This is a genomic window from Mesorhizobium sp. BR1-1-16 (assembly GCF_020165495.1).
Lineage (GTDB): Bacteria > Pseudomonadota > Alphaproteobacteria > Rhizobiales > Kaistiaceae > Kaistia.
In genome coordinates, this window is the sequence record NZ_JAIUIE010000006.1 from 111,534 (window position 1) to 226,876 (window position 115,343).

The window sequence follows — 115,343 nt, forward strand, 5'->3', positions numbered from 1 at the left end:
CGCGTGAAGGAATTCAACCTGAAGGAAATGTGGAAGTCGCCGAACGGCACCATCCGCAACATCCTCGGCGGCGTGATCTTCCGCGAACCGATCATCTGCCAGAACGTGCCCCGCCTCGTTCCGGGCTGGACGCAGCCGATCATCGTCGGCCGCCACGCCTTCGGCGACCAGTACAAGGCGACCGACTTCCTCGTTCCCGGCAAGGGCCGCCTGACCGTCAAGTTTGAAGGTGAAGACGGCACGGTGATCGAGAAGGAAGTCTTCAAGTTCCCGGGCGCCGGCGTCGCGATGGCGATGTACAACCTCGACGAGTCGATCCGCGAATTCGCGCGCGCCTCGCTGAACTATGGCCTGCTGCGCAAATACCCCGTCTATCTCTCGACCAAGAACACAATCCTCAAGGCGTATGACGGCCGCTTCAAGGATCTGTTCCAGGAAGTCTACGAGAACGAGTTTGCCAGCGCCTTCAAGGAAGCCGGCATCACCTACGAGCACCGCCTGATCGACGACATGGTCGCGTCGGCGCTGAAGTGGTCGGGCGGTTATGTCTGGGCGTGCAAGAACTATGACGGCGACGTGCAGTCCGACACCGTCGCGCAGGGCTTCGGCTCGCTTGGCCTTATGACCTCCGTTCTGCTCACCCCCGACGGCAAGACCGTCGAGGCAGAGGCAGCGCATGGCACGGTAACGCGCCATTATCGCGAGCATCAGAAGGGCAAGGAGACCTCGACCAACTCCATCGCCTCGATCTTCGCCTGGACGCGCGGCCTCGCCCATCGCGCCAAGCTCGACGACAATGCCGAACTCGCCAAGTTCTCCGCGACCCTCGAAAAGGTCTGCGTCGATACCGTCGAGTCCGGCTTCATGACCAAGGATCTCGCGCTGCTCGTCGGGCCGGACCAGAAGTGGCTCTCGACCACCGGCTTCCTCGACAAGGTCAGCGACAACCTGACGAAGGCGATGGCAACAGCCTGAGTCTACGCCAATAGCAGCCACGAAGCGGCGCGGCTTGCCCCGCGCCGCTTTGCACTCGGGGGTATCGGATGGCCGAAGCCACAAGCCTCGCTGCGCTCAACAACGCCGAATGGTGCGATGCGATTTCGGTGGCCCATGGCGCCCCCGGCCGGTTCGAGGCCAGCTTCTGGATCAATCCCGGCTCCGCACCACCCTTTTATCCCAATCTCGTCACGCTTGATCCCGACAGGGGTGTCGTTCAACGCGAGGCGGTCCGCCTGCTGAAGCATTCGGGGCTCCCGTCATTCGGCGTCAAGGACAGCTTCTCCAATCTGGATCCTGCTGATCTCGGCCTTGCCGTCGCTTTCGAGGCCGACTGGCTGCGGCTGGAATCAGATCGCGCCCCGGCTTTCCGCGATCCGCGCTATCCGGTCGTCGCGGTCACCAGCGCTTCGGACCTCGCCCGCTGGGAGGCGGCGTGGTCAGACGGCGCCGCGCCCCAGACTATTTTTCCACCTGCCATTCTTCTCGATGCGCGCGTTGCGTTCCTCGCTCTTGTCATCAACAGCACCATTTGTGCCGGGGCCGCGATCAATCGCTCCGCACGGACCGTGGGCCTATCGAATGTTTTCTTCGCCCCCGGCATGGACGCCGCAGCGGGACTCGCGGCGCTGCTTTCGGCCGCGCGAGAGCATCATCCAGACATGGCTTTGACCGGCTATGAGGATGGAGAGAGCCTCGCGCTTTTTCGTGATGCCGGCTTCTCGTCCGTCGGCAGGCTTCGCGTCTGGATCGGCCATTCGTGACCCTGCCGCGTTGCGGCAAAATCAACTCGACGGTGGTCGGGAAGAATGGCAGAAAATCCGTCTCGTCAGCGAGGCGGCATTCCCCCTGGATGCGGTTTGACTGTCACACGTGGTTTGAAAGGCGAGTGACGCAATTGAACTCCCGGCCGAAGATCTCTCGGGAACTCCTCGCCGAGGCGATGTCGGCCCTGTTCGAGTTTTCGCCGGTCGCCTTCTGCATTTCGACGACGGATGAACCTTCCTACTATGTGCAGGTCAATTCGGCCTATCTCCGACTTTTCGGGCGCGAATGGTCAGAGTTGGAAGGGCAGCCGATCTCCCTGCACATGTCAGGCAGCCCCGACTCGCCCTCCCGTATGCGCCGCATGCATCAACTGGCGACCGTGGGCTTCTATGAACTCGAAGAAGTCGACCTGCGCCACACCTCGGGCCGGATTGTTCCCACGCTGATCAGTGCACATCGATGCGTCATCGGCGGCGCCGGCGTCGATATCGAAATCATCGTCGACAACACCGATCGCAAGGCACTTGAAAATGCGATCCGTCAGGCCGCGAACACCGATACTCTGACGGAAGTGGCCAATCGGGCCGGGTTCGAGCGGCTGCTGGCGCGCGCGGTCGAATCACTGTCTGGCGACGAGGCGGTCGGACTGGCCTATATCGATCTGAACGGCTTCAAAGCCATCAACGACCGGCATGGACATGCGGTCGGGGACGCCGTGCTTCGCGTCATCGGACACCGGTTGAGCGAGGCTGCTTCCCCGGGCGATCATGTCGGACGTATCGGCGGTGACGAGTTCGCGATCCTGTTCACCTGCCCAAACGTAGCGCTGCCGACACCCCAGCGATTTGAAGAGCTTGCGGCCGCCGTCTGCCAGCCAATCCTTATCGGCGGGAGCTTGTTCAATATCGGCCTGTCCATGGGCGTCGCCGTCATGGAGGCACCCAGGAGCTCCGACCATTTGCTCGATCAGGCAGATAGGCTGATGTATGAGGCCAAAGCGAGCGGCGCGCCGATTGCCATTCGCCTGATGCACTTTCAGGCGCCGGACGATGCGAGCAAAGCCGGCGGCAGTCGAGGATGATGACAATCAACCTCCTGCCCACAACCGCCGCGAAGCCCATGAGCTGACGACGCGGCTCGGCGGTGCGCCTTCCGAGCCGGCCGCGGCCGTGTTGGCTTCCAGATCGCCGAACAGCTGCTGCGCGAACAGTTCGGCAATGTATCGATGACGATGCATCCGGCGCGTCTTCGCGTCACGGAACCTGAGGATCTGATCCTGACGATGACGTCCTTCCACCCGGCAACAGGGCAGACAAAAGTCAGATACTGGCCTTCCGCTATGCGGTAGCGCCAGCCTTCGAGGCCGGTGGCGGGGTGCTCGAAACGTCCAAGGAAAGTGGGCTGTTCATCAGTCAGAAGGCCGTCTGACAGCCGACGCGCCGTCGTGGTTCATACAGGCGCGCCGATGCGTTCGGGATCGACCGCCGCAAGGCCCCGCAGCCGGGCCGCATCGCGCGAAGGCGGCGCGCCGAACAGGCGAGCATATTCGCGGCTGAACTGGGACTGGCTCTCATAGCCGACGGAGAAGGCGATCATGCCGGCGTCGAGATTTTCGGCAACGAGCCGCCGCCGCGCCTCGATCAGCCGGATCTGCTTCTGGAATTGCAACGGGCTCATCGCCGTGACAGCCTTGAAATGGCGATGCAGCGAGGCCGGGCTCATGCCGGCGATTTCAGCGAGACTGTCGATGCGCATCGGCTGGTTGAAGTGGCTCTTGATCCAGTCGATGGCGCGGTCGACCCGCGCGAGGCGGCTGTTCTGCGCCACCATCTGGCGGAGTACAACGCCTGCCGGCCCGGTCAGCAGCCGGTAGAGGATTTCCCGTTCGGCAAGGGGCGCCAGGACAGCGGCATCGCCCGGCTGCTCGACCAGCCTCACGAGCCGAAGGACAGGATCGAGCAAATCCGCCTCAAGAGGTCCGATCGCCATGCCGACGCCCTGGTCAGCGCCCTCCGCCGCTGCCGGTAGACCGGCCAGCATCTCGATGATCGCCAGCCGGTCGAGCCGAAGCGTCGCGCAGAGATAGGGCGTGGCCGGAGTCGCGTCGACGATGCAGGCCATCACGGGCAGGTCGACGGCAACGAGCAGAAACCGGGATGGGTCGTAGACCACCGCCTGTTCGCCCACCATCAGCCGTTTCGAACCCTGGACCGCGATACAGAGCACCGGCTCGTAGAAAGAGGGCGCGGGCAAGGTCGCCGCTTCAGCCCTGATCAACCGCAAACGCGGGATCGCTGTTTCGGCGCGGCCAAGCACCGCCCTGCGTCGCAGGATGTCACGTAGTTCTTCGAGCTGGTTCATGCGTATTCCTATCGCCCGCGACGTGGCGAGCCGCAACAGCATGCGCATCAAGCATGGCCACTCTGCGAGGATCAGGCAAGAAGGCGCAAGCAATTGGCTAACGCCGGAGCCGCTGGCGCATCATCTTCGGGAGGCTGATGCAAGGAGATTTCCATGAGCAAAGTCTGGTTCGTGACGGGCGCCACGCGCGGTATCGGCGCCGAGATCGTGAGGGCGGCGCTCGCCGCCGGCGACACCGTCGTGGCGACGGGCCGCAAGCCCGAGACAATCGAGGGCGCGTTTGCCGATGCAGGGGATGCCCTGCTCGCCCTGCCGCTGGACGTCACCGATGCGGATCAGATCGCGGCTGCCGTCGATGCTGCCGTCGCCCGCTTCGGCCGGATCGACATCCTCGTCAACAATGCCGGCTACGGGCAGCTCGGACTTTTCGAGGAAACCGCGCTCGGCGATGCCGAGCGTCAATTCGCGACCAACGTCTTCGGCCTGTTCAACATGACGCGTGCCGTCCTGCCGGTGATGCGACGCCAGCGCGCCGGCCATATCTTCAACCTCTCGTCGATCGCGGGCCTGCGGGGCGGCCTCGGCGGCTCGATCTATTGTTCCAGCAAGTTCGCCGTCGAAGGATTCTCCGAATCGCTCGCCCAGGAAGTTGAGCCGTTCGGCATCCATGTGACGGTTGTCGAGCCCGGCTTCTTCCGGACGGATTTCCTCGACGAGACCTCCGTCAGCTTCGGCAGCAAGGCGATCGACGATTATGCCGAAGTCTCGGCCCAGATCCGCAACGGCTACCGTGATCGCAACCATCGCCAGGCAGGCGATCCAGCCAAGCTCGGAGCCGTGATCGTCGAACTCGCAGGCGAGGACAAGCCGCCCTTCCGCTATGCCGCCGGCTCCGACTCGGCCGAGGTGTTTGCCGCCAAGATCGCCCGCCTGCAAGGCGAACTCGAAGCGACCAAAGCACTTTCCATCAGGACCGACGGCTCCTTCTAGCGGCGCCGCCGGTGAGCCGGGCCTGACCCCGCCCCCCTCTCCCAGGCGCCGTACGGCGCCTCCAACCAGCCAGAACGGATCGATCCCATGCGCTACAACAAACTCGGAGGCACCGGCCTCCTCGTCTCGGAACTCACCCTCGGCACCATGACCTTCGGCGGCAATGGCGGCATCTGGTCCGCGATCGGCGAACTCGACCAGTCGGCCGCCGACCGGATCGTCGCCCGCGCGCTGGATGCCGGCGTCAATTTCATTGATACGGCCGATGTCTACGCGTCGGGCCTGTCGGAGGAGATCACCGGCCGAGCGATGGTGAACTCCGGCCGCAAGCGCAGCGACATCGTGCTGGCCACCAAGGCACTCGGCCAGGTCGGCCCCGGCCCGAACGATCGCGGCGCCTCGCGCGGCCATATCATGGATGCCGTCAAGGCGAGCCTCGCCCGCCTCGGCACCGACTATATCGACCTCTATCAGATTCACGGGTTCGATCCGCTGACGCCGGTCGAGGAAACCGTCCGGGCGCTCGATGACCTCGTGCGCCACGGCCATGTCCGCTATGTCGGCGTCTCGAATTGGGCAGCCTGGCAGATCATGAAGGCGCTCGGCATCGCCGATGCCAATGGCTGGACGCGCTTCGCTTCGCTGCAGGCCTATTACACCATAGCCGGCCGCGATCTGGAGCGCGAGATCGCCCCGCTCCTCCTCGACCAGAAGGTCGGCCTCATGGTCTGGAGCCCGCTCGCCGGAGGCCTTCTGTCGGGCAAATATGATCGCGACGGTACATCGGCGGAGGGTGGCCGCAGGGCGAATTTCGACTTCCCGCCGGTGGACAAGGACCGCGCCTTCGATGCCGTCGAGGTGATGCGCGAGATCGCCGGTGCCAAGGGCGTAACGGTGGCGCAGGTCGCGCTCGCCTATCTGCTGAAGAAACCCTTCGTCACCACCGTGATCATCGGCGCCAAGACCGTCGAACAGCTCGACGACAATCTCGCCGCCGTCGCGGTAACCCTCAGCGACGACGACATGAGCAAGCTCGATGCCGTCAGCGCCCTGCCGCCAGAATATCCGGGCTGGATGCTTGAGCGTCAGAGCGAAAACCGCAAGGCCGGCTGAATGCGCACGGCCGCCCGCATCCGATGCGGGCGGCCAACTTGCTACCTTAGCCGTCGATAGGCGCCGCTTTTCCGTCCGCCGCGGCCTGATCGCGCATGCGGCTCCGCGCGACCTCGCGGGCGACGGCCAGACGCTGCTCCACAGCCTCATCCGGCAGACCGATCCCGGCGAGAAGATTGCCGGCAAGCTGCAGGCTGCCTTCCAATGCCTCCGGAACGACATCCGTCGCGCCGCACTCCAGCAGCCGGCGCGCATGCGTCAACGAGCGCGCGCGGGCGTGGATGATCGCATTCGGCCAGTGTTCGCGGATCGTCTGGACCATTCGCTCGGCAACGCCGGTCTCATCCAGCGTGACGACAAAGGCACGGGCCTTGTCGGCGCCGAGCTTTGCGAGGATTTCGGGGCGCGTCGCATCACCGAAGAAAATGGCATGCCCCTCCTTCGAAGCGCGGCGGACATGCTCGGAATTCAGATCGAGCGCGACATGCGGAATGTCCTCGGCCGCGAGCAAGGCCGCGACCGTGGCGCCAAACCGGCCGAAGCCTCCGATGATGACATGGTCCGAAAAGCTCTCCTGCCCGGTCACGCCCTGGCTTGCCTGAGCGTCGCGCGCCTTGAACCGGGCGGCGAGCTTCCCCCCGACGATGCCGAGCAGCGGCGACAGGACCATTGAAAGGGCCGCGATCGTCGTGGCGAGGCGGGCGATGTCGGGTGCGATGACATTGTCGCGGGCAGCGAGCGTGAACACCACGAAGGCGAATTCGCCGGCGCCAGCCAGGATGAACGCCGTCTCGACCGCGCCCGGCCGCGGCAGCCGCGCCATGCGGAACGCGAGATAGCCAACCGCAAGCTTGACGGCGAAAAGCATGGCGAGCGCGCCGAGGATCAACGGCAACTGGCCAATGACGGCAACGACGTCGATCGTCATGCCGACGGTCATGAAGAAGAGACCGAGCAGCAGATCCTTGAACGGCTCGACCTCGACATCGATCTGATGGCGATATTCGGTCTCGCTGAGCAGAAGCCCGGCCAGAAATGCGCCGAGCGCCGCTGAAAGCCCGGCGCGGGATGTGATCGCGCCGGCCGCAACGATGATCAGGAGCGTGATCGAAATCAGCAGCGTGCGATTGCCGGTCGCGCCGGCAAAGCGCATCAGCGGCTTCACGATCGTGCGGCCAAGCAGCACGACCGCGATGACCACCACGACGGCCAGCGCAATGCCCTTGACCAGCGACGGGCCGACACTGGCGCCCTTCTGGCCGAGAATGCCGACGATGATGACGATCGGCACCACCATCAAATCCTGCAGGATCAACACGCCGAGCGCGATGCGCCCCGTCGGCGTCCCGAGCCGCCGCCGCTCCGCCAGCGATTGCGTCACGATCGCGGTCGAGGACAGGGCGAATGCCATGCCGAAAACCAGCGAATCGTCAAACTCGAAGCCAGAAAGCGCTCCGGCGCCATAGATCGCGGCGGTGACCAGCGCCACCTGCAGCCCGCCGGCGCCGAGCATCAACCGGCCGATGGCCCCGACGCGCGCGAAGGAGAGCTCCAACCCGATGGTGAACAGCAGGAACAGGATCCCGAGATCGCCGAGGGCCTGCAATTGGCCGACATTGGTGATCGTCGCGTAGCCGAACAGCGAATTGATCGGCACGAGATGGCCGAAGCCGCCCGGTCCAACAATGATGCCGGCGATCAGGAAGCCCATGACGACGCCGAGCTTCAGATGCTGGAAGAGCGGGACGACGATCCCGGCGGCAACAAGGAACACCAGTAGCTGACGGAAGTCGGCTACCTGGTCCATCTGTTTCCCGCTCCACCGAAAGCTGCGTTTCTATCGCGTCCGTCTATCTCATCCTGCCCTCTAGACGCGGATCAGCCGGCAAGCCGCGCCTCGATCGCGCCGAGCGCCTCGCCGGCGCGCGCGCCATCGGGGCCGCCCGCCTGCGCCATGTCCGGGCGCCCGCCGCCGCCCTTGCCGCCGAGGACCTCGGCACCCACCCGAACCAGGTCGACGGCGCTGAACCGCGCGACGAGGTCTTCGCTGACGCCGACGACGATCGCCGCCTTGCCGTCTTCCGCGACGCCGACAAACGCGACAACGCCCGAGCCGACCGATTTCCTGGCTTCGTCGACGAGACCCTTCAGGTCCTTCGGCGCGATGCCCTCGACCACGCGGCCGAGATAGCGGACGTCGCCGACATCGCGCACGCCATCGCCCGACGCCTGCCCGCCGCCGCCGAGCGCCAGCTTGCGCCGCGCATCGGCGAGCTCGCGCTCGAGCCGCCGCCGCTCTTCGACGAGGATCGTCACGCGCTCGACGGCCTCGTCCGGACGGACCTTCAGCGCCTGGGCGACTTCCTTCAGCCGCTTGTCCTGCAATTCGAGGTGATCGCGCGCGGCCTTGCCGGTCAGCGCCTCGACGCGGCGGACACCCGACGCGACCGCACCCTCGCCGACGATCGTGACGAGCCCGATCTCGCCCGTGCGGCCGACATGCGTTCCGCCGCACAGCTCGACCGAATAGGCCTTACCATCCCGCTCGCCCATCGAGACGACGCGGACCTCGTCGCCATATTTCTCACCGAACAGCGCCATGGCGCCAGCGGCAATCGCTTCGTCGCGCTCCATCAGGCGCGTCGATACGGCGCTGTCCTGCAGCACCACCTCATTGGCGATGTCCTCGACCGCCGCCAGCTCTGCCGCATCGATCGGCTTCGGATGGCTGAAATCGAAGCGCAGCCGATCCGGCGCCACCAGCGAACCCTTCTGCGCGACATGCTCGCCGAGCACCTTGCGCAGCGCCGCATGCAGGAGATGCGTCGCCGAATGATGCGAGCGGATCGACGCGCGGCGGCCATGATCGACCAGCAGCCGGGCCGAGTCGCCGACCTTCACGCTGCCGCTCTCGACGACACCGTTATGGACGAACAGCCCGTCGCCGCGCTTCTGCGTGTCCTCGATGCGCACCCGGCCGCCGCCTTCAGTCTCGATCGTGCCGGCATCGCCGACCTGACCGCCCGATTCGCCATAGAACGGCGTCTGGTTGACGATGATCTGCACGCGTTCGCCAGTCTCGGCAGCGGCGATCTCGGCGCCGTCGCGGACAAGCGCCAGCACCTTGCCTTCGGAAGCCTCGGAGGAATAGCCGAGGAATTCGGTCGGACCGAGCCGATCGCGCAATGTCAGCCAGATCGTCTCGGCTGCGGTATCGCCCGAGCCGGCCCAGCTGGCGCGCGCCTCCGTCTTCTGGCGCTCCATCGCGGTCTGGAACACGTCAGTATCGACGCCAATGCCGCGGGCGCGGAGCGCGTCCTGCGTCAGATCGAGCGGAAAGCCGTAGGTGTCATAGAGGCGGAACGCCGTCTCGCCATCAAGCGTGGCGCCGGAAACAAAACCTGTCGTCGCCTCGTCGAGCAGCACGAGGCCGCGGGCCAACGTGCGGCGGAAGCGGATTTCCTCCAGCCGCATCGTCTCGGTGATCAGCGCTTCGCCACGCACAAGTTCGGGATAGGCCTGGCCCATCTCGCGCACCAAAGCCGGCACCAGCCGCCACAGCAGCGGATCGGCAGCGCCGAGAATATGCGCATGGCGCATGGCGCGGCGCATGATCCGGCGCAGCACATAGCCGCGACCCTCGTTCGAAGGCAGCACACCGTCAGCGATCAGGAAGGAAGAGGCGCGCAGGTGATCGGCGATGATGCGATGGCTGGCGCGCTGCGCGCCCTCGGCCGGCACGCCTGTCGCCTCGACGGAGGCGCGGATCAGCGCCTTGAAGAGATCGATGTCGTAATTGTCGTGGACGCCCTGAAGCACGGCGGCGATGCGCTCGAGCCCCATGCCAGTATCGATCGACGGGCGCGGCAGCGGCAGCCGGTTGCCCGGCGCGATCTGCTCGAACTGCATGAAGACGAGATTCCAGATCTCGATGAAGCGGTCGCCATCCTCATCCGGGCTGCCCGGCGGGCCACCCGGAATGCCCTCGCCATGATCGAAGAAGATCTCGGAGCACGGGCCGCAGGGGCCGGTGTCGCCCATCTGCCAGAAATTGTCGGACGTCGCGATACGGATGATCCGCTCTTCGGGCAGGCCGGCGATCTTCTTCCAGAGATCAAACGCCTCGTCGTCCTCGTGATAGACGGTGACGAGGAGCTTGTCCTTGGCAAGGCCGAACTCGCGCGTCACCAGCGTCCAGGCCAGCTCGATCGCCCGTTCCTTGAAATAGTCGCCGAACGAGAAATTGCCGAGCATCTCGAAGAAGGTGTGATGCCGGGCGGTGTAGCCGACATTGTCGAGATCATTGTGCTTGCCGCCGGCGCGCACGCATTTCTGCGACGTCGTCGCCCGCGGCCAGGGCGCCGCGGCCCGGCCGGTGAAATAGTCCTTGAACTGGACCATGCCGGCATTGGTGAACATCAGCGTCGGATCGTTCTGCGGCACGAGCGAGCTCGAGGCGACGATCTCATGGCCGTTCTGCTGATAGAATCCGAGATAGGCCGACCGGATGTCGTTGACGCTGCTCATGGAATGATCCGCTTGAAGACCGGGAGGCCGCGTCGCGGATGCCCGGTGAGAAACCTGGCCGCGTTTGTAGCGGCCGGCCGCGGGACTGTCCAGAAAGCAGCATTGCCGACACAGCACCGGCGAGGCGCCGCCGCCGCTTTGTCATGCCTCAGTGGCCGCGACCGTCATAGGCGTTGACGGTGACCGATGCGAGGTCGATGCCATCGATGCACCGCACATTGACCGCAACCATGTTGCTGCCATCGGGCCCCTTCGCTCGCGCAAAGGCTTCGATGCCGCAATCCTGGCAGAAGAGATGATGGATGATGTGACGGTTGAATTGATAGTCGGTGAGGTTGTCTTCCCCCGCCGTCACGCTGAAGTTGCTCGCCGGGACGAAGGCGAGCCAATGTCCGCGCTTCTGGCAGATCGAGCAATTGCAGGAGATCGCGCTGGTGAAATCGCCATGCGCCTCGAAACGAACCTTGCCGCAGTGGCAGCCGCCTGTCTCGTCCGTCGCTTCAGCCATCCTCAACCTCCCTCAAAGCGAAGGCGCAGCTCGCCGCGCCTCCGCTGGTCACGCCTCCAGGTGATTACGCTTCCAGGGCGTCGTCGCCATCCGCTTCGGCTTCGCCATCCTTCGAAAGCAAGGCCTCGGCAAGCAGGCCGGCATTCTGCCGGATGGCCTGTTCTACCGTGTTGGCGATCTCAGGATTGTCGCGGAAGAACGCCTTGGCATTCTCGCGGCCCTGACCGAGACGCTGGCTGTCATAGGAGAACCACGCGCCCGACTTTTCGACGATGCCGGCCTTGACGCCGAGATCGATCAATTCGCCGACCTTCGACACGCCCTCGCCATACATGATGTCGAATTCGACCTGCTTGAACGGCGGCGCCAGCTTGTTCTTCACCACCTTGACGCGGGTCTGGTTGCCGACGACCTCGTCGCGATCCTTGATCGCGCCGATGCGGCGGATGTCGAGACGGACCGACGCGTAGAATTTCAGCGCATTGCCGCCGGTCGTCGTCTCGGGATTGCCGAACATGACGCCGATCTTCATGCGGATCTGATTGATGAAGATCACCATCGTCTTCGACTTCGAGATCGAAGCGGTGAGCTTCCTGAGCGCCTGGCTCATCAAGCGCGCCTGCAGGCCGGGCAGGCTGTCGCCCATCTCGCCCTCGATCTCGGCGCGCGGCGTCAGGGCGGCAACCGAATCAACCACCAGCACGTCGATGGCGCCGGAGCGCACCAGCGTATCGGTGATCTCGAGCGCCTGCTCGCCGGTGTCCGGCTGCGAGATCAGGAGGTCATCGAGATTGACGCCGAGCTTGCGGGCATAGACGGGGTCAAGCGCATGCTCGGCATCGACGAAGGCGCAAATGCCGCCATTCTTCTGCGCTTCGGCGATGGTGTGCAGCGCCAGCGTCGTCTTGCCCGAGGATTCCGGCCCATAGATCTCGACGATGCGGCCGCGCGGCAGACCGCCGATCCCGAGCGCGATGTCGAGCCCGAGCGATCCGGTCGGGACAGTACCGATCTCGACGACCTTGTCGTTCTTGCCGAGCCGCATGATCGAGCCCTTGCCGAACGCCCGCTCGATCTGGCTGAGAGCGGCATCCAGCGCCTTCGACTTGTCCATTGTGGCCCCTTCGACGAGACGGAGAGAAGTTTGCGACATACGTGCGATCCTTATTCCATACTGCGAGGAGTCGATCAAACTGAGAACATTGTACATGTTTTGTTCTCATCCGCAAGCTGCATCCACGCCTTGCCGCCCGCATATGTGAGTCCTGCCATGCAGCGCGGCCGGGTGGTGCGACATGCCCCTCTGTGATGCTATGCAGCGGGAAATCCGCACTGTTTCATCAAGTAGAGAGAGCGACCTCAACGTGCAGCGCCCTGCCCTCCTCGTGACACTTCTCGCCATGCTGGCGCTCAGCGCCTGCCAGGCCCCGACCAACCAACAGCTGGGCGGGATCGCCGGCTCGGCCGTCGGCGCCATGATCGGCAGCCAGTTCGGCTCCGGTGCAGGCAAGCTCGGCGCGACGATCGTCGGTGGCGGGATCGGCGGCATCATCGGCAGCCAGATCGGCAGGAGCATGGATCAGAACGCGCAGCGCCAGGCCTCGGAGGCGGAGACGCGCGCGATCACCACCGGCCAGCCCGGCGTGCCAGTCAGTTGGAACGCCGGATCGAGCCACGGTCAGGTCATTCCCGGGCCGATCCGCAAGCAGAGCGGCCGCGAGTGCCGCCCCTACACGCACCAGATCGTCGTCGACGGACGCGGCGAAGCCCTGCGCGGCACCGCATGCCGCATGCCCGACGGCTCGTGGCAGACGATCTCCTGACCAAGGTTTCAACAACATGGTATCCGCAATGAGCCTTTCCGATCGCATCCGCCTTTCCGACGAAGTCGCCGCGGCGCGGGCAGACGGGCGCCCGCTCGTCGCACTGGAGACGACGATCGTCACCCATGGCATGCCCTATCCGGAAAATGTCGGGACCGCCCTTGCCGTCGAAGAGGTCGTGCGCGGCGCGGGCGCGGTGCCGGCGACGATCGCGATCATCGATGGCGCGATCCGCGTCGGACTGACCGCCGCCGAGCTCGAAGATCTGGCCGGCATGAAGAACGTCATGAAGCTGTCGCGGGCCGATCTCGCCTTCGCGCTTGCGACCGGCCGGCCGGGCGCCACCACGGTAGCCGCGACCATGATCTCGGCGGCGCTTGCGGGCATCCGGGTCTTCGCGACAGGCGGAATCGGCGGCGTCCATCGCGGCGCCGAAACCAGCTTCGACGTCTCGGCCGATCTCTATGAGCTCGCCGAGACGCCTGTCACGGTGGTCTCCGCCGGCGCCAAGGCGCTGCTCGATATCCCGAAAACGCTCGAAGTGCTGGAGACGCTCGGCGTGCCCGTAGTGACGGTCGGCCAGGATATGCTGCCGGCCTTCTGGTCGCGCGACAGTGGCCTGCCCTCGCCGCTCCGCCTCGACGATCCAGCTGATATCGCGAGCTTCCTTGCAACGCGCACCGAGCTCGGTCTCAAGGGCGGCCTGCTGGTCGCCAATCCCGTCCCGCTCGCCGACGAGATCCCGGCCGCCGAGATGCGCGCCCATATCGAGGAGGCGATCCGCGACGCCGAGCGCGACGGCATCCGCGCCAAGGCGGTCACGCCCTATGTGCTCGGCCGCATCCTGACGCTGACCGGCGGGCGCAGCCTCGTGACCAATATCGCGCTGGTCAAGAACAATGCTCGCCTCGCCGGCGAGATCGCCGTGGCGCTTCAGGCCGTGGCGGGGTGACGCGCATGGAGGACGTGGCCGACCTCCGCTTCATCGAGCGGCGACGGCCCCGTCACATAGAGACTGCCAAGATCCGGGCCTGACAGATTGGCCGTCACTTCGAAGCCGAGGGCGGCGAGATGCCGCTCCATTTCGTCGGGCCGGAAATAGCTGACGAAAGGCTCGCCAAGCTGGGCCGCGCGGCCGGCAAGCGTCAGGAAGGCCAGCCGCTGCAACACGCCGACCCGGTCCGGAGGCTCGGCATAATCGAGCACCAGCTCGGCGCCGCCCTTGCGGGCAGCGATGATGCCGAGCGTCGTGAGAATGGCAATCTCCGACAGATAAGGCACCACGCCAAGCCAGGAAAAGAACACCGGCGCATCCGGCTCAAGCCCCGCGGCCTCAAGCTTGCCGTCCAGCCGATCGATGGAGAAATCGACCGGCACGAAGCGCGTGCTTTCAGGCACGGGAATGAGTGTCTGCTCGAGGCGTTGGCGCTTCCAGGCCTGGGTTGCCGGATGGTCGACCTCATAGACGACGACGCCCTGGTCGGCGAAGGGGTTGCGATAGGCGAACGTGTCGAGCCCTGCGCCAAGCACGACCACGCGGCGAACACCGCCCGCGACGGCCGCCGCAAGCTTGTCCTCGGCAAAGCGGCTGCGGGCGGCCAGGAAGGTGCGCAGCGCAGCGCCGCCCGATGAATCGGCGCGGCTGATTTCATCGCGCGCAACCGGCGAGCCCCGATCGCCGCCGATGATGGTCAGCGCAAGCGGGTCCTCGAAGATCAGCGGCTTGTCGAGCAACTGGTGCGCCGCCCGGCGCATCGCGGCTCGAAACGCCGTGGCGCTCGGCTTTCCCTCGATCACGTCCGTATAGCTCCCTTGTCCATGAGCCTGCCGGACAATGCTGACGACTGGTCTTGGATGCAAGCGGCGAGCCCGTCGAAGCTCAACGCAGGCATCCGAGATCGGTGAGGAGATGCACTGCGTCGGCGCGGGCAAGTCCCGGTGGATCGCCGCTCGCCGGCAGGATGAGCACGGCGAAGCTGCCGTCATCATCGGCGATGATGTGAAACGGCTGGAAGGCCGCCGTCGCGTCGGCGCTGGCCTTGCCGCAATAGCCGCGGCCGTTGCGGGCAAGCGATGGAGCGAGATCGCGGATACGGGCAGCTGCCGGATCGGGCAGCCGCGCCGCGACCGCGCCGATAATGGCCGCCTGCAGCGCGGGCGTCGCAAGCGGCGTCCCGACATAGCTCTGCGCATCTGCCGGCAAGCTTGCCACGACCATCGCGCCTGCCGCGATGATCAAACCGCCATGACGCATCGTCATTCCTCCACGCATCATCCGCCAGCCGCGGGCGATTGATGACAATTCGGGCGCGAGATGCAAGGTCTACCCGGTCGAGGGCGGCTGATGATGTAGGCCACATGGCCCTTCAGGCGAGTGCCGATAGGACATCCATAAGCGCTACAGGCACCTCTTGATCCGCCTCAACGGTGGGGCTGATGATCCATGGTCCGCCGCCAGGTGCAGGTCCGGTGCCAACGGCGGCCGGTCACCAGGCGAGGCGCAAGGCCTCGAGCCCGTGAAAATGATAGCTGTCGCGATAGCGTGGCGGCGCCGCGATCCTGAGGCCCGGCAGCCGGGCGAAGAGGATCGGCAGCGCGACCTGCAGTTCAAGCCGCGCCAACGGCGCGCCGATGCAGAAATGGATGCCGCCGCCGAAGCCGAAATGCGCCAGCGCCGGGCGCGCCGGATCAAGGAGGGCCGCATCGACATAACGCGTGGGATCGCGGTTGGCGGCGCCGAGCACCAGACCGACGCTTTCGCCCTTCTTCAGCGCGATGCCGGCATAATCGAGATCTTCAAGCGCATAGCGCGAGAAGAAGTGCAGCGGCGGATCGAAGCGGAGGCATTCCTCTGCCGTCGCCTCGACAGCCTCGTCGGTCGCGAAGACGACGGCAGGATCGAGCCCGGTCTCGAGGATCGCCTTCGCGCCATTGCCGATGGCATGCACAGTCGCCTCATGGCCGGCGTTCAGAAGCAGGATGATGGTCGCGATCAACTCGTCTTCCGAGAGGCGGTCGCCCTTTTCCTCGGCGGCGATCAGCGTCGAGACGAGATCGTCAGCCGGCGCCTTGCGCCGCTCGGCGATCACCTCTTTCAGATAGGCGACGAAATCCTGAACCGCCGCGACGGCCGCATCCTCGATCGCCCGCGTGCGGCCGAACTGATACATCGCCACCATCTTGTGCGACCAGTCGAGCAGGTCGTCCGCGCGGCTCGTCGGCACGCCGAGCATCTCGGCGATGACGATGACCGGGATCGGCGTCGCGAAAGCCGCGATGAGATCGACCTCCCCGGCATCTTCGAAGCGATCGATCAGTTCATTGGCGAGCGCCGCGATGCGCGGCCGCAGCCGCTCGACCTGCCGCGAGACGAAGGCCCGATTGACGAGGGTTCTGAGCCGCGTATGCGTCGGCGGCTCGCGATCGAGCATCGAGAGCGTGTCGATGTCGGTGAAGGGTCGGAGCCGCTCCGGCACCTCGGGAATGCCCAGTTCTTCTCGCGTCGCGACATGCAGGATCTCGCGACCGAAGCGCTTGTCGCGGAAAAGCGCATGCACGTCCGCCGCATCGAGGAAGCACCAGAGGCCGTACTGCTCCCAGAAAAACACCGGCGCGACCGCCCGGATCGCCTCAAAGACCGGATAGGGATCCTGGAAAAAGGCCGGATCGCGGGCGTCGATGGAGACGCGGCGCGTCGCGGGGTCGATGCGAAAGGGAGCGGAGGTCTGCGGCGCGAGGCCTGTGGCAGTCGGCTGTTGGATGATCACGCTGTCCCGTCTCGATCCGTGGTGCACCGCGCAAGGTTCGGATGCGGACGGACGGGATGCAAGCGGCCATTGCATCAGCGGCCATGCAGCGAGCGCAAACGCTACTCTCCCAGCGCTTCCTTCACGGCCGTCGCGAGCTGCTTCAGCGAGAACGGCTTCGGCAGGAAGCTGAAGCTCTCGCCGTCGGGGAGGTTGCGGGCAAAGGCATCCTCGGCGTAGCCCGAGACAAAGATGATCTTGAGGTTCGGCCGCGTCTTGCGCAGTTCGCGCAGCAGCGAGGGGCCATCGAGTTCAGGCATCACCACGTCGGAGACGACGAGATCGATCGATCCGCCGGTACGTTCCATGACTTCGAGAGCTTCCGCGCCTGATGAGGCCTCGTGCACCGTATAGCCGCGCGACGCGAGCGCACGGGCGGCGAAGGCACGCACCGCCTCCTCATCCTCGACCAGCAGGATATTGGCGCTGCCGGTGAGATCCGTTTTCGCCTGCGGCTTCTCGGGCGCGAGCTCGGCTTTCGGCTGCTCCACGGTGACATATCGCGGGACAAAGATCCGGAAGATCGTGCCCTTCTCCATGACGCTGTCGAAGAAGATATGTGCGCCCGTCTGGCGCACGATGCCATAGACGGTCGAAAGGCCGAGCCCAGTGCCCTTGCCGACGTCCTTCGTCGAGAAGAACGGCTCGAAGATCTTCGACTGGACTTCGAGCGGAATGCCTGTGCCGGTGTCCTCGACCTCGATCAGCACATACTCGGCCGCCGGCAACGCCTTGTAGCCGAACCCGGCACAATCGGCCGGCAGGATGTTGCGGGTGCGGATGGTGAGCTGTCCGCCCGCAGGCATCGCGTCGCGCGCATTGACCGCGAGATTGATGACAACCTGCTCGAACTGATTGAGATCGGCCTTGATCGGCCAGACGTCGCGGCCATGCACCACCTGGAGCTTCACCTTCTCGCCGAGCAGCCGCTCGAGCAGGATGGAGAGATCCGAGAGCACGTCTCCGATAGCGAGAATCTGCGGGCGCAATGTCTGGCGGCGCGAGAAGGCCAGCAGCTGCCGCACGAGGCCGGCGGCCCGGTTGGCATTCTGCTTGATGTTCATGATGTCCTGGAAGGACGGGTCGGACGGCCGGTGATTGGCGAGGAGCAGGTCCGAGAAGCCGATGATCGCTGTCAGCACATTGTTGAAGTCATGCGCGACGCCGCCGGCGAGTTGGCCGATCGACTCCATCTTCTGGCTCTGCTGGAACTGCTGTTCCAGCGCCCGCTGCTCGGTCGTGTCGAGCGCATAGATCGTCGCGATCTCGTGTTCATCGGCGCCTTCGTCAACGGCGCTGACATAGAAACGGGCGCTGCGGTCGCCGGGACCGGCGATGCTCGCATCGACGAACGGAATGTCGCCATGCCCGGCCGCGGCCGCTTCGAGGGCGCGTTCGACGGCCGCTCGCCCGCCCTCGGCGACGATATCGGCAAGGCGAAGCCGACCGCCGCCATCGCCCTGCACCGAGCCGAACAGCCGCGCAAAGGCGGCATTGGTCCGCCCGATGCGGCCGCTGCGATCAACGGAAGCGATGGCGAAGGGCGTATGGTTGAAGAAGCGCGTGAAGCGAACCTCAGCGGCCCGCAGCGCCTCGGACACATCCTCGCCCGGGCCACGGTTGAGCACGATGGTCCGCGTCGCGCCCGGCGCCCCGTCATGCGCATAGGGCACGCGATGCAGGAAGCGCACGGGCAGGCTCTGTCCGTTCTGCTTGACGAGGTCGAGGTCGAAAATTTCGGTTTCGCTGCCGCCCGGCCGCGCATTGCCAGCTGCGAGCAGGGCGGCGCCATCGCCGCGCACGATGTCGGCGAGCGCGATCGAGCCGGGCTTGAAGAAGGCGAGATCGATGCCGAGCCATTCCGCCAGCGTGGCATTGAGATAGACGATCCGGCCATCCGGCTCGGCCGAGAGGAAGCCCGCCGGCGCATGGTCGAGATAGTCGATCGCGTGTTGCAGGTCCTGGAACACCGTCTCCTGCTGCTCGCGATCGCCGGTGATGTCGGCGAGCCGCCATGCGGTCAGGAACTGATCCCCCGCCTGGATTGGCCGGGCATGGACACGATACCAGCGTGGCCCGATCGGTCCGGTGCCGGAGAGCGGCGCCGGCATGCGGATTTCCTCGACCGCCGCGCGCTGGTGACGAACTGATTGCGACAGGCGGTAGAGCGCCTCACTGGCTGCCTGATCCCCGGAAAAGACGCGCTCGATGACGCGGACATCGCTCTCGTCGTCTGCGCCGATCAGGTCCGCATAGGCACCGTTGGCATAGAGAATGCGCCCCTCGCGATCGCTGATGACGAGGCCTTCCGTCATCGAATCGATGAAGCCGCGCGCCAGGTCATCACGCGGGATCTGGCCACCGAAGCGCACCAACCCGATCGCGGCAGCAAAAAGCGTGAAGACGCCGAGCACGGCGAGAATGCCGAGGACGGCAAAGATGAAGGGCTGCGCCGAAGACGGCGGCAGCATCGCGCCAGCCACCGCAACGGCAACAAGCACAACCGCCAGCACCACCAGCCGACCGATGCCGCCCGTCCGGCCGCCACGATCGATGACCGGTGGGCGCCCCTCCGCGCCGCCGAATCGCGACGTCATGGCACACCGCCCGCCACAGCGGCGCCCACTGCACGGCATATATCAACGGCCCCCCGGTTTGTGGCCGGGCTGGCTGTAAAGGAGACGGCACTGATGCGGTGCGGCTGCGGGAGCACGATCGCGGACTTTCGGAAGACGGCTCGAACAGGCGATTCGCGCAGAAATCGAGCCAGCTTGTTCAGGTGATGGTTAGTGAATTGCTAACGGCTTTTCGGCATTGATAAGCCGATTCGTCGTCGCGGCCCTTGCCAACTGCGAGCCGGCGCACGAAAACCCCTTCTAATACCACGCGCTCGTCGCGTATGGACCTTGACGATGGCGGGCGCCCTTGCCGGTGCCGGCGCACCAGGAGAGCGGGATGCGTGACTATCTCGAACCGATGCTCGGCACGACCGGCGCCACGATCGCCCAATTTGCGATCACGCTGGTTATTGTCGCCATCATCATATTGATCGTGTTCTGGCTGATCAGGACGTTCACGGGCAACCGGATCGGCACGACGGCGATCCGCGGCCGCCAGCCGCGCCTCAGCGTCCTCGACGCCCTGCCCGTCGACCAGAAGCGCCGGCTGGTCCTGGTGAGGCGCGACAATGTCGAGCATCTCATCCTGATCGGCGGCCCCACGGACCTCGTCGTCGAAGCCGCGATCCATCGCCCCTCGGCAGCCCAGCGCCGCGCCGAAGCCGCTGCACGGACTGCGGGCCAGACGCAGCGCTACCAGTCGGCACCGCCGATCGGCGAGCCGATGCGCGGCCCCGCCGAGGAGGCTATTGCAGAGGCGCCGCCGCCCACACCCGCCACCTGGAGCGAGCCGCCTCGTGCAGAGCCGAGCCGCGCAGAGCCGGCTCGCACCGGCTTCGTCGCGCCCGCGGCTGAGCCGGCCGCCATTGATGACGAGCCCGAACGGGTAGACCCGGTCCGCGCCGAAGCGGAAGAGGCGGCACCCGTCGCCGAGACCGTCGCGATTGCAGAGACCGTCGAGGTTGTCGAAGTCGCGGCGGAGCCCGCCATCCCGACCGTCCGCGCACCCAAGGCGCCAACAGGGCCGACCCGCGCCATGGCATCCTTCCTTGGTGCGGTCGGTCGCGGCCGGACGGCATCGGAGCCTGCCGCGACGGAGCCGCAGGCCGAACCACGTCGACCTGAGCCGCCGATGCGTCCGCTCGGCCGCGCAACGCCTCTGGCGCCCAAGTCGCCCGAGCCGCCGGCCGAGGAAACCATCGACGTCGCGCCGTCCGTCGAACCGCAGCGCGCGGAGCCGCCCCGCGTCGAGCCGGTCCGGCCGCAGCCGCGCCCGGCGATGCCGCCGGCGCCGCCCGTCGCGCCGCCGGTCATGGGTGATGAGCCTTACGGCGCGCCGACCGCCGATCCCGACCACAGCCCGCGGTTCGAGCCGATCTTCGACATCAATCCCGATGATGTCCGCGATCCCGGCCGACCGATGCGGCCGATGCGCGAGCCGGCCACCTCCGCGCCGTTCGTCGAGCCGCCGCGCGAGCCGCGCCTTGCCGAAGAGACGCTTGACGAGGCTCCGGCCATCGAGCCTGAGGATCGCAGCCGCCCGAGCTCGGTCGGCGATCTCGAAAAGGAAATGGCACGCCTTCTCGGCGAAATCTCCGGCAGCCGCCGCAGCTAGGCTCTGCGAGGTCACAGAACTGGATAAACGAAAGAGGCGCGGTCATCGACCGCGCCTCTTTCAGATGATCACCCCATCGAGCCAGCCAGTACCGCGCCGTCTAGTCGTCGCGATAGACCCTTTCGCGGCGCTCATGCCGCTCCTGGGCCTCGATCGACAGCGTTGCGATCGGGCGTGCGTCGAGACGCTTCAGGCTGATCTGCTCGCCGGTCTCCTCGCAGAAGCCGTAGCTGCCGTCGTCGATCCGCTGCAGCGCCGCGTCGATCTTGGAGATCAGCTTGCGCTGCCGGTCACGTGCGCGAAGCTCGATCGCGCGATCCGTCTCGGAAGAGGCGCGATCGGCGAGATCGGGATGGTTCTGGTTTTCGTCCTGCAGATGCTGAAGGGTCTCGCGCGACTCCTTCAGGATGTCCTCTTTCCAGGCGAGGAGCTTCTTGCGGAAATACTCTCTCTGCCGCTCGTTCATGAAGGGCTCGGTCTCAGAAGGCCGATACTCTTCAAGACTGTCTAGCGTCATGAACAACCCCTGGCTCGGTGGCTTTGCGGCGCGGAATATAGCGATGCACTCGCCCGAGGACAACAGCCGTGGAATCTGTTTGTCATACGTTGGATTTTCCCGAGAAGGCCTCTCATAAACGCCGGCTAACCACCATATAAGACCGAGGTTTTCGGGCATCGCGCCAAAAGCGTCGACGCGCATGCCACCGCAGGCGCGGTCACGCCGCAAACCGCTCCGGGCCGGCGATTCGATCGCGGCATGTCTCGCTTGGGAGAGGGTTTGTTAAGGATGACGAACGCTTAATGGCCGCTTGAGCCGCCGCCACGATTGCTCCGCCGAAAAGGACGCGCCCATGCCCACGCATGCCATCCAGCCGATCTCAGCCGACCTTGCGATGGTTTCGACCCGCGAGGCAGCCGTTGCCGTCTGTGCCGCGATCGAGACGACCATGGAATCCTTGTTGCAGCTCATCGAAGCCGAGAGCGTGCTGCTGCGGGCCGGCAAGACGGTCGCCGCTGCGGCGCTCGACGCACGCAAGAACGACTTCGCCGCCGCCTATCTCAATGATCTCGCAGTGCTGCGCGAGGTCGGGCCGGAACTCGAAGCCTTAGCCCCCGACGCTGTCGATCGTCTCCGGCGGCTGCATGAGGAGTTCGTTTCGGTGCTGCAGATCGACATGGCGGCGCTCGCCACGGCCCGCGCGGCAGCCGAGCCGCTTCCGACGCGCCTTCCGAACGGCCGCGGTCCTATCGCCGACGGACGGCCCCTGCCGCGCCTCGACCGGATCGGCCGCCACATCCCACAGCGTCTCGCCTCCAGCAGCCGCCGCTGACCGTCGGCGTTAGCTCGCCTTCGCCAGCGCCGTATCAACATCGTGCAGGATGAGCCGCTGCGCCTCCCGCATCGCGCGATAGAGCTGCCCGCTGTGAAGCTGCCGCTCGATCGCCTCGACGAGCGGCCGGCACGCTGGTTCGGCAGCGACGATCTCGCGGGTCAACCGCGTGATTTCAGGCAGGAAGCGGCTCGCGTCACGCGAGAGATACATCGACTGCATCGCGAGATAGAGCCGTTTGGGCAGGGAATTGGCCGCCTCGGGCGCCATCATGTCGCGTTCGCGCAGAACCGGCGCATCGCCCTCGATGCAGAGGCGGGTTCGGCCGCCCTGATTGACGATCACGAGGTCGCCGAGCAACACCCGTTCGCCTGCCTTGAGCTCCAGTTTAAGCGCCATCGGTCGTTCTCCTGACAGCAGCGCCTCGGCGCCGGAATCGGGCACGAATCGCGTCCCGACGGCACAAACGCTAAGTCCATATTCCTTAATCACGGGTCAGCGGAAATGGTGGCTTTTGAATGAACGAAGCCAACACGCCGCCTCGTCGGACGCTTCATTCGAGCCCATACGGCCGCGCGATCGTCGTCGCGATCAACCATTCGCCGCCGCTCCGGGGGCGATGCCATGTCGACAGCATGGCCGGCGGCGGCGTGCGCACGCTCGGCTACTCAGCGGCCGTTCGACCGCGGCCGGGTTTCGTGCTAGGAGCGCCGCTCGGCCGCAAGGTCGGCGGCACATTGCCGGGACGAAACAAGTGCGGTCACGATAAATGCGCCTTTTGCTCCTCCGCCACGCGAAGTCGGCCTGGGATGTTCCGGGCGCTCCCGATTTCGACCGGCCGCTCGCGCCCCGCGGCCGGCGCGCCGCGACGATGATCGGCGAACATCTGGCGGCGCATCGGCTTCTGCCGGACCGCATTCTCTGTTCCTCGTCGCGCCGCACGCGTGAGACCTTGATCGGGCTTCTGCCTGTCATTGCGAGCGACCTCGAAATCCGCATCACGCGCGATCTCTATGAAGTAACGGCTGCCGCCTATGCCGATTGCATCGCGGCGCTCGGCGGATCGGCGCGGACTCTGCTGGTCATCGGCCATAATCCCTCGGTCCAGGAATGCGCGCTCGAATTGATCGGCAGCGGCAATCCGGCATTGCGGGACGAGATCGGCGAGAAGTTCCCGACCGCCGGCCTCGCCGTGATCGATTTCGAGCACCACAAATGGTCGGAACTGCGCCCGCGCACCGGCCGCGTCGTCGCCTTCTTCCGGCCGCGCGAGCTTGAGATCGTCGGATCGGAGCCGCCTTCCGACGACGAATAGCCCTTCCGCCAGCCCGGCGCGGTTCCTACATCCTCGCTGGCCCGCGGCCGCGCGATGCTGTGGCGTGACGTCAATTCTGGCAACGGATGGACTGCGATTGAACCTCTCGAGCCTTGCCGACGAAGCCCGCCTCGCCTTCACGACGCTGGGAGACCGCGCAACCGACATCGTCAATCCAACAGTCCGCCTCGGCGTCACCGGCCTCGCGCGGGCCGGCAAGACAGTGTTCATCACGGCGCTGGTGCACAATCTCGTCCATGGCGGCCGCCTGCCGGTCTTTCGCGCCTATGCGACCGGGCGCGTCACTGGCGCCCGGCTCGAGCCGCAGCCTGACGACGACGTTCCGCGCTTCGACTACGAGGATCACGTTCGCGCGCTGGTCGAAGAGCGCATCTGGCCCGAATCGACGCGCCGGATCAGCGAGCTCCGCCTGTCGATCGCCTATGAATCGGCGTCCTTCCTGCGCCAGCGTCTCGGCTCGGGCACGCTGAACCTCGACATCGTCGACTATCCCGGCGAGTGGCTGCTCGATCTGCCGCTGCTCGCCAAGGACTACGCAGCATGGTCGCGCGAGGCGATCGCCCTGGCTCGCCGCCCCGGCCGGCCGCCGGCGGCCGCGGCCTTCCTGGCGCGGGCCGAAACCGTTGATCCCGCAGGCGCCGAGGATGAAACGGTGGCGCGCGAACTCGCGGCGCTGTTCACGGACTATCTGCGCGCCTGCCGGGCCGACGAGCATGCGCTCTCGACGCTGCCGCCTGGCCGCTTCCTGATGCCCGGCGATCTCGACGGCTCCCCGGCGCTGACTTTCTGTCCCCTGCCCGGCGAGGTCGCCGATCCACCAGCGGGATCACTCGGACGGATGATGGCCCGGCGCTACGAGGCCTATAAGTCGGTCGTCGTGAAGCCGTTCTTCCGTGATCACTTTGCCCGCCTCGACCGCCAGATCGTGCTGGTCGATGCGCTCAACGCGCTGAATGCCGGCCCTGCCGCCGTCGCCGACCTATCCACGGCCATGACGGAAATCCTCGGCAGCTATCGTCCCGGCGCCACGTCCTGGCTCGGCAGCCTATTCACACGCCGCATCGATCGCATCCTGATCGGCGCGACCAAGGCTGACCATCTCCATCACGCGGATCACGACCGGCTCGAACGCATCCTCGGCCATTTGCTGGCACCTGCCATCGGCCGGGCGGAAGAGGCCGGCGCGCGGGTCGAGATCGCGGCGCTCGCCTCTGTCCGGGCCACCCGCGAAGGCGTCGTCACCGCCGGCACCCAGAAACTGCCCTCGATCATCGGCACGCCGCTCGCCGGCGAGTTCTTCGAAGGTGAGACCTTCGACGGCAGAACGGAAATCGCGTTCTTTCCCGGGGACTTGCCGCGAAATCCGGGTGAAACGCTGGAAGGCGTTGATTCAATCTCTCAGCGAACGTCACCGCTTCGCTTCGTACGTTTCCGGCCACCCGCACTTGAACGGACCGCCGAAGGCATGAAGCTGTCGCTTCCGCATATCCGCCTCGACCGCGCGCTCGAATTCCTGATCGGAGACCGCCTGGCATGACCGTCGAGTACCCACGCCGGCCGGCCGCCTTCCGTCTTGACCGCGTCCGCGTCACCGATGATCCCGACGCGGCGCTGCGTCCCTCGGACCAGCCTGTGGTACTGACAGAGCCCGACGACGAGCCGGTTCCCGTCGTACTGCCGAAGCTGCGCCGCCGCATGCGCTGGTCGGATATCCTTTTCTCGGCGTTGGGCGTGCTCGTGTCGCTCGGTATCGGGCTCGCCATCGACCGCCTGATCCGCGATCTGTTCGAGCGCGCGGATTGGCTGGGCTGGATCGCCGTCGGCGCCGCGGCGCTGGCCGCAGTTGCCGTTGCGGCGATCTCCATTCGCGAAATCGCCGGCTTGATGCGGCTCCGGCGCATCAACCGCATCCGCGATGATGCCGAAGCCGCGTCGCGGCGCGACGATCGCAAGGCCGCCCGGGCGGTGGTGCGCGACCTCGCCGATCTCTACGGCGAACGTCCGGAAACCGCGAAAGGTCGCTCCAATCTTGCCGGCCACGCCGACGAGATCATCGACGGGCGCGACCTGATCGGGCTCGCCGAACGCGAACTGCTCGCCAACTTCGATACTGCCGCCAAGAGCCTCGTCCTCGCGAGCGCGAAGCGCGTCACGGTGGTGACGGCAATCTCACCGCGCGCTGCCGTCGATGTACTGTTCGTGCTCGTCTCGGCGCTGCGGTTGATCCGCCAGCTCGGCCAGCTCTATGGCGGCAGGCCCGGTACGCTCGGCTTCCTGCGCCTGGCACGGCTCGTGGTCGGCCATCTCGCGGTGACCGGCGGCATGGCGGCCGGCGATTCGCTGGTGCAGCAGGTGCTCGGACACGGATTGGCGGCGCGCCTCTCGGCGCGGCTCGGCGAGGGCGTCATCAACGGCATCCTGACCGCACGCGTCGGGATCGCGGCGATCGAGGTCTGCCGCCCGCTGCCATTCCAATCGGAAAAGCCGCCGGCGATGGCGGATTTCATGGCGGAACTCGCCCGCATCAATCCGGGCAAAAGCCGGCCGGCGGAAGAGTGAGGCGCGTCAGCGCGGCTTGTTGTCGGCCGCGAGGTGACGTCCATACTCGCGATCGCGCTCGTCGCGCTTCTGGACGAGCTCCTCATAGGCCCGCTTCGCATCTTCGGAGAGCGAAACGCGCTTCACCGGCGCCTTCTTGCGCGGCGGCTGCTTCTGGAAAGTCTCGTTGGCCATGCTCTGCTGTGCTCCGGGGCTGTCCGCCGGCAGACTAGAGGACACGCCCCGACGAAGCGAGCGACTGCGGAGACATCGCGCGATCTCTCCGGAGGTGCGGCAACGATGCCACGCCTTTTCGCCTCAGGCGACGCCGAGCTTCTTCTGAAGGCTCGTCGAGGAGGTCGTGTACTGGAACAGCACCTTCTTGTCGGGATTGACGACGCGGCTCGCCGCCTGGGCCATCAGCGCCGCCTCATGGAAGCCGGAAAGGATCAGCTTCAGCTTGCCCGGATACCAGTTGATGTCGCCGATCGAGAAGATGCCGGGCTCGGAGGTCTCGAACTTCTCGGTGTCGACCTTGATCAGGTTCTCATGCAGGTTGAGGCCCCATTCGGCGATCGGACCGAGCTTCATTGTAAGCCCGAAGAAGGGCAGCATCCGCGTCGCCGGCAGGCGATGTTCCTGGTTGTCGTTGTCGACGATCACGGCATGCGTCATGTGGCCGTCATCGCCTTCAAGGCCCGTGACCTGACCGAAGACCAGCTTCAGCTGACCGGCCTCGGCAAGAGCGCGCATCTTGTTGACGCTGTCTGGCGCGGCGCGGAAGGCGTCGCGGCGATGCATCAGCGTAACGCTCCTGGCCAGCGGCTGCAGGTTGAGCGTCCAGTCGAGCGCAGAATCGCCGCCGCCGACGATGAGGATGTCATGGTCGCGGAAGGCCTCCATCTTGCGGACGGAGTAATGCACCGACTTGCCCTCATAGGCATCGATGCCCGGTACCGGCGGCCGCTTCGGCTGGAACGAGCCACCTCCGGCGGCGATGACGATGGCCTTGGCGATGAAAGCCTTGTCATTGTCGGTCACGACGCGGAAGCGATTGTCCTCGAGCCGCTCGATGCCCGCCACCATCTCGCCGAGATGGAAGGTCGGTGCGAAGGGCTTGGCCTGCGCGAGCAGATTGTCAGTGAGGCCCTGGCCGGTGATGATCGGGAAACCGGGAATGTCGTAGATCGGCTTCTCCGGATAGAGTTCGGCGCACTGGCCGCCCGGCTTGTCCAGGATGTCGATCAGGTGACAGCGGATATCCAGCAGGCCGAGTTCGAAGACGGCGAACAGGCCGACCGGACCTGCGCCGATGATGACGACATCGGTTTCGATGATTTCGCTCATGATAGACCGCTGGACTTCCGTAAACATGAAGAGGCCGGCGTGGTTTAGCCCCTCGCTTGTGGCCTGCAAAGCATGTTTGTGCTCGCGAAGGGCGCTTCGGGAGAAATCGCTGCCTGAAAACGGCGGCAGATCAGCCCTGGCTCTCCGGAATGCGCACGATCAGGCCATCGAGCGCCGCCGTGACGCGGATCTGGCACGACAGCCGCGAGTTCGGCTGCACATCCTGGGCAAAGTCCAGCATGTCCTCTTCCATCGGCTGTGGCTCGCCTGTCGCCGCGACCCAGTCCGGATCGACATAGACATGGCACGTGGCGCAGGCGCAGGCGCCCCCGCATTCGGCCTCGATCCCGGGCACGGAATTGCGAACGGCATTTTCCATGACTGTCGTGCCCTCGCGGGCTTCGATGTCGTAGACCGTGCCGTTGAAGGCGATATAAGTGATCTTGGCCATGAGAACCGGTGCGAGATCGAGGGGAATGGCGATGTTGCGCCGCGACGCAGTCTCTTAGGCGATTTTTGATCCTCGTGCCAAGCGACGGGACGCCTCAGGCCGGCGGTTCGGCAAGAGCGGCGCGAAGACGCCGCAGTGCCTCGACGAGCCGATCGGCGGACGAACCGTCCTCTACCTCTGCCGCAAGAGCCGCAACCTCGGCAGCGCCGATCCCCAATGCCGCGCCGCGCAGCCTGTGCGCGGCGGCGCGCTGCTCCGCAGCATCCGCAAGGCCCGCAATCTGCTCACCGCCCGGCAGGATTTCCCGCCCGAAAAGGGCCAGCAACTCGGTGGCGAGAACCCTGTCACCACCAGCGTTTGCCAACAAAGCAAGGTGATCGAGGACTGGCAAACCCTTGTCCGGCACGATCTTGTTCATGGACGGACCTTTGGGCTGCGAGCCGCCCGCGACGAGGTGAGCGCGCCCTCCAGCCTGTTGAAAGCCCGCGTCAGGCGGCCCGGCTTCCTTGTATGCACTGCACGAATGTGCCAAAAGGTGAAGTGGTGGGCAAGGGTGTGGAGGCCACTCCATCCTGCAGTATGCAGGGGGAGAACGGCGGATCCACGGCGCGGACGGCGAGACCCTTTGGGGCTTCCAACCGTCAGCACCTGGACATCCTCGTGCTTTCGGCGAATCACAGCTCGCCGAAGCGGCCGGTGCAGTATCGAGTACGGACGCGAGGCTTAAAGAATGGTGAATACTCCGAAGTCCAAGGACCCGGCGGACGCAGTTCTCTCCGCCGTGGAGGAGGCGCTCCGGATCGATCCCGCCGCTTCGGCCGCCGAACCCGGCCGAGAGGCCGCCCAGGGCGGACCGCGCGATCGGCGGCTCGAAATGCCCCGTATCAACGAGCCGCTCCGCGCGACCGGACAGGCGCCGAACCAGGCGCCCCGCAGGGCCGATTCACCTCGTAAGGCCGACAGCCCGGCAGCGCCCCGCGGCGGCGCACCTAAGGTCGACGCCCAGTCGCGCGACGGCTCGGAAGAAGGCGCCCAGCGCCCCCGCCGCGTCGACCGCAAGGGCCGCGCACCGGCCAATGATGACCGCCGCGTCGCCGGCGCCAGCCTGCCTGCCCGCCGCCCGTCCCGCGTGATCTATCCCGTCGCAGCCGCGCTTTCCCTCCTCTGGATCGCCGCGATGTTCGTGTTCCTGACCTCTTCGGGCGTTGATCCGCTCGCCGGGGCCAGCGGCCTTGGCGCCGCCCAGTTTGCCAATGTCGTGCTCGCCTTCGTGCTGCCGCTTGGCATCATCTGGGGCATCGCGATGATGGTCGCCCGCGCCCAGGAAATGCGCATTGCCGCGCGTTCGATCTCCGAAGTCGCCGCCCGGCTCGCCGAGCCCGAAGACGCAGCGACCGATTCCGTCGTCATGGTCAGCCAGGCCATCCGCCGCGAAGTCGCCGCCATGGGCGACGGCATCGAGCGGGCCCTCGCCCGCGCCAGCGAACTCGAACTGCTCGTCCACAGCGAAGTGGCGGCGCTCGAGCGCTCCTATTCCGACAACGAGCTGCGCATGCGCGGTCTCATCGACGACCTCGCCAATCAGCGCGAGGCAATCGTCGTCAATTCCGAGCGGGTACGCTCCTCGATCGTTTCCGCGCAGGAGACGCTCGGCAAGGATCTCCGCGAGGCTGGCGAACAGATCGCCAGCCATGTCATCGAATCTGGCACGCGCGTGACAACCGCCCTCGCCGATCGCGGCCAGCAGATCACCGTCACCCTTTCCGCGGCCGGCGACGACATGATCGACAAGCTGTCCGTGCGCGGCGACGATCTCGTCAGCCGCCTCACGGGCGCCGTAGGCGAAGTGACCGAAACGCTGTCGCGTACCGGTGCTGACGTGACCGACGCCCTGCTCGTCCGCTCGACCGACATCAACGAGACCCTCGAGATGACCGGCCGTGCCATGGCCGAGACAGTTGCCGAGCGCGGTCGCGAGGTTAACGACACCCTCGCCCGCATCACCGAGGAATTGGCGTCCGGTCTCGACCGTCGCACGATCGACATCACGCGCTCGATCGCCCTCACCGGCAATCAGGTCGCCGAAACGATCTCGCATCACACCCGCGAAGTGAATGCGGCGCTGAAGTCCAACGCCGATAGCCTCATCGTCGACCTCGCCTTGCGCGGGCAGGAAATCAACGAGAAGCTCGACGAGACCGGCACGCGCATCGCCGATACGATCAGCGCCAGCGGCGACGACCTGGCCGGCCGGCTCGCCTCGACGGGCGACCGCATCCAGGATGCGATCTCGATCGATGGCGGCGGCCTCGCCGACCGGCTGAATGCCGCCGGCGACATGATGGCGAACCTGCTCGAGGCACGCACCGTCGCGCTCCGCGAGACGATCGATGCCGCTTCCCACAGCGTCAACGAGACCTTCGACGCGCGCTCGAGCGAACTGACCGAGCGCCTCGCCCAGGTTGGCGGCGAGGTGGCGAAGGCGATCACCATGCGTGGTCTCAAGATCAACGAGACCATCGTCACGTCGGGCTCGGAGATCGCCGACACGATGGCCTCGCGCGCAGAGATGCTGCACGAGCGCTTCGTCACGGTGAGCCGTGAGGCCACCGAGACCATGGAGAGCCGTGGGACCGCGGTCTATGACCTCGTGATCACGACCAGCCAGCAGCTCAGCGAGACGATCGAGTCGCGCGGCACCGCCATCCATCAGCAGATCCTCGCATCCGGCAACCAGATCGCCGAGACGATCGAGACCCGCGGCGTCGACGTGCACGAGCGCATCATCGCCTCCGGCTCGCGCCTGGCGGATGAGATCGCAAACCGCGCCGACGAAGCCCATGGCCGCATCGTCGCCTCGGGTTCGAGCCTCGCCGATGAGATTGCCGCCCGCGCCGACGAGGCGCATGGCCGCATCGTCACGTCCGGATCGGGCCTTGCCGAGGAAATTGGAGCGCGCGCCGAAGAAGTGCATGCCCGCATTATCGAATCGGGCTCCAGCCTCGCCAGCGCGATCGAGAACCGTGCCGACGCGGCGCACAACCGGATCGTCACCTCCGGCACCAATCTCGTCAACGAGATCGAGAGCCGCGCAGGCGCCGTGCATGAGCGCATCGTCGCTTCCGGCTCGGGCCTCGTGAATGAGATCGCCAGTCAGGCGAGCGCCGTGCACGAGCATATCGTCGCCACCGGATCGACCCTCGCCGACGAAATCGAGAACCGCGCCAACACCGTGCATCAGCGCATCCTCGCAACCGGCGAGACGCTGGTCAGCGACATCGCCGGCCAGATCGGTGCCGTCCATGCGCAGGTCGTCACGTCCGGTTACAACGTCGCCAACGAGATCGAAAACCGCGCCAGCGCGGTGCATGAGCGCATCGTTTCGTCGGGCTCGGCCTTTGTCGGCGAGATCACCGGCCAGGTCGAGGCGGTGCACGAGCGCATCGTCAACACCGGCGGCAACATCGTCGGCCAGATCGAGAGCCGCGCGACCGCGCTGCATGAGCAGATCCTTGCTTCGGGCGAGGCCCTTGCGGCCGATATCGCCGGCCAGGTCGGTGCCGTGCATGAGCAGATCGTAACGGCAGGCGGCAGCGTCGCCGAGGAGATCGCCCGCCGCGGCGGAGCCGTTCATGCCGAGATCGTCGCCTCGGGCGAGCACCTCGCGGGCGAGATCGTCCTTCGCGCCAATACGGCGCATGAGCAGATCATCAGTTCGGGCTATCGCCTTGCCGATGAGATCGAGGGCCGCGGCACGGCGGTGCATGAGCGCATTCTCGGTTCCGGCAATGCGCTGATCGGTCAGCTGACCACCCAGTCGACCGCTGCACATGACGAGATCAACCGATCGGGCAACCAGCTCGCCCAGGCGATCGAGGAGCGCGGCAATGCCGTGCACCAGCAGATCCTCGCCTCCGGCAATGCGCTGTCCGGCGAGATCACGGCGCGCGCCAACGCCGCCCACGCGCAGATCGTCGCCGCCGGCACCAACATTGCCGAGGAGATCGAGACTCGTGCCAACCTCGTGCAGGACCGGATCATCGCTTCCGGTTCGACCGTGGCCGAAGAGATCGACGGCCGCGGCATCGCCATCCACGACCGCATCGTCACCGCCGGTTCGTCGCTGATCGACGAGATTGCCGGCCAGGCCAGCGCGACCCATGCGCGGATCGTCACCACCGGCGTCGAGCTCGCCGAGGATATCCAGACCCGTGCCGACGCCGCCCACGACCGGATCGTCGAGACCTCGACGCAGTTCAGCGAGCTGATCGGCGATCGCGGCCAGGCCATCGCGACGGGGCTCGACGAGCGTTTCGCGGCGCTGCGCGACATTATCGAGGTGCGCGGCCCTGAACTGATCAGCCGCTTCTCCGATCGCGCCAACCTGATGGATGGAACGCTCAGCGAGCGCATCGCCCGCTTCGGCGACACGATGGAGGCCAAGCTCGCCGCCGCCTCCAACATGCTCGACGAGCAGGCGCGCACCATCGATTCGACCATCGAGAGCCGCGCACTGCAGATCAACCAGACCCTGGTCGAGCGGACCCGCGAAATCGCCGATACCTTTGCCGGCGGCCAAGGCGAGATCAACGCGATCATCGAGGAACGGCTTTCGGACCTCACCGGCCGCCTCGCCGATCGCACCGAAGCGTTGGCCGAGATGCTGGCCGAGCGCACCGACGCGATCAACGAGACGCTGGGCCGCCGCGCCGCCGAGGCAACGGAGGGCTTCGACGCCCGCGCTGCCGCGATGGACGAGGTTCTTTCAAGCCGCCTCGCCGATATCTCTGCGACACTCGGCCGTGAATCGGTGCGTGCCGCCGAAGAGATCTCCACCTCGCTCGCCGACGCCACAAATCGGCTCGTCGACCTTTCTTCGACGTCGAGCGGCGCCGTCCGCGCGGCTGCGGAAGAGGCTTCCGACCGGGTCTCGCGATCGGCCGAAACCGCAGCCGAAGCTCTCGGCCGCTCGGTCGAGGATGCGTCGCAGCTCATCAACCGCTTTAGCGACCTTGCTTCCGAGACGGTCATCCGCTCGGCCGGCGAGGCTTCGACGACGCTGTCGCGCAGCCTCGACGGCGTCGCGGACCTGCTGTCGCGCTCGGTTGGCGACGCCTCCGAGACGCTCGGCCAATCGGTCGAAGGCGCTGCGGATCGCCTGCTGCGCACGGCTGACGAGGCCTCGCAGTCGCTGACCGCCGCCGCCGCGACCTCCGCCGGCCGGCTCTCGACCTCGGCTGGCGAGGCGAGCGAGCAGCTCCGCCGTGCGTCGGCCGATACGAGCGAGGCCTTCGCCCGCCTCTCCGGCGATGTCGTCGGCCATCTCGGCCGCATCTCGACCGAAGTCGAAGAGACGCTTTCGGTCCGCGCGGCTGCCGCCGCCGACGCGATCGAGGAGCGGACGCGCGCGCTGAACGAGGTTCTCGGCAGCCGCAGCGCCGAGTTGTCGCGCCTGCTCGATGGCGAAGGCAACCGCCTCGTCACCGCGATGGACCAGCACGGCAACGACCTGACGCAGCGTGTGACCTCGGTCGGCGACGCCGTCGTGGAACTGCTCGCCTCGAAGGGCAATGAAGTTGTCTCGATGGTGCTCGCCAGCACCGACCGAGCGACCCGGACGCTCATCGAAAGCGGCGAAACCGTCTCGCAGAGCTTCGGCGAAGCGAATAGCCGCCTGACGACCGATGTCGCCGGCGTCGTCGAACGGCTCGGCCAGTCGAACGAGCTGCTCGATACGCTTCTCAGCCGCAGCGCCGACAATCTCAACCGGATCGAGATCGGCCTTGCCAACCGCACCGGCGAACTCGCGCAGACGATCGACCGTGCCGTCACCAGCACGGAAGGCTCGGCCAGCCTCCTGGCGAGCCAGGTCGAGACGCTGCGTGATGTTTCGCATGACGTGCTCGAGAATGTCGGCAATGTCGCCGGCCGCTTCGAGGAGCAGGGCCGTGCCCTGCGCGAGGCTGCCCGGGCTCTGCTCGATGCCAACAGCCAGCTTGAAGGTTCGGTCGACCATCGCCGGGCCGCGATCGAGGAGCTCGCCACCAGCCTTGCGGCGCGCGCCAACGATCTCGAAAGCCGGATGAAGAACTTCGCCGAAAGCGTGTCTGCCAGTGTCAAGGATGCCGAGACACGCGCTGCCGAAGTCGCCCAGTTGCTGTCCCAGTCGAGCGCCGACGCTGCCAAGGGCGTCGTCGACAATCTCGAGGGCCTGCATCAGACGGCAACCACCGTCGGCCGCAAGGCGCTCGACGAAGTGCGCCAGGTCAATCGCACACTGCTCGAAGAGATGAACACGGCGGTCAGCCAGGCGACCGGCCAGTTCGCTTCGGCGACCGATGGCATGCGCGAAGTCGCGCGCGCCATTCATGATGATCTCGAAACCACGCGCGCCGAACTGAAGCGCGGCGTGCTGGAACTGCCGGAAGAGACCCGTGCCAGCGCCGATGCGATGCGCCGTGTCGTCTCGGATCAGCTGCAAGCGCTCAGCGAATTGTCGGCGATCATCAATAAGCACGGCCGGGCGCTCGACATCTCCGTCGCGACCCCCGGCCAGATGGCAACGCGTGCCCGCTTCGTCGAGCCCGCGCCGAGCGCTCCCCGCGCCCCGTCGCAGGCTTTCGCCCCGCGCGCATCCCAGCCGGCCCCGGCCCCGCAGCCCGTTCAGGCTGCACCAGCGCCGCAGCCGGCCCGCCAGGCCGCTCCGGCTCCGCAGACGGCTGCCAGGACCAATGACGAAGAGAGATCCTCCGCGGCGGTCGCTGCCGCGCGTGTTGTCGAAGCTACGCGTCCTTCGGCTCCGGCGGCCAGCGCTCCGAAGCCCGCCCAGCCGCAGGCAAAGCCCGCGGCGGAAGCCGAGCCGCGTGGTTGGGTGTCCGACCTGCTCCGCCGCGCGTCACGCGAGGATGAGCAGCCCGCGCCTGAGGACAAGCCTGCCGCTCGCGCCGCCGGCTCGCAGGAGTCGCTCGGTAATCTCTCCAGCGAGATCGCGAAGGCGATTGATCCGCGCGCTGCGGCCGAGTTGTGGGCGCGTCACCACAATGGCGAGAAGAACGTTTTCACCCGCCGCCTCTACACGTTGCAGGGCCAGCAGACCTTCGACGAAATCCGCCGCCGCTATCAGCAGGAGCAGGATTTCCGCACGGCCGTCGACCGCTATGTCGGAGATTTCGAACGGTTGCTCGGCGAGGTGACGCGTCAGGATCCCTCGACCGCCAGCGCCTATCTCGTCTCGGATACGGGCAAGGTCTACACCATGCTCGCCCATGCGAGCGGCCGCTTCGACTGAGCGTCGGCTATCACTCGAATTCCGGGGGGCGTGGCGTTAGCCTCGCCCCTCGCATTTTGCGGCCGGTGTCGACGCGATATGCGATCCGTTGCGGTATCAGCGATGATGTGGTTTCCCTCGGCGACAATGCGCGCTAGATGAGAGGGCGCATCCCTCGACGCGCCACCCCGCCTCCGGAACCTCCGCACGCCATGTCCGCCCCTGACCACGCAACGCCCCGCTCGAGCTGGGGGGCGTTCCGCCATCGCGGCTTCGCCTTCTATTGGGTGGCGCGGCTCTTCGCGAACTTCTCCGTCAATATCGTCAGCGTCGCCGTCGGGTGGCAGGTCTATGACCTCACCAAGAACCCGCTCGATCTCGGCATCATCGGCCTGGTGCAGTTCCTGCCCGCCCTCGCCCTGGTTCTGGTAACCGGCTCCGTCGCCGATCGCTACAATCGGCGCGTCATCATGGCGATCTGCATGGTGGGCGAGGCCTTGTGCATGGCGGGGCTGCTGGCCTTCACCATCTCTGGCAGCAGCAACGTCAATATCGTCTTCGCCGTCCTGCTCGGCTTTGGCGTCGCCAGGGCGTTTCTCGGCCCGGCCTCAGGTTCGCTGGCCCCCAATCTCGTGCCGCCGGAAGAGCTCGGCAACGCCATTGCCTGGAATTCGAGTGCATGGCAGATCGCGACCATCGTCGGTCCCGTTGCCGGCGGCCTGCTCTATGGGCTCGCGCCGCAGGCACCCTATCTGGTCGCCCTCTCGATGATCGCAATCGGCGTCGTCCTCGTCGTGCTGATGCCGCACACCGTTCAGAACACATCCGCGGCCAAGGCGAGCTGGGAGACGGTCATCGCGGGCTTCCGCTATGTCTGGAAGGAGAAGATCGTGCTCGGCGCGATCTCGCTCGACCTCTTTGCCGTGCTGCTCGGCGGCGCCAATGCGCTGCTGCCGATCTATGCGCGCGACGTGCTCGCGGTCGGGCCGTGGGGTCTCGGCCTCCTGCGCGCAGCGCCCGCCGTCGGCGCGATCAGCGTCGCCGCCTGGCTCGCCTTCCATCCCGTGCGCGACCACGCCGGAATCATCCTGTTCGTGTTCGTGGCGCTGTTCGGTGCGTTTACCGTCGTCTTCGGATTGTCGACCGTCACCTGGGTCTCGGTTGTGGCGCTGGCGCTGATGGGCGCAACCGACATGGTGAGCGTCTATATCCGCGAAACGCTGATCCAGCTTTGGACCCCGGATGCGGTGCGCGGCCGCGTCAATGCCGTCAACATGGTCTTCATCGGCGCCTCGAATGAACTCGGCGAGTTCCGGGCTGGGGTGTCGGCTGCGCTGATCGGCGCGGTTACGGCCGTTGTTGTCGGCGGTGCTGGTACGATGGCGATCGCGCTCATCTGGGCAAAGCTCTTCCCGGAGTTGCGGCGGGCTCGCCGTCTCGACGGACACCGATGAGAGCAAGTTTTTTTCGCATCCGATGAAACCGTCGGTGCTTTCGGACATTACTGTACCTGTAGAAGCCGACGGGGATTTCAATGTCCACAATTTTGCTGATCGTTCTGGTAGTCCTGCTCATCGCGGCGCTGCCGAGCTGGCCGTACAGCTCCGGCTGGGGCTATTATCCGAGTGGCGGTCTCGGCCTCATCGTCGTCATCCTGATCGTGCTCCTGCTCATGGGTCGGCTCTGATCTGCACGATCGAGGAGGCTTGGGCGAATCCCGCTTTTGGCCCTAGCTCTCCCTAGTCCATGAACCCAACACAGCTCCGTATTTCTAGTCAGAGCGTCCTCCTCGCCGTCGGGTTTGCAATCCTGACGGTGATGGCGGGTGCTTCTGTTTGGCTTGCCGAACGTTCGTCCGACGACACTCGCTGGGTCGCCCATTCGCTGGGCGTCGAAAACGAGTTGTCGCTGCTTCAATTGGCGGTTCGCCGCGCAGAAAGCGGTCAGCGTGGCTATCTGCTGACGCAGGATCCGGACTACCTCAAGGTTTACGAGGAAAGCGTCCAGACGATCCCAACCCGCATGGCCAATCTCAAGGCCATGGTCGACGACAACTCGGAGCAGACGGCGCGCGTCCAGCAGCTGGCCGAAGTCGTGGCGGCGAAGCATGACGAACTGCTGAAGATCGCCGACCTGCAGCGACAGGGGCGGAATTCCGATGCCCTGGCCATCATACGCGATCCGGCGGGCCAGGCGACAATGGGATCGTTCACGGATGTCGGCACGGCGGTGCGCACGGCCGAACGCGCCCTCCTCGCCGACCGGACTGCCCGCAGCGCCGCCACCGCCCGCTGGCTGTTGGCCACGACGCTGCTTGGCGCCGTCGCAATCATGGTCCTCGCCGGCATCTCAATCCTGTTGATCCGCCGCTCGAATCTCAGCCTCGCCCGGGCACAGCAAGCGCTTGCGGAGAGCAACAGCCATCTGGAAGAGAAGGTCGCCGAACGAACAGTCGACCTGCAGGACGCGAATGATGAACTGCAGCGCTTTGCCTATATCGTCAGCCACGATCTGAGGTCGCCGCTCGTCAACATCATGGGCTTCACCGGCGAACTGGACGCGATCCGCCGCGATCTCATCGAGCAGGATAGACGCGACGCCGACGAACAGCGCAGCCAGATCTACGAGGATTTCGACGAGGCGCTCGGGTTCATCAAGGCGTCGATCTCCAAGATGGACCGGTTGATCAACGCCATCTTGAACCTCTCGCGGGCTGGACGCCGCGATTTCAATCCGCAGCAGCTCGACCTGAACCAGATGCTGAAGACGATCCAGGATGCTGTGATGCATCAGGCTCAGGAAGCGGATGCCGTGATCGAGATCGGCCCGATGCCGACGATCGAAAGCGACCGGCTCGCCATCGAGCAGATCTTCTCGAACCTCGTCGACAACGCGGTCAAATATCTGAAACCGGGACGCCCTGGGCGCATCGGCGTGACCGCCACAGAGCGGGGCGGCTTTGTGATCATCCGTGTAGAGGATAACGGCCGCGGCATCGATGCAGCCGACCGCGAGCGTGTGTTTGAACTCTTCCGCCGGGCCGGTGCCCAGGATCGGCCGGGCGAAGGCATCGGTCTTGCGCATGTCCGCGCACTGGTGCGGCGCGTCGGCGGCAAGATCCGCCTCGACAGCGAGCCGGGCGAAGGCAGCACGTTCACGGTGATCCTGCCGAGGAGTTGGCGCGCATGAGCTCCAGAACAGAGGCTGAAGCTTGTTTCCGGCCTTGTTTCAGTCCAAGGAATGCGGGAAATCCATGATGACAATGCAACGAACGCTTGAGTTGATGCAATGAGCGACAATCCCAACCACGTGACGATCGTGATGGTCGAGGATGACGAAGGTCATGCGCGACTGATCGAGAAGAACATTCGCCGCGCTGGCGTCAGCAATGAGATCAAGGCGTTCGCCGATGGCACCAGCGCTCTCGATTTCCTGCTGGGCCAGGATCGGACTGGCGCGAACCGCAAGGGCGAGGCGCTGCTGATTCTGCTCGATCTCAATCTGCCCGATATGACGGGCATCGACATCCTGAAGGCCGTGAAGGGCAGCCCGCATCTGCGCGCCACGCCGATCGTCGTGCTCACCACCACGGACGATCAACGCGAGATCGAGCGCTGCTATGAGCTTGGCGCGAGCGTTTATGTGGTCAAGCCAGTCAACTACGAGAATTTCGCCAATGCCATCCGGCAGCTGGGCCTGTTCTTCTCGGTGATCAAGGTTCCCGAGGCGAAGTGATGGGCTCCGAGCCGGTTGTTCTGTTCATCGACGACGATCCAGGACTGTGCCGGCTGGCCGTAAAGGACCTGTCACGCCACGGCTTTACCGTCGAAGCCGCCACGGATGGTGATGCCGGGCTGGCGCGACTTGCCGAGGGCGGCATCGATATCGTCGCGCTCGACCACCACATGCCGGGCCGGACAGGACTGCAGGTCTTGCCGATGATCGGCGCCATGAAGAACCCGCCACCGGTCGTCTATGTGACCGGCGAGGCGCAGGGCCGGGTCGCCATCGCGGCGCTGAAGGCCGGCGCGGCCGACTATGTCATCAAGGAAGCAAGCGAAGACTTCTTCCCCTTGCTCCGCGCCGCGCTTGCGTCGGCGCTGACCGCGCGTCGCCTCCAGGAGGCGCACCGGCAGGCCGAGGCAGAGGTGCGCGCAGCGCGCGACCGCTTCGAAGCCCTGGCGGACGAACGGGCCCTGATCATCCAGGAAGTGAACCACCGCGTCGGAAACAGCCTGCAACTGGTCGCTTCGCTCCTCAACATGCAGGCGGCCGCCCATCCCGATGCTGGCGTCAAAAGCGCACTCGCCGCCGCGGTCGGCCGCGTCATGGCGGTCTCACAGGTTCATCGCCGCCTCTACACATCCGACGACGTCCACAGCGTCGTTCTCGATCTTTATCTCGGCAGCCTGATTGAGGATCTCGCCCGCACGATCGAGGCCAACGGCGACGGCGGCCAGATCTCGTTCAAGCTCGAACCCCTGGCGATCCGTCCAGATCGAGCGGTCGCGCTCGGCGTCATCATGACGGAGCTGATCCTCAACGCGCTGAAATATGCCTATCCCGGCGGAAGCGGCGCAGTTCGGGTGTCGTGCGTGGCGGTCGATGGCAATATCGCGATGACCGTCGAGGATGATGGCGTTGGCAGCGGAGAAGATACGCGCGCCGTCGGCACCGGTCTTGGGCGCCGGATCATCCAGGCGCTCGCCGGCAAGCTCGAGGCGACCATCGAGCACGATGTGCAGCATTCGGGAACGCGCATCACGATCCGCTTTCCCGAGCGCGAGCCTCGGCAGGAATCATAGCGTCCGATTGAACCAAACGCGCGATCGCGCGTTGGCGCGGCAAAAGCTGGTTTCAGGATGACACCGGCTCCTTCCTGCTGACGGAGTGAAAGATGCGCTTGTTCGAATGCCGGGCCTGTGCCCACTGGCTGCCTTTCGAAGATTTCGAATGCGAAGGATGCCAGCGGCCGCTGGGTTTCGTCCCGGCGCAAGGTCATCTGCGTTCGCTCGACGACGCGGGTCCCGGCGTCAGTGGCGAGCAGCTCTATACGGCGCACGGGCTCGACGAGATGCTCTTCAAGCCCTGCGGCAATCGCCAGCATGGCGTCTGCAACTGGCTGCTGCCCGCTGACAGTCCGGAACAGCTCTGCGTCTGCTGCCGCACCAACATGGTGATCCCGGATCTCTCCAGCCAGGTCTATAGCGAGCGCTGGCGCGACATCGAGCTCGCCAAGCACAGGCTGTTCTACAGCCTGCTGCGCTTCGGCCTCGGCGTCCCGAACAAGGCGGATGATCCGGTTGCCGGCCTCTCCTTCTCATTCCTGGCCGACGAAAACGATGTGCGGGTCCTGACAGGACACGACGAGGGGCTTATCACGCTCAACATCGTCGAGGCGGATGCTGTGGAACGCGAAAGGGCGCGGACCGACATGCATGAGCCCTATCGGACGCTGCTCGGTCATTTCCGCCATGAGATCGGTCACTATTATTGGGATCGGCTCGTCCGCGATGCCGGCCGCATCGAGGACTCGCGCGCCGTGTTCGGCGACGAATCCATCGACTACAACGGCGCCCTGCAGAATTACTACCAAGGCAATTTCCCGGCCGACTGGCAGGAGCGTTATGTCAGCCAGTATGCGACCGCGCATGCCTGGGAAGATTTCGCCGAAACCTTCGCGCATTACATGCACATGATCGATACGATCGAGACAGCCTATGCCTTCGGCCTCCGCATCCGGCCCAAGGCGCGTGCGCAGGGCAATGTCGACACGACCATCGATTTCGATCCCTATCGCGGCGTCGATTTCAGCGAAATCATCGAGTCCTGGGGGCCCCTCACCCAGGCGATGAACTCGATCAATCGCAGCATGGGCCAGCCCGATCTTTATCCGTTCAAGCTCGGCCCCGGCGTCGTCGACAAGCTCGCGTTCATCGACACGCTCCTGCGCAGCAAGGAACAGGCGCTGAAGGCCGCCTGACGCCCCGCGTTAGAAGCCGCTACCCGCGAGGCTTCGGCCTGCGGCAAGAATGGCAGCGTCGGTGCCGAGCGCCGTCGTGACGCTGCCGCCCTTCTCGTTATAGGGAGCCCCATTCAGGGCCGGATCCCGCCAGGGTCCGGTCGTGATGGTAATCCCGCGAAACGCCAGCTGGCCGTTGATGCGCGCGAGGTTCATGCCGCCCGAGGACGCCCCGGTCGCGTCGCAGTCAGTGCGGAAGAATGACGTCTTCTCGGTCGAGACCGGCTTTCTGCGGACGGTGCAGCCCTGCACCACGGGCATGCCGCGATCGACCTCACGCGCCATGTCGGCAGGATGCGCCGTCACCACGATGAGCTTTTCCCCAGGCGTCACGGGGATATCCGCCTTGACCGGAAACGGCGCCGCGGCGGCCAGAGGCTCGGCGAGGCGAACGATCGCATAATCACTGTTGGAGCCGGGCTTCGGCTTGCGGGCGCCGAACCGCGCATGGGCGTCGTCGACCAGGAGATCGATCATCACCGGATCGGCGGCCTGATTCTTGAAGAAGCACTTCCAGCGCCGCTGTCCCGATGGCTCGAAGAAGACATGCGCAGCGGTCAGGATCTGCTGATTGTCGAGAAAGAGCGCCGCCGACCCGACCGATGGCGATGGCGACAGGCATCCGACATAGCCGGAGACCGCCCGGATGCGCGCGATGTCGGCGGCATCGAGCCCGAGTGACGGGCCGAGCCGCACGAGCGAATCACGTCCGTCCTCGCCATCGATGATGTTGACGTGAACGACCGGCGAACGATCCGGCGGCACGGCCGGCGCCGATGGCCCGAGGGCGGCGGCAGGGGTGATGAAAAGGGCGAAAATGACAGGGAGAACAGCGCGCATAGCGGAACCATGACATGCCGCGAGGCCGTCGTCACCGGGCCTGGGCAAGGCCCGCGAAGCTGGAGCTTGTCTCTGCCGAGAAATAAGGCAGATTAAGCGGCGAATCGATCCTCACGTGGCATTCTGACCTGCAGAAGCCTTGCGGTAACGGCTTTGCCGAGCGCATCCTCTGCAAGGGCAGTCGGTTTGGGCGAAGGCTATCATGGCGACGATCACGCGCAGCGCTGTCGGCTACTACGCCGATTTCTTCGTCTACCCGCTTGTTCTCATCGCGCTCGTGATGACGACGATCCTGTCGACGAGCGCCTCCGACCCGCTGCTATGGATCGTGGCGGTGCTGGCTGGCCTATTTGCATGGACGCTGGCGGAATACATCATCCACCGGGTCATCCTGCACAATGTCGTCTATTTCCGGGATCTGCATGACCAGCATCACGCCAGCCCGACCGAACTGATTGGAACGCCGATCTGGATGAGCTCCTCGATCCTCATCGTGGCCGTCCTGCTGCCGTCCTGGTGGTTGTTCGGCGTTCCCTATGGCAGCGGCTTCACATTCGGCATGACGGCTGGCTACCTCACCTATTCGTTCGCCCATCACGTGCTGCATCATTGGCGCATGTTGCCCGGGCATCCGCTCTATGGCTGGAAGCGTCAGCATGCGCTGCACCACTTCCGCCATGACGAAGGCAATTTCGGCGTGACGACGCTTTTCTGGGACCACGTCTTCGGCACGGCCCTCAAGGCTCAAAAACCGTCCCAACGGCAGAGCTGACAGCAGCCGGCACGTCCGCGCGGGCTGCTGTCAGTCAGTGCGATCAGACCTTGCGCCGACGTGACTTGGCGAACGTGTCGAAAGCGACCGCCAGCACGATGATCACGCCGATGATGATCTGCTGGATGTAGGACGAGACATTCATCAGCACCAGGCCGTTCAGCAGCACGCCGATCAGGATCGAGCCGATGATCGTCCCGAAGATCGTGCCGACGCCGCCGAACAGCGATGTCCCGCCGATCACCACCGAGGCGATGACGGTGAGCTCATAGCCGGTTCCTGCGACCGCCTCGGCCGAATTGAGCCGCGCTGCGAGCACGAACGAGCCGAGCCCGGCAAAGAAGCCCATGATGACATAGACGCTGCAGATGATGGCCGTGACGTTGAGGCCGGAGAGCCGCGCCGCCTCGGGATTGCCGCCGACGGCATAGATCTGCCGTCCATAGCGCGTGTAGCGCAGCACGATATGCGCCAGCAGGCCGCAGACGAGGAAGATGATGACCGGCACCGGCACCGGGCCGATCTTGCCCTGGCCCCACCAGGTGAAATCATGCTCGAAGCCGGAGATCGGGCCGCCGGCCGCAAACAGCAGTGCCGCGCCGCGAAACACTGACATGCCGCCAAGCGTCACGACAAAGGGCGGAACCTTCAGCCGCGTGATCGAAAAGCCCTGGACGAGACCACCGGCAATGCCGATGGCGATCGCCGCCAGCGCCGCAAGTTCCCAGCCATAGCCGACACCGCCCTCCCCGACCGTGAACCGGTCCTGCATGCCGCCCTTGGCGACCGCTGCCGCCACAAGACCAGCAAACGCCAGCAGCGAGCCGACCGAAAGGTCGATGCCGGCGGTGAGAATGACGAAGGTCATGCCGATCGCCAGCAGCCCCGTGATCGAGACCTGCCGCATGACATTGAAGAGGTTGATCGACGACATGAACCGCGGCTCGAGCACCGCAAACACCGCCATCAGCACGACGAGGAAGATCAGCGGCGCGAACCGCGCAAGAAATCCAAAAAGATCGACGCTGCCGCTGTCCGCCGCGCCCTGCTTCACCTCAGCCATGCCCCTCGCCTTCCTCCACTCGACGCCCGGTGTCCGTCGTCCGCTCAGGCGGCGCGGCTCGTTGTCCCGAGCGTCATCATCGCCATCAATTTTTCTTGCGTCGCGTCGGCCCGCATCATCTCGCCGGTCACGTGGCCCTCGCGCATGGTGACGATGCGGTCGGCGACCGAGAGCACTTCCGGCAATTCCGAGCTGATCGCGATCACCGCGATGCCGGATCGCGCCATCTCGAACAGCAGATTATGCACCTCGACCTTGGCGCCGACGTCGATGCCGCGCGTCGGCTCGTCGACGATCAGCACCTTCGGCCTGAGCGCCAGCCAGCGCGCCAGAACGACCTTCTGCTGGTTGCCGCCGGAGAGATTGCCGACCGCCTGCTCAGGTCCGGCCATCCGTATATTCAGCAGTTTGCGATACTCTTCGACGAGGCCGCGCTCCTTCGCTTCGTCGATGAAGATACCGAAGCGCCCGATCCGATCGAGCGCCGCGACGGAAACATTGGTGCGGATCGCCTGCGACAGGAACAGCGCTTGCAGCTTGCGGTCTTCGGGCACGAGGCCGATGCCATGCGCGATCGCGTCGCGCGGCGTGCGGATCGTGACCGGCGCGCCATCGACGAACACTTCGCCCGAATCGAACGGATCAGCGCCGAAGATCGCCCGCGCCGTTTCGGTTCGCCCGGCGCCGACTAGCCCGGCGATGCCGAGGATCTCACCCCGGCGCACATGCAGCGAGACATCGCGAATTTCGGTCGCGTGCGGATCCTGCGCCGTGCGGAGCCGTGTCAGCCGCTTGACCTCGAGCGCGACGGGACCCGGCTCGGCAGCTTCGCGCTGCGCGAACAGCGCGTTGACCTCGCGGCCGACCATCAGGCGGATGATGCCGTCGATCGTGATGTCCGAGACGCTGCCGGCGCCGACATTGCGGCCATCACGGAGCACCGTGTAGCGGTCGCACACCTCCATCACTTCTTCGAGGCGATGCGTCACGAAAATGATCGAGATGCCCTCGTCCTTGAGACGGCGGACGATCTTGAACAGCTTCTCGACCTCTGCGAGCGACAGAGCCGAGGTCGGCTCGTCCATGATGATGACGCGCGAATCCATCGAAAGCGCACGCGCGATCTCGACCATCTGCTGCTCGGCCACAGAGAGATTGCGAACAAGCGTCATCGGATTGCGTTCAAGCCCGATCCGGCGGGTGAGCTTCTCGGTCTCGGCCGCCATGCGCGCCCAGCTGACAAACGGCCAACGGCCGGGCTCGCGGCCGATGAACACGTTCTCGGCGATGCTCATGTCGGGCGCGAGCGTGAATTCCTGGTAGATCGTGACGATGCCAAGCTGCTGCGCCGCATGCGGATTAGCGAGCGTGACCGGCTTGCCGTCGAAGAGGATCTCGCCCTGGTCGGGCGATTGCGCCCCGGCGAGGATCTTCAGCAGCGTCGATTTCCCGGCGCCGTTCTCGCCGAGAAGCGCGTGAATTTCCTGCCGATCGACCTCAAGCTGGACACCATCAAGCGCCTTGACGCCGGGGAAGCTCTTGGTGATGCCGGTCATCTTGAGCAGCGGCGGCGCGGCGGCGGTCATGGCAACCTCGGGCGCCGAAACGGCGGCGTCTTGCGGGATCGGAACATCTGACAGAAGACATGAAGCGTCCGGACGGCGCATAGCGGCGTCCGGACGCGAAGGCGCAAAGATTACTTCACTTCGCCAAGGCGCTCGGCGATGTCGAGGTTATCCTTGGTGATCGCGACCGGGGTCAGCAGCGTCACAGCTTCGGCCGGCTTCTTCTTGTCCTTGATGAACGCGACCAGCATATCGACGCCCATGGCGCTCTGCTTGCCGGGGAACTGCTCGATCGTCGCCGTCAGGCCGCCGTCGCGGACCTGTGCCAGCGCTTCGGGAAGCGCGTCGAAGCCGATGATCGCAATGCCCTGGAGGTTGCGGCCCTTGACGGCCTCGAGTGCGCCGAGCGCCATGTCGTCATTGGCGGCGACGATGACCTTCGGCGGCTCGGCAAGGCCCGAAAGCGCCGCCTCGGTGACCGAAAGGCCCTTGGCGCGGTCGAAGCCGGCCGTCTGCTCGAAGACGATCTTGTACTTGTCGGTCGCCTTGTCGAGGACGTTGTGCAGGCCCTTGTTGCGGTCGATCGCCGGCGAGGCGCCCGACTGGCCCTGAAGGTTGACGATGGTCGCGCCGTCCGGGAACATCTTCATGACAAGTTCGCCCTGGGCTTCGCCGCCCTTGACGTTGTCGGCGCCGATATGGCCGAGAATGCCCTCGACCTGCGCGACGCGGCGGTCGACCGTCACCACCGGAATGCCGGCCTCGACAGCCTGCTGCAGCGCCGGCGCCATGGCGTCGACTTCATTCGGGCTGATCACGATGCCCTGGACGCCCTTGGTGATCGCGGCCTCGATATCGGCCGTCTGCTTCGGCGAGGACACCTGGCCGTCGGATTCGATCACCGCAACGCCCTGCTTCGCGGCCTCGGCCTTGAAGGCGTTCATCATGTGGACGAAGAACGGGAATGTAAGGCCGGGGACCGAGGCGAGGATGGTCACATCCTCGGCCTGCGCGCGCACCGGCGCCGTGGACATGGCCGCAAGCGCGATCGCGCCGGCGGCAAGGATAGACCTTGCAGTCTTGGACATCGAATTCCTCCCAAACCTGCCCTCTTTAGTGGGGCTGAAAGAACCATGCCGTAGGCGCCGCGTCCGCGCAATCTGTTTTCAATCGATTTACAGGGGCAGCATCGGGCAGGCAGGGAGATGGCCCGCCCAGCCCGACGTAATGATCCGGCTCAACGCTTTCGGAAGCCCGCATAGCCCCCGTCGGCGTCGTAGAGCACGTCAAATCCGTTCAGGAAATGGAAGCTCGTGTTCACGAAGGGGGGCTTGTCCGAGACGTCGAGATGAACAGCCGAAGGCGCCATCGGCGACGTGTCGCCAGAACTGAAGCTGTAGAGTGGCTCGCTGCCGGCATCCGTCCCCAGAAGGATCGCCACCGATGTGCCATCGGGAAGCGGTCCACTCGCCGCTTGCGACGATGGCACGGTCATGAACATGGCGCCAACGCCGGTATCGACCAGCATCGAACCGCAGGCCGGCGGCGTCTGCCCGCTGAGGGAGATGCAGGCCGGAACACCCTTCCAGTCCGGCAGATCGGCCTGGCGCTCTAGCTTCACGAAGCGATAGTCGCCGCGCGCGCTTTCCTTCGTCAGCCCGACATGGATGCCGTCGGCGGTCAGGATATATCCCTTGCGTTGCTCGCCTTCGGCCGCGACGCGCAGAACCGGATTCTTGTCTGGCGTGCTCTGGCCCTGGCGATCACCCTCACGGCCGAAGCCGATGCCGACCATCGCAATGTCGCGCGGATCGTCCGACGGCCGGCAGTCACGCGCTGTCTCGAGACAGGCGACGCGCGTCACAGCGAGAACTGGCATCGGTTCGGTCGTAACCGACGCCCCATCCTTGCCCGAGAGGGTCAGGGGCGTCGTCACCCAGGAACCGAGCATCACGCGGCCGGAACTCGTGTAAGTGAGCTTTCCGTCGCCGAGCACCGGCAGCTGATCGAAATTCGGAATGAAACTCGCGGCGACGACGACGCCGGTCGAGCCGGAATCGAGCGTCGCATGCAGTACACGCTCGCCGAACGAAAGGCCGATGCTCGGCGTCTTGGCGATATCGCTGCCCTCGGCGTTCAGATACCGCAGGAAAACACCGGCCTTGTAGCGCTCGTAATCCGGACGATCCTCCGCGAAAGCCGGGTGGCCCTGCACAAGCACGGCGAGAGTGACCGCTGCAAAGGCAGCGGCGCGATAGCTCTGGATAGCCATGACCTCACCCCTGCTTCGGCAGATAATGGCTGACGCTGTGGGCCAGACCCGGCAAGGTCAGCGTCTGCAACCACACCCTACCCGGCCCGGTCAGCCGCGCCATGAACAGATCGCCGGAGGCAAAGAACGTCGAGTGAATGCCGCGCAGGGACGTCATTTCGAAATTGACGCCTTGGTCGAACAGGCCGACATGACCGGGGTGGACCATGATCGACTGGCCGGCGGTCAGATCATATTTGACGATCTCGCCGCCGAGCTCGACGAAGGCCTTGCCCGAGCCCTCGATCTTCTGCAGCACAAAGCCCTCGCCGCCGAACACGCCGGCACCGAGATTCTGCTGCAGCCCGCTCGCGACGACGATGCCGCTGGTGCCGCACAGGAAGCCGTGGCGATGCACGAGATAGCCACCGCCTGAAACGTCGAGCTCGATGATCTGCCCGGGCAGCCGCGCCGCGAAGCCGACAAGACCGGCACCTTCGGAGGCGCGAAACTCCGTCGTGACGAGACCGCCGCCGGAAACGGCCCGGCTGACGAGCCCAAACAGGCCGCCACTCCCGCCCGCGCCGAGCGAGCTATGCAGCGTCACGCCGCCCGCCATCCATGAGAGCGCTTCGGGAACCCCGACCAGGCTCTCGCCGGACTGCAGTTCTACTTCGAGGACCGGCAATACGCTGCCGATGATCTTGCTTTGCATGGGAGGCCCCTCATCCGCGGTGAACAAACGCCATCGATAACGCCGCCCAGACGCTGCCAACGGAACCGAGCGTCTTGGGGATGTTCGCTTTCTACGGCTCAAGCCTTAACGCTTGATTCCGAAGATGGCTGCGATTGTTCAGAAGACGAATTTCTGCTGGATGACTGCCCGCGCAGACCCTGCAACATAGCGCGATCATCACACGCTGTTAGTCACAGCTCAGCAGCAGGTCCGGCGATCAGGAGCTCGGCGAACTTGGCGCGCAGCCATCGCGGCACACGATCCCGCCCTTCACAGACGACATCAATCAGCGCCGATAAGATCTTGGAATTGAGGGGAAGTTTTGGTGGGTGCACTAGGGATCGAACCTAGGACAAGCTGATTAAGAGTCAGCTGCTCTACCAACTGAGCTATGCACCCGCCGCGCTACGGAGCGTTCCGCTGCGACGAGGGGGTGTGTAGCAAAGGCGGCCGGGCCTGTCCAGCGGGGACGAGCGGGATTTTGCCGCCTGTGGAAATCCTTTGCCGGTCAGGCGCGGCAAGAGGCGGATTGCGGCGTCGGTTCAGGACGTTGCGACGGGAAATTCCCCGGACGAGACACGGGGATCGCGCCGGTGGCGACCGGTCCGCGCTTCGAAAGACCGGGACAATGTCATCCCCCTGTCATTTCCCGACGCTTTCTTTCGCGAACTCGGCGATTCCGCCAATCCTCGACAGCCAGCGACCGGAGCCAACGATGACCCCGACCCTCAAAGGCGCCCTCGCCGCCACGCTGCTCGCCAGCACTGCCCTCATCGGTACGGCGCCTGCCGCCGACGCGGCCGAGATGTTCAACCGCATCGCAACCTTCCACGTCGTCGACAATCTCCCGGCCGATGCGGACACCAAGAAGGCGACCGTGGCCGAGATCATCAGCGCGACCGCCGATGGCAAGACGCTCGTCTATACCGACAGCCCCGGCCAGCGCCTCGGCCTCATCGACATCACCGACCCGAAAGCGCCGAAAGCAGCCGGAACGGTTGCGCTCGGCGGCGAGCCGACCTCGACGGTCGTCGCCGGCGGCAACGCGCTCGTCGGCGTCGTCACCTCGGAAACAAAATCGAAGCCATCCGGGCATCTCTCGGTCGTCGATCTCGCCACGAAGAGCGTCAAGGCGACCTGCGACCTGGCCGGTCAGCCCGATTCGCTCGCCAAGAGCCCCGACGGCCAGTTCCTCGCCATCGCGATCGAGAATGAGCGCGACGAGGAGATCAATGAGGGCGCCATTCCGCAACTTCCCGGCGGCAGCCTCGTCACGTTCAGGATCGGCACCGATGGCAGCGTCGATTGCGCCACCAAGACGGTGATCGACGTCAGCGGCCTGGCAGCGATCGCGCCGGAGGACCCGGAGCCCGAGTTCGTCGATTTCAACGACAGGAACCAGATCGTCCTGACGCTGCAGGAGAACAACCACATCGTCATCGCGGATGCCGCGACCGGCAAGGTCGTCAGCCACTTCCCGGCCGGCACGGTCGATCTCGACGGCATCGACGTGAAGAAGGACGGCGTGATCGATCTCTCCGGCGCGATGAAGGATGTCGCGCGCGAGCCGGACGGCGCGCAGTGGATCGACGAGACGCGCTTCGTCACCGCCAATGAAGGCGACTGGAAGGGCGGCAGCCGCGGCTTCACGATCTTCCAGGCTGACGGCACCGTCGATTACGACAGCGGCACCAGCTTTGAATATGAAACCGTGCGGCTCGGCCATTATCCCGAAAAACGCAACAAGAAGGGCAATGAGCCTGAAGGCGTCGAGGTCGCGACGTTTGGCGGGGACCGGCTCATCTTCGTGGGTTCCGAACGGGCCTCGATCGTGGGCGTCTACAAGGACGAAGGCGCCAGCCACGCCCCGACCTTCCTGCAGGCGCTGCCCGGCGGCATTGGTCCTGAGGGGCTTCTCGCGATTCCCAGCCGCAACCTCTTCGTCACCGCCGCCGAAAACGACCTCCGCGACAAGGGGCTGATCGGCTCGGTGGTGACGATCTATGAGCGCAGCAACGCGCCTGCCGCCTATCCGACGATCGTCTCGGCCGACAAGGACGGCAAGCCGATCGGCTGGTCGGCGATCTCGGGTACCGTCGCCGATGCGAAGGTGCCCGGCAAGCTCTACGCCGTCATCGACAGCGCCCAATCCATCGGCCGCATTCTGACGATTGACGCCAAGCAGACGCCGGCGCTGATCACCGATGCGATCACCGTCACCAAGGACGGCAAGCCGGCCGAAAACCTCGATCTCGAAGGCATCGCGCTCGCCGCCGATGGCGGCTTCTGGCTCGCCTCGGAAGGCAATCCCGAGCGCGAGAAGAACAAGACGCAGTCGATGCTCTATCGCACCGATGCGAAGGGTGCGATCCTCGAGGAGATCGCCCTCCCGGCCGCGCTCGCCGCGAACGCGACCCGCTTCGGCTTCGAAGGCGTCGCCGTGACCGGCTCAGGAGCAGATACGACGGTCTGGCTCGCGGTCCAACGCGAGTGGAAGGACGATCCGAAGGGCTTCATCAAGCTCCTCGCCTACAAGCCGGCGACCAAGGAATGGAGCGCTGTGCTCTATCCGCTCGACACGTCGGAGAAAGGCTGGGTCGGCCTCTCCGAGCTGACGGCCGTCCCCGGCGGCCTGATGGCCATCGAGCGCGACAACCAGATCGGCCGCGACGCCAAGATCAAGAAGCTGACCTTCGTTTCGCTCGACGGCGTCAAGCCCGCACCGCTGGGGAGCGCTCTGCCGCGCCTCGTCAAGGACGAGCAGATCGACTTGATGGCCGCGCTCAGAGCCCCGCATGGCTACGTCCTCGACAAGGTCGAGAGCTTCGCCATCGACGTGGACGGCAACGGCTACGTCATCACCGACAATGACGGCGTCGACGATCACTCCGGCGAAACGCAGTTCATCCGTCTCGCGCGCGTCGCTCGCTAAGCGCGGGCGGGACCCCGCCGCAAGACCTTCGAACACGGAAACGGCCGCGTCATCGACGCGGCCGTTTTTTAGTTCAGAGCCGGATGAGACGCCTCAGGCGCTGGCGGCCTGTGCGTGCTGGCGCTGGCGCTTCACGGCGATCTTGTTGACCGCCGAGAGATAGGCCTTGGCCGAGGCCACCATCGTATCAGGATCGGCGCCGCGGCCGGTGACCGACTTGCCATCCTCTTCGAGGCGGACCGAGACTTCCGCCTGCGCGTCCGTCCCTTCGGTGACGGCGTGCACCTGATAGAGCGACATCTTCGCCTGATGCGGCACGATCGCCGTGATAGCGTTGAAGGTCGCGTCAACAGGGCCGTTGCCGGCGACTTCCTTGGTGATATGCGTGCCGTCGACATCGAGGCTGATGATCGCCTTGGCGGGACCGCCGGTGCCGGCGATGACCGTCAACGACAAGAGACGGATCGTCTCGCTGGCAGTCGCGACCTCGTCGCCCACCAGCGCCTCGATATCCTCGTCATAGACATGCTTCTTGCGATCGGCGAGATCCTTGAAGCGCTTGAAGGCATCTTCCAAGGCGTTGTCGCCCAGCTCATAGCCGAGATCCTTCAGCTTCTCGCGGAAGGCATGGCGGCCCGAATGCTTGCCCATGACCAGCGACGTCGCCTTCACGCCGACGCTCTCCGGCGTCATGATCTCGTAGGTCTCGGCGTTCTTCAGCATGCCGTCCTGATGGATGCCGCTCTCATGGCTGAAAGCGTTCCGTCCGACGATCGCCTTGTTGTATTGCACCGGGAAGGCCGAGACGGCCGAGATCAGCTTGGACGCGCGGGTCAGCATCGTCGTCTCGACGGCCGTCGAATAAGGCAGGACATCACCGCGCGTGCGGATCGCCATCACGATCTCTTCCAGGGCCGCATTGCCGGCACGCTCACCGAGACCGTTGATGGTGCATTCGATCTGCCGCGCGCCGCCGGCGACGCCGGCCAGTGAATTGGCAACGGCGAGGCCGAGATCGTCATGGCAATGGGTGGAGAAGATCGCCTTGTCGGAATTCGGCACGCGCTCGATCACCGCGCGGAACATCGCGGCATATTCATCCGGCACGGAATAGCCGACCGTATCGGGCAGGTTGATCGTGGTGGCGCCGGCCTTGATCGCTGCATCGACGCAGCGGATCAGATATTCGATCGGCGTGCGGGTCGCATCCATGGCCGACCACTCGACGTCCTCGACGAGGTTGCGCGCCTGCGCCACGGTTGCGGCGATGATGTCGAGGACCTGTTCCTCGCTCTTCTTCATCTGATGCGCCAGATGGATCGGCGAGGTCGAGACGAAGGTGTGAATGCGCGGACGCTTGGCGACGCGAACCGCCTCGGCGGCACGGCTGATGTCACCGGAAATGGCGCGAGCCAGTCCGGCGATGGTGACGTCGGGGCCGGCACGGCGGGCGATTTCCTGCACGGCCTCGAAATCGCCCTGGCTGGCGATCGGGAAACCGGCCTCGATGACGTCGACGCCCATCTCTTCCAGCAATTCGGCGACCTCGAGCTTTTCCTCATAGGTCATCGAGGCGCCGGGGCACTGTTCTCCGTCGCGCAAAGTCGTATCGAAGATGACGACCCGGTCCTTGGAGGAAGCAGCGGTCGGTGTGATGGCGGTCATGGTCTGGTCTTTCTTCTGGCAGCCGCGTCCCGGATGTTCTGTTCGGGAGAGTCGGGCCGCGGAGCTTTGTAGGGCGTTGGCTCGTCGGCGCGTTCCCCTGAGAGCCCGGCCGCTAGGGCCTGCCGGCGCTCAGGGGCAGCTAAGAAGAAGAAGGGCTTTCGGCAGGCCGCATGCGGGCAAAGGACGAGCGCCGCGGGAAACGATCCCCGCTGGAACTCCAGTCCTCGACACGAAAGCGCTCATGCTCGCTCCACCCGGATCGTAGCCACGATCCCGCCGACGCGTTGCCGGCTCGAGTTCTTCTAGCAACCGGCACCGCGCAAATGCAAGCGCGGCGTCGCGATGCCCATCAGCGCCGGTCCTCCCCGGCCAGGATTTCCGTCAATGCGACCACCAGCCGATCGCATTCCGCGTCGGTGCCGATCGTGATGCGCAGGAAATCCTGGATGCGATCCTTCTTGAAATGACGCACCAGAACGCTGCGCTCGCGGAGCGCCGCGGCCAGCACGGCACCGGAATGATCCGGATGACGCGCGAAGACGAAATTCGCCGCCGAAGGCAGAACCGTGAAGCTGAGCGTGGCGAGAGCCTGCGCCAGCCGCGCGCGGCTCGCGATGATCAGCGCGCGCTTTTCCTCGAACCAGTCGCGGTCAAGCCAAGAGGCCGTCGCCCCTGCCAGAGCGAGACGATCGAGCGGATAGGAATTGAAGCTGTCTTTGACCCGCTCCAGCGCTTCGATCAGCGGACGCTGGCCCATGGCGAAGCCGACGCGGAGGCCAGCCAGTGCGCGCGACTTCGAAAAGGTCTGGATCACCAGAAGATTGGGATGGCGCGCGATCAGCGAGGCTGCGCTCTCGGCACCGAAATCGACATAGGCCTCGTCGATCACAACCGGCACGTCGGCATGGCGCGAGACCATCGCCTCGATCGCGGCGAGCGGCAGGGCAATGCCGGTCGGAGCGTTCGGATTGGGCAGGATGATCGCGCCGCAGGGCCGGTCATAGTCGGCGGGTTCGATCGTGAAATCATCGGCTAACGGAACGGCATGCGGGGTGATGCCATAGAGGGCGCAATAGGTCGGATAGAACGAATAGCTGATATCGGGGAAGAGCAGCGGCCCTTCCTGCTTCAGCAGAGCCTGGCACGTATGCGCCAGCACCTCGTCGGAGCCGTTGCCGACAAAGACTTCGCCCTCGCTGAGACCGTGGCTCTCCGCGATCGCCGCACGAAGCGCCAGCCCTGTCGGCTCGGGATAGAGCCGGAGTTGATCGTTCGTTGCGGCCGAAATGGCGGCAAGTGCCTTCGGCGACGGCCCATAAGGGCTCTCATTGGTGTTGAGCTTGATGAGATCGGCCACGCGCGGCTGCTCGCCCGGCGTATAGGGCGTCAGCTCATGGACGATCCGGCTCCAATAGCGGCTCATGAAGTGTCTTTCCGAAAGGACTGAACAGTCAGATCTGCAGCATGCCCCGCGCGACCACCACGGCATCGCCGCCGATGCGCGTTGCGACGAGATGGCCGCCCTCGGTGTCGAGTTCGAGCGTGATGAGGCTCGGACGGCCCATCTCGAAGCCCTGCTCGATGATGACGCGATGCGTGCCGCTGGTCGGCCGATCGAAGGTGGCGACGACGCCGGCGAAGGCCGCTGCCGCCGAACCGGTCGCCGGGTCCTCGACGAAGCCGAGCGTCTGCCAGATCATGCGCGCGTGGAACTGATGCGCATTGCTCTCGGTCTCGCGGCAATAGGCATAGACGGACGTGCTGCCAAACGCGCCCTGCCAGAGATCGCCGCGCGGCTGCAGCCGGCGAATCGCGGCGAGGTCGCGCACCGGCACGAACACATAGGGCACCCCGCCCGTGAAGGCCGAGATCAGGTGATTCTCGAAACCGATCTCGGAGGGCATCAATCCGAGCGCGGCGGCCACGGCGCCGCCATCGAGCGGCTGCGGCGCCGGCTTGGCGACGACCGGCGCATCGAAAATGGCATGGCCGCGCTGGCGCCCCTTCAGCGCAACCGCAGAGCGGATCGAGCCGATATTCTCCTCGAGCATCAACATGGCGTCGAGGTCGCCATCGGTTTCGCCGGCGTCTTCGAGCGCAAGCAGGACCGCTGTTCCGACGGTCGGATGCCCCGCGAAAGGAAGTTCCCGGCCCGGCGCGAAGATGCGGAGCCGCGCGCGATGGGCCGGACGTTCCGCCGGCAGCACGAACACCGTCTCGGCGAGATTGAACTCCACCGTGATCGCCATCATCGCCGCCGTGTCGAGGCCTTCCGCATCGAGCACGACGGCAAGCTGGTTGCCGGCGAGCGGCCTGTCGGTGAAAACATCCAGAACGGCATAGCGGCGGGCCATGAATACCTCGCGAGTGCGTGCAGCATGCTGCGGTCAGCGTCGGCGCGGTCATAGCACGCCTCGCCCCGCGCGCCACGCGGCGCGGCGACACAACGTCGTTCAGCCACCGTTCAGCTTGTCGCCACTAGAAACGTTCCCAGTTGGTCGGTAACGGCGCTCGGACCTGGAGGTTGGCAATATCGCCCGCCCCTGCCCCAATCTTTCCGCCGCTTCGTCGTGATTTCGCCGAAGCCGCATGGCGAGATGCGACGATGAACAGACCTGCGCGTTGAAACCTTGAACGCCTGGACTTCGCGCCACGCGGTTCGTCAAAGAGGAGACTGGTCATGAAGCGCTTGATTACCGCGGCCCTGGCGGCCGTGATCGGGCTCGGCGCCGTGGCTGCAACGGCCACAACTGCCTCCGCCGATTGGCGGGGCGGCCCCGGCTGGCGCGGCGGTCCGGGCTATGGGCCAGGCTGGGGACGTCCCGGCTGGGGTCGTCCCGGCTGGGGCGGCGGCGGCCGCTATTATTACGGTCCGGGCTACCGTGGCGGCTATTATGGCGGCTGGGTCGGCAATCCCGGCGCGGCTGCGGCTGCCGGCGCGCTGCTCGGCCTTGGAGTCGGCGCCGCGATCGCCTCGCAGCCGCGCTATGGCTATGAAGTTCCGCCGCCCGCCGGCGTCGCCTGGCGCAGCCATGTCGCATATTGCCAGGACCGTTATCGCAGCTACAGCCCGGCCACCGACACCTTCGTCGGCTATGACGGCCGCGCCTATCGCTGCGTCGGCTCCTACTGACTGACTCGCCTTCGGATATCGAGACCCGCGCCCGCAAGGCGCGGGTCTTTCTTTTTGGGCGTCACGGCGGGTGACGATAGAACCTCAACTAATGTTGGGGTAACGTTCCGCGCGCTGCCCTCGAAGCAATGGAATACCCGCTCATGCCAACCGACAGGGCACCCAGCGAATTGTCGGTCGGCCAGGTCGCACGCCGCGCGGGCGTGCCGGTCTCCACGCTGCATTTCTATGAAGCCCAAGGGCTGATCCAGAGCCATCGTACAACCGGCAACCAGCGGCGCTTTCCCCGCTCCGTGCTGCGCGTGATCGCCATTATCCGCGTCGGCCAGCAGACAGGCGTCCCGCTGGCGCAGATCAAGGCGCGGCTTGAAAAGCTGCCGCGCGAACGTCCCGTCACCTTGGCCGAATGGGCAGCGCTCGCGACCGACTGGCGCGCGGAACTCGATGAGCGTATCACCCTCCTCACCCGTCTTCGCGATCAACTGACGGGCTGCATCGGGTGCGGATGCCTGTCCACCGCCGATTGCCCGCTCCGTAATCCTGGCGACGCTGCGGCCGAAGAAGGGCCCGGCGCGCGTCTCTTCAGGACGTCATCACGCGGCAAAGAATCACGTGCCGGCCGGCCGTGAGCCTTGACCTCGATATTGGTTGAGGTTCTACAAGATTGGCCCTGACCAATGGCCCTGGGCGATATCATGCAAGACACGACCCCCCAAGACTCTGGCAAGCAGCCTTTCGCGGGACGCGCGGACAGCGGACAGCATCCGCAGCCAGCAAACGCCGAAGGCCTGTTCTCGGGCGCCAACGCCATGTATGCGGCCGCGCTGACCGGCGGCGTCGTTCTCCATGCCGTCAACATCTTCCTGACCGCCACCGTCATGCCATCGGTCGTCGCCGATATTGGCGGGCTCGATGTCTATGCCTGGGCAACGACGCTGTTCGTGGTTGCGTCGATACTCGCGGCCGCGATGACCGCCAAGTTGTTGCGCGGCTTCGGGCCACGCGGCGCCTATGTCGTGGCGGCGCTGTTTTTCGGCTGCGGTACGCTGATCGCTGCGCTGGCACCGAGCATGCCCGTGATGCTGGTCGGGCGTGCCGTTCAGGGCGTGGGCGGCGGATTTCTGTATGCGCTCGCCTATGCGGTCACCCGCATCGTTCTTCCGCAACACCTTTGGGGACGGGCTGTCGGCCTCATATCGGCAACCTTCGGCGTCGCGACGCTGATCGGCCCGGCAATTGGCGGCATCTTCGCGGAATATGGCGCCTGGCGCGCGGCGTTCTGGTCGCTGCTGCCCTTCGTGGCGCTCTTCGTCGTGCTGGCGGGAGCCAAGCTGCCGGGCAAGAGCGCGACCCGCGGCAAAGCGGCGCCCGTCGCCTGGCTGCAACTCGTCCTGCTCGCCGCTGCCGTGCTGGTGGTCTCGGCAAGCAGCCTTTCGCCGGATCGGCTGCTGAATGTCGCTGGCCTCGCCATGGCGATCCTCCTGACGGCGCTGATCGGACGCGCCGAACGCGGCACCGGCGCGCGACTCCTGCCGAAGGGCTCGTTCAGCCTCGCCTCTCCCCTCGGCGTCGTCTATCTGACGATCGCGTTGCTGATGATGGCCATGCAGCCGGAGATTTTCGTGCCCTACCTGTTGCAGACGCTGCACGGGCAGTCGCCGCTCCTCGCCGGCTATTTCGCGGCTCTCATGGCCGTCGGCTGGACCGCGGGGACGGCTGCCAGCGTACGCCTTCGCCGTGGTGATGGCGGGCGCCTCATCCTCGCCGGCCTGCTGCTCGTCCTTGTCGGCACCGTCCTTTTCGGCCTGTTCATGCCGATCAAGAGCGACGGCGCGCTGCTGGTCGTCATCCCGGTCGGCGCGGCGCTGTTCCTCATGGGCTTCGGCATCGGCATGGCCTGGCCATGCCTCGTGACCCGCGTCTATCAATATGCACCGGAAGCCGAGCAGGATGTCGCATCGGGTGGGATGACGACCGTGCAGCTCTTCGCGGGTGCGCTTGGCACAGCGGCGGGCGGCATGAGCGCCAACCTCGCCGGCTTTGCCGATCCGGGCGGCGCGGTGGGCGCTGCAAGCGCGGCTCTCTGGCTTGGCGTCGGCTCGGCCGTCGCGCCGGCGCTCGCCATCCTGCTTGTCCTGCGCATCGCCCATCTTTCTGCCGGCAAGGTCGCCGGCGTCAGGGCGACCGCGACATAGCGGTTTCCGGCGACCTTCCGGGGATTGCCGGCGACCGGAGCATTGCCGCATAGAGGCCGCTAGGGTCGCATTTCGAGGCTGCAGGAGGCCGTCATGTCATCGCCATTCGAGATCGTCACGGCCAGGAAGCCGGCTGAACTTGCCGATGTCGCACGCCTGTTCGTGGCTTATGCAGCCTCGCTCGGCATCGATCTCGCCTATCAGGATTTCAGTGGCGAATTGGCCGGGCTTCCCGGCCAGTATGGCCCTCCCGATGGAGCGCTGCTGCTCGCCCGGGACGCTGACGGATTGGCGCTCGGCTGCGTAGCACTCAGGCCGTTTGCGCCTGATGTCGTCGAGATGAAGCGGATGTATGTCGCGCCGGCGGGCCGCGGCCTCGGCCTGGGCCGCGCGCTGCTTGACGCGATTTTGGTCGAAGCGAGAAAGCTTGGTGCCCGCGAGATCGTGCTCGACACGCTTCCGGAACTTGCGGCGGCAATCGCGCTCTACCGCTCGGCCGGCTTCGAGGAAATCCCACCCTATTACAAGACGCCGATCGAGCGGACGATCTTCTTCCGCCTGAAGCTGGGCGCCTGACGACGCTCGGGCAGCGCCTCAAGAACAGGAAGGCGGCCGCGCACGCCGATCGGAGCGCGCGGCCGCTTTTCGAAGCTTAGTTGCGGGCCTTGTCGACCAGCTTGTTCTTGGCAATCCACGGCATCATGCCGCGCAACTGCTCGCCGACGGCCTCGATCTGGTGGCTGTCATTGTTGCGGCGGATCGCCTTGAAGCGGGCGGCGCCGGCCTTGTATTCCTGCATCCAGTCGGACGTGAACTTGCCGGTCTGGATGTCGGTGAGGACGCGCTTCATCTCGGCCTTGGTTTCCGGCGTGATGATGCGCGGACCCGAGACATATTCGCCCCACTCGGCGGTGTTCGAGATCGAGTAGTTCATGTTGGCGATGCCGCCCTCATAGATGAGGTCAACGATCAGCTTCACTTCGTGCAGGCACTCGAAATAGGCCATCTCGGGGGCATAGCCCGCCTCGACCAGCGTCTCGAAGCCGGCGCGGATCAGCTCGACCAGACCGCCGCAGAGCACGACCTGCTCGCCGAACAGATCCGTCTCGCATTCCTCGCGGAAGGTCGTCTCGATGATGCCCGAACGGCCACCGCCAACGCCGCAAGCGTAGGACAGCGCGAGATCGAGCGCATTGCCCGAAGCGTCCTGCGCAACGGCCACGAGGCAGGGCACGCCGCCGCCCTTCTGGTATTCGCCGCGCACGGTGTGGCCCGGGCCCTTCGGCGCGATCATCACGACGTCGACGGTCTTCTTCGGCTCGATGAGCGAGAAATGCACATTGAGGCCGTGCGCGAAGGCGATCGCCGCGCCGTCACGGATGTTCGGGGCGATCTCGGACTTGTAGATGTCGGCCTGGAGCTCATCCGGCGTCGCCATCATCATCAGGTCGGCCCACTTGGCTGCTTCGGCAACCGACATGACCTTGAAGCCGTCGGCTTCAGCCTTCAGCGCCGTGGTCGAGCCCGGACGCAGCGCGACCGCGAGCTCCTTGGCGCCGGAATCCTTGAGGTTCAGCGCATGGGCGCGGCCTTGGCTGCCATAGCCGATGATCGCAACCTTCTTCGACTTGATGAGGTTGAGATCGGCATCGCGATCGTAATAGACGCGCATGATTTGTGTCCTTTCTATCCCGTCCGTTCGTTTCCCGCGCCGGCCCTCTCTGGGGCCGGTCCGGTAGTCTCTTCCGCGCCGTAAAGGCGGAGGAACTGGTCGATCGCCTCTTCCGCGCGCGCGGCGGGCGACTGGTCACCGAGGCTGTCGCCGAGAAGCAGGCGCACATGCCGGTCGCGCACGATGAGGCCATAAAGCGTCGCATAGGCTTCGCGCGTATCGTCGAACGCGAGCAGCCCGCCATCGCGGCCGCTGTCCAGCAGCGCCGAGAGCCGCGTCTCGATAGGCCGGCGGCCATGCTCGAGCACGAGATGGCCGAGATCGGCCGCGTCGCGACGCGCCTGTCCGATGGCAAGGCGGTTGAGCGCGATCGAAACATCGCCCGCCAGAACGCGCAGAAGATTGGCCGCGATGCCGATGAGCTGGGCGCGCAAGGCCGGCAGGCCCGCCTCCCCGACCGGCCGCGGTTCGGCCCGCACTTTCGACGACTGGAAAGTGATCATCGCGGCCAGAAGACCGTCGCGATCACCGAACCATTTGTAGAGGCTCTCCTTGGAGCAATTGGCCGCCCGCGCGACGCCGGCCGTCGTCAGCGCCCGCTCGCCACCCTCGACGAGCAGCGCCAGCGCGCTTTCGAGCACGGCATTCTGCCGAGCCGAATAGCCGTCCGTCGCCGCTGCCGAAATCTGTTCCAACGATCCGCTCCTGCCGAACAATCGCGCCCGGCATCCTTCGCCCGCAACGCGGCTCCGCATGCTGCATTGCAGCGTACCGTACCGTACGGTTCTGTCCAGGACGATTAAGGGAGCGCGCCCTCCCCGTCAAGAGCCGCTGCGCATTCGACCGCGCAGCGGCTGTCCCTCACGTCACTTCGGGCCCGCGGGCGATGGCGGCAACGCCGGTGCGCGAGACCTCGACCAGGCCGAGCGGCTGCATCAGGATGATGAACTGGTCGAGTTTGTCAGTCTTGCCCGTCAGCTCGAACACGAAGCTCTCCGTGGTCGCGTCGATGACGCGGGCGCGGAAGGCCTCGGCGAGGCGCAGCGCCTCGCTGCGATGCTCGCCCGAGCCGCGCACCTTGATCAGCATCAGCTCGCGTTCGATCGCCTTGCTCTCGACGCTGAGATCGATGACGCGATGCACCGGAACGAGCCGGCCAAGCTGCGCCTTGATTTGCTCGATCACGGCCGGCGAGCCGCGCGTCACGATCGTGATGCGCGAGCGATGCTTCAGATGTTCCGTCTCGGAAACCGTCAGGCTCTCGATATTGTAGCCGCGCCCCGAAAACAGGCCGATGACGCGCGCAAGCACGCCGGGCTCATTGTCGACCAGGATCGACAGCGTGTGCTGCTCGACGGCGTCCTTGCCTTCCTTGATCGCATAGACCGATCCGGGCTGCATGTTCTTCTCCATTGTTTCCCGTGACGGACGGCGAATGCTCAGACGAGAGCCTTGCCCTCTTCGTCGATAGCGGTGGCGATCACCTCGTCGGTGGCGTCTTCCGACAGCAGCATCTCGTTATGCGCCTTGCCCGAAGGGATCATCGGGAAGCAATTGGCGAGATTGGCGACGCGGCAATCGAACAGCACAGGCTTGTCGGTTGCCAGCATCTCGTCGATCGCGCCGTCGAGTTCGGAAACCTTCTCGCAGCGGATGCCGACGCCGCCATAGGCCTCGGCGAGCTTCACGAAATCAGGCAGCGCGTCGGTGTAGGAATGCGACAGCCGGTTGCCATGCAACAGCTGCTGCCACTGGCGCACCATGCCCATATACTGGTTGTTCAGGATGAACACCTTGACCGGCAGCTCGTGCTGGATCGCCGTCGACATCTCCTGGATATTCATCAGGATCGAGGCATCGCCGGCGATATCGATAACCAGCGCATCGCGATGCGCCGCCTGCACGCCGATCGCCGCCGGCAGGCCATAGCCCATGGTGCCGAGACCGCCCGAGGTCATCCAGCGGTTCGGCTCCTCGAAGCCGAAATACTGCGCCGCCCACATCTGGTGCTGGCCGACTTCGGTCGTGATGTAGGTGTCGCGGCCGCGCGTCTTCTTGTAGAGCGTCTCGATCGCATATTGCGGCATGATCGTCTGGCCGCTCTGGCGATAGCCGAGGCTCTTGCGCGCGCGCCAGCGATCGATCTCGCCCCACCAGCCCTTCAGAGCCGGCGCGTCGATGGCGTGCTTGCCCTCACGCCAGAGCCGGACCATCTCCTCCAGCACATTGCCGACATCGCCGATGATGCCGATATCGACGCGGACATTCTTGTTGAGCGAGGACGGATCGATATCGATCTGGATCTTCTTCGAGCCCGGCGAGAACGCGTCGAGACGGCCCGTGATGCGGTCGTCGAAACGCGCGCCGACCGCGATCATGACATCGCAGTCATGCATCGCATTGTTGGCCTCGAAGGTGCCGTGCATGCCGAGCATGCCGAGCCACTGCTTGTCGCTTGCCGGATAGGCGCCGAGACCCATCAGCGTCGAAGTGATCGGAATGCCGGAGAGGCGGACCAGTTCGCGCAGCAGGCGCGTCGCCTCGGGGCCGGAATTCACGACGCCGCCGCCGGTATAGAAGATCGGCTTCTTCGCCTTGGCGATCATCTCGACCGCGGCGCGGATCGCGCCCTGATCGCCGCGAACCTGCGGATGATAGGTCTTGTGCTCGACGCGGGCCGGGCCCTCATAGGTGCCGGTCGCGAACTGGACGTCCTTCGGAACATCGACGACGACAGGGCCCGGACGGCCCGAGCGCGCGACATAGAACGCTTCATGCAGGATACGGCCGAGATCGTTGACGTCCTTGACCAGCCAGTTGTGCTTGGTGCACGGCCGGGTGATGCCGACCGTATCGGCCTCCTGGAAGGCGTCCGATCCGATCAGATGCGTCGCGACCTGGCCGGTGATGCAGACCATCGGGATCGAATCCATCAGCGCATCGGTGAGCGGCGTCACCATATTTGTCGCGCCGGGGCCGGAGGTGACCAGCGCGACACCGACCTTGCCGGTCGAGCGCGCATAGCCCTCGGCCGCATGGCCGGCGCCGGCCTCGTGGCGCACCAGGATGTGCTGAATCTTGTCCTGCTGGAACAATTCGTCATAGATCGGGAGAACGGCGCCGCCCGGATAGCCGAAAAGATGCTCGACGCCCTGGTCGATCAATGCCTGGACGATCATCTCCGCGCCCGTCATCTGCCGTGTCATCGCTTCGCTCCGTATCCGGACCGGCTCCGCCGTATCCGTGTGTTCGTCTCAAGTTCATCAGGGCAATAAAAAAGGCCCCTGAGGGGGGCCTGCAAACGCGCACTACCAAACGTGACGGCTATGAGGCCATCAGGCAGTGCGCTCCCTAAGTACTACGATCGTCGTGACGCGGATCATGTCCGGCCGTCTCCATTTCGATTGGACGTGCTGTTTACGCCCGATGGCGAGGAGCGTCAAGGGGGGCGCGGAAGAAAGTTGCGCGTGAGGGATAGCAGGGGAAAGGAAATTAGCAACCGCGGCGCGCCGCTCGGCAGAGCGCTTGTCCGGCCGACCAGCATCGCAACGCGGACATGCCGTCGACGGAATAATCTTGCCTTATTCCGTCAATGGAATATATCATGACGATATGGTTTGGGCTGTCGAATACACAGATGAATTCGGCGCATGGTTTGGAACGCTGAACGAAGCCGTCCAGGACGATATCGACCGCTTGGTCGGCGTGCTGGAAGTCAAGGGCCCTCAGCTGCCGTTCCCGCATTCATCCGGTATCGAAAGCTCACGTCATGATCACATGCGTGAGTTGCGGGTGCAGAGCGGGGGCCATCCTTACCGCATCTTTTATGCCTTCGATCCGAGACGAGCGGCGATCCTCCTGGTCGGAGGCAATAAAGCAGGCGACGACCGCTTCTATGAGCGGACGGTGCCAGTCGCAGATGCGCTTTATGACACGCATATCGACGAACTCAAGAAAGAGGGTTTGATCCCATGACCGGACGTCGCCCATTCAAGGAGCTGCGCGCCCATTTGTCGGCGGAGCGTCAGGCGCGGAACGCCGAGGCGGCGCAAACCATGCTTCGCGACATGGCGCTGCATGAGCTCCGGCAGGCTCGGGAAAAGTCGCAGGAGGATCTTGCGGCTGCCCTTCACGTTGGGCAACCTGCCGTCGCCAAAATGGAGCGGCGCACCGACATGTATGTCAGCAATCTCCGCCGCTATGTCGAAGCCTTGGGGGGGACATTGGAGATCACCGCGAGGTTTCCGGACGTAAATGTGGCAATCACCAATTTCAGCGAGTTGGGCGAGCCCCGCGATCCTTCCGGACGCTAGCCAGCGAGCCGAACGGCAGCCGGTCGATGGCCGCCAGTCGCATTACTGATGGCTGGTCCCAGCGACAGCTCGCCCGTGACCTCGGCCTAATTCCATGAGACAAATCACCTTCGTCGCTGACGTGCCCGTGCCGCACCCTCCACCAACGCGCGCGCCTCATCGAAAACGCCCATTTCTCTCCCACCACAACTCCCTGTTGCGCCCCATCCGGTTCGGCCTCATTCTGCCGACCGGCAGCCGAACCCCGTTCCGGGCCGCTTCGGCGAGGGAGACTTCCCATGCGACTCTCCGGCAAGACCGCGTTGATCACCGGCGGGACGAGCGGGATCGGGCTTGTCACGGCGCAGCGGTTCATCGAGGAAGGCGCGCGTGTCGCGGTGACCGGGACGAGCCAGAAGGGCATCGACGCCGCGCGGGCGACGCTCGGGCCGGACGCGCTGGTGCTGCAGTCAGATGCGGGTGACGTCGCCGCGCAGGCTGACATCGCCGTCCGCCTCGGCGAGGCCTTCGGCAAGCTCGACATCGCTTTCCTCAATGCCGGTGTCGCCGATATGCGGCCGATCGAGGCCTGGGACGAGCAGGGCTTCGACCGTTCGATCGCGATCGATCTGAAGGGCCCCTATTTCCTCATCCAGGCGCTGCTGCCGATCTTCGCCGATCCGGCGTCGATCATTTTGTCTGGATCGATCAACGCGCATCTCGGCATGCCCGCGACCAGCATCTATTCGGCCGCGAAAGCCGGCATGATCTCGCTGGCGCGAACCTTGTCCGGCGAATTGATCGGGCGCGGCATCCGGGCGAATGTCGTCAGCCCCGGCCCGATCGATACGCCGCTCAACAACAAGCTCGGCCTCGACGAGGCGGCGAGCGCCGCGCGGGCCAAGGCGGTGGTCGCGATGGTTCCGGCCGGCCGGTTCGGTCAGGCCGTCGAAGTCGCCAATGCCGTCCTGTTCCTCGCCTCGGACGAGGCCCGGTTCGTCGTCGGCAGCGAGCTCATCATCGACGGCGGCCTCAGCATTCTCTAGCGGCCTCAACGCGTGCAACGCCAGACGTCAGCGCGGAGCCGCCACACGTCCCCAATCGCCCATCTGGTTCCTGAACCACGTCCCCTGCCGCTTGGCGTAGCGCCTTGTCTGCATCTTGGCCTCGTCGATGGCGGCGTCGAGCGACTGTTCGCCCCGCAGATATGAACCGAACTCCTTGACGCCGATCGCCTTCATCGCCGGGAGGTTTGGGTCGAGGCCGAGCGCCAGCAGCGCCCTCGCCTCCTCGATGGCGCCAGCCTCGACCATCTGGTCGAAGCGCCTGTTGATGCGCTCATAGAGCGTGACGCGGTCCGGTTCGATGACGAGGCGGACCGCCTCCCCGGCCGCGATCAGTGGCGGCAAGCCATCGTCCGACTGGAAGGCGGCGAGTGGTCGGCCGGTGGCCTCCACCACTTCGAGCGCGCGCAGCACGCGCGTGCGGTCGTTCGGCGAAAGCCGCGCCGCGCCTTCCGGATCGAGCGCCGCGAGCCGCGCATGCAGCGCCGGGACGCCCGCTTCATTCGCCTCCGTGTCGAGCGCCTGCCGCAGCGGCTCGGGGATGGCCGGCACGGCCGAGAGCCCTTCCGTCAGCGCCTTGAAATAAAGCCCTGTGCCGCCGGTAATGATCGGCAGCCGCCCCGCCGCCTCCGTCTCGGCAAGCACCGCCGCGACATCGGCACGCCAACGGGCGACCGTATAGCGTTCGGCGGCCGCGATATGGCCATAAAGCCGATGCGGCGCCCGCGCCGTCTCGGCCAAGGGCGGGCGGGCCGTGAGGACGCGCAGCTCGCCATAGACCTGCATCGAATCAGCGTTGATGATCGTGCCGCCATGCCGCTCGGCGAGCTCGAGCGCCAGCGCCGACTTGCCGCTCGCCGTCGGCCCCGCTATCAGGACGGCGCGCGGTTTTCTCCCGTTTTCCAGGAGGCTGGCAATGCCTGCCTCCTCAACGACACCAAGGTCTCGCATGAACGCTTCTGCCGCTTCCGTCCCGCTGGTCGCCACGTTCATAGCACGGGTGGATGCGGGCGCAGACCTTGCCGCCGTGCTTGCCGAGGCCGCGCAACTTCCCGGCGCCGGAACGCCGGACTGGCTGTCGGAGGGCGAGGCCGTCGACCTCCCCTTCCCGGCCGGCGGCGAGACCGCGTCGATCGAGGCCGTGATCGCAGGCCTGCCCGTCGATGTCGTGGTGCAGAAAGCGGCGGAGCGGCGGAAGCGACTGATCGTCGCCGATATGGACTCGACCATGATTGGCCAGGAATGCATCGACGAGCTCGCCGACATGGCCGGGCTGAAGCCTTTCGTCGCGGCGATCACCGAGCGCGCGATGCGCGGCGAAATCGCGTTCGAGCCGGCGCTGCGCGAGCGCGTCGCGCTCTTGAAGGGCCTGCCGCTTTCGGTCATCGACGAGGTGCTGGCGAGCCGCATCCGCCTCACCGCCGGCGGGCCGGAACTGGTGCGCACCATGCGGGCCCATGGCGGCTATGCAGCGCTGGTCTCGGGCGGCTTCACGCTGTTCACCGGCCCGGTGGCGGCCATGATCGGCTTCGACGAGAACCGCGCCAATCAGCTTGAGCACGCGAACGGATTTCTCACGGGCACGGTCACCGAGCCGATCCTCGGCCAGGAGGCGAAACTTTCGGCGCTGATGGAGCTTTCGCGCAAGCTGAAGCTGGAGCGACACGAAACGCTCGCCATTGGCGATGGTGCCAACGACCTCCAGATGATCCGCGCCGCCGGGCTCGGCGTCGCCTTCCGCGCCAAGCCGAAGGTCGCAGCCGAAGCCGACGCGCGCATCGAGCACACCGACCTGACCGCGCTGCTGTTTGCGCAGGGCTATCGCCGGACGGAGTTCGTCACGTGAGAGCAGAGACGGAACGCCTGATCCTGCGGCCCTGGGAGGATCGTGATCTCGATCCCTTCTTCGCGCTCAACTCCGATCCCGAGGTGATGCGCTTCTTCCCGGCGCTCTACACGCGCGAGGAGACGGCCGCCTATATGGCGCGCGTCTCGGCCGCCGTGGACAGCGGCCTCGGCTTCCAGGCGGTCGAGGAAAAGGCGAGCGGCGATCTCGTCGGCGTCGTCGGCATGGCCGAGGTCAAGCCGGAGATGCCGTCCGCCCCGGCCGTCGAGATCGGCTGGCGGCTCGCCAAGCATCATTGGGGCAAGGGCTATGCCTCCGAAGCCGCCAATGGTTGGCTCGTCTATGGCTTCGAAACGCTGGGATTGCCGGAGATCGTTGCCTTCACCTTTGTCGGCAACCAACCGTCCCGCCGCGTCATGGAACGCCTCGGCATGACGCGCGATCCCGCCGACGATTTCGATCATCCGAGCATCGCAGCAGGTCATCCGCTGCGCCCGCATGTGCTCTATCGGCTGAAGGCGGATGCCTTCAGTCAGCGAGCCGCGCAAGGCTGAACAGGCTGAGATCGAAGGGCGGCGTCCGGTCGGTGGCGAGATCGGCCAGTATCTCGCCGACGACCGAGGCGAACTTGAAGCCATGACCCGAACAGGGCGAGGCGACAATCACCTCGGGTGCGCCGTTCGCCCGGTCGATCACGAAATGCTCGTCCGCCGTGTTGGTGAAGAGACAGGCGGCGAGCCGGAGCGTCGGACCGTCGGCTTCCGGGAAATAGCGCGCCACCGCGCGGCGAAGCAGCGCCTCGTCGGCCTCCGTCGGCTCGCGCGAAAGCGCATCGGGATGGCCGTGCTCATGCAAATGGTGATAGAGCCCGATCTTGAAGCCCGGAATGCCCCAGCTCGGAAACTGATAGAAATGCCCCTCCTCGGTGAGGAGGTTCGAGACCGGGAAGCGCGCGGGCGCAAAGAGTTCGGGTTGTTTCGGCTGGAACCAGCCGAGCACCTGCCGCTCGGCGACGGCCTTGCCGGCGAGCTCGGGTACAAGATCTGAAATCCAGCCGCCGGCGGAGACGACGACCCGGCCCGCCTCGTAGCGACCACGATCCGTCACGACTGTGACGCGGCCATTGCCGGGCTCGACGGCGATAACCTTTTCGCGCGCATGGATCTCAGCGCCGGCGCCGATGGCGAGCGACAGATGGGCAAGGATCGCCCGCTCCGAGGCAACGAACCCGCCCTCGCCTTGATAGACGGCCTCATGGCCCGCCGGCAGGCGATAGCCCGGAAAGCGGGCATTGACGCTGGCCGCATCGAGCAACGCATGCTCGAGCCCATGCTCGGCGCAGGAGGCCAGCGATCCCTCGACGACGCGCGAGCCGGCCGGCCCGGCATCGAGCGAGCCGGTGATGAACAGCAGTTGCTCGCCGGCGAGCCCTTCCGTTTCCCGCCAGAGCGCATAGGCGCGCCGAAGCAGCGGCACATAGGCGGGATGCTCGAAATAAGCGAGGCGGATGATGCGGTTGAACCCGTGCGACGAGCCCATCTGGTGGCCGATATCGAAACGCTCGATCCCGAGCACGCGCTCGCCGCGGCGCGCCAGCTGCCAGCAGGCGGACGAACCCATGCCGCCCAGCCCGACCACGATCACGTCATAGGCAGCCATCCTGGCGCGCCTATTCGTCGATGCTGATGGTGACGAAGCGCAATTCGCCGGCCGCATTGGCGATGAGCAGTTGCGCCACCGACTGGCCTTCCTTCTTGAGCGCCGCGATGCGGGCCGTCACATCCTCGGGCTTCTCGACCGGTTCCTGCCCGATCTCGACCACCACCTCGCCGGGCAGGATACCCTTCTCGGCGGCGCTGCTTCCGGGAGCGACGCTCGTCACCACGACGCCGTTCACATCCTTGCTGATCGTGTACTGGCTGCGCAGCGCATCGGTCAGCTTTGACAGCATGAGGCCGAGCGTCGGTCCCGGCGCGACGAGCGGCTTGTCCGGCTCAGGCGCGGGCATGTCAGGACCGCCGGGCGTGTCCTTGGCCTCGGCGTCGGCCGCCGCTTCCGCCGCCTCGGTCATGCGGCCGACCTTCACCTTCAATGTCACCTCGGCGCCCTTGCGGACAACGACGACATCGACGACGTCGTCGATCGACGTATCGGCGACGAGGCGCGGCAGATCACGCATTTCGGTGATTGGCTTGCCGTTGAAGGAGATGATGACGTCGCCGGGCTCGATCTTGGCCTCGGCCGCCGGTCCCTTCTCGGTCACACCCGCGACGAGCGCGCCGCGCGCCGGACCCATCGAGAGGCTGGAGGCGATCTCGTCCGTCACCTGCTGGATGCGCACGCCGATCCAGCCACGCCGGGTCTCGCCATATTTGCGCAGCTGGTCGACGACATGAAGGGCTGCATCGGACGGGATTGCGAATCCGATGCCGATCGAGCCGCCCGAGGGCGAGATGATCGCCGTGTTGATGCCGATGACCTCGCCGTCCATGTTGAACAGCGGGCCGCCCGAATTGCCGCGATTGATGGCGGCGTCGGTCTGGATGAAATCGTCATAAGGGCCGGAATTGATGTCGCGGTTGCGGGCCGAGACGATGCCGATCGTCACCGTTCCGCCGAGGCCGAACGGATTGCCGATCGCCATCACCCAGTCGCCGACACGCATCTTGTCGCTGTCGCCAAAGCGCAGCGCCTTGAGCGGCTTCTGCGGATTGGGCTTCACCTGCAGGACGGCGATATCCGTCTTGTCGTCCTTCCCGAGCAGTGTCGCTGTCAGCTTCGAGCCATCGGAGAAATTGGCGACGATCTCGTCGGCATCCTCGATGACGTGATTATTGGTGATGATGATGCCGGAGGCATCGACGACGAAGCCGGAACCGAGCGACTGAACGCGCCGCTTCGGCGGCTCCGCATCGCTGCCGCCCTTCGGCTTCTTGAAGAAGTCGTTGAAGAACTCCTGGAACGGCAGCCCTTCCGGCGTCTGCGGCGCAGGCATGCCGCGGGTGCCTTCCACCGTCTGCGACGTCGAGATGTTGACGACGGAATCGAGCAGGCCTTCGGCAAGATCGGCGACTGAGGCCGGACCGGTGGCATGCGCCGGGCCGGCCGCCACCGTCAACGCGGCGATCGTGGCCGCAAGGACGGCACGCGCAAAGCCGCCGGCAAGGCGCCGCCGCAAAGGCATGACCGGATGACTGGCAACTGGCATCGTGTCGGTCTCCATACATGCCCCCAATGAGCATAAGGCAATCTAGGGCGCGCGGACACAAGGCCGAGGGGTCAAAACCGTGCGAGCCAGACGACACCGACACCGGCCGCGAGCACGATGAGGCCCATGGCGCGGAGCTGGCCGTCGGGAACGGCCAGCCCCTGTTTCATCATCGCCTTCGCGACCATCGGCGCCGCGGCATAAAGGACGCCCTCGATAACGAGCACGAGGCCGAATGCCGCGACGACGTCGTTCATCGGCGGAGCGCTCTGCCAGTCAAGGCTGGGCGGGCGCCGGCGTTGCGGCCGGGGGCGCGGGAACCGCAGGAGCCGGGGCCGCAGCGGCCGGCGCCGGAGCGGGCGGCGGCAGGATCGACGGGTCGTTCAGATAGCGGAAGAAGGGCATTTCCGGCGAGATGACGATGCGGGTGTTTTCACCCTTCAGGCCGTCGATATAGGCCTGCATCGAACGATAGAAGCCGAAGAAGTCCTTATCCTGATTGAACGCATCCGCGAATACGCGGTTGGCCTGGGCATCGCCATCACCGCGCAATACGTCCGCCTGCCGGTTGGCGTCGGCGACGATAACCGTGGCCTGACGATCAGCCTGCGCACGGATCGTGCGGGCTTCCTGCTCGCCGCGTGAGCGGATGTCGGTCGCCTCGCGCTGCCGCTCTGTCTGCATGCGCTGGAACACGGCGGCGCTGTTTTCCGCCGGCAGGTCGGCACGGCGGATGCGCACGTCGACGACGTCGACACCGAGCTGCCGCCCTTCCGCATTGACCGAACGGGTGATCGACTCCATCAGCCCCGCACGGCCTTCACGCACGATATTCGCGAAGTCCATCTGTCCGACGGCGCCGCGGATCGCAGAATTGAGGATCACAGAGAGCCGCGATTCCGCAACGTCGATCGAACCCGCCGCCTGATAGAACAGCAGCGGATTCGTAATCCGATAGCGACCGAAGGCGTCGACGACGAGGCGCTTCTGATCGCGCGCGATGACCTCGATCGGCGGCGCGTCGATATCCAGCAGCCGCTTGTCGATCATCACGACATTGTCGACCAGCGGAACCTTGGCATAGAGGCCGGGTTCGCTGACGACGCGGACCGGATCGCCGAAGCGCAGCACCAGCGCCTGCTGGGTCTGGTCCACGACGAAAAGGCTGGAATAGCCGACGATCGCCAGGACGATCAGGATGACGAGGCCGAGCCCCCCGAAGAAGCCGCCTCTCATGGCTGCGCTCCCTGGCTGGTCGTGCCCTGGCCGGTCGTAGCCGGCTGGGCCGGCGCGCCCGACAAGGCGGGCAGCGGGAGATACGGCACGACGCCGCCGCTCTTCTGGTCGACAATGACCTTGTCGGTCTTGCCGAAGATTTCAGCCATGGTGTCGAGATACATGCGCTCGCGCGTCACTTCGGGCGCCAGCTTGTAGGATTCATAGACTTTCACGAAACGGGCTGCCTGTCCCTGTGCCACGGCGATGGTCTGGTCACGATAGGCGTTCGCCGCCTCGATCGTCTGCGACGCCTGGCCACGTGCGCCGGGAATGACGCGATTGGCGTAAGTCTGCGCCTCGTTGCGCAGACGCTCCTGGTCCTGGGCCGCGGCCTGCACATCGCGGAAGGCGTCGATGACCTCAGGCGGCGGGGCCACGTTGAGGAGCTGGACCTGCGTCACGGTGATGCCCGCCTTGTACTGGTCGAGCTTCGTCTGCATCAGCTCCAGAACCGAATCCTGGATGCTGAGACGCTGTTCGGTCAGCACGCGCTGGATATCGGAACGGCCGATCACCTCGCGCATGGCGCTTTCGGCGATGGCACGGACCGTGCCTTCTGGATTCTGGATGTTGAAGAGATAGTCGCGGGCGTTGTTGATGACCCAGAACACCGTGAAATCGATGTCGACGATGTTCTCGTCGCCGGTCAGCATCAGGCTTTCCTGCGGAATATTCCGCCCCGCGGTCGCGCCATCCTGGCTCGAGCCGATCGTGATGCGGTTCACGCGCGTCACCTGCGGCGTGTAGACGGTCTCGATCGGATAGGGCCAGCGCAGATTGAGGCCCGGCTTGGCATCACGCTCATACTGGCCGAAGCGCAGCACGACGCCCTGCTCGTCCGCCTCCACGCGGAACGTGAAGAAATTGTAGCCGATGAAGGCGACGACCAGCGCCGCCGCGATCAGCACGAGGACCGGATTGAAGCCGCCACCCGAGCCGCTGCCGCCACGGCCGGGCAAAACGCGCCTCAGCTTGTCCTGGCTGCGGCGAAGGAGTTCCTCGAGATCCGGCGGATTGGGGCCGCTCGAGCGGGGACCTTGTCCCCACGGGCCGCCATTGTTGCTTCCCTTCCATCCGCCGCCCGTCTGGTTGCTCCAGGGCATCTGTGCTCCTTCGTCGATGAATTCAGCGGTCGCGGCCAGATGGCCTCGCCGAGCAGACCAATGGGACGTCGACAGGGCAAGCCCCCGCCGCCGCAATCAATATGGCCACGCTGACGCCAGAAGTGGGGTGCAGCGAAAGCCGTGTCAACGAAAAGCCGCCGAACTTCCGATCCGTTCATAGACCGTGAAGCGCGTCGCCGCGCTGTCCGCCGGCCCGGCAGGGACTGCCTCGCTCGAGACGGCACGCCAACTCGCGGGTTCGATCGGGGGGAACGAAACGTCGCCCTCCGGCGCGGCCTCGACATGCGTGATGTAGAGCCGGTCCGCTTGCGGCAGAAAGGCGCGATAGATTTCGCCGCCACCGATCACCACCGCCTCGACCATATCGGACGCCGCCGCCGCCGCGATCGCCGCTGAAATCGCGGCCTCGAGGGTCGGCACGACGACCACGCCTTCCGGATTGAAGCCAGGGTCGTGCGAGACGACGATGTTGACGCGGTTCGGGAGCGCCCGGCCGATCGAGGCGAAGGTCTTGCGACCCATGATCACCGGCTTGCCGGTCGTGATCGAGCGGAAGCGGCGAAGATCGGTGGAGAGCTTCCATGGCATCGCGCCACCGGCGCCGATGATGCCGTTCTCCGCGACGGCCGCGATGATCGAAAGCCTGAGCGGTTCGACGTCGTGGCCGCTCGCCTCGACATCCGGCGTGTCGATGCTGGCCGCGTCAAGGCTTGCCATGCGAATCGCCCTTCGCCGAAATGCGGTCCAGGACGCCCAGCAGAAGCGCCGAGATCACGAATGTGAGATGCAGGACCACGAACCACATGATCTTCATGTTGTCGTAGCTGTCCGCGTTGAGAAAAATCTGCAGCAGATGGATCGACGAGATCGCGACGATCGACGAGGCGACCTTGATCTTCAGGCTGCCGGCATCGAGCTTGCCGAGCCAGGAAAGCTGCACATCGGCATTGTCGAGGCGGCTCACATAGTTCTCGTAGCTCGAAACCATCACCATCAGCAGCAGGCTGGCAACGAGCGTCGCATCGATAAGGCTCAGCATCGAGAGGATCATCTCGCTCTCGTCGAGAACGAAGACGCCCGAGGCGACCTTGATGAATTTCAGGATGAACGAGAAGGCATAGAGAACAAGGGCCGCCGCAAGGCCGAAATTGAAGACGACGAGCACCCAGCGGCTTCCAAGGATCACGCGTTCGATCAAGGCTTCGATGGATCGCAAGGAGGGCTCCGTTCCGCTGACTATCGCGCCGCAATATAGGAAAGCCGCACGCCCGCGGCTAGGACGGATCGTCATCGCGCTTAAGCTAGTCAGCCAATGCAAGTTTCATGAACGAGCGGAGGGGCCTCCGATTTCCAGAAGCCGCCATTTCCGCGCCGGCCTGAGCCGAATGACGCTCGATCCTAGGGTTCGCTGCCGCCGATCGCAGGACGGGCTACCAGCAGGGCCGCCCCGAGCATGATCCAGCCGATGACGACATAGGGCCAGATATTGCCGGGGAAATCCGGCACCGGGTAGATCGAGTTGTAGAGCGGCCAGGCCATCGCGACCGTACCCAGCCCACCGAGCGCCAGCCACAGCCGGCTGCCGCTGCGCAGCGCGTGAATCGCCGCAGCGGCCGTCACACCGAGATAGGCGACGATCAGCGCGAGAACGCCGATGGTGCCGACGCTGTCGTAATAGTCAGTCGGCCCGACGAAAGGCGCCCAGGCGAGCAGTCCGGCCAGCATCAGGATGCTGACGATCCCGACGGACACCGTTGGCGTACCGTAGACGGGGTGCACGGTGGCGGCGCGCGCGGACAACCCCGCGCGGCCGAGCACGAACAGCATGCGCGCGCCAGCCGAGAGCGTGCCGATGACGCAGGAAAGCGCGGACACCGATGTCGCGATGTCGAGCGCCGTGGCCATTCGCAGGGTGCCGAATTTCAGTGCCAAAGTGTTGAGCGGCGCCTCGCTTGCCACCAGCGCCTTCACGTTGTCGAGCCCGAAGCCGACGATCTGGATGTAGGAGGCGAAGACGAAGAATACCCCCGCCAGCACCACCGAGCCTACCAGCGCGAGCGGAATCGCCCGGCCGGGGCTCCGGGTCTCCTCGGCAAGGGTCGTGGCAGCCTCGAACCCGGCGAAGGACAGGACCGCGAACACGACGGCATAGCCAATGCCCCACCAACCGATGCTCGGATCCGGCCGGAACGGGGCCGCGCTCAACCCTTCGGCACCGCCGACGGCGGAGAGGATGCGGATGCCGAGATAGATGATGACCGCAATCGAGCAAAGCTCCATGATCAGCATCAGCCGGGTGGCGAAGCTCATGTCGCGCCAGGCGAAGACGGTGGAGAGGCCAAGCGCGACCACACCGAGCGCCAGCCACCAGCCGCCGATCTCGACGCCATGATCGGCCAGCGCAGCGCGCAGGAAGTTGCCGAACAACGCCGCGCTGCCGGAACCGCCGGCGATATAGAGCAGCAGCATGCACCAGCCTGCGATGAAGCCGGCGCGCGGACCGAAGGTCTCGCCGATATAGGCATAGCTGGAACCGGCGCTGGTGATCCGGCTCGCGAAGAAGATGAAGGAGAGCCCCACGACGGCGACGACGACCGTGCCGACGGCAAAGCCGAGCGGCGCTGCCGTTCCGGCGGCGCCTGCGGCCAGCGTCACGTTGAGCGCCATACCCATCGTCGGCGCCATCACGGAGAGCGACAAGCCGACAGCCTCGATCGGTCCGAGGTTCCGCTTAAGCTTCGCCATTCCCTGCCCTCCGCCAGTGCCGTCGCACTTATTGGCACGCCGGACCGGGCGGCAATGGTGGAAATTGGCCGCATCGTCACGCTGGCGCGCGCCGTGTCCGGCCGCTCAGCCGGCCAGCGCCCACAACGCCTCGTTTTCGACGCGGCAGCGCAGCCAGCCATCCACGAGTTTCGCACCCTGCGCTTCATAAAACGCGATCGAGGGCGCATTCCAATCCAGCACCGACCATTCGAACCGGCCGAGCTCCTCGGCGATGCAGCGGCGCGCGACATGGGCGAGCAGCGCCTTGCCGATGCCGAACCCACGGCTTTCAGGTTTGACGAAGAGATCCTCGAGATAGATGCCGTGCCGCCCGCGGAAGGTCGAGAACGTATAGAACCAGAGGGCGAAACCCACCGGCTGGCCGTCATGTTCGGCGATCTCGCAGAAGACGCGCGGATGCGGCGAGAACAGCGCCGCATCCATGGCTGCGGCATCGGATTCGACCTCATGCGACAGCCGCTCATAGTCCGCGAGCGCGCGCACGAAATCCATCACGAGCGGACCGTCGCCGGGGCGAGCCGGACGGATGACGAGGCGCTCGTTCATGGGGCGCTCTTCACTCATTGAGCGCTCCTGGCGCCGCGGAGAATCAGGATCGACAGATCATGCTCGGGATAGAAGTCGGTCGCCGACATCTCGAAGGTGGTCGGCCCGGTCTTCTTGACGCCCTCGCCGCAGAAGCTGACGAGATTGCCGGGCGCGCCCTTGTCGATCGTCAGGTGAAACTTCTCGATCGATCCGGCCCAGTTGGCGGCGGTGGTCAGGATATAATCGATCCTGTTCTCCATGAGGAAGTCATCGCCCGTATGGCTCGCGGCTGCCTTCCGAGCTGCCGCGACGAAGCTCTTGTCCGTGCAGTATTTCTGCTGGTAGCCGGGGAAGGCGTCGTTGGCCGCCAGATTGCCGTCGGAAAAAATGGTGCCGGCGGTGGTTCCGACACTCGGCTTGTAGCTGTGCTCCACGACGACCGTCTTTTTCGCCGGGAAGGTCTGCTCCCAGTAATAGGCCGTCGAAAGCCGCCAGTTGGGCGCCAGATGATATTCCCAGCCCTTGCCGGCATCGAAAGTGTCGGGAATGGCGAGTCCGAGATTGATGAGCCCCTCCCATTTCTCCTTCGGCAGCGCGTCGAGCGCATCGCGGGTCGCCGTCAGCTGCGGTGCGAGCGGTACACCCAGCGCCTGCAGATACGCGGTCTGGTCGACACCAATCGCGCTTGCGCGCTGCTGCACCTTCGCGTCAACAGGCTTGCCGTCCACCACCGTCTTGAAGCCGAGGAAATTGACCGGGTCGTCGACCGGCACCGCCTCGATGAAGTCGAGCGCACCCTTGATATCGGGCATCGGAAACGCGACCAGCGTCGTCACGTCCTTGTCCGAAACGTTTTCGAACGTGTAGCGAACGCGCACGGCGTCCATCGAGATGAAAAGGTCTTCGGAGGTCATGTGGATGGCCTCGGTCGTCACATAGACGAGGCCGCCCGCGCCGAGTTCGGCGGTCGAATCGTTGGCCTCAGCCGCACACGGCATCGCCAGCGCAAGCAGGACGGCGGGCAAAAGAGCGCGTCGCATGATGTCTCCGGGGCTGTGCCCGTCAGACCGCGACGGGCGCCTTGATCGCAGCATCCGGAGCATAGCCGACGAGCTCGAAATCCGAATAGCGGAAGTCTTCGAGCCGCGCGACCGTGGGATTGAGCTTCATCGTCGGCAGCGCCTTCGGCGTGCGCTCCAGTTGCTCGCGCGTCTGCACGAGATGGTTGGAATAAAGATGCGCATCGCCGAGCGTGTGGATGAAATCGCCAGGTTCAAGCCCGGTCACCTGCGCCACCATCATCGTCAGCAGCGCATAGGACGCGATGTTGAACGGCACGCCGAGGAAGATGTCGGCCGAGCGCTGGTAGAGCTGGCAGGAGAGCCTGCCATTGGCGACATAGAACTGGAACAGGAGATGGCAGGGCGGCAATGCCATGGCCTCGATCTCGGCCGGGTTCCAGGCCGTGACGATGAGGCGGCGCGAATCGGGCGTCTTGCGGATCATCTCGACAACAGAGCCGAGCTGGTCGATCACCCGCCCGTCGGCGGCCGGCCACGAACGCCACTGCTTGCCATAGACAGGGCCGAGATCGCCATTTTCATCGGCCCACTCGTCCCAGATCGAGACACCGTTATCGTTCAGATATTTGATGTTGGTGTCGCCGGCGATGAACCAGAGCAGCTCATGGATGATCGACCGCAGATGCAGCTTCTTGGTCGTCACCAGCGGGAAACCTTCGGAAAGGTCGAACCGCATCTGGTGGCCGAAAATCGACAGCGTGCCGGTGCCCGTCCGGTCGGTCTTCTTGGCGCCGTCCTTGAGGACCAGCCGCATCAGGTCGTGATATTGCCGCATGATCGGCCTCGATGAATCGTCTTCAGCTGATATATCCGATCATGATCCGAACGAAGCAAGGGCGCCAGCAAAAGCGCGCTTGCCGAGCGCCGTTCGCACGCTATTCGGCGGCGGCTCCCAGCACGAGGTTGGACCGCGCCGGGGTCAGATAGGTCAAGACTAGCGCGATCACCGAGGCGCCGGCGATGCCCGCCAGCATCGGCACAGCAGTTCCATCAAGAAAGAGACCGACGACCGCCATCACCACAATACCGGCGCCGAACTGCAGCGTTCCCATCAAAGCCGAGGCCGTCCCCGCAATCGCGCCGTGATCGTCGAGCGCCAGCACTGCCGAGGACGGTACCACGAGGCCAAGGAACCCGAAGGCGATGAACAGCATCACCATCATGACCGGCAGACTGTCGACGCCCGAAAGGAACAGCAGGAACACGACGACCATCGGCACCGCATAGCCGACGACGGCATAGCGCATCAACCGCTGCAGGCCGAACCGCCGCGCCAGCACGCCGTTCAACTGCGCGACGCCGAAAAACGATACGGCATTCACCGAAAAGGCCAGGCTGTACTGCGTCGGTGTCAGCCCATAGTGATCGATCAGCACGAAGGATGAATTGGCGAGATAGGCGAAGAAGCTCGAAATGCCGAAGGCGCCGAGGAAGACGAGACCGAGGAAGCGGCGGTCGCGCAGCAGCAGCCAATAGGCCGCCATGGCACTGCCGAAGCTGCTTTCGCGACGCTCGGCTGCGGGTCGCGTCTCCGGCAGGGCCAGCCAGAGCAGGATGAGCCCGAGCAGCGCGGCGATCATTACGAACCAGAACACGGCGCGCCACGTCCCGACCACGATCACACCACTGCCGACGAGCGGCGCCAGGATCGGCGAGATGCTGAAGACGAGCATCAGCATCGACATGAGCTTGGCCGCCTCAGGCCCCGTATGCAGATCGCGCACCACGGCGCGCGGCACGACGGTCCCGGCGCAGGCGCCGAGGCCCTGTACAAAGCGGAATGCGATCAGGACGCCGATCGACGGCGCCAGCGCACAGCCGATGCTGCCGACGATGAAGAGGCTGAGGCCGAAATAGAGCGGTGCCTTGCGGCCGAGCATGTCGGATACGGGACCATAGACCAGCTGGCCGAGACCGAGCGCGACGAAAAAGGCCATCAGGCTGGCCTGCACCGCGCTGGTTCCAACGCCGAAATCGGCCCCGATCGAGGGCAGCGCCGGCAGGTACATATCGATCGCAAACGGGCCAATGGCGCTGAGCAGGCCAAGCACCACCGCGAAGCGGAGAAGAGACGACTTCATGGCCGGAGCCCCTTGGAAACGGCCCGCGCGGCGATAGCCAGCGGAAGATGAATGGAAATGCAAGAAAGCCGGACGGGGCGCTGTGAAACACGCGCCGCTTCTGGACCGGAGCGCCATGTTTCTGGACAGTATTGTCCAAACGGTCAACCCCTCTTATGTTGCAGTGCATGAAGGCATCGGACACTGTGACGATGAAGGCACGCCGCGCGCCCTCGTCCGAGGACGCGGCGGCCGACATCGACTGCGCTGGGACCACCCCGCCGCTCTATGGTCACTGCGCCAAACGCCAATCGATCATCGAGGCGGCGGAGGATGCTTTTGCGAGCGACGGCTTTGCCGGAGCCAGCATCGACGCCATCGCGCTGGTGGCGGGCGTCGCGCGCCAGACAGTCTACAATCACTATCGTGACAAGGAGACGTTGTTCGCCGCTGTCGTCGCCGCGATGGCGGAACGGGCGAATGCCGGATTCTATCGGACGCTGGCAAGCTTTCCCGATCAGCCGGATGATCTGGCGGCGGCACTTTCCGCTTTTGCGGAGCGTCTCATCCGCAACTGCCTCTGCAACCGGGATTGCGATGCCCTGCGACGTCTCGTCGAGCGGGATGGCGAGCGCCACCCGGCGCTCTTCGCCACCTGGCGGAGCGAGGGACCAGATCGGCTCGCGGCACTGATCGGCGACCGCCTGAAAGGTCTGGCGCAGGAGGGCCGTCTTGAACTCGACCTCCCCGAGCGCGCCGCGCGGCAGTTCATCGCCCTCATCCACGCCGATATCAGCGGCACGGCAAAGGCTGGTGGAACGGCCACGGACGCGGACATCGCCAGCGCGGCGGCCAACGGCGTCGCGACATTCCTGCGAGCCTTCGGCACGGCGAAGATCTGAGGGCCCGAACAATCCGAGTCGATCGACCCTGGATTGCACAGGGAAGGCTCGGCCGGCCGGCGCGGGCGTGTCGACGCGAGAGTGCAACAAGCGCTGGAAAACACAGCGATGCGAGACCCGAACGGCCGCGCGCGACACGCGCACCTTTTCACGCGCATCGCGATCCCCTATATCTCCGGTGCCGGCGCAAGCCGGCTATGGCGATAAACGGTCATCGAAATAAACCCATCGGACCCGGGGGCGGTACCCGGCGCCTCCACCCAAGGCCACCCCACCCATCGCGGGTGGCTTTCGGCGGGGGCGAAATAGGATCGACGAGGGCGTAAAGGGTGTTCTTTCGCTCGGCATGGTACCGCCGATATCGGACCAAACCTATAGTTGCGAATGACAACTATGCTCCGGTGGCCCTCGCCGCGTAATGCGGTGCTGGTACCGAAATCAAAGTCCTTGCGGGTAGCACTGTAAGGCGGGGTTCGGAGGCACCTGGCAACAGAAGCCTCCACTTCATTTCCCCGGTCCTGCGCCGGGAACGGCAGGGACGCTTGGTAGATGCCTGAGGATCTGATCCGCTACGATATTCTGGCCCAGGACGCGCTCCGGGGCGTCGTGAGGAAGGTCCTCGCCGAAGTCGCCAAGACGGGCCTCCCCGGCGAGCACCATTTCTACGTCACCTTCGAAACGCGCGCCCCTGGCGTGCGCATCTCCAGCCGGATGCTCGCCCAGTATCCCGAGGAGATGACCGTCGTGCTGCAGCACCAGTTCTGGGACCTCTCGGTCACCGAACATGCCTTCGAGGTCGGACTTTCCTTCAATGGCGTGCCCGAGCGTCTGCTCGTGCCGTTTACGGCCGTGAAGAGCTTCGTCGACCCCTCTGTCCAGTTCGGACTGCAGTTCGAATCGGCGCCCGCTGAAGAGGGTGACGAAGAGGCCTCCTCAGAGATGGAGGCGGTCGAGACCTCCGCGCTCGTGCTCGATCAACCGGCCGCTTCCGCGGAACCGGACGCCGAGCCGGAAAAGCCCGGCGAGGCCCAGATCGTCCGCCTCGACTCATTCCGCAAGAAGAACTGACGGGCCAGTTGCCCGTCCCTAAAGCCCGTTCCTGACGGGACTTCAGGCTTCGTTCCAGGACAGGTTTTCGCTGCGATTCTTGATCTCAACGCTGTGAGGCACAGGCGGCGGCACGGTCGACGGCCACCGCGCAGCGACCAGGCGGTCCCTGTCCACCCAGGCGAGCGAAACCCTGTTCGACTGGTTGCCGCCGAGGATGCGGTAAGCGCCGTCATCCTCCCCGGCATAGAAGCCGACATGTCCTAATCCGCTCTGCTTCGACTTGCGCCAGAACACCATCACGGCGCCCGGCGTCGGTGACGTTGCCACGCCGAACTGCTGCCAGGATCGTGCGCTGAGCAGCCCCGTTGGCGTCGGTTCGCGGTCGAGCGTCGCGCTGATGCAGTGGCCGACGAAAAGCCCGCACCAGGGAATGTCGTCGCCGCCATAGGTGATGCCGAGCCCCTTGGCCCATCCGTCGATCACCGGGTTCGATTTTGGGCCTGCGACTTCCGTCACACCCTTCAAGCGGCAAGCCTCCTTGAACCAGACCAGCGTCGGATCGCTGAGATCCAGGGATCGGGCAACGTTCGGCATCAAGGCCGCCAGCGTCATCGGACCGATAACCCCGTCCGGATCGAGACCGTTCTTCGCCTGAAAGGCCCTGACCGCGGCAGCCGTCTGCCGACCCCAGATGTCATCGAGCGGCCCCGGCCTGAAGCCGAGGCTCGCCAGCGCAACCTGAATGTCGATGATTTTCATGAGTCGCTCCCTGATTGAGCCCTTCAGGATAGCGGAAACATACGCAATTTGCTACTTTAAGTTGTATAACGTTGCAGTGCACGTCCCAACGCCGACCCTGCAGCGACGCGGAAGCAGCAGATAACGGGCTCTCGAAGCTATTGGGCTCGGCCAGACCGCGACGACAGCTAGACGGGCTTGAAATGCTTCTTGCTGAAATCGATCGGCAGGAAGCGATTGATGCGCACACCCATCAGATTGCGCCATTCGCGCAGATTATGCTGCCCGAACTGCGGCTCGTAGGGATCGCCTTCCTGCGCGGCAATCCAGTCGGCCATGACGGCGGGATGCGTCTCCTCGAAGCGGCGGATCAGCCGCTTGTCCATCGTATAGGCTTCCTGCCGCGTGATGCCATGGAAGGGCGGCGGATAGGTTTCGGGATTGGCGGTGTAGAGCTGGCTCATCTCGCGCCGCTTGTGCCACATCGGCAGCGGCGAGCGCGCATTGCCGTAGTGGAACAGCCGCGCATCGGCCGAAGCGGCGCGCGGGTAGCGACCGCGCTTCTTCTTGTCCATGACCAGGAAATAGAGCGAATCCGTCGTCGTCACGCGGATCGTGTTGCGGATGATCCGCGCCTCGCGGCGGTAATAACTGTGCGTCTGCGTGATCCAGTTCACATCGCCATAGAAGTGGCGGTAGTCGAACCACAGCGCCTCGACATCGGGATTATCGAGATGGCGCTCCATGGCTGCGCGGACGGCCGCCTGGTCGTCCTCATGCAGGACTTCGTCGCCCTCGATATAGAAGGCCCAATCACCGGTGCAGTTGTAGAGCGCGATCATCTTCTGCTGCGCCAGCACGAAGCCGCGCTTCACCAGGATCGGATTCCAGACCGTGTCGACGATGCGGATCTTGGGGTCGCCGATCGCGACGATACGCTCGCGCGTATCATCGTCACCTGCGCCGACGGCAACGACGAACTCGTCACAGAGCGGAAGTGCCGAGCGTATGCTCTCGATGAAGGGGTAATTCAGCCGCGAGCCGTTGCGAATGAAGGTGAAGCCGCTGACGCGCATTCGAACCAACCTGTCCCTTGTCGCCCTCGCCTTCGGTCATGAGGCCGCGTCTTCCTAACCGCTCGCAGGCGATGCGGCAATCCTGCCGGCGTGGCGACGCGCCGTCGCCTTGGCAGGCTCCGAAGCCGCATGCTAGACACCGCGCATCCTGTCGGGCTGCCGGCCGATCCACAGGGCCGGCGCCCTTCCGATCCATCAGAAAGGCCATGAGCGCGCCATGACGACGTCCCTTCCCTCGACCCGCATCGAGACAGATACGTTCGGCCCCATCGAAGTGGCGACGGATCGCTACTGGGGCGCGCAGGCGCAGCGCTCGCTCGGCAATTTCAAGATCGGCACCGAGAAGCAGCCAAAGCCGGTCGTGCGTGCGCTCGGCGTCGTCAAGCGCGCCGCCGCCGAGGTCAACATGGCGCTCGGCCGGCTCGACCCGAAGCTCGGAGCCGTCATCGTCGATGCGGCACAGGAGGTGATCGACGGCAAGCTGGACGACCATTTCCCGCTCGCCGTCTGGCAGACCGGCTCCGGCACGCAGTCGAACATGAACGCCAATGAGGTGATCTCGAATCGCGCCATCGAGATGCTCGGCGGCGAACTCGGCTCGAAGAAGCCGGTTCATCCGAACGATCACGTCAATATGAGCCAGTCGTCCAACGACACCTATCCGACCGCGATGCATGTCGCGGCGGCGGAGGAGATCGTCGCCAAGCTCGTCCCGGCACTGAAGCATCTGCATGCCGCGCTCGACGCGAAGGCGAAGGCCTGGACCGACATCGTCAAGATCGGCCGCACCCACACCCAGGACGCTACGCCGCTGACCCTCGGCCAGGAATTCTCGGGCTATGCCAAGCAGGTTGAGAACGGCATTGCGCGCATCGAGATGACGCTGCCCGCCCTGATGGAACTGGCGCAGGGCGGCACGGCCGTCGGCACCGGACTCAACGCGCCGATCGGCTTCGCCGAGAAGGTTGCGGAGCGCATCGCCGCGATCACCGGCCTGCCGTTCACATCCGCGCCGAACAAGTTCGAGGCGCTGGCCGCTCATGATGCGATGGTGTTCAGCCATGGTGCGATCAACACCGTCGCCGCCTCGCTGTTCAAGATCGCCAACGACATCCGCCTGCTCGGTTCCGGTCCGCGCGCCGGTCTCGGCGAACTGTCGCTGCCGGAAAACGAGCCCGGGTCGTCGATCATGCCTGGCAAGGTCAACCCGACCCAGTGCGAGGCGCTGACGCAGGTCTGCGTGCAGGTGTTCGGCAACAATGCCGCCCTCACCTTTGCTGACAGCCAGGGCCATTTCGAGCTCAACGTCTACAACCCGCTGATGGCCTACAATTTTCTGCAGTCGGTGCGCATCGTCGCAGATGCTTCGGTCTCCTTCACCGACAATTGCGTCGTCGGCATCGAACCCCGCCTCGACAATATCCGCCATGGCGTCGAGCGCTCGCTGATGCTCGTCACGGCGCTGGCGCCCAAGATCGGATATGATAACGCCGCCAAGATCGCCAAGACCGCGCACAAGAACGGCACCACGCTGCGCGAGGAAGCTGTCGGCGGCGGTTATGTCACGGATGAGGAGTTCGACGAAGTTGTGCGTCCTGAGGACATGATCGGCCCGAAATAAGGCGCAGCTTCACCGCACCGGCGGCGCTTGCGGCCGCCGCGCTCCGGGTGCATCGTCCGCGTGGCGAGGATCGTCAATGACCGCTGACATCGTCAACCTGAACCGCTTCCGCAAGGGCAAGGCGCGCGCCGAGAAGGACGCAGCCGCCACTGAGAACCGCACCCGTTTTGGCCGGACCAAGGCCGAAAAGGAACGGGACACGATCGAGGCGGAGCGCGAAACCCGTCGCCTCGATGCTCATCGGCGCGAAGACCCATCCGACCCGAGCGACTGAAGCGCAGCCCAATCCGTCAGGCTCAACGTGAACGCGGCGACGCGAATGATCAGCTGGTGCCCGTCAACCCGGTCGGGGCCGTCAGCCCAGGCCTTATCAGATCGAGGGTCCTGGTTTCGGCGGGCGCGGCGTTGCCACCATACGCCTTGGCCGGCGTCGACCACCGGAAGCGCTCCCGCAGGTTCATCATCGGCATTTCCCAAAGCCGATGAAGAATGGCTGAGATCACGAAGACGGTCACCCAATATGCCGCATATTTCACATAGACGGCATGCGCCCCGGCCCATGTGAACGGCAGATACGACAGGATCAGGTAGGTGAGCGTCAGATTGACCAGATACATCGAATAGGAGCGGCGGCTTATCCACTCGATGACATCGGTCACCAAGCTCCGGCGGCAGCTCATCTGCGAAAGATAAGGCATCATGAGCAGGGTCGACAGCGGCAACACCGTCAGCGACGCATAGATCGCATAGGGCATATACATCGAGAAGACATGCCGATCCAGGATGATCAGGACAGCGCCGACGACTGCCAGCAAGCGCTTGTTCCGCGTCCAGATATCCGCCCGGTAGATGCTCAGATAGGCGCCGAAGACGCCGATGGCCAGCGCGTCGAACCGCGTCAGAACCTGCTTGCGAAGCGACGCGTCCCAATCGGCATAGGTCATGATCTGACCGCCGAGGCCGGCGGGAAGCCGCGCGACGATCGAGGCCAGCGCCACGACGGCGAGAAGGACGATCAACCGCCGCCGGCTTGTCGCGACGCTGGGAGAGCGCCAGACCACGCCGATCATCAGGAGCGGCATCAGCAGATAGAACCATTCCTCGACCGCGAGCGACCAGGCCTCGCCGAAGAATGCCGGGTGCTTCGAGGCAATATTTTGCGCGAAGATGAAGAACGGACCGACCGGGGCATCGGGAACGGAGCCGTTCATCCTGCCGGCGACGATGAGGATGACCAGGATCAGGTAGTAACTGGGCAGGGTTCTGAACCAGCGGAAGATCCAGAACTGGCCGAGGGAGCGCGCATCGCCCTGTCGTTCGACGAATGTCTTGATCAGGATACGGCCGATGAGATAGCCGCTGAGGACAAAGAACATCGAGACGCCGTCCGTGGCCGGGATCAGGTAGATGTTCGGATCCACGATCGCGGACACGACCCCCATCGCGTGGATATAGACAATCATCAGGATGGAAACGGCGCGCAGCAGATCGAGGCCGAAAACCCTCGAAGCTTCCGCCGGCCTCGATCCAGACCCGTTTCCGAAAAATTGCGTCACCAAGCACCAGCGCTGCGCGATGGGCGGCCAGCCTTGGTCTGCCGCCTCTGACAACTGCCCAGTCAGATGCATTCCCGCCGGCACGGTGGGGCTCCCCAAGCCACCGAAGATTAAGGGCTCCTATCGATGCCGCTGTGACGGAGGTCACAGGCGCGATGAAGATCTGGCTTGACGGAACGCAAGCGACATCGCCGGCAGCGCTCCCCTGCCGGCCCTTGAATGCGTGGCGGTCAGCGGGCATCGTTTGGCCCCATGCGGCGGCGCCGGGGCAACTGGATCGACATCGATCATTCGGCCGACGCGGCGGCCGGACTGTATGCGGGAGAAGCAAGGCCTCATGATCCGCAAGCGCTCGATCGCGATTGCCGGACACCGAACCTCGATCTCGCTCGAGGACGCGTTCTGGCAGGCGGCGCAGGATATCGCCGCGGCGCGAGGCATGACCCTGCCAGCCCTCGTCGCCGAAATCGACTCGACCCGCGCGCCCGAGGTCAATCTCTCGTCCGCGATCCGGGTCGCGGTTCTCGACTGGTATCGCCTCGGCGCTGCCAGCCGCTGATTGCCGTCAATTCGTGCCGGAATCCTTCGGCAGTTGAAGATGCTCCGGAACGGTCTGCAAGAGCTTTCGCGCCCGCTCGATGGCGTCGGCGTCAGCCTTCTTCTCAGCCTCCGCCCGCTTCTTCGCTGCATCGGCATCGGCCCCGGCGTCCTTGGCAGCCTGCGAAGTCGTGTCGACCGCCGCGTCGGCGGCGGCTTTTCGCTTCTGCGCTTCATCGGCTCGTGCCTTGGCATCTGCAGCGACCTTCGCAGCAGCCTCGGCCTCCGCCGCAGCCTCGGCGGCCCGCTGCTGCGCCGCGGCGGCGGTCTCGGCTTCGGCTGCGGCCTTGGCATCGGCCTGGCGCTGCGCTTCGGCTGCCGCTTGGCGCTCCGCTTCCGCCTTGGCCAGACGGTCCGCTTCGGCCGCTGCGGCGGCCTGTTCAGCCGCCTGCCGCTCCGCCTCGGCCTTGGCGGCTACCTCCTCCGCCGCACGCTCGGCGGCCTCCGCCTTGCGACGGTCCTCATCGCGGCCGATGCGGACCAGCCGTCCGAGCTTTTCCTTTTCCAGGATTTCGGCCTGCAGTTTCTCGATGCGCTGCACCTCGCGCTCGAAGGCGCGCAATTGCAGGAAGCTGAGCAGAGGCGTCACATCGAGGCTGCGCTCCGGCGCCGAGAGGGGGCCTGAAAAGCCGATGCCGGCCTGGGGAAAGGCACCCGTCGTGGTTTCGGCACCCGCGACCGCCGTCAACGTGAACTGGCTCGCCAGCGTCGCCTGATTGAGATCGATGGTCGCGCCGCCAGCGATGCGGGCCTCGTCCGAAGCGATGTCGAGATTCTGCGCGCGAACCGTACCGGCGACGATCGAGAACGCCCCGTCGGCACTGCTGAAGGTCAGCGGTCCGGCACCGAGGAAGCCGGCAAACACTTTGCGAAGACCCGCTTCGTCGAGATCGCGGCCATTCTCCGCCGCAGCGATGGTGGCGCCGAAAGCGCGCGGATCTAGCCCCGCCGCGCTGCCGGCCCCGGCATGCAGCGAGCCACCACCCGAAAGCGTGGCGACGACGCCGGCGAGCGAACGCCCGCTGCCCTCGAACTGGCCGGAAAGATCAAGCGGCGCGGTGAGCACGGGCTTGCCATCGACTTGCCAAGACAGCGAACCGAGCGCTGCACCCTTGATCTCGAACTGGCCGGAGACGCTTGCGGTACCTTCCTGATTGTCGATCGACAGGGCTCCAGTCGCCGTTCCGCCTGCGAAGTCTCCGGCGGAAAGCGCGTAATCGATCCGCTCGCCGGCGAGCCGCGCGCTCACGACGGCATTGCCGATGGCCAGCCCATCGCCAAGGTCGAGCCGTGCCGCCTTGATGTCGACCGCTCCGTCGAAGCCCGGTAGCACCGGGCTGCCGAACGGCGCGTCGGACCAGCCTTCTTCCGCCCCCGCAGGCGCGATGCCGAAGCCGAGCCCCGCCATCAAGCCGAGGTCCAGCTGATCGAGCGAAAGATCGCCGTCAAGACCCCAACGCGCTCCGGCCTTGGCGAAGGTCAGCGATCCGCTGCCAGCCGCCGTTCCAAGCGTCCCTTTGTCGAAAGCGAGCGCCAGCCGGTTTGGGGCAAGGTCGAGCGTTGCGGCAATATCGATCGGCGCGGGCGATGCGAGACCCGGCACGGGACCCGTGAGCAATCGGGCAAGCGCCCCGGCATCAGCACCGGAGAGCGTCGCATTGCCGGCAAAGTGCGGCACCCGGCTGTCGTCGACGGTCAGGCGGCCGGCGACATCATAGCCGAGACCGGCCAGTTCGCCCTTCACGTGAAGCGGCACGCCGTCCGAAAGTGCGCCGCCGCCCTCGATGGTGAGGCGGAGCATGCCCGGGGCCTCGACCGGCTCAGCGGCAAATCCGAGCTGCCTCAGCGCGGTGCCGGCGTCAGGGTTCTCGATCGCCGCCGACAGCTTGAACGATCCGTCATGCCAATCAGCCGGCGCACCGGACAGGCCGAGGGCCACATCGACAGCGCTGCCGCCGGCGCTGCCGTTCAGCGTGAGATTGGCGTTGGTCGCGCCATCGACGGCCTCGGCATTTACCACCGCCGCGAGCTTCGCATCTTGCAACGCCGGCGCTGCGGCGGTCAGCCACGCGGCGAAACCCGAGCCGGGCAGCAGCCGCTCGACAACGTCGGCGACGCCGCGCAGGTCGCTGGCATCGATCGAAGCCGAAACCTGTCCGCTCGGCGTGGTGTCGAGGTCAGCAAGCCGGCCGCTCGCCTGCAAGGCAGCGCCGGCGAGATCGCCGACCGAGAATCGCGTTGCGGTCAGGACGCCGTCCGCATAGCCGCCATCGGCTGAGACATCCGAGAGGGTGGTATCGCCGGCGATGAAGGTCCCGGCGGCGAGCTTGACCCTGAAGTTGTCAGCAAGTCCGCCTTGCGACGTGACGCTGCGCCCCGCGAAAAGCTCGGTCAGCGAGGCGGCCTGATCGTAGTCGAACCGATCGGCCTTGAGATCGACCGCCAGCGCCCGCTGTCCGGCGGCATCGCGCTGCCAATCGAGCGCGCCGCGGATATTGGAGCCCTGCATGCGCGCCGACATGCCGCTGATGCGGATCTGTTCCGGAGCGATGTCGATCTGGCCCGACATGTCGAAGGGCTGCAATGGCAGCCGCGTCCCCGCCGGCCCGTCGCGCCACCAGGCGGCAAAGATCGACGGCTGCTCCGACGCAACGCGAACACCGCCGATAAAGCGGACTTTCGGCGCTGTCTCGACTGTCCCGTCGGCGGAAAGCCGGGTCCGCCCGGGAAGGTCGGCCGCCAGTTCCTCGATCCGCCAGCCCTTGCCGTCGGTCGCTGCGTCGAATTGCAGGTTCTGAACCACGGAGCCGCCGACGACGATGCCGGGAACGTCGAAGCCGATGCGCCCGGGAATCGGCGGCCGTGGCAGGCTGGCGATGGCCGCCACCAGGGCGCCGCCGGCGGCGTTCACATCGACAGGCTCATTCGGGCCCCTGCCGATCGAGCGATCGAGATCGACCTGGCGCGACTTCAGGACAGCGTCGAACCGCATTTCCTCGCCGAGCGCGATGGTCGCCGCGCCGGTCAGGCTGAACGGGCGATCATCAGGCCCGTCGGCGAGCGTGAGCTCGGGCAAGCGCAATAAATCGGGACGAAGCTCGAACCCCCCGGCAGCGCGCCAGCCGGGCTGCGGTTTCGTCTCGCCCTCCACCGCCGTGACCACTTCGGCGAGATTGAACGTCCCGGTCCAGTTGAGGCCCTTGGCGTCCTCGCCCAGGAGGCCTTCTGCCGACGCGGTGACCGGAAGATCGGACGGGACGACGTCGAGCTTCACCCTGATCGAGCCATCCGCCTCGCGCCGGCCACTCGCAATATGCACTGCCGCCGCCCTGCCCTCATTCTCGAAGCGCCCATCGATCTTCCAGGGACCGAGCAGCGAGCGGGCGTCGACAGTGGCATCGATATGATCGAGCGCGACGACGCGGCCGGAACGGCTGTCGAGATAGCTGATCGCGCCGTCCTTGAGCGTGACATGCTGCAGCGTCACCGCATCTGGATTGAGCGAGGCAGACGCGGCGCTGCGCTGCAGCCAGTCGACCTTGCCGTCATCGTCGACCGTCACCGCGAGTTCGGGCCGATCGATCTGCATCTCCGCGACCTTCACATCGCCGGTGATCAGCGGGATGAGCTCGATGCGCATGGCAAAGCGGGCAACGCGCAGCATCGGCTGCTCGGCGCTGCCGCCGACGCGGACGTCGGTGAAGACAAGCGAAGGCATCGGCAGCAGCGTCGCGCTGACCGTCCCGCCGACATGAACCGGCTGGCCGAAGATCGTCTCGGCTTGCCGCTCGAAACTCGATCGATAGCTGTTCCAGTCGACGAACAGCGGCACGACCAGAGCCGCGAACAACACGGCGATGATCAAGCCACCGAAGAACAGGTAGAGCCTGCTCAGGTCCGCCTCCTTGCGTCGACCGGCGCCCGATCTATTCGGGCAGCACCTTGCCGGGGTTGAGAATGCCGAATGGATCGAGCGCCGTCTTGATGCTGTGCATCACGCCGAGCGCCGGCCCGTGTTCGAGCGCCAGATATTTGCGCTTGCCCTGACCGACGCCGTGCTCGCCCGTGCAGGTGCCGTCCATGGCGATCGCCCGCTTGGCAAGACGGGCGAGGAAATGCTCCGCGAGTTCGATCTCGTGCGGATCGGCGGTATCAACCATCATCTGGACATGGAAATTGCCGTCGCCGACATGGCCGACGATCGGCGCGATCAGGCCGGTTTCCGCGATATCCGCCTGGGTCTCCGCGACGCAGTCCGCAAGGCGCGAGATCGGCACGCAGGCGTCGGTGGCAATGACCGAGGAGCCGGGTCTCAGCCCCCTCGCCGCGAAATAGGCATCGTGCCGCGCCTGCCACAACTTGGTTCGATCCTCGGGCCGGGTCGCGGACTGGAAGCTGCCGCCGCCGAACGAGGTCGCGATCTCCTCGAACTGCCGCGACTGCTCCTCGACCGACGCGGCCGAGCCGTGAAACTCGACGAAGAGATGCGGGCTTTCGGGCAGGCCGAGGCCCGCGAATTCATTGGTGGCACGAACCATCAGCGCGTCGAGAAGCTCGATGCGCGCGATTGGAATGCCGCTCTGGATGGTCAGGATCGTCGCGTTGCAGGCATCATCAACGGTCGGGAAGGCGCAGACGCCGGCCGCGATCGCCTCGGGAATGCCGGCAAGGCGCAGCGTCACCTCGGTGATGATGCCGAGCGTCCCTTCCGAGCCGACGAGAAGCCGGGTGAGGTCATAGCCGGCCGAGGACTTCCGGGCCCGGCGGGCCGTGTGGATGATCGTGCCGTCCGCCATCACGGCCGTCAGGTTGACGACGCTGTCGCGCATCGTGCCATAGCGCACCGCATTGGTACCGGAAGCGCGCGTCGCCGCCATGCCGCCGAGGCTCGCATCGGCGCCCGGATCAATCGGAAAGAACAGGCCCTGGTCCCGCAGATAGTCATTGAGCTGGCGCCGCGTCACGCCCGCCTCGACGGTGCAGTCGAGGTCTTCGGGGCGGACGGCGACAACGCGGTTCATCCGCGACAGATCGACGGAAACACCGCCGAACGGCGCGTTGACATGGCCCTCGAGCCCCGTGCCGGTGCCGAACGGAATGACAGGGACACGATGTTCGGCGCAGATCCTTACGAGTTCGGCGACTTCCTCGGTCGTCTCGACTAAGACGACGGCATCGGCGGGCTCGTTGGGCAGCCAGTTGACGGTGTTGGCATGTTGCCGGCGCAGTTCGGCGCCCCTGCTGAAGCGAGCGCCAAAGCGCCGCTCCAGGCGATCGAGCGCATTAGCGAGACCGCCCTCGCCGCGCAACGCCGAAACGCTCATGCCAACCCGCTCCCTCAACCTGTCGCCGCCATGCCAATTTGCGGCAACCTAGCAAAATCATCCAGCGACGCCAAAGACTTCCTCGGCGGTCAGCGAAGTTCAGGGCCGAAGCGCGATCTTGCCGCTACGGCCCGGCCGATCGCTGGCGGCGGCCGCTTCGCCCGCTTCCTCCAGCGCGAAGATTTCGTCGAGTTCCAGCCGCAGCGTGCCGTCGGCCGCCATGCGGATCAATTCTCCGATCATTCGCGCCATTTCCTCGCGTGGTGTCGCGGCCGAGCGAACAGCGCCCCAGAAGCCTTCCACGCTGATCTGGCGGAAGATGAGATCGCCTGACGGGACGAGAAGCGGCGCGCCGCTCATCGAGCCAAACGAAACGAGACGGCCACCCTTCGCCAGCAACGACAGCATCTGCCGCGCCGCTTCGCCGCCAACCGATTCGATACCCCGCAGGATCGGCTCGCCGCCCGTGACCGCGGCAACACGCCGTTCCCAGCCCGGCTCGGCGGTGGAGACGATCCTGTCGATGCCGAGATCGGCAAGCTCGGCCACGCCGGCCGCGCGGCGGACGAGACCGACCACATTGAGACCGCGCGCCTTGGCAAAGGTCGCAACAAGACGGCCGACCGCGCCATTCGCCGCGTTCTGGACGATCCACTGGCCGGATTCGAGCTTCAAATCTTCCAGCAGCATCAACGCGCTGAGCGGCATGGCGATCAGCTGGCAGGCCGTCGCATCGTCGATGGAATCAGGCAGCGGGATGGCACGCGCCGCCGGGGCGAGGAAATACTCGGCCCAGACGCCATTGACGCCCGCGATGACGACCCGCGTCCCGATGGGAGGCGATGACACGCCTTCGCCCAGCGCATCGACGATGCCAAGCGCCTCGGTGCCGCCGACCGCCGGCAGGGCGGGCTTGTGGCCATAGTCGCCGCGAATGGTCCACAGATCGTGATTGTGGATCGGCGACAGGACGAGGCGGACACGAATCTCGCCAGCGCCGGGCTCGGGCATGGGCAACGCGCCGGCCTTCAGGACCTCCGCCGGATCGCCAAATGTTTCATGGATCGCTGCACGCATGGTCATGTTCTCCACAGGTTTGCGGCGCTCCGGCCAAAGGCCATCGGACGCCTTCCTCTACGCGACCTCGCACACTGAACGCCATCACCATGGCATGCATGCGGTGCAGTTGCTGGAAAGAGCGGCGGCAACGCTCCATATTCGCGCTATGTTCACGTTTCCGAATCGCATGCGGGCCTTCGCATGACCGACCCGTTCGACCATGAGGCTCCCGGGCCACGGCCGGGCGGTATCGCCGCGCGCGCCCTCGGCGCCCGTTCGCAGCCGGATTATCTGGTCCGCCTCAACCCCGAGCAACGCCTCGCCGTCGAGACAACGGAGGGCCCTGTGCTGGTGCTCGCCGGCGCCGGTACGGGCAAGACGCGCGTCCTGACGACGCGGATCGGCCATCTGCTGGCGACGGGCAAGGCCAGGCCGAGCCAGATCCTCGCCGTCACCTTCACCAACAAGGCGGCGCGCGAAATGCGCCACCGCATCGGCGACCTGATCGGCCCTGCGGTCGAAGGCATGGCCTGGCTCGGCACGTTCCATTCGATCGGCGTGCGCATCCTGCGCCGTCATGCCGAGATGGTCGGGCTGAAACCCAACTTCACCATTCTCGATGCCGACGATCAGGTTCGCCTGATGAAGCAAGTCATCCAGGCCGAGGGCATCGACGAGAAGCGCTGGCCGGCCAAGCAACTCGCCGGCCTCATCGACAGCTGGAAAAACCGTGGCCTGTCGCCGAAAGACGTTCCGCCCGGTGACGGCGGCGGCTTCGCCAATGGCAAGGCGCTGAAACTCTACGCGGCTTATCAGGACCGGATGAAGGTGCTGAACGCCTGCGATTTCGGCGATCTTCTGCTGGAGAACCTCCGCCTCTTCCGCGAACATCCCGATGTGCTCGCCGAATATCACCAGCGCTTCCAGTACATGCTGGTCGACGAGTATCAGGACACGAATGTCGCGCAGTATCTCTGGCTGCGGCTCTTGGCGCAGGGCCGGCGCAACATCTGCTGCGTCGGCGATGACGATCAGTCGATCTATGGCTGGCGCGGCGCCGAGGTCGACAACATCCTGCGCTTCGAAAACGACTTTCCTGGCGCGGTGGTGATCCGCCTCGAGCGCAATTACCGCTCGACCAGCCATATCCTCGGCGCCGCATCCCATCTCATCACCCATAATGAGGGGCGGCTCGGAAAGACGCTCTTCACCGACGCCACGGACCCTGATGCCGCGAAGGTTCAGGTCGCTTCGTCATGGGATTCGGAAGAGGAAGCGCGCGCCGTCGGTGAAGAGATCGAAACGCTGCAGCGCCAGGGCCATGCGCTCAACGAGATGGCGATCCTCGTGCGCGCCTCCTTCCAGATGCGCTCGTTCGAAGAGCGCTTCATCCAGCTCGGGCTCTCCTACCGCGTCATCGGCGGTCCACGCTTCTATGAGCGGCAAGAAATCCGCGACGCGCTCGCTTATCTCAGGATCGTCATGCAGCCCGGCGACGATCTCGCCTTCGAGCGCATCGTCAACACGCCGCGCCGCGGCATCGGCGAAACGACAGTCCGCCTGCTGCACGACCATGCTCGCGCTCGCCAGATCCCGATCCTGCAGGCGGCCGAGGAACTGACGCAAACCAGCGAGATCGGCGCCAAGGCCCGCACTTCCCTACGCGATCTCGTTGCATCCTTCGCCCGCTGGCGCGGCAAGCTCGGCATGGTCAAGCATACCGAACTCGCCGAGATCATCCTCGACGAGAGCGGCTACACCGAGATGTGGCAGCAGGATCGTTCGGCCGACGCGCCGGGGCGGCTCGACAATCTCAAGGAACTGATCCGCTCGATGGAGGAGTTCGAGTCGCTCGAAGGCTTCCTGGAGCATATCGCCCTCGTGATGGATCGCGACAGCGCCGACAGCAACGACGCCGTCTCGATCATGACGCTGCACTCGGCCAAGGGCCTCGAATTCGAAACGGTCTTCCTGCCAGGTTGGGAAGAGGGACTCTTTCCGAGCCAACGCACGCTGGACGAAAGCGGCCGCGCCGGTCTCGAGGAAGAGCGCCGCCTTGCTTATGTCGGCATCACCCGCGCCAAGCAGCGCGCGCTGATCTGGTTCGCCTCCAACCGCCGCATCCACGGCCTCTGGCAATCGTCCGTGCCCTCGCGCTTCCTCGATGAACTGCCCGACAAGCATGTCGACGTCGTCGAGCAGACGTCGAGCTATGGCGGGTACAATGTCGGCGGCGTCGGCAATTACGGCGCCAGCCGCTTCGACCGCGCCGACCCCTTCGCCAACACCTATTCGACGCCGGGCTGGCAGCGCGCCCAGAAAAACCGCGCCGCCGGCACGCAATCGACATCACGCGGCGCCTCGCGCCTGATCGAAGGCGAACTGATCGCCAAGTCGACCGGCCCCTCCTCCGCCTATACACGCGGCGAACGCGTGTTCCACCAGAAGTTCGGCTACGGCACGATCCTGGAGATCGAAGGCAACAAGCTGACGGTAGAGTTCACGACTGGACCGAAAAAGGTCGTCGACAGCTTCGTCACGCGGGGATGAGCCTCATCACCCCCGCCTCTGTCGGGCGGAAGCCGCAGCCGGCGTAGAACGTCGCGAGATGCGGCTCATAGTCGACATGCAGCCATTCGGCGCCGCATTCCCTGGCGAGGCGGGCAGCTTCCTTGACGAGCCGTGTGCCGAGGCCCTGGTGGCGGCAGCTTGGATGCACGGTGGGATCGAGCAGAAAGGCATGGACGCCGCCATCGAAGGCGACATGCAGGAAGCCGACGAGCCCATCGCCATCATAGGCGCCGAGGTGAACGAGGCTATGCGCGAGGATCGGCTGGAAATCGGCCGGGCCTTCGTCGCCCCAGGCCGCTTTCCAGAGCGCGGCGAGTTCGGCATTGCCAGGAAAGGGGTCGATGCGGAGGTCGATTTCGGTCATGGGTCTGCTTCCGATTTCACTTCGGCGGCGGCGGAGGCTATGAAGCCTAACCAATCCGAAGTCCCGCCTTGCGCAAAGTCAAGGCGCCGCACGAGAGACCTGTTCGCATGACCCTGATCGCCTCCCTCCCCGTCGCGACCGAAGAGATGGCGCAGGCGCTTGTCGAGGCGCTCGGCGCCAGCGAGGAGCTCGATTTCCCGACCGCCGCCACGACGGAACAGACCGACAAGAGCTGGGTCGTCGACATCTATTTCGAGGACGCGCCTGATGAGGCGATCCTTGCCGGCCTGATCAGCCAGGCGATGAACGGCGCGGTGCCGCCCTACGCGGTCGCGCCGCTGCCGGACGAAGACTGGGTCGCCAAGTCGCTCGAAGGCCTGAAGCCCGTCCGCGCCGGCCGCTTCCTCGTTCACGGCAGCCATGACCGCGAGAAGATCCGGCCCGGCGACATCGCCATCGAGATCGAGGCCGGCGAAGCGTTCGGCACTGGCCATCACGGCACCACAGCCGGTTGCCTCGCCGAGATCGACCGCATCTGCACGGCGCGCGACTTCGCGTCGATTCTCGATCTCGGCACCGGAACCGGCGTGCTCGCCATCGCCATCGCCAAGGCTTTCGGCAAGCACGTGCTCGCCACCGATATCGACGCGGTCGCGACGCGCGTGACCCGGGAAAACGCCGAGCTGAACGGGGTCGGTAGCCTGATCGAGGCCGAAACGGCAGAAGGCTTCGGCAACAAGGTCTTCGCCGCTCATGCGCCGTTCGATCTCATCATCGCCAATATTCTCGCCGGCCCTCTGATCGCGCTCGCTGGCGACATCGCCCGGCATCTCGATCCGGCGCATGGCACCGTCGTGCTGTCAGGCCTGCTGACGGCGCAGGGTCCAAGCGTCATTGCTGCCTATGAGGCCGAGGGACTGACGCTCATCCGCTCGGGCGAAATGGAAGGCTGGCTGACGCTGACGCTCGAACGCGCCGGATAACGCGGCGTATCTGGGCCGGTGGCGCCGATGCGCTGCCACCGGCCAATTGCGGACAAACAAAAGGCCCCGCCGATGACGGGGCCTTCAATCTGCCGGGCCGTTGGCCGAGCGGTCGTCCTTAGAGCGGGGCGCTGAACGCCGAACGCTCGAAGCTTTCGCGATCGAAACCGAACGTCGCGAGCGACGCATCGTCGAGCGAAAGCTGATAGCCGTTGACATAACGCGGCATCTGACGCTCGCGTACATGGTTCATCCGGGCGACCGCGCGCCGGACGACGCCATGCCCGCGGCTGGCTGCCGGGGCAATGCCGATCTCTCCATAAGCTGCAGTCATCGTGTCCAATCCTTGTGTGAAGCGCTGAAGCACCTCGTTGCAGAGGGAACATAGTGGAGCTGCCCGCGCGAAGGAACCGCCGCAACGGAATGACAGACATGCAGTTTTTGCATCGCACAAACTTCCGACACAGTGATGACGCGATGCAACCACGACCATGAACGCGATTGCGGCCCGAAGACGGCGCCGCTACGCTTCGTTCACCATAGTGTCCCCAGCGAGCCCTTATGATGTTCCAGACTTTCGAGGCCCCGACCCGGTCCGGGCCGATCGGAGAGCGCATTACCGCCCTGCGCGCCGAGCTCCGCCGGCTCGGCCTCACCGGCTTCATCGTTCCCCACGCCGACGAATATCAGGGCGAATACATCCCCGCCTCGGCTGAGCGGCTGGCTTGGCTGACCGGGTTCACCGGATCGGCCGGCGCTGCGATCGTGCTCGCTGGCGAAGCGGCGATCTTTGTCGACGGCCGCTATACGCTGCAGGTTCGCGATCAGGTCGACGGAAGCGATTTTGCCTATGAGCATCTCATCGAGACGCCGCCGCATGAATGGCTGAAGAGCCGCCTCAGTGAGAAAGATAAGCTCGGCTACGACCCGCGCCTGATGACGATCGCCGAAGTCAGGCGTTTCGAGGCCACGGCCGCAGCGGCGGGCGCGGCCTTGGTGGCCGTCGAGGAAAATCCCATCGACCGGATCTGGCATGATCGGCCTGCTGCCCCGAGCACCGCCGTCACGATGCAACCGGATGCCCTCGCTGGCGAAGGCGCGACCGCAAAGATCGAACGGCTCCGCACGCTCCTTGCCGACAAGAGCGTCGACGCCGCGATCCTCGCCCAGACCGATTCGATCGCCTGGACCTTCAACATCCGCGGCGGCGATGTCCCGCATAATCCGGTGGCGCTGTCCCATGCCATCCTGCGGCGGGACGGGCCGCCTTCGCTCTATATCGACGGCCGCAAACTATCGAACGCCGTCCGCGACGCGCTCGCCGACCTTGCCGACATCAAGGAAGAGGCGGCACTGGCAGCCGACCTTGCCAAGCTTGGTGCGAGCGGCGCGCGCGTGCTTGCCGATCCGCAGTCGACGCCTGACGGCTTCGCCCGCGCCCTCACCGAAGCCGGCGGCGTGCTGGTCGAAGGCAGCGATCCCGTTTCCCTGCCCAAGGCCAGGAAGAACGCGGCCGAGTTGGACGGCATGCGCCGCGCCCATCGCCGGGACGGCGTCGCAGTCACACGGTTCCTTGCCTGGATCGATGCCGAGGCGGCCAAGGGCGGCCTCACCGAGATCAAGGCGGCAGAGCGCCTCGAGGCTTTCCGGGCGGAAGTCGGTGCCGCCGACGGGGAGCCACTGATGGAGATTTCGTTCGACACGATCTCCGGCGCCGGCCCGAACGGCGCCATCGTTCATTACCGCGTGACCGAGGCATCCGACCGCGCCATCGAACCGGGCCAGCTCTATCTGGTCGATTCAGGCGCGCAGTTCCGCGACGGCACCACTGACATCACTCGCACCATCGCGGTTGGGCAGCCGACCGACGAAATGCGCGACCGCTTTACCCGCGTATTGAAAGGCCATATCGCGCTCTCAACGGCCCGCTTCCCGAAAGGAACAACGGGCGCTCAGCTCGATACCCTGGCCCGTCTCGCGCTCTGGCAGGCCGGCCTCGACTATGACCACGGCACCGGCCATGGCGTCGGCGTGTTCCTGCAGGTGCATGAAGGCCCGGCGCGCATCTCGAAAACCGGCAATGTCGCGCTGGAGCCAGGCATGATCCTCTCCAACGAACCCGGCTACTACAAGACCGGCGCCTATGGCGTCCGCATCGAGAATCTGATCGTCGTCGAACCCGCGACGGAGATCGCAGGCGGTGACCGGCCGATGCTCTCCTTCGAGACGCTGACGCTGGCGCCGATCGATCGCCATCTCATTGATCCCGGCCTGATGACGGCGTCCGAGATTACCTGGCTCGACGCCTATCACGCCCGCGTCCATGCGGCGCTCGCCCCGCGACTCTCCGGCGAGGCGCTCGACTTCCTTCTCGCGGCAACACAACCCCTGAGCGTATGACCTGATCGCGCCGTTCATCAAGGCGGCACGATTTTTTCGGTCATTCGAGGGAACGCGATGCGGACGACTCCGTTGGACTACCGAGCAAACGCTCTGATAGTCACATAAAATCACGGAGTTAATCATGACGAAGCTCTTTGCGGCCACGGCTTTGGCCGGCCTTCTGGCGGCTGCACCTGCCTTCGCGCAGGATGCGACCCCGGCTCCCACGACTCCGCCGGCTGCAACCGGCGATACCGTTGCGCCGGTCACCCCGGCAGCACCGCTCGATCGTTTCGTCGCGGCCCCTGCTGCTGACGACTGGGTTGCCTCGCGGCTGATTGGCTCGACGATCTATGGTGTCGGCGACGAGAATCTCGGCGACGTCAATGACGTGGTCGCCACTCAGGACGGTCAGGTCAAGGCGATCGTGATCGGTGTCGGCGGCTTCCTTGGCATCGGTGAAAAGAATGTCGCCGTGTCGCCGAAGGCGCTTCAGCGCGTCGCGGATGGCAACAGCTGGAAGTACCAGCTGAACACCACCAAGGACGAGCTGAACGCTGCGCCGGAATTCAAGCTGCCCGACGCAACTCCGGCTGAGGCCACGGGATCGACCGCCCCGGCTGACACGATGACGCCGGCTACTCCGACCCCGGCTGATCCGGCAACGCCGATGGCGCCAGCCGCCCCGTCGACCACCACGCCGTAATCGGCAGCGCACAGAGTTCTCTGCGCAGATCGAGCCCCGCCTCTGGCGGGGCTCTTTCCGTATTGGACTACGCGATCAAAGCCAGCCACTCATCCTCGGAGAGCACCTTGACCCCGAGCCGCGTGGCATCGGCAAGCTTCGAGCCCGCCTCGCTGCCGGCAACGACGAAGCTGGTCTTTGAGGAGACCGAGCTCGACACCTTGGCGCCGAGACGCTCGGCAATCGCCTTCGCTTCGTTGCGGGTCGTCTTCTCGAGCGTGCCGGTGAAGACCACGATTTGCCCATCCAGCGTGCCACCGCCGCGAGGCGCCGCAACATCGGCCACCTGCACCTCTCGCGTGAGCGCATCGACGACGTCGATATTGTGCGGCTCGGCAAAGAAATCGATCAGATCGGTCGCCGCGACCTGACCGACATCCGAGAGACCGGCAAGCTCCCCGAAAGCCTCTCCCGGAACGCCTTTCTTGGCTTCGGCGATCTTTGCCAGAGCACTCGGGGCGTCGCCATAGGCGGCGAGCAGGCTCTGAAGCGCCTTTGAGGACAGTCTGGCCTGGCCGATAGCCGTTCGCGCATCGAGTTCCGGCAGCGTTTCGATGGTTGGCGGCAGCTCGATCTTCAGCAATTTGTCACGCGATCCCGGCCCTATGCCGTCGATCTCCGTCAGTTCCAGCCAGGTCGCGCCCGGTCGCGCCGCCGCGGCCTCTGTGACCGCCTGCCTGAACCGGTCGATGCTGACATAGCGCTTTGCGAGCGCCTTCGAGGTCGATTCGCCGATGTTGCGGATGCCGAGCGCATAGATGAAGCGGTCGAGCGGGATCGAGCGCCGTTCATCGATTGCACGGATCAGCTTTTCGAGGCCCTCGAAGGAGCGCTTGTCGTCGTCGATTGCCTTGGTTGGAGCCTCAACGCCCTGACGCCTCGCTTCCGACTGGCGGATGCGATGCTTCAATAGCGCCTCGCGCGCCGCGTCGCGCAGTTCGTGCAAATTGAAGATATCGGCGGGATTTCGGATCACGCCTTCCTCGAAGAACAGCTGCACCAGTTCATCGCCGAGCCCTTCGATATCGAAGGCCAGACGTGAGACGAAATGGCGGATGCGCTCGACGGCCTGCGCGGCGCAGATCAACCCGCCGGTGCAGCGACGGACCGATTCGCCCTCCTCACGCACCGCGTGGCTGCCGCAGACCGGACAGACTGTCGGAAATTCGAACGGCACGGCCCCTGCAGGACGTTTGTCCAGCACGACGTCGTCGACGCGCGGTATGACATCGCCGGCGCGCAGCACGACCACTGTGTCGCCGATGCGGATATCGAGCGGCCGGCCCTCCCCGTCGACGCTCCGTCCAGCGATCGGCAGTCCATTCGAGCCGATGCCCTTGATGAAATCCTCGTTATGCAGCGTCGCATTGGAAACGACCACGCCGCCGACCGTGACCGGCTCGAGCTTCGCCACCGGCGTCAAAGCACCGGTGCGGCCGACCTGGATATCGATGCCGTTCAGGATCGTGAAGGCGCGCTCGGCCGCGAACTTGTGCGCGATCGCCCAGCGCGGGCTGCGCGAGACGAAGCCGAGCCGCGCCTGCAGAGCGAGGTCATTGACCTTGTAGACGACGCCGTCGATGTCATAGCCGAGGCTCGCCCGCTCTTCCTCGATGCCATGATAGAAGGCGAGCGCTTCGTCGGCACCGTTGCAGAGCACCATGCGCGGATTGGTCGGCAGGCCCCAGTCCTTGAACGCCTCGACCATGCCCATCTGCGTCTTCGACGGCATGTCGCTCATCTCGCCCCAGGCATAGGCGAAAAACTTGAGCGGCCGAGCAGCTGTAATGCTCGGATCGAGCTGGCGCAGCGAGCCGGCGGCGGCGTTGCGCGGGTTGGCGAAGAGGCGGGCCCCCGCTGCCGCCGCACGCACATTGATCGCCTCGAAATCAGCATGCGCCATGTAGCACTCGCCGCGGATCTCCACGATATCAGGGACGCCGGCCGGCAATGCCTCCGGGATGTCGGCAATGACGCGGGCATTGGCCGTCACGTTCTCGCCCTCATAACCATCGCCGCGCGTCGCCGCGGTCACCAGTTGGCCGGCCTCATAGCGAAGCGACAGCGACAGGCCGTCGATCTTCGGCTCCGCGGTGAAGGCGAGCGGCCCGTCATGGCGCAGGAACCGCCGGGCGCGGTCGATGAATTCCGCGACATCGGCATCCTTGAATGCGTTGTCGAGCGAGAGCATCGGCACGACATGGCGCACCTTGGCGAATTTCGACGATGGCGCCGCGCCGACCGCGACGCTCGCCTCGGACGTCAGGTCCGGAAAGCGTGCCTCGATGGCATTCAGCCGGTTGCGAAGCGCGTCATAATCCGCATCGCTTATGGTCGGTGCGTCTTCCTGGTGGTAGTGGACATCCGCCTCGCGAATGGCGGCTGTGAGGCGTCCATGCTCATCGGCGGCCTCGGCCTCGTTGAGCTTTTCGACAGCGATTTCGGATGACGGATCGGACGACATGGGCGGCTCCTCCTGAACTAGGAGCTATGCCGCGCCAGTGGCGTTGCATCAAGGTCTGGCAGCGATATCCAGTCGCTCTCCTCCCAATGCGGGCCTCGACAGGCTTGGGAGTTTCCGGCATGTTGCGTCGCGCTCATGCGCGAGGCGAGCATTTCGAGTAAAAGATGAACTCTACGATAGTTCTCGTGAAGCCGAAGCGGTTTGGTGATGATCGCGGCTGGTTCAGTGAGGTTTATAACGAGAAGAAGTTCGGGAGCTTCGGGATCAATTGCCGCTTCGTTCAGGACAACCACTCGCTTTCGGTCCGGGGCGGCACGCTCCGCGGGCTTCATTTCCAGACGCCCCCTTTCGCGCAGGATAAGCTGATCCGTTGCGTACGCGGCCGGATCTTCGATGTCGCAGTCGATATCCGCAAGGATTCCCCGACATTCGGCCGGTGGACGGGCGTGGAGATCAGCGCCGAAAACGGCCACCAGCTCTTCATTCCGGCGGGCTTCGCGCATGGTTTCCTGACGCTGGAGCCCGATACGGAAGTCACCTACAAGGTTTCCAATTTCTACGCTCCCGAATCTGATGCCGGTCTTGCCTGGAACGATCCGAAGATCGGGGTCGCCTGGCCATTGCCGGTTGGCGAGGCGCCGTTTCTTAGCGACAAGGACGGGCGCCATCCAGGCTTGGCCGAATTTGACAGTCCCTTCGCCAGCGACGGACAACCGATGCAACTGATCGAAGTCTAGGGACTACGGATGCGCATTCTCGTGACCGGCGGAACGGGACAGGTCGGCGCCGCTCTGGCGCGCCGAGCGTGGCCGCATGGCATCGTGCTCGATCTGCCGACCCGCGCGGAACTCGATCTTGCGGCTCCGGACCGGATCGCGGCCCATATCGAGGAAGGCGGCTATGCCGCCATTATCAACCCCGCAGCGTATACGGCAGTCGACAAGGCCGAGAGCGACAGCGTCTCAGCCTGGACGATCAACGCCCTCGCTCCCGCGGCGCTCGCAGCCGCCGCGGCGCGCGCCGGCATCCCCTTGGTGCATGTTTCGACGGACTATGTCTTCGATGGCAGCAAGGCCGGAGCCTATCTCGAAGACGACGGTGTAAAGCCCCTCGGCATCTATGGCGCCTCGAAGGAGGGCGGCGAACAGGCCGTCCGCACCGGCAATCCCCGCTCCGTGATTGTGCGAACCTCATGGGTCTTCTCGGCCTCGGGGACGAATTTCGTCAGGACCATGCTGCGCCTCGCCGCAAGTCGCGATGAGGTGCGCGTCGTTGATGATCAGCATGGCTGCCCGACCAGCGCAGATGATCTCGCCGCCGTCCTCGCGGCGGTTGCGCTGAGGCTCATCGAGGATCCGGCTGCCCCCACCGGCACCTATCACTTCACCAATCAGGGCGAGACGACCTGGTGCGGCTTTGCGCGCGAGATCTTCCGCCTCACGGCTGCAGCCGGATTGAAGGTGCCCCAGGTAAAGGCCATCGCGACACGGGACTATCCGACCCCAGCGCGTCGCCCGAGCAATTCCGTTCTGAGCCGTGAAAAGCTCGCACGCGACTACGGTCTTTCCGCGCGGCCTTTTACCGAAGCGCTCGGCGAGGTCCTCGACGATTTGCGGAGACAACAATGACAAGAAAGGGATCTTCCTCGTGAAGGGCATCGTCCTTGCTGGAGGCTCTGGAACGCGGCTTCACCCGGCCACGCTGGCGGTGAACAAGCAGCTCATTCCGGTCTATGACAAACCCATGATCTATTATCCACTGTCGGTGCTGATGCTGGCAGGGATAAGGGAGCTTCTGATCATCTCCTCGCCGGAATATCTGGACAGCTATCGGCGTCTGTTTGGCGACGGATCCCAATGGGGCGTCTCCTTTTCCTATGTAGTGCAGCCAAGCCCCGATGGCCTTTCGCAGGCTTTCACCCTCGGCGCGGATTTCATCGGCGACGACAATGTCGCGCTCATTCTCGGCGACAACATCTTCTTTGGCGCCGGAATGCTTGATCTGCTCGAGCGGGCAAAGTCACGCACAACGGGCGCGACGGTCTTTGCCTATGAAGTTGATGATCCCGAGCGCTACGGTGTCATCGAGCTCGACGGGACGGGGAAGGCCCTCAGCATCGAGGAAAAGCCGGCAATTCCGAAATCGCCCTTTGCGGTGACCGGGCTCTATTTCTACGACAATGCCGTGGTCGGCCATGCGCGCAGCCTGAAACCCTCGCCGCGCGGTGAGTATGAGATCACCGATCTCAACCGGATCTATATGGAATCGGGCTCTCTCTATGTCGAGCGGATGTCGCGCGGCTTTGCCTGGCTGGATACCGGAACCCATGACAGCCTGCTCGAGGCAGGAGAGTTCGTGCGCACCATGCAGCATCGCACGGGCACGCATATCGCCTGTATCGAAGAGATCGCCTATGTGAACGGCTTCATCTCTCGCGATGAGCTGATTGCCTTCGGCAAGCAATTCTCGAAGACTTCCTATGGGAAATACCTGCTCAAGCTCGCGGAGGCCTGACCGATGCGGCCGCGCGAGAATCTTGGCCTAAGGCTTTGATGGATCGAAACATGAAAATCATCGTAACCGGCGGCGCTGGGTTCATCGGGTCGGCTCTCGTTCGCCATCTCGTGGGTGAAGTCGGAGCCGAAGTTCTCGTCATCGACAAGCTGACCTATGCAGGAACGCTCACCTCGCTGACCACGGTTTCGAACGCACCGAATTTCCGCTTTGCCAAGATCGATATCTGCGATGGCGGATCGCTTAAAGAAGCGATCTCCGGCTTCCAGCCTGACTGCATCATGCATCTGGCCGCCGAAAGCCATGTCGATCGCTCGATCACCGGTTCCGGCGATTTCATTTCGACCAATATCGTCGGCACCTATACGCTGCTCGAAGCGGCCCGCGCGTACTGGATGGGACTGCCCCCCGAGACAAAGGAGCAGTTCCGGTTCCTCCATGTTTCGACCGACGAAGTTTACGGGTCGCTCGGCGACGAAGGGCTGTTCGCCGAGACGACACCTTACGACCCGTCCTCGCCGTATTCCGCCTCGAAGGCAGCAAGCGACCATCTGGCGATCGCCTGGCACCGCACCTATGGCATGCCGGTCGTCGTTTCGAACTGCTCGAACAATTACGGGCCGTATCACTTTCCCGAAAAGCTGATTCCGCTGATCATCCTGAACGCCCTTGAGGGCAAGCCGCTGCCTGTCTACGGCAAGGGCCTCAACATCCGCGACTGGCTGTTCGTCGAGGACCATGCGCGCGCGCTGCATCTCATCGCGACCAAGGGCCGGCTGGGCGAGAAATACAATGTCGGCGGGCGCAATGAGCGGCGCAATATCGATGTCGTGAAACGCGTCTGCGCGCTGATGGACGAAATGAAGCCGGCTGCTGCCCCGCATGAGCGGCTGATCAACTATGTCGTCGACCGCCCCGGACACGATGCGCGCTATGCGATCGACGCCAGCAAGCTGGAATCCGAATTGGGATGGCGGGCCCGCGAAACCTTTGAAAGCGGCATCGCGAAAACAGTCGCCTGGTATCTCGAAAATGAGTGGTGGTGGCGGCCCCTGCGCTCGTCCGTTTACGAGGGTCAGCGGCTGGGTGTCCTGACCTCGCCGTGATCCAGGCGCTTGCGGACGAGCCTAACCGTTCGAACCTAGGAGAAATTGCCCCAGCAAGACCAGCCAATCAGCCCGGTGTAGTGCCGCACGAAAGCAACCTGAAGTCGAGGTCGACCATTCGCGCAGCGCCACACAATGGATCGCGGACGATGGACACGGCGACACGGTTCATAATAAATTCGTAAAACAAAGACCATCAAATGTGACCAGGGAGTGCGCGCGGCGCGTCGCCGCGTGATCTTCTCATGCGCCCTATCGACCAGCTTGCTTGAAACTTCATCATGGCGATCGACCCGACGAACAGAGAATGAATAAAAACAACGCATGGCTCGGCAAGTCTTATCGCTTCAACGCAACGCTGAACCTGTGGCATCGGGGTGAACAGCCGGTTTCTCCTGCTGCGAGCGACGCTGCCGATGAGTGGGTCGCCCGTACCCTGCGTGAGAGTTTTGACAGGTCATCGCTATCCCTGGAGCTTCAGAAGGCAGCCCCGGATGGTGCCGCCAGCGAGGACTTCAGTCCGCGGCGTGCCAACCTGCTGCGCCCGTTCCGCCACCTTCTGAAGGGGACCATCCTCGAGATCGGCGCCGGCAGCGGCAGTCTCACCCGATTCCTCGGTGAGGCCGGGGGCGAAGTTGTCGCGATCGAGAAAAACCCCTGGCGAGCCGCCGCCGCAGCGGCCCGATGTGTAGACCTTCCGAATGTGAGCGTCGTCGCAGACGACTTTGCTTCGCTGCCCGCCGCGCTGCGGTTCGACGTGGTCACTCTGATCGACTCCGCGGGACTCTCGCAGGGTTCCCCCGACCCCAGCGATCTCGATCCGGTAGCGGCCCTGATCGCCCGCGCGCGAAACTTCCTGCGCCCGGGCGGTCTCCTTTTTGTCGCAATCGAAAACCAGGTCGGCCTGACATACCTGGCCGGATCCGAAAGCGGCAGAGCGAGCGAGCCGGATTCCGCGGCCGAGGACCGCGGTTCGAAAGACGGCTTGGCAACCTTCGGGCGGACAGAGTTATCGCTCCGCCTGGCCGATAGCGGCCTGCTGCATCAGCAGTGGTGGTTTCCACTGCCCGACCACAGGCTTCCCGTCGCCATCCTGTCCGATCGGGCGCTGCATCATGGGGTCGATCTATCGGCCCTGATCGGCGCCGCGCTCCGATCCGATCCGCGTGGGCGCAGACATGCCGCCTTCTCGCGCGGGCGGGCCTGGAAGCCCGTCTTCCGCAACGGGCTTTGGGCGGACCTTGCTGACTCCTTCCTCGTTGTGAGTTCCGATGAGGCGTTGCCCGGTCACGACGTGCTCGCCGTCCACTATGGCGCCCCGCGGCGACCGGCTTTCGCGAAGGAGCTCAAATTCCTCTGGAGGAACGGCGCCGCTGTGGTTCAGCGCAGCCTTTTCTATCCCGAAGCCGCCGCGACACGTTCCGGCTTCATCAACGTGCGTGTCGCCGAAGAACCTTTCGAAACTGCTCCAAGCTGGCACGCCGAACTCGCGGCGCTGACGGCCCGGCCAGGATGGACCCTTGAAGCCTGGATCGGTTGGGCGCGACGCTGGTTCGACGCAGCCCTGTTCGCCGCGGCAATGCCTCCACACCCGCTCCCGGCCCCAAGTGCGACCATTTCAGGCGGATTGATCGACGCCATCCCTCGCAACATGGTCGCCGAAACAACAACAAACGCGCGCTTCTTCGATCAGGAATGGGAGATGGAGGAGCCGATTGAGATCGGGTTCCTCGTCTATCGCGGCCTCTTCGACAGCCTCGACGCCCTCGTCGACTGTGCGGAGCCCGCTCGGGGTGTCTCTCTGAGCAAGATGGCCCTGTTCCAACACTTCATACGATCGCTTGGATGGCAACTGACGGCTGACGACATCCGCCGATACGCCGATTTCGAGAACCGGATTCGGGCCGAGATCCAGGATCGAGACGAGCGTCCATTGTCGCAGCTCCACGATCCGGTTCCGGTCGATGCGGGCGTGCGGCTGCTCCCCTCCAGTCCCGTTCGCAGCCTCCGGCGTGAGATTGCCGATGCCCGCTCGAAGGTGGCGCGCCTCTCCGATTCACTCAAGGCGCGCGACAAGGAGCGCCAGTTGGCGAACGGCAAGATCGCCGAGCTCGAAAAGAACCTGAAGCAGGAGGAGGAGGCGAACCGCGAGTCCCGTGAAGAGTTGGCCGCGATGCGTGCCACTGGCGACCGCCTCGTCTGGGAGTTGCGTCGCGCCTATTCCAAGCCGTGGCATCCGGCGCAGCTGGGGTTGCAGCGCGTGGCTCTGCGCACGTTACTGTTGCTGAAGCCGCTGCTTCCGGCTCGCAACGTCTGCCTCTTTCAAACCTCGCTCCAAAAGCGAAAGCCTGTGCGCTTCCAGCTCGAATGGGACGCTGCCCGCCTGGCACAGCGTCCCTCGGGCCCGGATCAGCTGCGGTATGACGATGAGCGCGATATCGCCCTGATCGAAGCCAGCGACCTGTTCGACGCGTCATTTTATGAAGGCACGGCGAACGCGCTGGCGCTGGGGATGTCGCCGGTCGCCCACTACGTGAAATACGGCGAAGCAAGCGGCCTTTCGCCCTCTGCCGCATTCGATCCAGATTTCTACAAAAGGCTCTATCCTGACGTCACGGAAGGCCGCCTGAGCCATTACCTCATGTTCGGCCGAAACGAGGGGCGCTCTGCCGTCCCGGCTGCCGGCCGCATGCAGTTTCCTGCCGGCACGATCGACCCGCGCCGCCAGACGGTGCTTGTCATGGTTCACGAGGCTTCGCGCACCGGTGCGCCGATCCTCGCCTGGAACATCGTGCGGGCCATCAGCCGCAAATATAACGTCGTTGTCGTTCTCCAACAGCCCGGCAGCCTTTTTGCGGCATTCGAGCAAGCCGCAAACGTGACTGTAAAGCTCCCCGACGGCTTTCTGCCCTTTGAGGCCGAATACGAGGAACTCGCGAGAGCGCTGATCGGGCACTACAAGCTTGAATATGTGATTGCCAACAGCGTCGAGACCCGCGGCGCGGTGCCTGAATTCGAGCGCCACGGCATTCCAGTGGTCGCCTTGGTGCACGAATTTTCCAGCTATTATCGTCCCATCGGTCGCCTCGCCGCGCTTTTCGAGCACGCTTCGCAAGTCGTCTTCCCGGCGCAGGTCGTGGCAGACGCGGCACTCGACGATCACCGCAACATTCTGCCGCGCCGCTATACCATTCTACCGCAGGGAAGCTCCGAGCTCCCATTCGATGCCGCGGAGGCTCCAGCACCGAATCCTCAGATTCTCAAGCGCCCGAGCCTCCCGGAGCAAGGCGATGCGAGTGCACTGCCGCCGCGTGATGGAACCCTCTTCGTCGTGGGGATGGGCGCCATCTCGATGCGCAAGGGAGTCGATTCCTTCATCGCCGCGGCGGCTGACGTAGCGAGGCGTCGGCCTGACCTGAAGGTCAAGTTCGCATGGGCGGGCGAGGCCTACACCTACGACCAGTCCTATTTTGACTTCATCGAAGCGCAAGTGGAGCGGAGCGGTCTCGGCGATCGGTTCAGCTTCCTTGGGGCATTCAACGACATGGAGCCGCTTTACGAGCGCACTGATATCATGGTCCTGTCGTCGCGCCTCGACCCCCTGCCGAATGTCTCGATAGATTGCGCACTGCACGGGATTCCCGTCCTCTGTTTCGAGAACGCCAGCGGCATGGCGGAAATTCTGTTGAAGCGTCCGGATACGCGGCAACTGGTCGTGCCCTATCTGGATTCGGGAGCCCTGGCAGAGAGGCTCATCGACCTCGCAACTGATCCTGATTTACGAAAGACCCTGTCAGCGGCCTTGCGCGAGATCGGCGAGAGCACGTTCGATATGCAAGGTTATGTGCGGGCACTCGACGAACTTGCGCAAAGTTCGTTGCAAATCCATCGCCAGGCGCGGCTCGACTTCGAGACAATCAAGGACGCCGGCGTTTTCAACAGCACGCTCTACCAGACCGGCGCATTGACGCAACTGGGGGAGCAGGACGCCCTCCAGCACTACCTGCAAGCATCACGCAACGCGATCCCGCGCGGCGAACCGCTTGCCGGCCACTTTGTCCGGCGCCCGGTCGAAGGATTTCATCCTCTTGTCTACGCGGCTGAGAACGCGGACTACCATGAGGCTACCGGCGAAGATCCGCTGGCGCATTATTTGCGCTCTGGACGGCCGAGCGGCACCTGGCGCCATAACGTCATCATCCCCCAAGCAAGGGCTGGTCGCTCTGCCAGCAGGTTGAAAGTCGCGATCCACGGGCATTTTCACTACCCCGAGCTTCTGCCGGAATTCGTCGAACGACTGTCACAGAGCGCAACCCACTGTGAACTGCTGATCACGACGACCAGCGATGAGCGTCAGGTAGAAATCGAGCGTTCGTTGTCGGCGTTGGGCGTTGCCGGCACCGTTGTGACCGTGCCCAACAAGGGTCGCGATATCGGGCCGTTCCTCACTGCGTTCCCGCGTGAGCGGATCTTCTCCTATGATCTGATCGGTCACTTCCACGGCAAGCGCAGCCTTCACGGCGGCGGCTCCCTTGGCGATGTGTGGCGAACCTTCCTTTGGGAGCATCTAGTCGGCGGCAAGTTCCCGATGGTCGACGAGATTGCGGCCGCGTTCCGAGCCGATCCGGAGCTCGGTCTGGTTTTCGCCGAAGATCCCTATCTCTGGGATTGGAATGATAACCGGGCGATCGCCGAGGGCCTTGCCGCAAGGATGGGCATCACGCTGAGCAATCACTTCGATTTCCCGCTCGGCACCATGTTCTGGGCGCGGCCAGCGGCACTTGCACCTCTGTTCGATCTCGACCTGACATGGGAGGATTATCCGTCCGAGCCGCTGCCAATCGATGGCACTCTGCTGCATAGCCTGGAACGGATGTTGCCCTTCGCGGCGAGGAAGGCCGGATACGATTATGCGACGACCTATATCCGCGAGTTCAGGCGATGAGCGCCGGTTCCCTCGTGAGGCAATGACCAGCCGCCGTCTTCGGGACGCCAGGCCGGTCTCAGAGGGCGCCGCTTTGTTCGATCCAGGCCGTGAAGCGACGTAGCCCCTCCTCAAGCTGGAACTTGGGCGCCCAGCCGAGCGCGCGCCCGGCAGCGGCGATATCGAGCACATTCACCGGAACGTCGAAGACGCGGCCGGGCGTATAGCGCCGACGGGTCGGCCGACCGGTCACGGTCTCGATGGCATCGAGGATCTGGTTGAGGCTGCAGCCACCGCCCGATCCGATGTTCAGCACGCATTCGTCGGTCCGCAGCGGCTCCGCCGCAGCCACCAGGGCGTCAATGACGTCCGCGACATAGACGAAGTCCCGGACGGCTTCCCCGTCGCCCCAGATGACGATCTCCTCGCCCCGCAGCGCCCGTCCCAGGAACACGGCAACCGCCCCTTGCTGTGCCTGGAGCCGCTGACGCTCGCCATAGGGATTGGCGAGGCGCAGCGCGACATAATCAAGGCCGTGCAAGGACTTGTAGAGATGGAGATACTTCTCGATGGCCAGCTTGGTGATGCCATAGGAAGAAATCGGATTGGTCGGATGCTCTTCGGTGATCGGCACGGTGCGCGGAACACCGTAGACCGTACCGCCGGAGGAGGCGAAGACGATCCGCTTGGTGCCGGCGGCAACGGCTGTCTCGAGGAGGCGCAGACTGCCGAGGACGTTCGTTCCGACATCGAATGTCGGATCGGCATTTGACGTGCTCGCGATCGTCGTCGAGATGAGGTGATAGCAGACGTCGACGCCCTCGAGCGCCCGGGTCAGATCATCCTTCGACAGGAAGTCGCCGCTGAAGATCTCGATCGTGCCGGGAGGATTGGCATGGATGTCCGTCAGGGGCGAATGGCCGGCGGCCGACGACCGGCGAAAACTGCGCACGGCATGCCCCTCAGCAGCGAGGCGCTCCACGAGATGCGATCCTAGAAACCCACCCCCGCCGAGAACCAGACACTGCATCCGCAAAACTCCGCTCCGCGCGAGGCCGACCAACGTTTGTTGTCAACCTCGCCCCCGCACCGCCGCAGCCTCATATCGGGAATTCGTCACTACGACAACCCGAACGGGCAGCGACCAAAAGCACTCACTGTGCACAACTGAACAGATGTATGTCGTCACGCAAGTAACGGAAAGTTGTAGCTCAGCGCCGCGTGGCTAAAACACGCAATCACAATCAGATCTGCGTCCTCTTACAGAATTCCCTTCAGTCTGAATGTGCTCTATGACACTGCGCGGGGGGCGAGAAACGATCGGACGGGGTTGGAGGAGAATTTGACGTTGGAAACCGGGAGTGAAACGGCCGAGATCGAGACACCGGCCGAGCTTGATAATATCGAAAGCTCCAAACCGACAGCCACAGAGGATCGAGGATCTGCGATCCCGGCGCCGACCGATATCGCGATCGACATCGTCGTGCCGGCAATCTCGGCGATCGTCGTCACATACAACCACGAACGCTACATTCGGCAGGCGCTGGACAGCGTCCTGACGCAAAAGACCAAATTTCCCTTTGAGGTGATTGTCTCCGAGGACAAATCGACTGACACCACAGCAGATATTGTCGACGACTACGTGAAGCGGTTTCCAGGCAGAATTCGCTTCATGCGCTCGGAGGTCAATCTTCGTGACAATGAGGTCCTCCTGCGAGCCATTCGAGCCGCCAAAGGCCGCTACATCACCTTTCTCGATGGCGACGATTACTGGGTTTCCCCGGACAAGCTGCAAACCCAGTTCGACTTCATGGAGGCGCATCCTGACAGCGCGGTGACCTATCACGACGTCGAGCGCGTCACCGATGATGGTGAGGTGGTCCGCGTCATGAAGGGGCTCGGACATCGCGGGACGATCGAAGACCTGACCAACGGCAACTTCCTCGGAACCTGCTCGGTCATGATACGCTGTTCGGCGCTGCCGAAGGTTCCAGACTGGATTGGGACGATGCCCGCAGCGGACTGGCCGCTGTATTTCCTCGCGGCGCGCTCGGGCTTTATCGACCACATCCCCGGCCTTGTGTCGCGCTATCGCATTCACACAGAATCCTATTGGGCCAGCCGACCACTCGCCGAACAACTCCTCATGAGTTTCTGCATGCAGGTGGAGATCGAAGCTCATCTCGGCCCCGATTATGCTCCCCTCTTCGCGCGAGGTCGGCGCGCCAATGCCCTGCATGTGCTGACGACCGTACTGAATGAACCCCCAGAAATTCGTGCTCCTGCCGCCAACGACATCGAGGAGAGGCTGAGGCAAGCGGAGAGCGAAGCGACCACGGTTCGAATCCACCTCGTCGAAATGAGGGCCCGCGTCAATGAAGCGGAGGCCCAGCGTGCCGAGGCCGAGCAGCGGACGGTCGATACGCTAGGGCGCGTCCATGACGCGGAAGTGCGGCGGCTGGACGCCGAGCAGCGGGCGGTTGATGCGTTTGCAAACCTCAACGAAAAAGAAGCTCAGAGGCTGGAGGCCGAACGGCGAGCGGTTGATGCATTTGCGAACCTCAACGAAAAGGAAGCTCAAAGGCTAGAGGCCGAGCAGAGGGCAATTGACGCGGTTGCGCGTGTCAACGAAAAGGAAGCTCTGCGCTTGGACATCGAGCGGCAAACGATCTATGTGCAGGCTCGCCTGCAGATGACAGAATCCGAGCTCGCAAGCCTTCGCAGTTCATCGCAGGCCGTTGCGGCTGATCTCGGTGCTCGACTCTCCCGCTCCGAGGATGAAAAGCGGCGCATCGAAATCGCGTTGCAGAGCGCCGTAGTTGAGTTTCAGAGCACCGAAGCTGAGCGGCGGAATCTGCAGACCGAACTGGCGGACAGGCAACGCCGCATCCGACGCATAAGAAGGCGCGAAAAATATATCGGCATCGGGCTCGGGCTACTCATCGCAGCGCTCGTCGCCTTTATCCTCGCCTGGCGATGGGCCTGAACACCGGTTCGTTTCGAACGAACCAACGTCCGCTCGCAGCAGCAAAGCGATATCAAACGGCGCACCAGCCTGACGCGAGCGACAACAGGACATCCTGAAGATCCACCGGCGGCGCGGCTCAGCCTAATCAGCCGCGCACGGCCTCCAGTCATCTTCTCGTGATAATCGCATCGAAGCGGTAGTGCGTGCCGAGTTGGCCTCGGCTGTCCTTGAAAGTGCAGGTCAGATTGGCTCGATCGCAGATCGATCGGATTGCTTTTTCCGTCCACCAGACGCCGATCTGTTCGCGGCCCGTCAGCATCCGCCAGAAATGGCGCAGCATCTTGGACGTTGTGTTGTAAAGGCCGGACTTTCTGCGAGCATCGGGAACGCCGCTCAGAAGAATTTTGCCACCCTGTTCAAGAGCTTGTCCCATACCTTGAATGAGCGCCCGGCCTTGCTGCCGGTCAAAATACTGAAAGGCTCCATTTACAAAAATCTTGTCGTATTTCTGTCCGGAAGCGGCAAATTCTTGAATATACTCAACAGCATCGCTTTCGACATATTCGATGTTATCGCGGATGTTGTGCTTTTTTCCAACATTGACGAGCGAATCGGAAAAATCGACTCCGACAATGTGTTTGCACTTGCCCGCGATCTTGATCGTGAACATGCCGTTTCCGCAGCATAGATCCAGGACACGATCACCCGCCTCGATCGACAAACTATCGATGATGCCTTCGGCAATATCATCGATGTATGATTCGCCGATAGGTGTTCCCTTTATCGTATACTGAACCTGCCTGGCGAACTCTGTCTCATCAAATTTCTTCGGAAAGACAGACCAATATTTCTTGAAGTCCACGAATATCTCCCGGCCTCAAATCCTGCC

Annotated in this window: 97 protein-coding genes, 1 tRNA gene and 1 other RNA gene (1 of these 99 only partly in view); 46 read left to right on the forward strand and 53 right to left on the reverse strand. The window is 64.9% G+C overall.

Annotated elements, in window-relative coordinates:
* From LB518_RS14895 to LB518_RS14905, 3 genes are all read left to right on the forward strand, one after another.
* A protein-coding gene (locus tag LB518_RS14895; protein ID WP_224578311.1) for an NADP-dependent isocitrate dehydrogenase crosses the window boundary here: on the forward strand, positions 1-975 show its 3' portion. The gene continues 243 nt to the left of window position 1, outside the view; 975 of the gene's 1,218 nt are visible here — the last part of the coding sequence; its start codon lies off the left edge, out of view; it ends in the stop codon at positions 973-975.
* Between the two features lie 68 nt (positions 976-1,043).
* On the forward strand, positions 1,044-1,760 hold the full coding sequence (locus LB518_RS14900) for a hypothetical protein (protein ID WP_224578312.1): 717 nt from the start codon (positions 1,044-1,046) through the stop codon (positions 1,758-1,760).
* 125 nt (positions 1,761-1,885) lie between these two features.
* Positions 1,886-2,845 carry a sensor domain-containing diguanylate cyclase gene (locus LB518_RS14905; RefSeq protein WP_224578313.1) on the forward strand — a complete coding sequence of 320 codons (960 nt, stop codon included), beginning with the start codon at positions 1,886-1,888 and terminating at the stop codon, positions 2,843-2,845.
* A gap of 368 nt (positions 2,846-3,213) precedes the next feature.
* Here LB518_RS14905 and LB518_RS14910 read toward each other — a convergent pair whose 3' ends face one another.
* Positions 3,214-4,125, reverse strand: coding sequence for an AraC family transcriptional regulator (locus LB518_RS14910; protein ID WP_224578314.1), 912 nt, complete (start codon positions 4,123-4,125; stop codon positions 3,214-3,216).
* 153 nt (positions 4,126-4,278) lie between these two features.
* Here LB518_RS14910 and LB518_RS14915 point away from each other — a divergent pair, with 153 nt between their 5' ends.
* Both LB518_RS14915 and LB518_RS14920 read left to right on the forward strand, forming a co-directional pair.
* On the forward strand, positions 4,279-5,115 hold the full coding sequence (locus LB518_RS14915) for an oxidoreductase (RefSeq protein ID WP_224578315.1): 837 nt from the start codon (positions 4,279-4,281) through the stop codon (positions 5,113-5,115).
* Between the two features lie 87 nt (positions 5,116-5,202).
* Positions 5,203-6,228 carry an aldo/keto reductase gene (locus LB518_RS14920; protein ID WP_224578316.1) on the forward strand — a complete coding sequence of 342 codons (1,026 nt, stop codon included), beginning with the start codon at positions 5,203-5,205 and terminating at the stop codon, positions 6,226-6,228.
* Between the two features lie 46 nt (positions 6,229-6,274).
* Here the strand turns inward: LB518_RS14920 and LB518_RS14925 are convergent, their stop codons facing one another.
* The 4 genes from LB518_RS14925 to recA all read right to left on the reverse strand — a co-directional run bounded on the left by LB518_RS14925 (position 6,275) and on the right by recA (position 12,416).
* On the reverse strand, positions 6,275-8,035 hold the full coding sequence (locus LB518_RS14925) for a cation:proton antiporter domain-containing protein (protein WP_224578317.1): 1,761 nt from the start codon (positions 8,033-8,035) through the stop codon (positions 6,275-6,277).
* A 71-nt stretch (positions 8,036-8,106) separates the two neighbouring features.
* On the reverse strand, positions 8,107-10,755 hold the full coding sequence (gene alaS, locus LB518_RS14930) for an alanine--tRNA ligase (protein WP_224578318.1): 2,649 nt from the start codon (positions 10,753-10,755) through the stop codon (positions 8,107-8,109).
* Between the two features lie 148 nt (positions 10,756-10,903).
* On the reverse strand, positions 10,904-11,263 hold the full coding sequence (locus LB518_RS14935) for a GFA family protein (protein WP_224578319.1): 360 nt from the start codon (positions 11,261-11,263) through the stop codon (positions 10,904-10,906).
* Between the two features lie 64 nt (positions 11,264-11,327).
* Positions 11,328-12,416 carry a recombinase RecA gene (gene recA, locus LB518_RS14940; protein WP_224578320.1) on the reverse strand — a complete coding sequence of 363 codons (1,089 nt, stop codon included), beginning with the start codon at positions 12,414-12,416 and terminating at the stop codon, positions 11,328-11,330.
* 160 nt (positions 12,417-12,576) lie between these two features.
* On the opposite strand from recA, the gene LB518_RS14945 reads away from it, so the two are divergent.
* Complete coding sequence (locus tag LB518_RS14945) at positions 12,577-13,086, forward strand: RT0821/Lpp0805 family surface protein (RefSeq protein ID WP_224578321.1); 510 nt, start codon at positions 12,577-12,579, stop codon at positions 13,084-13,086.
* A gap of 28 nt (positions 13,087-13,114) precedes the next feature.
* Positions 13,115-14,038: a pseudouridine-5'-phosphate glycosidase gene (locus LB518_RS14950; RefSeq protein ID WP_224578322.1), complete on the forward strand. Its 924-nt coding sequence runs from the start codon at positions 13,115-13,117 to the stop codon at positions 14,036-14,038.
* Here LB518_RS14950 and LB518_RS14955 read toward each other — a convergent pair.
* The 4 genes from LB518_RS14955 to cckA all read right to left on the reverse strand — a co-directional run bounded on the left by LB518_RS14955 (position 14,020) and on the right by cckA (position 19,489).
* Entirely contained in the window at positions 14,020-14,883 is an 864-nt protein-coding gene (locus LB518_RS14955; protein ID WP_224578323.1) for a class I SAM-dependent methyltransferase, read from the reverse strand. The genes LB518_RS14950 and LB518_RS14955 overlap by 19 nt on opposite strands.
* Before the next feature lie 82 nt (positions 14,884-14,965).
* On the reverse strand, positions 14,966-15,340 hold the full coding sequence (locus tag LB518_RS14960; protein WP_224578324.1) for a hypothetical protein: 375 nt from the start codon (positions 15,338-15,340) through the stop codon (positions 14,966-14,968).
* A gap of 232 nt (positions 15,341-15,572) precedes the next feature.
* Positions 15,573-16,850: a cytochrome P450 gene (locus LB518_RS14965; RefSeq protein WP_502845836.1), complete on the reverse strand. Its 1,278-nt coding sequence runs from the start codon at positions 16,848-16,850 to the stop codon at positions 15,573-15,575.
* Positions 16,851-16,954: 104 nt separating this feature from the next.
* On the reverse strand, positions 16,955-19,489 hold the full coding sequence (cckA, locus tag LB518_RS14970) for a cell cycle histidine kinase CckA (RefSeq protein ID WP_224578325.1): 2,535 nt from the start codon (positions 19,487-19,489) through the stop codon (positions 16,955-16,957).
* Between the two features lie 358 nt (positions 19,490-19,847).
* Here cckA and LB518_RS14975 point away from each other — a divergent pair, with 358 nt between their 5' ends.
* Positions 19,848-21,125, forward strand: coding sequence for a flagellar biosynthetic protein FliO (locus LB518_RS14975; protein WP_224578326.1), 1,278 nt, complete (start codon positions 19,848-19,850; stop codon positions 21,123-21,125).
* Positions 21,126-21,225: 100 nt separating this feature from the next.
* Here the strand turns inward: LB518_RS14975 and dksA are convergent, their stop codons facing one another.
* Positions 21,226-21,642, reverse strand: coding sequence for an RNA polymerase-binding protein DksA (gene dksA, locus LB518_RS14980; RefSeq protein WP_224578461.1), 417 nt, complete (start codon positions 21,640-21,642; stop codon positions 21,226-21,228).
* Between the two features lie 334 nt (positions 21,643-21,976).
* On the opposite strand from dksA, the gene LB518_RS14985 reads away from it, so the two are divergent.
* Entirely contained in the window at positions 21,977-22,456 is a 480-nt protein-coding gene (locus LB518_RS14985; RefSeq protein WP_224578327.1) for a hypothetical protein, read from the forward strand.
* Between the two features lie 9 nt (positions 22,457-22,465).
* On the opposite strand, the gene LB518_RS14990 is transcribed toward LB518_RS14985, so the two are convergent.
* Complete coding sequence (locus LB518_RS14990; RefSeq protein WP_224578328.1) at positions 22,466-22,855, reverse strand: flagellar biosynthesis repressor FlbT; 390 nt, start codon at positions 22,853-22,855, stop codon at positions 22,466-22,468.
* Between the two features lie 370 nt (positions 22,856-23,225).
* On the opposite strand from LB518_RS14990, the gene LB518_RS14995 reads away from it, so the two are divergent.
* The 3 genes from LB518_RS14995 (at position 23,226) to LB518_RS15005 (ending at position 26,351) form a co-directional block, all read left to right on the forward strand.
* Positions 23,226-23,771 carry a SixA phosphatase family protein gene (locus tag LB518_RS14995; protein WP_224578329.1) on the forward strand — a complete coding sequence of 182 codons (546 nt, stop codon included), beginning with the start codon at positions 23,226-23,228 and terminating at the stop codon, positions 23,769-23,771.
* Between the two features lie 91 nt (positions 23,772-23,862).
* Positions 23,863-25,329 (forward strand): YcjX family GTP-binding protein, encoded by a 1,467-nt coding sequence (locus tag LB518_RS15000; RefSeq protein ID WP_224578462.1) that lies wholly within the window; start codon positions 23,863-23,865, stop codon positions 25,327-25,329.
* Positions 25,326-26,351 carry a YcjF family protein gene (locus LB518_RS15005; protein ID WP_224578330.1) on the forward strand — a complete coding sequence of 342 codons (1,026 nt, stop codon included), beginning with the start codon at positions 25,326-25,328 and terminating at the stop codon, positions 26,349-26,351. Before LB518_RS15000 ends, LB518_RS15005 begins: the two co-directional genes overlap by 4 nt.
* Positions 26,352-26,357: 6 nt before the next feature.
* On the opposite strand, the gene LB518_RS15010 is transcribed toward LB518_RS15005, so the two are convergent.
* From LB518_RS15010 to LB518_RS15025, 4 genes are all read right to left on the reverse strand, one after another.
* Entirely contained in the window at positions 26,358-26,525 is a 168-nt protein-coding gene (locus tag LB518_RS15010; RefSeq protein ID WP_224578331.1) for a hypothetical protein, read from the reverse strand.
* Between the two features lie 123 nt (positions 26,526-26,648).
* A complete protein-coding gene (locus tag LB518_RS15015; protein WP_224578332.1) occupies positions 26,649-27,677 on the reverse strand; it encodes an NAD(P)/FAD-dependent oxidoreductase in 1,029 nt (342 codons plus the stop codon).
* Between the two features lie 130 nt (positions 27,678-27,807).
* Positions 27,808-28,128 (reverse strand): 2Fe-2S iron-sulfur cluster-binding protein, encoded by a 321-nt coding sequence (locus LB518_RS15020; RefSeq protein ID WP_224578333.1) that lies wholly within the window; start codon positions 28,126-28,128, stop codon positions 27,808-27,810.
* Positions 28,129-28,222: 94 nt separating this feature from the next.
* On the reverse strand, positions 28,223-28,546 hold the full coding sequence (locus LB518_RS15025) for a hypothetical protein (protein WP_224578334.1): 324 nt from the start codon (positions 28,544-28,546) through the stop codon (positions 28,223-28,225).
* A 312-nt stretch (positions 28,547-28,858) separates the two neighbouring features.
* Here LB518_RS15025 and LB518_RS15030 point away from each other — a divergent pair, with 312 nt between their 5' ends.
* The 7 genes from LB518_RS15030 to LB518_RS15060 all read left to right on the forward strand — a co-directional run bounded on the left by LB518_RS15030 (position 28,859) and on the right by LB518_RS15060 (position 41,378).
* Positions 28,859-35,416, forward strand: coding sequence for an apolipoprotein A-IV repeat region-like domain-containing protein (locus LB518_RS15030; protein WP_224578335.1), 6,558 nt, complete (start codon positions 28,859-28,861; stop codon positions 35,414-35,416).
* 191 nt (positions 35,417-35,607) lie between these two features.
* Positions 35,608-36,849 carry an MFS transporter gene (locus tag LB518_RS15035; RefSeq protein ID WP_224578336.1) on the forward strand — a complete coding sequence of 414 codons (1,242 nt, stop codon included), beginning with the start codon at positions 35,608-35,610 and terminating at the stop codon, positions 36,847-36,849.
* 80 nt (positions 36,850-36,929) lie between these two features.
* Positions 36,930-37,082, forward strand: a complete 153-nt coding sequence (locus tag LB518_RS15040) for a DUF3309 family protein (protein WP_073052508.1) — start codon at positions 36,930-36,932, stop codon at positions 37,080-37,082.
* Between the two features lie 131 nt (positions 37,083-37,213).
* Complete coding sequence (locus LB518_RS15045) at positions 37,214-38,584, forward strand: sensor histidine kinase (RefSeq protein ID WP_224578337.1); 1,371 nt, start codon at positions 37,214-37,216, stop codon at positions 38,582-38,584.
* 99 nt (positions 38,585-38,683) lie between these two features.
* On the forward strand, positions 38,684-39,130 hold the full coding sequence (locus LB518_RS15050) for a response regulator (protein ID WP_224578338.1): 447 nt from the start codon (positions 38,684-38,686) through the stop codon (positions 39,128-39,130).
* The gene (locus tag LB518_RS15055; protein WP_224578339.1) at positions 39,130-40,200 is read left to right on the forward strand and encodes a sensor histidine kinase; all 1,071 of its coding nucleotides are present in this window, start codon (positions 39,130-39,132) and stop codon (positions 40,198-40,200) included. The genes LB518_RS15050 and LB518_RS15055 overlap by 1 nt, the downstream gene beginning before the upstream one ends.
* A 92-nt stretch (positions 40,201-40,292) precedes the next feature.
* Positions 40,293-41,378: a zinc-binding metallopeptidase family protein gene (locus LB518_RS15060; protein WP_224578340.1), complete on the forward strand. Its 1,086-nt coding sequence runs from the start codon at positions 40,293-40,295 to the stop codon at positions 41,376-41,378.
* Positions 41,379-41,387: 9 nt separating this feature from the next.
* Here LB518_RS15060 and LB518_RS15065 read toward each other — a convergent pair whose 3' ends face one another.
* Positions 41,388-42,257, reverse strand: coding sequence for a trypsin-like peptidase domain-containing protein (locus LB518_RS15065; protein WP_224578341.1), 870 nt, complete (start codon positions 42,255-42,257; stop codon positions 41,388-41,390).
* Positions 42,258-42,459: 202 nt separating this feature from the next.
* Here LB518_RS15065 and LB518_RS15070 point away from each other — a divergent pair, with 202 nt between their 5' ends.
* A complete protein-coding gene (locus LB518_RS15070) occupies positions 42,460-43,029 on the forward strand; it encodes a sterol desaturase family protein (protein WP_224578342.1) in 570 nt (189 codons plus the stop codon).
* A 43-nt stretch (positions 43,030-43,072) separates the two neighbouring features.
* Here LB518_RS15070 and LB518_RS15075 read toward each other — a convergent pair whose 3' ends face one another.
* The 6 genes from LB518_RS15075 to LB518_RS15100 form a co-directional block, all read right to left on the reverse strand.
* Positions 43,073-44,092: an ABC transporter permease gene (locus tag LB518_RS15075; protein ID WP_224578343.1), complete on the reverse strand. Its 1,020-nt coding sequence runs from the start codon at positions 44,090-44,092 to the stop codon at positions 43,073-43,075.
* Between the two features lie 44 nt (positions 44,093-44,136).
* On the reverse strand, positions 44,137-45,678 hold the full coding sequence (locus LB518_RS15080) for a sugar ABC transporter ATP-binding protein (RefSeq protein WP_224578344.1): 1,542 nt from the start codon (positions 45,676-45,678) through the stop codon (positions 44,137-44,139).
* 110 nt (positions 45,679-45,788) lie between these two features.
* Positions 45,789-46,745 (reverse strand): substrate-binding domain-containing protein, encoded by a 957-nt coding sequence (locus tag LB518_RS15085; protein WP_224578345.1) that lies wholly within the window; start codon positions 46,743-46,745, stop codon positions 45,789-45,791.
* Positions 46,746-46,894: 149 nt separating this feature from the next.
* Positions 46,895-47,929: a hypothetical protein gene (locus LB518_RS15090; RefSeq protein ID WP_224578346.1), complete on the reverse strand. Its 1,035-nt coding sequence runs from the start codon at positions 47,927-47,929 to the stop codon at positions 46,895-46,897.
* 4 nt (positions 47,930-47,933) lie between these two features.
* Positions 47,934-48,623 carry an AIM24 family protein gene (locus LB518_RS15095; RefSeq protein WP_224578347.1) on the reverse strand — a complete coding sequence of 230 codons (690 nt, stop codon included), beginning with the start codon at positions 48,621-48,623 and terminating at the stop codon, positions 47,934-47,936.
* Between the two features lie 344 nt (positions 48,624-48,967).
* A tRNA-Lys gene (locus LB518_RS15100) sits at positions 48,968-49,043 on the reverse strand.
* Between the two features lie 316 nt (positions 49,044-49,359).
* Between LB518_RS15100 and LB518_RS15105 the strand changes: the two genes are divergently transcribed.
* Positions 49,360-51,576, forward strand: a complete 2,217-nt coding sequence (locus tag LB518_RS15105; RefSeq protein WP_224578348.1) for an esterase-like activity of phytase family protein — start codon at positions 49,360-49,362, stop codon at positions 51,574-51,576.
* A 93-nt stretch (positions 51,577-51,669) separates the two neighbouring features.
* On the opposite strand, the gene LB518_RS15110 is transcribed toward LB518_RS15105, so the two are convergent.
* The 3 genes from LB518_RS15110 to LB518_RS15120 all read right to left on the reverse strand — a co-directional run bounded on the left by LB518_RS15110 (position 51,670) and on the right by LB518_RS15120 (position 55,595).
* The gene (locus LB518_RS15110; protein WP_224578349.1) at positions 51,670-53,241 is read right to left on the reverse strand and encodes a 2-isopropylmalate synthase; all 1,572 of its coding nucleotides are present in this window, start codon (positions 53,239-53,241) and stop codon (positions 51,670-51,672) included.
* 349 nt (positions 53,242-53,590) lie between these two features.
* Positions 53,591-54,664, reverse strand: a complete 1,074-nt coding sequence (hisC, locus tag LB518_RS15115; RefSeq protein ID WP_224578350.1) for a histidinol-phosphate transaminase — start codon at positions 54,662-54,664, stop codon at positions 53,591-53,593.
* Positions 54,665-54,692: 28 nt separating this feature from the next.
* Positions 54,693-55,595, reverse strand: coding sequence for a PhzF family phenazine biosynthesis protein (locus LB518_RS15120; RefSeq protein WP_224578351.1), 903 nt, complete (start codon positions 55,593-55,595; stop codon positions 54,693-54,695).
* Positions 55,596-55,921: 326 nt separating this feature from the next.
* On the opposite strand from LB518_RS15120, the gene LB518_RS15125 reads away from it, so the two are divergent.
* From LB518_RS15125 to LB518_RS15140, 4 genes are all read left to right on the forward strand, one after another.
* Positions 55,922-56,374, forward strand: coding sequence for a BA14K family protein (locus tag LB518_RS15125; protein WP_224578352.1), 453 nt, complete (start codon positions 55,922-55,924; stop codon positions 56,372-56,374).
* 143 nt (positions 56,375-56,517) lie between these two features.
* On the forward strand, positions 56,518-57,003 hold the full coding sequence (soxR, locus tag LB518_RS15130) for a redox-sensitive transcriptional activator SoxR (RefSeq protein ID WP_224578353.1): 486 nt from the start codon (positions 56,518-56,520) through the stop codon (positions 57,001-57,003).
* A gap of 66 nt (positions 57,004-57,069) precedes the next feature.
* Entirely contained in the window at positions 57,070-58,569 is a 1,500-nt protein-coding gene (locus LB518_RS15135; RefSeq protein WP_224578354.1) for an MFS transporter, read from the forward strand.
* 93 nt (positions 58,570-58,662) lie between these two features.
* On the forward strand, positions 58,663-59,145 hold the full coding sequence (locus LB518_RS15140) for a GNAT family N-acetyltransferase (RefSeq protein ID WP_224578355.1): 483 nt from the start codon (positions 58,663-58,665) through the stop codon (positions 59,143-59,145).
* Between the two features lie 76 nt (positions 59,146-59,221).
* Here LB518_RS15140 and ilvC read toward each other — a convergent pair whose 3' ends face one another.
* The 4 genes from ilvC to LB518_RS15160 form a co-directional block, all read right to left on the reverse strand.
* Positions 59,222-60,241: a ketol-acid reductoisomerase gene (gene ilvC / locus LB518_RS15145; RefSeq protein WP_224578356.1), complete on the reverse strand. Its 1,020-nt coding sequence runs from the start codon at positions 60,239-60,241 to the stop codon at positions 59,222-59,224.
* 14 nt (positions 60,242-60,255) lie between these two features.
* Positions 60,256-60,927, reverse strand: coding sequence for a TetR/AcrR family transcriptional regulator C-terminal domain-containing protein (locus LB518_RS15150; protein WP_502845837.1), 672 nt, complete (start codon positions 60,925-60,927; stop codon positions 60,256-60,258).
* A 175-nt stretch (positions 60,928-61,102) separates the two neighbouring features.
* Positions 61,103-61,642 carry an acetolactate synthase small subunit gene (gene ilvN, locus LB518_RS15155; RefSeq protein ID WP_502845835.1) on the reverse strand — a complete coding sequence of 180 codons (540 nt, stop codon included), beginning with the start codon at positions 61,640-61,642 and terminating at the stop codon, positions 61,103-61,105.
* A gap of 38 nt (positions 61,643-61,680) precedes the next feature.
* Positions 61,681-63,447, reverse strand: a complete 1,767-nt coding sequence (locus LB518_RS15160; RefSeq protein WP_224578359.1) for an acetolactate synthase 3 large subunit — start codon at positions 63,445-63,447, stop codon at positions 61,681-61,683.
* A 370-nt stretch (positions 63,448-63,817) separates the two neighbouring features.
* Between LB518_RS15160 and LB518_RS15165 the strand changes: the two genes are divergently transcribed.
* From LB518_RS15165 to LB518_RS15175, 3 genes are all read left to right on the forward strand, one after another.
* Positions 63,818-64,216 (forward strand): type II toxin-antitoxin system RelE/ParE family toxin, encoded by a 399-nt coding sequence (locus LB518_RS15165; protein WP_224578360.1) that lies wholly within the window; start codon positions 63,818-63,820, stop codon positions 64,214-64,216.
* Positions 64,213-64,554 (forward strand): XRE family transcriptional regulator, encoded by a 342-nt coding sequence (locus tag LB518_RS15170; RefSeq protein ID WP_224578361.1) that lies wholly within the window; start codon positions 64,213-64,215, stop codon positions 64,552-64,554. Before LB518_RS15165 ends, LB518_RS15170 begins: the two co-directional genes overlap by 4 nt.
* Positions 64,555-64,832: 278 nt before the next feature.
* Positions 64,833-65,579 (forward strand): SDR family oxidoreductase, encoded by a 747-nt coding sequence (locus LB518_RS15175; protein ID WP_224578362.1) that lies wholly within the window; start codon positions 64,833-64,835, stop codon positions 65,577-65,579.
* Positions 65,580-65,606: 27 nt separating this feature from the next.
* Here LB518_RS15175 and miaA read toward each other — a convergent pair whose 3' ends face one another.
* Positions 65,607-66,548 (reverse strand): tRNA (adenosine(37)-N6)-dimethylallyltransferase MiaA, encoded by a 942-nt coding sequence (miaA, locus tag LB518_RS15180; protein ID WP_224578363.1) that lies wholly within the window; start codon positions 66,546-66,548, stop codon positions 65,607-65,609.
* Here miaA and serB point away from each other — a divergent pair.
* Together serB and LB518_RS15190 are read left to right on the forward strand one after the other, a co-directional pair.
* Positions 66,547-67,443, forward strand: coding sequence for a phosphoserine phosphatase SerB (gene serB / locus LB518_RS15185; RefSeq protein ID WP_224578364.1), 897 nt, complete (start codon positions 66,547-66,549; stop codon positions 67,441-67,443). The genes miaA and serB overlap by 2 nt on opposite strands.
* A complete protein-coding gene (locus tag LB518_RS15190; RefSeq protein WP_224578365.1) occupies positions 67,440-67,997 on the forward strand; it encodes a GNAT family N-acetyltransferase in 558 nt (185 codons plus the stop codon). Before serB ends, LB518_RS15190 begins: the two co-directional genes overlap by 4 nt.
* Here the strand turns inward: LB518_RS15190 and solA are convergent.
* From solA to LB518_RS15250, 12 genes are all read right to left on the reverse strand, one after another.
* Positions 67,972-69,102 carry an N-methyl-L-tryptophan oxidase gene (gene solA, locus LB518_RS15195; protein WP_224578366.1) on the reverse strand — a complete coding sequence of 377 codons (1,131 nt, stop codon included), beginning with the start codon at positions 69,100-69,102 and terminating at the stop codon, positions 67,972-67,974. The two genes, LB518_RS15190 and solA, sit on opposite strands and share 26 nt — an antisense overlap.
* A gap of 10 nt (positions 69,103-69,112) precedes the next feature.
* Positions 69,113-70,651: a DegQ family serine endoprotease gene (locus tag LB518_RS15200; protein ID WP_224578367.1), complete on the reverse strand. Its 1,539-nt coding sequence runs from the start codon at positions 70,649-70,651 to the stop codon at positions 69,113-69,115.
* A gap of 71 nt (positions 70,652-70,722) precedes the next feature.
* Complete coding sequence (locus LB518_RS15205; RefSeq protein WP_224578368.1) at positions 70,723-70,908, reverse strand: DUF2065 domain-containing protein; 186 nt, start codon at positions 70,906-70,908, stop codon at positions 70,723-70,725.
* 19 nt (positions 70,909-70,927) lie between these two features.
* The gene (hflC, locus tag LB518_RS15210) at positions 70,928-71,887 is read right to left on the reverse strand and encodes a protease modulator HflC (protein WP_224578369.1); all 960 of its coding nucleotides are present in this window, start codon (positions 71,885-71,887) and stop codon (positions 70,928-70,930) included.
* Positions 71,884-73,032, reverse strand: coding sequence for an FtsH protease activity modulator HflK (gene hflK / locus LB518_RS15215; RefSeq protein WP_224578370.1), 1,149 nt, complete (start codon positions 73,030-73,032; stop codon positions 71,884-71,886). The genes hflC and hflK overlap by 4 nt, the downstream gene beginning before the upstream one ends.
* A 144-nt stretch (positions 73,033-73,176) precedes the next feature.
* Positions 73,177-73,770, reverse strand: a complete 594-nt coding sequence (locus tag LB518_RS15220; RefSeq protein WP_224578371.1) for a dihydrofolate reductase — start codon at positions 73,768-73,770, stop codon at positions 73,177-73,179.
* Entirely contained in the window at positions 73,757-74,269 is a 513-nt protein-coding gene (locus tag LB518_RS15225) for a TIGR00645 family protein (protein ID WP_224578372.1), read from the reverse strand. Before LB518_RS15225 ends, LB518_RS15220 begins: the two co-directional genes overlap by 14 nt.
* A 182-nt stretch (positions 74,270-74,451) precedes the next feature.
* Entirely contained in the window at positions 74,452-75,798 is a 1,347-nt protein-coding gene (locus LB518_RS15230) for an APC family permease (RefSeq protein WP_224578373.1), read from the reverse strand.
* Positions 75,799-75,903: 105 nt separating this feature from the next.
* Positions 75,904-76,404, reverse strand: coding sequence for a GNAT family N-acetyltransferase (locus LB518_RS15235; RefSeq protein WP_224578374.1), 501 nt, complete (start codon positions 76,402-76,404; stop codon positions 75,904-75,906).
* Positions 76,401-77,408, reverse strand: a complete 1,008-nt coding sequence (locus LB518_RS15240; RefSeq protein ID WP_224578375.1) for a DUF4424 domain-containing protein — start codon at positions 77,406-77,408, stop codon at positions 76,401-76,403. The genes LB518_RS15235 and LB518_RS15240 overlap by 4 nt, the downstream gene beginning before the upstream one ends.
* Before the next feature lie 22 nt (positions 77,409-77,430).
* Positions 77,431-78,225: a thymidylate synthase gene (locus LB518_RS15245; RefSeq protein WP_224578376.1), complete on the reverse strand. Its 795-nt coding sequence runs from the start codon at positions 78,223-78,225 to the stop codon at positions 77,431-77,433.
* A 100-nt stretch (positions 78,226-78,325) separates the two neighbouring features.
* Positions 78,326-79,531, reverse strand: a complete 1,206-nt coding sequence (locus tag LB518_RS15250; protein WP_224578377.1) for a multidrug effflux MFS transporter — start codon at positions 79,529-79,531, stop codon at positions 78,326-78,328.
* 191 nt (positions 79,532-79,722) lie between these two features.
* On the opposite strand from LB518_RS15250, the gene LB518_RS15255 reads away from it, so the two are divergent.
* The 3 genes from LB518_RS15255 (at position 79,723) to LB518_RS15265 (ending at position 81,480) form a co-directional block, all read left to right on the forward strand.
* The gene (locus tag LB518_RS15255; protein WP_224578378.1) at positions 79,723-80,412 is read left to right on the forward strand and encodes a TetR/AcrR family transcriptional regulator; all 690 of its coding nucleotides are present in this window, start codon (positions 79,723-79,725) and stop codon (positions 80,410-80,412) included.
* Positions 80,413-80,553: 141 nt separating this feature from the next.
* Positions 80,554-80,916: a transfer-messenger RNA gene (gene ssrA / locus LB518_RS15260) on the forward strand.
* A gap of 45 nt (positions 80,917-80,961) precedes the next feature.
* A complete protein-coding gene (locus LB518_RS15265; protein ID WP_224578379.1) occupies positions 80,962-81,480 on the forward strand; it encodes an SspB family protein in 519 nt (172 codons plus the stop codon).
* Positions 81,481-81,522: 42 nt separating this feature from the next.
* Here LB518_RS15265 and LB518_RS15270 read toward each other — a convergent pair whose 3' ends face one another.
* Positions 81,523-82,221: an NlpC/P60 family protein gene (locus LB518_RS15270; protein WP_224578380.1), complete on the reverse strand. Its 699-nt coding sequence runs from the start codon at positions 82,219-82,221 to the stop codon at positions 81,523-81,525.
* A gap of 167 nt (positions 82,222-82,388) precedes the next feature.
* Positions 82,389-83,276, reverse strand: coding sequence for a glycosyltransferase family protein (locus tag LB518_RS15275; RefSeq protein WP_224578381.1), 888 nt, complete (start codon positions 83,274-83,276; stop codon positions 82,389-82,391).
* Between the two features lie 217 nt (positions 83,277-83,493).
* Between LB518_RS15275 and fumC the strand changes: the two genes are divergently transcribed.
* Positions 83,494-84,897, forward strand: a complete 1,404-nt coding sequence (fumC, locus tag LB518_RS15280; RefSeq protein WP_224578382.1) for a class II fumarate hydratase — start codon at positions 83,494-83,496, stop codon at positions 84,895-84,897.
* 76 nt (positions 84,898-84,973) lie between these two features.
* Positions 84,974-85,171, forward strand: a complete 198-nt coding sequence (locus tag LB518_RS15285) for a DUF4169 family protein (RefSeq protein WP_224578383.1) — start codon at positions 84,974-84,976, stop codon at positions 85,169-85,171.
* 49 nt (positions 85,172-85,220) lie between these two features.
* Here the strand turns inward: LB518_RS15285 and LB518_RS15290 are convergent, their stop codons facing one another.
* Positions 85,221-86,525 (reverse strand): acyltransferase family protein, encoded by a 1,305-nt coding sequence (locus LB518_RS15290; protein ID WP_224578463.1) that lies wholly within the window; start codon positions 86,523-86,525, stop codon positions 85,221-85,223.
* Between the two features lie 265 nt (positions 86,526-86,790).
* Between LB518_RS15290 and LB518_RS15295 the strand changes: the two genes are divergently transcribed.
* Entirely contained in the window at positions 86,791-87,012 is a 222-nt protein-coding gene (locus LB518_RS15295) for a ribbon-helix-helix domain-containing protein (protein ID WP_224578384.1), read from the forward strand.
* 6 nt (positions 87,013-87,018) lie between these two features.
* Here LB518_RS15295 and LB518_RS15300 read toward each other — a convergent pair whose 3' ends face one another.
* The 3 genes from LB518_RS15300 to LB518_RS15310 all read right to left on the reverse strand — a co-directional run bounded on the left by LB518_RS15300 (position 87,019) and on the right by LB518_RS15310 (position 93,451).
* Complete coding sequence (locus LB518_RS15300) at positions 87,019-91,020, reverse strand: AsmA family protein (RefSeq protein WP_353619959.1); 4,002 nt, start codon at positions 91,018-91,020, stop codon at positions 87,019-87,021.
* On the reverse strand, positions 90,977-92,374 hold the full coding sequence (locus LB518_RS15305; RefSeq protein WP_224578385.1) for an FAD-binding oxidoreductase: 1,398 nt from the start codon (positions 92,372-92,374) through the stop codon (positions 90,977-90,979). Before LB518_RS15305 ends, LB518_RS15300 begins: the two co-directional genes overlap by 44 nt.
* 99 nt (positions 92,375-92,473) lie before the next feature.
* Positions 92,474-93,451, reverse strand: a complete 978-nt coding sequence (locus tag LB518_RS15310; protein ID WP_224578386.1) for a zinc-binding dehydrogenase — start codon at positions 93,449-93,451, stop codon at positions 92,474-92,476.
* 183 nt (positions 93,452-93,634) lie between these two features.
* On the opposite strand from LB518_RS15310, the gene LB518_RS15315 reads away from it, so the two are divergent.
* On the forward strand, positions 93,635-95,983 hold the full coding sequence (locus tag LB518_RS15315; RefSeq protein WP_224578387.1) for an ATP-dependent helicase: 2,349 nt from the start codon (positions 93,635-93,637) through the stop codon (positions 95,981-95,983).
* Here LB518_RS15315 and LB518_RS15320 read toward each other — a convergent pair.
* Positions 95,970-96,368, reverse strand: a complete 399-nt coding sequence (locus LB518_RS15320) for a GNAT family N-acetyltransferase (RefSeq protein WP_224578388.1) — start codon at positions 96,366-96,368, stop codon at positions 95,970-95,972. The genes LB518_RS15315 and LB518_RS15320 overlap by 14 nt on opposite strands.
* 107 nt (positions 96,369-96,475) lie before the next feature.
* On the opposite strand from LB518_RS15320, the gene LB518_RS15325 reads away from it, so the two are divergent.
* Positions 96,476-97,351: a 50S ribosomal protein L11 methyltransferase gene (locus LB518_RS15325; RefSeq protein WP_224578389.1), complete on the forward strand. Its 876-nt coding sequence runs from the start codon at positions 96,476-96,478 to the stop codon at positions 97,349-97,351.
* Between the two features lie 118 nt (positions 97,352-97,469).
* Here LB518_RS15325 and LB518_RS15330 read toward each other — a convergent pair whose 3' ends face one another.
* Entirely contained in the window at positions 97,470-97,685 is a 216-nt protein-coding gene (locus LB518_RS15330) for a hypothetical protein (protein WP_224578390.1), read from the reverse strand.
* A gap of 230 nt (positions 97,686-97,915) precedes the next feature.
* Between LB518_RS15330 and LB518_RS15335 the strand changes: the two genes are divergently transcribed.
* Complete coding sequence (locus LB518_RS15335; protein ID WP_224578391.1) at positions 97,916-99,751, forward strand: aminopeptidase P family protein; 1,836 nt, start codon at positions 97,916-97,918, stop codon at positions 99,749-99,751.
* Positions 99,752-99,875: 124 nt separating this feature from the next.
* Positions 99,876-100,439: a PRC-barrel domain-containing protein gene (locus tag LB518_RS15340; protein ID WP_224578392.1), complete on the forward strand. Its 564-nt coding sequence runs from the start codon at positions 99,876-99,878 to the stop codon at positions 100,437-100,439.
* A gap of 67 nt (positions 100,440-100,506) precedes the next feature.
* Here LB518_RS15340 and ligA read toward each other — a convergent pair whose 3' ends face one another.
* Positions 100,507-102,942, reverse strand: a complete 2,436-nt coding sequence (gene ligA / locus LB518_RS15345; protein ID WP_224578393.1) for an NAD-dependent DNA ligase LigA — start codon at positions 102,940-102,942, stop codon at positions 100,507-100,509.
* 164 nt (positions 102,943-103,106) lie between these two features.
* On the opposite strand from ligA, the gene rfbC reads away from it, so the two are divergent.
* The 5 genes from rfbC to LB518_RS15370 all read left to right on the forward strand — a co-directional run bounded on the left by rfbC (position 103,107) and on the right by LB518_RS15370 (position 111,507).
* Complete coding sequence (gene rfbC / locus LB518_RS15350) at positions 103,107-103,679, forward strand: dTDP-4-dehydrorhamnose 3,5-epimerase (protein WP_224578394.1); 573 nt, start codon at positions 103,107-103,109, stop codon at positions 103,677-103,679.
* A gap of 9 nt (positions 103,680-103,688) precedes the next feature.
* On the forward strand, positions 103,689-104,570 hold the full coding sequence (gene rfbD / locus LB518_RS15355; protein WP_224578395.1) for a dTDP-4-dehydrorhamnose reductase: 882 nt from the start codon (positions 103,689-103,691) through the stop codon (positions 104,568-104,570).
* Between the two features lie 19 nt (positions 104,571-104,589).
* The gene (gene rfbA / locus LB518_RS15360; RefSeq protein ID WP_224578396.1) at positions 104,590-105,456 is read left to right on the forward strand and encodes a glucose-1-phosphate thymidylyltransferase RfbA; all 867 of its coding nucleotides are present in this window, start codon (positions 104,590-104,592) and stop codon (positions 105,454-105,456) included.
* 50 nt (positions 105,457-105,506) lie between these two features.
* Positions 105,507-106,562, forward strand: a complete 1,056-nt coding sequence (gene rfbB / locus LB518_RS15365; protein ID WP_224578397.1) for a dTDP-glucose 4,6-dehydratase — start codon at positions 105,507-105,509, stop codon at positions 106,560-106,562.
* Between the two features lie 268 nt (positions 106,563-106,830).
* Positions 106,831-111,507: a rhamnan synthesis F family protein gene (locus LB518_RS15370; RefSeq protein ID WP_224578398.1), complete on the forward strand. Its 4,677-nt coding sequence runs from the start codon at positions 106,831-106,833 to the stop codon at positions 111,505-111,507.
* Between the two features lie 58 nt (positions 111,508-111,565).
* Here the strand turns inward: LB518_RS15370 and LB518_RS15375 are convergent, their stop codons facing one another.
* Positions 111,566-112,516 carry an NAD-dependent epimerase/dehydratase family protein gene (locus LB518_RS15375; RefSeq protein WP_224578399.1) on the reverse strand — a complete coding sequence of 317 codons (951 nt, stop codon included), beginning with the start codon at positions 112,514-112,516 and terminating at the stop codon, positions 111,566-111,568.
* Between the two features lie 312 nt (positions 112,517-112,828).
* Here LB518_RS15375 and LB518_RS15380 point away from each other — a divergent pair, with 312 nt between their 5' ends.
* Entirely contained in the window at positions 112,829-114,472 is a 1,644-nt protein-coding gene (locus LB518_RS15380; protein ID WP_224578400.1) for a glycosyltransferase, read from the forward strand.
* Positions 114,473-114,620: 148 nt separating this feature from the next.
* Here the strand turns inward: LB518_RS15380 and LB518_RS15385 are convergent, their stop codons facing one another.
* A complete protein-coding gene (locus LB518_RS15385) occupies positions 114,621-115,316 on the reverse strand; it encodes a class I SAM-dependent methyltransferase (RefSeq protein ID WP_224578401.1) in 696 nt (231 codons plus the stop codon).
* Between the last annotated feature and the right edge of the window lie 27 nt (positions 115,317-115,343).

What these genes read in the sequence shown, in the direction of transcription:
- LB518_RS14900 (WP_224578312.1), top strand. Translation starts at nt 1,044, where the DNA reads ATGGCCGAAGCCACAAGCCTCGCTGCGCTCAACAACGCCGAATGGTGC.
- LB518_RS14910 (WP_224578314.1), bottom strand. Translation starts at nt 4,125, where the DNA reads ATGAACCAGCTCGAAGAACTACGTGACATCCTGCGACGCAGGGCGGTG.
- LB518_RS14915 (WP_224578315.1), top strand. Translation starts at nt 4,279, where the DNA reads ATGAGCAAAGTCTGGTTCGTGACGGGCGCCACGCGCGGTATCGGCGCC.
- LB518_RS14920 (WP_224578316.1), top strand. Translation starts at nt 5,203, where the DNA reads ATGCGCTACAACAAACTCGGAGGCACCGGCCTCCTCGTCTCGGAACTC.
- LB518_RS14925 (WP_224578317.1), bottom strand. Translation starts at nt 8,035, where the DNA reads ATGGACCAGGTAGCCGACTTCCGTCAGCTACTGGTGTTCCTTGTTGCC.
- alaS (WP_224578318.1), bottom strand. Translation starts at nt 10,755, where the DNA reads ATGAGCAGCGTCAACGACATCCGGTCGGCCTATCTCGGATTCTATCAG.
- LB518_RS14935 (WP_224578319.1), bottom strand. Translation starts at nt 11,263, where the DNA reads ATGGCTGAAGCGACGGACGAGACAGGCGGCTGCCACTGCGGCAAGGTT.
- recA (WP_224578320.1), bottom strand. Translation starts at nt 12,416, where the DNA reads ATGTCGCAAACTTCTCTCCGTCTCGTCGAAGGGGCCACAATGGACAAG.
- LB518_RS14945 (WP_224578321.1), top strand. Translation starts at nt 12,577, where the DNA reads ATGCAGCGGGAAATCCGCACTGTTTCATCAAGTAGAGAGAGCGACCTC.
- LB518_RS14950 (WP_224578322.1), top strand. Translation starts at nt 13,115, where the DNA reads ATGAGCCTTTCCGATCGCATCCGCCTTTCCGACGAAGTCGCCGCGGCG.
- LB518_RS14960 (WP_224578324.1), bottom strand. Translation starts at nt 15,340, where the DNA reads ATGCGTCATGGCGGTTTGATCATCGCGGCAGGCGCGATGGTCGTGGCA.
- cckA (WP_224578325.1), bottom strand. Translation starts at nt 19,489, where the DNA reads ATGACGTCGCGATTCGGCGGCGCGGAGGGGCGCCCACCGGTCATCGAT.
- LB518_RS14975 (WP_224578326.1), top strand. Translation starts at nt 19,848, where the DNA reads ATGCGTGACTATCTCGAACCGATGCTCGGCACGACCGGCGCCACGATC.
- dksA (WP_224578461.1), bottom strand. Translation starts at nt 21,642, where the DNA reads ATGACGCTAGACAGTCTTGAAGAGTATCGGCCTTCTGAGACCGAGCCC.
- LB518_RS14985 (WP_224578327.1), top strand. Translation starts at nt 21,977, where the DNA reads ATGCCCACGCATGCCATCCAGCCGATCTCAGCCGACCTTGCGATGGTT.
- LB518_RS14990 (WP_224578328.1), bottom strand. Translation starts at nt 22,855, where the DNA reads ATGGCGCTTAAACTGGAGCTCAAGGCAGGCGAACGGGTGTTGCTCGGC.
- LB518_RS14995 (WP_224578329.1), top strand. Translation starts at nt 23,226, where the DNA reads ATGCGCCTTTTGCTCCTCCGCCACGCGAAGTCGGCCTGGGATGTTCCG.
- LB518_RS15005 (WP_224578330.1), top strand. Translation starts at nt 25,326, where the DNA reads ATGACCGTCGAGTACCCACGCCGGCCGGCCGCCTTCCGTCTTGACCGC.
- LB518_RS15010 (WP_224578331.1), bottom strand. Translation starts at nt 26,525, where the DNA reads ATGGCCAACGAGACTTTCCAGAAGCAGCCGCCGCGCAAGAAGGCGCCG.
- LB518_RS15015 (WP_224578332.1), bottom strand. Translation starts at nt 27,677, where the DNA reads ATGAGCGAAATCATCGAAACCGATGTCGTCATCATCGGCGCAGGTCCG.
- LB518_RS15020 (WP_224578333.1), bottom strand. Translation starts at nt 28,128, where the DNA reads ATGGCCAAGATCACTTATATCGCCTTCAACGGCACGGTCTACGACATC.
- LB518_RS15025 (WP_224578334.1), bottom strand. Translation starts at nt 28,546, where the DNA reads ATGAACAAGATCGTGCCGGACAAGGGTTTGCCAGTCCTCGATCACCTT.
- LB518_RS15030 (WP_224578335.1), top strand. Translation starts at nt 28,859, where the DNA reads ATGGTGAATACTCCGAAGTCCAAGGACCCGGCGGACGCAGTTCTCTCC.
- LB518_RS15035 (WP_224578336.1), top strand. Translation starts at nt 35,608, where the DNA reads ATGTCCGCCCCTGACCACGCAACGCCCCGCTCGAGCTGGGGGGCGTTC.
- LB518_RS15040 (WP_073052508.1), top strand. Translation starts at nt 36,930, where the DNA reads ATGTCCACAATTTTGCTGATCGTTCTGGTAGTCCTGCTCATCGCGGCG.
- LB518_RS15045 (WP_224578337.1), top strand. Translation starts at nt 37,214, where the DNA reads ATGGCGGGTGCTTCTGTTTGGCTTGCCGAACGTTCGTCCGACGACACT.
- LB518_RS15050 (WP_224578338.1), top strand. Translation starts at nt 38,684, where the DNA reads ATGAGCGACAATCCCAACCACGTGACGATCGTGATGGTCGAGGATGAC.
- LB518_RS15055 (WP_224578339.1), top strand. Translation starts at nt 39,130, where the DNA reads ATGGGCTCCGAGCCGGTTGTTCTGTTCATCGACGACGATCCAGGACTG.
- LB518_RS15060 (WP_224578340.1), top strand. Translation starts at nt 40,293, where the DNA reads ATGCGCTTGTTCGAATGCCGGGCCTGTGCCCACTGGCTGCCTTTCGAA.
- LB518_RS15065 (WP_224578341.1), bottom strand. Translation starts at nt 42,257, where the DNA reads ATGCGCGCTGTTCTCCCTGTCATTTTCGCCCTTTTCATCACCCCTGCC.
- LB518_RS15070 (WP_224578342.1), top strand. Translation starts at nt 42,460, where the DNA reads ATGGCGACGATCACGCGCAGCGCTGTCGGCTACTACGCCGATTTCTTC.
- LB518_RS15075 (WP_224578343.1), bottom strand. Translation starts at nt 44,092, where the DNA reads ATGGCTGAGGTGAAGCAGGGCGCGGCGGACAGCGGCAGCGTCGATCTT.
- LB518_RS15080 (WP_224578344.1), bottom strand. Translation starts at nt 45,678, where the DNA reads ATGACCGCCGCCGCGCCGCCGCTGCTCAAGATGACCGGCATCACCAAG.
- LB518_RS15085 (WP_224578345.1), bottom strand. Translation starts at nt 46,745, where the DNA reads ATGTCCAAGACTGCAAGGTCTATCCTTGCCGCCGGCGCGATCGCGCTT.
- LB518_RS15090 (WP_224578346.1), bottom strand. Translation starts at nt 47,929, where the DNA reads ATGGCTATCCAGAGCTATCGCGCCGCTGCCTTTGCAGCGGTCACTCTC.
- LB518_RS15095 (WP_224578347.1), bottom strand. Translation starts at nt 48,623, where the DNA reads ATGCAAAGCAAGATCATCGGCAGCGTATTGCCGGTCCTCGAAGTAGAA.
- LB518_RS15105 (WP_224578348.1), top strand. Translation starts at nt 49,360, where the DNA reads ATGACCCCGACCCTCAAAGGCGCCCTCGCCGCCACGCTGCTCGCCAGC.
- LB518_RS15110 (WP_224578349.1), bottom strand. Translation starts at nt 53,241, where the DNA reads ATGACCGCCATCACACCGACCGCTGCTTCCTCCAAGGACCGGGTCGTC.
- hisC (WP_224578350.1), bottom strand. Translation starts at nt 54,664, where the DNA reads ATGAGCCGCTATTGGAGCCGGATCGTCCATGAGCTGACGCCCTATACG.
- LB518_RS15120 (WP_224578351.1), bottom strand. Translation starts at nt 55,595, where the DNA reads ATGGCCCGCCGCTATGCCGTTCTGGATGTTTTCACCGACAGGCCGCTC.
- LB518_RS15125 (WP_224578352.1), top strand. Translation starts at nt 55,922, where the DNA reads ATGAAGCGCTTGATTACCGCGGCCCTGGCGGCCGTGATCGGGCTCGGC.
- soxR (WP_224578353.1), top strand. Translation starts at nt 56,518, where the DNA reads ATGCCAACCGACAGGGCACCCAGCGAATTGTCGGTCGGCCAGGTCGCA.
- LB518_RS15135 (WP_224578354.1), top strand. Translation starts at nt 57,070, where the DNA reads ATGCAAGACACGACCCCCCAAGACTCTGGCAAGCAGCCTTTCGCGGGA.
- LB518_RS15140 (WP_224578355.1), top strand. Translation starts at nt 58,663, where the DNA reads ATGTCATCGCCATTCGAGATCGTCACGGCCAGGAAGCCGGCTGAACTT.
- ilvC (WP_224578356.1), bottom strand. Translation starts at nt 60,241, where the DNA reads ATGCGCGTCTATTACGATCGCGATGCCGATCTCAACCTCATCAAGTCG.
- ilvN (WP_502845835.1), bottom strand. Translation starts at nt 61,642, where the DNA reads ATGCAGCCCGGATCGGTCTATGCGATCAAGGAAGGCAAGGACGCCGTC.
- LB518_RS15160 (WP_224578359.1), bottom strand. Translation starts at nt 63,447, where the DNA reads ATGACACGGCAGATGACGGGCGCGGAGATGATCGTCCAGGCATTGATC.
- LB518_RS15170 (WP_224578361.1), top strand. Translation starts at nt 64,213, where the DNA reads ATGACCGGACGTCGCCCATTCAAGGAGCTGCGCGCCCATTTGTCGGCG.
- LB518_RS15175 (WP_224578362.1), top strand. Translation starts at nt 64,833, where the DNA reads ATGCGACTCTCCGGCAAGACCGCGTTGATCACCGGCGGGACGAGCGGG.
- serB (WP_224578364.1), top strand. Translation starts at nt 66,547, where the DNA reads ATGAACGCTTCTGCCGCTTCCGTCCCGCTGGTCGCCACGTTCATAGCA.
- miaA (WP_224578363.1), bottom strand. Translation starts at nt 66,548, where the DNA reads ATGCGAGACCTTGGTGTCGTTGAGGAGGCAGGCATTGCCAGCCTCCTG.
- solA (WP_224578366.1), bottom strand. Translation starts at nt 69,102, where the DNA reads ATGGCTGCCTATGACGTGATCGTGGTCGGGCTGGGCGGCATGGGTTCG.
- LB518_RS15200 (WP_224578367.1), bottom strand. Translation starts at nt 70,651, where the DNA reads ATGCCAGTTGCCAGTCATCCGGTCATGCCTTTGCGGCGGCGCCTTGCC.
- LB518_RS15205 (WP_224578368.1), bottom strand. Translation starts at nt 70,908, where the DNA reads ATGAACGACGTCGTCGCGGCATTCGGCCTCGTGCTCGTTATCGAGGGC.
- hflC (WP_224578369.1), bottom strand. Translation starts at nt 71,887, where the DNA reads ATGAGAGGCGGCTTCTTCGGGGGGCTCGGCCTCGTCATCCTGATCGTC.
- hflK (WP_224578370.1), bottom strand. Translation starts at nt 73,032, where the DNA reads ATGCCCTGGAGCAACCAGACGGGCGGCGGATGGAAGGGAAGCAACAAT.
- LB518_RS15220 (WP_224578371.1), bottom strand. Translation starts at nt 73,770, where the DNA reads ATGGCAAGCCTTGACGCGGCCAGCATCGACACGCCGGATGTCGAGGCG.
- LB518_RS15230 (WP_224578373.1), bottom strand. Translation starts at nt 75,798, where the DNA reads ATGGCGAAGCTTAAGCGGAACCTCGGACCGATCGAGGCTGTCGGCTTG.
- LB518_RS15235 (WP_224578374.1), bottom strand. Translation starts at nt 76,404, where the DNA reads ATGAGTGAAGAGCGCCCCATGAACGAGCGCCTCGTCATCCGTCCGGCT.
- LB518_RS15240 (WP_224578375.1), bottom strand. Translation starts at nt 77,408, where the DNA reads ATGCGACGCGCTCTTTTGCCCGCCGTCCTGCTTGCGCTGGCGATGCCG.
- LB518_RS15245 (WP_224578376.1), bottom strand. Translation starts at nt 78,225, where the DNA reads ATGCGGCAATATCACGACCTGATGCGGCTGGTCCTCAAGGACGGCGCC.
- LB518_RS15250 (WP_224578377.1), bottom strand. Translation starts at nt 79,531, where the DNA reads ATGAAGTCGTCTCTTCTCCGCTTCGCGGTGGTGCTTGGCCTGCTCAGC.
- LB518_RS15255 (WP_224578378.1), top strand. Translation starts at nt 79,723, where the DNA reads ATGAAGGCACGCCGCGCGCCCTCGTCCGAGGACGCGGCGGCCGACATC.
- LB518_RS15265 (WP_224578379.1), top strand. Translation starts at nt 80,962, where the DNA reads ATGCCTGAGGATCTGATCCGCTACGATATTCTGGCCCAGGACGCGCTC.
- LB518_RS15270 (WP_224578380.1), bottom strand. Translation starts at nt 82,221, where the DNA reads ATGAAAATCATCGACATTCAGGTTGCGCTGGCGAGCCTCGGCTTCAGG.
- LB518_RS15275 (WP_224578381.1), bottom strand. Translation starts at nt 83,276, where the DNA reads ATGCGCGTCAGCGGCTTCACCTTCATTCGCAACGGCTCGCGGCTGAAT.
- fumC (WP_224578382.1), top strand. Translation starts at nt 83,494, where the DNA reads ATGACGACGTCCCTTCCCTCGACCCGCATCGAGACAGATACGTTCGGC.
- LB518_RS15285 (WP_224578383.1), top strand. Translation starts at nt 84,974, where the DNA reads ATGACCGCTGACATCGTCAACCTGAACCGCTTCCGCAAGGGCAAGGCG.
- LB518_RS15290 (WP_224578463.1), bottom strand. Translation starts at nt 86,525, where the DNA reads ATGCATCTGACTGGGCAGTTGTCAGAGGCGGCAGACCAAGGCTGGCCG.
- LB518_RS15295 (WP_224578384.1), top strand. Translation starts at nt 86,791, where the DNA reads ATGATCCGCAAGCGCTCGATCGCGATTGCCGGACACCGAACCTCGATC.
- LB518_RS15305 (WP_224578385.1), bottom strand. Translation starts at nt 92,374, where the DNA reads ATGAGCGTTTCGGCGTTGCGCGGCGAGGGCGGTCTCGCTAATGCGCTC.
- LB518_RS15310 (WP_224578386.1), bottom strand. Translation starts at nt 93,451, where the DNA reads ATGCGTGCAGCGATCCATGAAACATTTGGCGATCCGGCGGAGGTCCTG.
- LB518_RS15315 (WP_224578387.1), top strand. Translation starts at nt 93,635, where the DNA reads ATGACCGACCCGTTCGACCATGAGGCTCCCGGGCCACGGCCGGGCGGT.
- LB518_RS15320 (WP_224578388.1), bottom strand. Translation starts at nt 96,368, where the DNA reads ATGACCGAAATCGACCTCCGCATCGACCCCTTTCCTGGCAATGCCGAA.
- LB518_RS15325 (WP_224578389.1), top strand. Translation starts at nt 96,476, where the DNA reads ATGACCCTGATCGCCTCCCTCCCCGTCGCGACCGAAGAGATGGCGCAG.
- LB518_RS15330 (WP_224578390.1), bottom strand. Translation starts at nt 97,685, where the DNA reads ATGACTGCAGCTTATGGAGAGATCGGCATTGCCCCGGCAGCCAGCCGC.
- LB518_RS15335 (WP_224578391.1), top strand. Translation starts at nt 97,916, where the DNA reads ATGTTCCAGACTTTCGAGGCCCCGACCCGGTCCGGGCCGATCGGAGAG.
- LB518_RS15340 (WP_224578392.1), top strand. Translation starts at nt 99,876, where the DNA reads ATGACGAAGCTCTTTGCGGCCACGGCTTTGGCCGGCCTTCTGGCGGCT.
- ligA (WP_224578393.1), bottom strand. Translation starts at nt 102,942, where the DNA reads ATGTCGTCCGATCCGTCATCCGAAATCGCTGTCGAAAAGCTCAACGAG.
- rfbC (WP_224578394.1), top strand. Translation starts at nt 103,107, where the DNA reads ATGAACTCTACGATAGTTCTCGTGAAGCCGAAGCGGTTTGGTGATGAT.
- rfbD (WP_224578395.1), top strand. Translation starts at nt 103,689, where the DNA reads ATGCGCATTCTCGTGACCGGCGGAACGGGACAGGTCGGCGCCGCTCTG.
- rfbB (WP_224578397.1), top strand. Translation starts at nt 105,507, where the DNA reads ATGAAAATCATCGTAACCGGCGGCGCTGGGTTCATCGGGTCGGCTCTC.
- LB518_RS15375 (WP_224578399.1), bottom strand. Translation starts at nt 112,516, where the DNA reads ATGCAGTGTCTGGTTCTCGGCGGGGGTGGGTTTCTAGGATCGCATCTC.